The sequence below is a fragment of the Bacteroidia bacterium genome (genome assembly GCA_020852255.1).
Taxonomy (GTDB): domain Bacteria; phylum Bacteroidota; class Bacteroidia; order JADZBD01; family JADZBD01; genus JADZBD01.
Genome location: JADZBD010000023.1, coordinates 1 through 94,987 on the forward strand (window position 1 = coordinate 1; position 94,987 = coordinate 94,987).

A 94,987-nucleotide genomic window follows, 5' to 3' on the forward strand; every position below is an offset into this window, starting at 1 on the left:
ATTGTTTCTGATCACCGGATCAGACTCACATGACCCACATAGCTGTGTTTCTTTCCGAGAAAGTCGTACACCACAATCTTCCAGACATACACATCTTCCTGCGCAATATCCTTTCCTCCGTTGGCTTTCCCATCCCAGGCCTTGCCCCACTGCTGTGTATACCAGATGTTATTTCCCCAACGATCGAAGATCCACATCTCGAACTTGCTTTCGTCAATGCCTTCTCCCTTGGGGAGGAAGAAATCGTTGCTGCCGTTTCCATCCGGAGTAAACGCGTTGGGAACATACAAGGTGAAGTCGGGCATCACATACACACACTGCGTAATGGAGTCCACACACTGGTATTGTGATGCTACCACCAGCTTCACACAATACATGCCCGTGTCGCTGTACAAATGACAGGGATTGGCTGCCGTGGAGTTGTTGTTCTGATCCTGAGGATCACCAAAATCCCAGAAGTACGTCATCGCGTTGGTGCTGGTATTGGTAAAGCAGATCTCCGGATCGAGCACCGATACGCTGTCGGGGCTGGGCGTGAAGCCTGCAATGGGGTTGGGATGAACCGTTACTGTGGTAACCGTGGCCGTGGAACTGCAACCATTGGCATCGGTCACCGTGAGCACCACGTTATAGCTTCCCGGAAGCGCCCAGCATACCTGCGGAGTGGGTGAAGTAGTAGCGGAAGCAGGTGAGCCGCCGCTGAAGGTCCAGTTCCAGGAGGCGGCATTGGGAGTAAGATCGGTAAAGGTGGTGCACAAGGGAGCACATCCCGCACTGGGTGCAATGGTGGGAATCACCGGCGAAGGGTTCACCACAAGCGTTACCGTGGCTGTAGCCGAGGGAGTGTTACAATTGTCGGTGAGCGTAACGGTATAGGTGGTGGTGGCCGTGGGTGTTACGTTGACAGAGTTTCCGTTGAGGTTACCCGGCTGCCAGGTGTAGGTGTAGCCCGTGCCACTGCCGCCAAGACCCGTTGCGGTGAGTGTGGCGGAACTGCCCACGCAGATGGCTCCGGGGTTTACCGAAGCAGATACGGAAAGAGGATCGTTCACCGTAACGGTTACCGTTTGCTGCGTGGTGGTGCAGCCGTTGGCATCTGTTACGTTTACCGTGTACACCGTGGTAACCGTCGGACATACGTTGGGTCCGGCGGGAGCCCAGGTGGTGGTGTAGGTGGGAGTGCCACCCGTGATGTTAGCTGTGAGCGTTACGCACTGTCCGATACAAATGGGCGCAGGGTTGGTCACCGTAACTAAGAGCTGCGGTGGTTGCGTGATGGTTACCGTGGCCGTGTCAAGACATCCGGACGCATCGGTGACCGTACAGGTATAGGTTCCCGCACAGAGTCCCGTGGCCGTGGCAGTATTCTGAACAGGAACCGTGTTCCATGCATAAGTGTAAGGACCTACTCCGCCCGTAGCCGTTACCATGGCATCTCCGTTGCAGGCGTTAAAGCAGGTCACGTTGGTGGAAGATGTAAGTGTGAGTACCACTCCCGGTGCCAGCGGTACCGTGTTGCAGGCCGTGAGCGTACATCCGTTGGCATCGGTAATGGTTACGCAGTACTGTCCCGGAGTGAGTCCCGTGGCACAAGCCGTGGTTTGTGCAGGAACGGAGTTCCAGTTATAGCTGTAAGGAGAAATACCGCCCGTTACATTAACGCAGACCTCTCCGTCGGGCTGGTTACAATGGGAGGTATCCACCGTGGTGGTGGCAGCCAGCGCTGCGGGCTGCGATACAATGGCCGTGTCGGTTACCGTACATCCGTTGGCATCGGTGATGAGAACCGTGTAAGTACCGGCGCAAAGTCCGTTGACCGAGGCCGTGGTGGCATTACCCGGTGTCCACAGAATATTATAAGGCTGTGTGCCCCCGGCCGGAATACATACTACTTGTCCGTTGCAGGCTCCGTTACACAATGCCGAGAAGCCCGCCGTGGTAAGCGTAAGCTGAGGGGGCTCGGTAATGGTGGCCACACCCGTGGAGGTACATCCGTTGGCATCGCTCACCATAACGGTGTAGGTGCCCGGACAAAGTCCCGTGGCGTTAGGGCCATTGCCGCCCGAAGGAGTCCAGCTGTAGGTAAGCGGAGGCGTGCCGCCCGTTACGCTTGTAGAGATGGTTCCGTCGCAGGCGCCAAAACAGGTTACGTTGGTAGATCCTGTAATGGTAAGTATCGGACTTGCAAAGGAGCTTACTGTTATTGTTGTGGTTGCCGTACATCCGTTGGCATCGGTAACCGTTACGGTGTAGGTGGCTGGGCCAAGTCCTGTGGCTGTCTGCGTGGTTTGTCCCGAGGAGGTCCATAAATAAGTATACCCCGGCGTGCCGCCCGAGGCCGTTACCGTGGCCGATCCGTTGTTCTGGTTACAGGTGGCAGGAGTGCTCGTAGCGGAAGCCGTTACCGCCGTGGGTTGAGTAATGGTATAGGTCTGGGTGCGCGTACATCCGTTGGCATCGCTCACAGTAACGGTATAGTTACCCGCACATAGTCCCGTGGAGGTTTGCGTGGTTTGTCCGCCCGGTGTCCACAGATAAGTGTATCCCGGCGTGCCGCCCGAGGCGGTGGCCGTGGCGGTTCCCGTACATGCCCCGTTACAAACCGGGTTGGTTTGTGTGGGCGCGATCTGCAATGCTGTGGGTTGTGTTATGGTATAGCTGCCCGTGGAGGTACAACCTGCTGCATCGGTCACCACTACCGTGTAGGTTCCCGCACAAAGTCCCGTGGCTGTGGCCGTGGTCTGCGCACTGGGCGTCCATACATAAGTGTAGGGAGCCTGTCCGCCGGTTACAGTCAACGCAACCGATCCGTTACACTGTCCGTTGCAAAGCACATTGGTGATGGTGGGTGTCAGCGTGAGTCCGCCTCCGGCTGAGGTCACCGTGATGGTAGTAGTGGCACTTAAACATCCCGTGGCATCGGTAACAGTAACCGTATAGGTTCCTGCACAAAGTCCCGTAGCGTTTTGAGTAGTTTGATTGGTTGGTGTCCACAAATAAGTATAGGGCGCACTGCCTCCCGTAGCCGTCACCGATGCTGAACCATTACAATTGGAACAGGTGGCCGGAACCATACTCGGAGTAAGCGTTAAACTATTGGGCAAGGGACAGGTTGTACAGGTATTGGTTCGGTAATACAAGCCGGTTACGACCCATAGGTAGCAATCTCCCGGCGCGATCAAACAGTTAACAGTAGCGTTTGCGGTAGCAGCGGGTACAGTTACCGCGCCCTCGTTGTAGTTCCACCAGTTCCACGGACATGCAAAGTTTGGTCCGAGTGTAGAAGAAATCTGAGTACCTGCTAGCTGGAAATCTCCGGCCATGATGAACAGACGGGCGTAAATGGAGGTGGCGCATGCGTTGATACCCGTGATTCCGGAAGTAGTATTTCCTCCGATTCCAACAATGGCTCCATCGTGGATGATCATGTGTCCCTGATAATTTGCGGTAGGATCGGAAAAGATGATGAACAGCGTGGCGCCGTCTGTGTCTTTTTGTGCAGTGGGAGGGTTGGTCGGGAATCCGCTGACAATGTAATTTCCGTTTCCGGTGATAGCGGTTGTTACGTCTACCCGGATAGAAGTTGATCCACCGTATCCCCAGCATTTGTCAGCCCCTGTTCCGATGTTTACTGCAGGGAAGGTGAAGGACTGGCTGGCTGGGTTGGTGATGGTTACGTTGAATGCAACGGGGGTTCCTGTGAGTGAGGCGTAGAGATACGCACGTTCTATGGTTCGGCATACCGGGATTCCGGTGATCGCGTAAGTAGCAGGCTGAGTCACTCCGGCAAGAGATCCTCTTTTGCCAAGACGCAGTGTGGCTTGCGTGTAGTTCAGTCCGCATTTTGACAAATTGAAGGTCTGCCCATGAGATCCATTACCGTTTTGGGGGCTTGGAGTATTGGGAGGGGGTGCCTGAACGGGAACCCCACAGGTTCCAAGGGGAGGAAAATCATCAATTAGTGGCAAATTGGTAACTGATTGAGAAAATGCCAATGAGTTGATTCCCAGAGCTATAAAAATAGAAAGGAATCTGTTTTTGATGAGGCTTTTCATGGGCTTTGAACGATTTAGAACACGCTTTAGGAGTAGACAACTGACCGGGACTAAAAGTTGTATTGGGAGATGATAAATTTTCACTTACATTTGCACCCCCATAAAATCAGGGGAACAACATAAAACACTAAAAATCAATCAAAAATGGCAAACCATTACGAAACCGTCTTCATTTTAACTCCCGTTTTGTCTGATGAGCAGGCAAAGGAGGCGGTAGGTAAGTACAAAAAGCTGCTTACCTCATTGGGTGCCAAGGTGGTGCACGAAGAGCACTGGGGACTGCGCAAACTGGCGTATTCCATTCAGAAGAAGAATACCGGCTTCTACCACCTTGTACAGTGGGAAGGTCCGGGTACATTAGTAGACGAACTTGAGCTTCAGTTCCGGCGTGACGAGCGTGTGCTCCGTTACCTGTCGGTAAAGCTGGACCGTTTCTCTCTTGCTTATGCGGAGCGAAGAAGGAACCGGCGCAAGGAAGCGAAGGCATCCTCTTCCAATTAACCCTAAACGAAAAAGAAAATGGCTGATAACTCCGGCATTCGATATCTGAACCCTCCTGCAGTGGAGGTTAAGAAAAAAAAGTACTGTCGCTTTAAAAAGGCGGGTATCAAATATATAGATTACAAAGATCCTGATTTTCTGTTGAAGTTTGTGAACGAGCAGGGTAAGCTTTTGCCCCGTCGTTTAACCGGTACTTCGCTGAAATATCAGCGAAAGGTTTCACAGGCAGTGAAGCGCGCACGGCATCTGGCTTTGATGCCTTACGTTGCGGATCTTTTGAAATGAACCCCAATCCCTAAAAACGAAAACAGATGGAAGTAATTCTGAAACAAGACGTCCGTAAGCTGGGAAGCAAGGACGACGTAGTGAAGGTGAAGGCGGGGTACGGAAGAAATTTTCTTATTCCACGCGGTCTCGCGGTGATGGCAGATGACAACGCCAAAAAGATTCATGCAGAGGTGTTGAAGCAGCGTGCTCACAAAGAGGCAAGGATTAAAGATGAGGCGGAGAAGTCTGCCGAAAAGCTCAAGGGAATGGTTGTGAAAGTAGGAGCAAAGGTTGGAGAGTCCGGGAAAATTTTTGGGTCCGTGAATGCCATCCAGCTCGCTGAAGCGATCAAGAAACTTGGCTTTGATGTAGAACGTAAGAACATCAGCCTCGATGAGGAAGCAATCAAGTCAGTTGGAAGCTATCAGGCCAGCGTCAAGCTGCATAAAGAAGTCATCGCAAAGATCACTTTCGAGGTGGTGGAAGGATAGAACCCTGCCTCAGATACTGAATGATCCCGGTCAGATTGCTGGCCGGGATTTTTTATTCATATCGTAACGCTTCGATGGGATCCAGTTTGCTCGCTTTAACAGCGGGATAATATCCGGAGATCACTCCCACAACAAGGCAAAGCAGCGCACCTCCGATCATCCAGTTCCATGGCACCAAAAAATTTCCTCCCACCATTAGCGCCACTGAATTACCAAGAATAATTCCCAAAACTATACCCGCGATCCCACCTAACTGACAGATAACGATCGCCTCCATTAAGAACTGATTCTTGATGGTGTTGCGGGTGGCACCGATTGCTTTACGTGTTCCGATCTCCCGGGTGCGTTCTGTTACGGAAACAAGCATGATGTTCATGAGGCCGATGGCTGCGCCGGCAAGCGTGATGATGCCAATGATGATCGCCCCCCAGTTGAAGTACGTAAGTTGCTCAATAAGCAACTGCGAAAGGGAATCGCTTTTTGTGATCTCAAAATTATCTTCTTCTCCCACCGGCACCTTTCTTACTTTTCTCATTAGTCCGGTAGCCTCACCCACTGCATAATCCAGTTGCATGGCATCCCTGGCAATTACAGAAATTGTGTAGGACATATTGGGACGGCTGAAATACTGTTTGGCGTTTCCAAGAGGTATGATGCAAATCCGGTCTCCGCCGAATCCGGAGGCATTCCCTTTCTCTTTCAAAATACCGATAACGCGGTACTTTCCGGCCCCGACATGGATTACCTGTTCCAGGGGTTTTTCCTTTTTTTTGAAGAGACTTTTAATTACATCCTGACCAACAATTACTACGTGTGTGTTGTTCAATATATCCTGGGTGGAAAAATTCCTTCCCGATTCAAGCTCATACCCTGCTGTAGCCAGGTAATTTTCATCGCCGCCAATCACCTGGGTGTTGGGATTGCTTTTTACTTCCCCGAATTTTATTGTTGCGTTTCCGGAAGCAAATGTGGAAAGCGATGCGGATTGTCCCAGACTAAACTCCCGCACAAAAGTCATTCCTTCATCATATGAAATTGGTCTGTACCGTTTCGGGCGCTTTCCTTTTCGACCGATCCGAACACTCATCTCACGGTTCCGGACGGTAAAGGTATTGGCACCCATATTGGTGAAATTGCTGTTAATAGAACCTTTGATGGCATCAATAGCGGTTAAAATTCCCACCAGTGCCATGATGCCAAATGCAATGATAAAAATCGTTAGCATGGTGCGCAACAGATTGCTTCGGATAGACCGGATCGCAATGCTGATGTTTTCCCTGAAAACGGCGTTCATATAGCCAAAATAATGGATTTCGAGCTTTCCTTTACTTAATTCGGACGAGCGGTTCAAAGCACATGGGAGGGGGGTACTGTTCCGTTAAACTGAACCCGTTCGGGACGAACATTTTCCATGTATCTTTGGATGAAAATACGTTAATATGAAGAATGCTTCGCTGATCCTGAATGTGTTTCTGACCATTGCAGTTATTGTCCTGTATGTTCTCCATTTCAATACAGGTACCGGTCCGGAGCCGGAAGGACAAACCAATAGTGTTTCTGTTGAAACTACGCCGGAAAAACTGGCTTCAGATGTAAAAGTAACCAAAGTACAAGGGGAGGCCGTAATAGTGTATGTGAATATTGACACGCTTCTGGAGAAGTATCAGTATTACCAGGACGTGAGCGATGAGATAGAGCGAAATCTTCAAAACATGGAAAACAGCTTCAAGGCACGGGTGATGCGCTATCAGACGGATATGCAGGATTACATCAGCAAAGCGGAGAAGGGCTTAGTTCCGAAGGAAACAGCTATTGGCATAGAGGAGAAGCTGATGAAGGAGAAGACCAGTATTGAGAATGAGGAGAGAAACATTGGATTAAAGCAGGAAAAAGAAGCACGAAAGCTTGAGCCGGTGCAGAAGAAGCTGTACGACTTCTTCAAGGAGTTCGTGGCGAAGAACAACTATTCCTGTGTGCTGACCTATACTTCTAAAGGTGAAGGCGCTCTCGGAATACGTGACGAGCTTGATGTGACGCGACAGGTTCTGGAGATTCTGAACGAGGACTATACGAAGAATAAAAAGCAGCCGACACTACCTAAATAAGCAGGTATCTTTAAGCGGCAAGGGCGTGAATTTTACGGCTGTAAGGGAGCAATCAGTCCGTAGGTCCTGTAAACCATCACGATTCCCAGTATCACCATTACAATGCCCAGTATTTTGTTCACAACGTTAAAGAACTTGGGTGTAAGCAAGGGTTTGATTTTCCCTGCAGCCAGGGCCTTTCCGATGTCCGTTGCCAGCACGGTACTTAAGGCAACAGCGAAAAAGATCATCACATGCATAGGTGTGAAATTCTCTTTCCCGGAAATTCCTGCAACCCAGCCAAACCAGAGCAGGAATACGAAAGGGTTCAGGATGTTCAGCAGAAATCCTTTTATGATGGTAAGAGGAAAGTTCACAGAAGGGATATCAATGTTACCCTCTTCGTCTGCCTGGGTTTTCTTCTTTTGAAAAAAGGTAACGAAACCGTATACAGCAAGAACAGTGCCGCCGACAATCCCAACAATCAGTTTATTGTTTGGAGTGTCGAGGATCTTTGCTGCTCCGTACAGCGCCAGTGCTACGCACACCAGATCTGAAATGAATATCCCAATCGCCAGCGCAAGGCCGGAACGAAAGCCTTTGTTCATGCTGGTTTTCAGCAGTGCAAAGAAGGACGGGCCGAAAGAAAATCCCAGCATCAGACCCAGGCCCGCCCCCTGAAGAATGGCTTCTACCACCGGATTCATTTCATAGTTTCTTTAGAGTCTTTCAGAAAATCCTTCCATTCACTGACTCTGTTCTTTTTCAGCACTCTGGGAAATTTGTGTTGTCCGCCGATCTTTCCGATTTTTTCCATGAAACCGTAGAATACTTCGGGCGGATAAATCTTTATGAAAACATCTTTCAATGCGGCAATGCGCTCCACACGGTAGTCATCATTGAGTGTTTTAAGATTTTCATCCAGACGTGCTTTGAGCACCTTCGGATCCACGGCATCGTTTGTTCCGATGTACCACTGGTGTGCAAACATTCCGGAATGTTCGATGCCCTCAACAGTGAATTCTTTAATGTCAATATTCATTTCCTGACAGATCATGGAAATGGCCTTATTCATATTGTCCTGAGATAAATGTTCTCCGCAGAGACTGAGGAAATGTTTGGTGCGGCCGGTGATTACAATCTCATTTCTGTCTGTATCGAGAAACCGGATCGTATCGCCGATAAGATACCTCCATGCTCCTGAACAGGTAGACATGAGCAGGGCGTATTCGGTATTGGGTTCAATTTCGTTCAGAGTGAGTGCTACCGGATTGGCCACCATGGTTCCGTCAGCATCGAAGTTATCTGAATTGAAGGGGATGAACTCATAAAAAATCCCGTTGTCGGTTACGAGCCGCATACCTTCCGAATCGGGCCGGTCCTGGTACGCGATAAAGCCTTCTGAAGCCAGATAGGTCTCCATGTAGATCATTGGTTTTCCCATCAGGCGGTCAAAGCCATTACGGTAGGGTTCGAAGGAGACACCGCCGGTTACGTACACCCTCAGGTTCGGCCACAGGTCGTGAATCGTTGAGAGATGGTATTCACTAATAATGCGCTCTAGAAGGATCTGGATCCATGCGGGCACTCCGCACACACATGCGATATCCCACTCCCTGGCATTTCGTACAATCTCTTCCAGTTTATTATTCCAGTCTCGTTCCCTGCTAATCTGTCGTCCGGGTTTGTAAAAGTGCTGAAACCAAAATGGAAGATTCCCCGCGGTGATACCGCTCAGATCGCCCTCATAATAACTGCCATTGTAATTCAGGTGAGTGCTTCCTCCGATTAATAATACTCCCTTTTCGAAGTGGTCGGAGGGCAGATCGTAATGCGCCTGAGATAGAAGCTGCCGGACACTGGTTCGCTGGATAGCTTTCAGCATATCCTTTGTAACCGGGATATGTTTACTTGACGATTCAGAGGTGCCTGAACTAAGCGCAAAATACCGGATCTGGCCGGGCCAGCACACAAAGGACTCGCCGTTGAGTGCCCTGTACCACCATGATTTAAAAATGGAATTGTAGTCGAATGCAGGAACACTCTTCCGGAATTCGCCGGTATAATCTTTTTCATTAAGAATGCGGGTAAATCCATATTGCTCGCCGAACGCGGTGTATTCCGCACGCGTCAGAAGCTTTTTCAGCACTTTTTTCTGCTGTTGCCAGGCATCTTTTGGTCCGGGTGACTGAATCCTGTTGCCGATGTTGATCGTACGCTTAAGGATCTTACCCAGGATAGCCATAGTGCTGATATTCAGTACAAGGTAAGAAAATCAGGCCGTGTGACATATACCTCCCTTTGGAGCCGGATAATTTCCGTCCCGGTGTATAAAATGGAGACCCAAAACCACCTCAAAATCAGGCTTTTTTTGCCGGTAGGTGCTGGATATCAAATAATTCAATAAATTTGCGAACTAATTTAAAATTCAATTTTTAAAATGAAAACAGGTAAAATTAAATTCTTCAATGTTTCCAAGGGTTATGGTTTCATTGTTGAGGACGGAACCGGGCAGGAGTATTTTGTGCATGCCACAGGTCTCGTTGATCAGATCAAACAGAATGACTCTGTTACTTTCGAGGTAACCGAAGGGAAAAAGGGTCTGAATGCTGTGAACGTTAAGAAGATTTCTTAATACCCCACACATTGATCACCCCCCTGAAGCCGTCGGTTTCAGGGGGTTATTTTTTTTCAGAGTTTACGTTCGCTGGCCACTTCACCTTTACTATACAGGACTTCGGTGACCGCTTTTCCATTCTCGTCATAAACCAGCCATTTTCCTTCGCGCTGGTAATCGCCCGCTCCTTTGTTGTAAACTACTTTTCCGGCTTCCTTAATGTTTCCGTTGTCGTGATATTCTTTCTTTTCGTAGACCAGTTTCTTTGGTTCGAGTAGTTCGAGCGTGGAAGTGGGTTTTCCATTCTCATTGTAGAAGTTATTACGGATGAATATCCCGTCCTTATTGTATTCTTCAATGAACTCCATCTGACCGTTCGGGTAATAGTCTGCTTCCTTTATCACATTAGCACCGGAGTATTCAATGTCGGCCTTCATCTTCCCATCGCTGTAATAGATCTTCATGCTGGATTTGTTGTAATCAGATTTGAAGATACGCTCTACCTGCCCGTTGGAATAAAAATTCTGGTAAGTTTTCAGGGCGCCTTCGGCATAGTAGCCTTTATGAAGAACAGCGCCACCTTCATAATAATCCTCGTACCATCCGGTAGCGGAATAACCCTTTTTATCATAGCGAACCGAATCTCCTCCAAGAGAGAAATTCATTTTTTCATACATGACCAGTCCGTAGGCACTATCATATTTCACCTTAGCCACAGGATACGTGTCGCCCTTCCTGACCTGAGACATGGCTGTCAGGGTAAGAAGAAGTGAAGAGAACAGGATCAGACCGGGGCTTGTCATGAGCAGAATATTCTTCAGTGAATTCCTTTTGCAGCCAGATAACGTTCGGCATCCAGCGCCGCCATACAACCGGAACCTGCAGCGGTTACGGCCTGTCTGTACACTTTGTCCTGTGCATCTCCGGCGGCAAAAACTCCTTCAACATTTGTACGCGAGGTGCCGGGAATGGTTTTAATGTAGCCGGATTCATCGAGATTTAACCAGTCTTTAAAAACATCAGTGTTTGGTTTGTGACCGATAGCAACAAAGAAGCCGGTAATGGGAATGGATATCTCCTCTTTCGTCTGAAGATTTTTTACCACCATCCCTTCTACTGCATTCACCCCTGTGATCTCTTTGGTTTCAGAATTCCAAAGCACCTCCAGATTGGGTGTATTCAGCACACGGGTCTGCATAGCTTTTGAAGCTCTCAACTGGTCACGACGCACGATCATGTATACTTTTTTACACAGTTTGGCCAGATAAGTTGCTTCTTCTGCTGCCGTATCTCCTCCTCCCACAATGGCCACTTCCTGCCCTTTGTAAAAAAAACCGTCGCATACGGCACAGGCCGAAACGCCCGAGCCATTCATGCGGTGTTTTTGTTCAGAGGGTAATCCGAGCCATTTGGCACTCGCACCGGTGGCAATGATGATACTATCGGCATGTATTTCGGTCTTCTCGTCAATAGTCACCTTATGAACAGGGCCTTTAAAATCCACCTTTGTTGCTAATCCGGATCTGATTCTTGTACCGAATCGTTCCGCCTGATTTTTCAGGTCCTCCATCAATTGAGAACCATTGACTCCTGTTGGATAACCCGGAAAATTGTCCACTTCTGTAGTGGTCGTTAGCTGTCCTCCGGGTTCACCTCCCATATACATTACCGGCTGCATATCGGCCCGGGCGGCGTAAATCGCTGCGGTGTAACCTGCCGGACCGCTGCCTATGATCAGACATTTCAGGTGTTCAATTTTTTCACTCATATAAATGATACTTTCTTGGGGATGCAAATATAGGGCAAATAACAGGCTCTTAAAACCCAGGAGGAGAACAAAATACCTTGAGGGAAAGGGATTTGAGACTTATCTGACGGCACGCAGCATTTCCTTCTTTCCCGGAGGGCCTTTGAGTCTGCTGACACTGAATCCGGCTTCGGCCATGCTTCTGCGGGCATTTCCACTGGCACAGTAGGTAGCGAGAAGGCCGCCGGTTCGCATGATCGAGTAAGTTTTCCTGAACACTTCCGGGGTCCACATATCCGGCTGCCGGCTTGGAGCAAACGCATCAAAATATACAAGGCTATATTCCGGTTCATGGTTAAAGTCCAGGAGTTTAAGGCAGTGTTTTGTAAGAAAAAATCCGGGAGCAATTTCACATGTTTTCTCAAATTCCTGATTGTGAATTGTTTCAAAGTGCCCGTTCCGGTTACACGTAAATTGCAGGTTTTCCCATTCGTGCCTTTCCAGCGGATAGGGTTCCAGTGCTGTGTATCGGATGATGCGGTCGTTCCTGTGCTGCATGGTCAAAAGCACATTTAATGCAGTACCCATTCCCACCTCCAGGATATGCAATGTGCCGCGATCTGTACACTGCCGAAGACCATTTTCAATAAACACATACTCCGACTCAGTGACCGCTCCATGACGGGAGTGATAGGTCTCGTTCAATTCAGGTACGAAAAGACTTGGTGATCCATCAGCTGTGACAATTCTTGTTCTATCCACGGCTGAAAATTACAAAACAATAAAGTGTAAATTTGCACCCTCAATGAATTACCTCTGTCAGATTGTGTTTTTATTGTGCTTGCTGTGCGGCGTGGCAGACGCTCAAAAATTCACAGTTTCCGGATATGTGAAGGAGGCCGCCACCGGAGAAGTACTGCTGGGCGCTCCGGTAGTAATCCGTGAACTGGGAAAGGGTGTCAATACCAATTCGTACGGGTTTTATTCCATCACGCTGGATAAAGGAGAATATACTCTGGATGTTTCATATATCGGGTTCAAAAAGTTTTCAAAAAAGATTGTACTGGATAAAGATCTGCGTTTGAATATCGAGTTGGAGGCAGATGCCATTGTTTCTCAGGAAGTGGAAATCGTAGGGGAGAAGGAAGATAATAACGTGAAGGGAACAGAGATGGGAACATTTACCGTACAGGTAGATCAGATAAAGAACCTGCCGGCGTTCATGGGGGAAGTGGATATTCTAAAAGTGATCCAGCTGTTGCCGGGGGTACAGGGTGCGGGAGACGGAAACTCCGGATTTTACGTGCGGGGAGGCGGTCCTGACCAGAATCTGATCCTCCTGGATGAGGCCGTTGTGTACAACGCTTCCCATCTGATGGGATTCTTTTCGGTTTTCAACGGCGATGCCGTAAAGGATGTAACGCTGGTAAAAGGTAATATGCCTGCTAATTACGGAGGCCGTCTCTCATCCGTTCTGGATATATCCATGAAGGAAGGGAACCTGAAGAAATTTGTTTTTGAAGGCGGAATCGGGAACATCGCCTCCCGCTTTACCATACAGGGCCCGATCAAAAAGGATACATCCTCCTTCATCATCTCCGGCCGCAGAACATACATTGATGTTCTCCTGCAGCCCTTTCTTGATAAGGACAAACCGCTGGCAGGCACGCGATACTATTTCTATGACCTGAACACCAAGATTAATTACCGGCTTTCAGACAAAGACCGGATTTTCCTGAGCGGGTATTTCGGAAGAGATAAATTTATTTTCAAGGATAAAGAATCTGACTTCGAAACGGATATTCCATGGGGAAACGCCACCGGCTCATTAAGGTGGAACCATTTGTTCAGCGATAAATTATTTATGAATACTTCAGCCATCTTCAGCAATTATACGTTCGAGTTTGGTGCCACGCAAAGTCAGTTCGAGTTCAGGTTGTTCTCCGGGATACGGGATCTGAATGGGAAATTGGATTTCAGCTGGTTTCCGAATGTGAAGCATAAGGTAAAATTTGGTGCCAATTATATTTATCACACGTTTACCCCTTCCAATGCCACCGCACGTTCCGGAGACGTTGAATTCAATCTCGGAGACATCGTTCGGTTGTATTCACACGAGGCGGCGGTTTACATTAACGATGAATGGGAAGTGTCGGATTTGTTTTCAATCAATGCAGGGATCCGGTTTTCCGGATTTCAGCAAATCGGTCCCTTCAAGAGATATATTAAAGATCTGCAGGGCAAGATCATGGATTCTGTAGAATATAAAAAGGGCCAGAAAGTAGCGGATTACGGTGGGTTAGAGCCGAGGATTTCAATGCGATATATCATTGATGAGCATTCCAGCGTGAAAGCAGGATATACCCGGAATTATCAGTACATTCATTTGGCTTCCCTTTCGGGTGTATCACTCCCAACAGACGTGTGGATGCCTTGCACTGAAGTGATCAAGCCGCAGATAGGTACTCAGTACTCGGCAGGTTATTTCAAGAACTTTAAAAAGAATATGTATGAGACTTCCGTTGAAGTGTATTATAAGGACATGCGAAATATGATTGAATATAAGGAGGGAACACAACCGGAGGACGACGTGAAGGATAACCCGGATAACAGCTTTACCTTCGGGGACGGCTGGTCGTACGGCGCAGAGTTTTTCATAAAAAAGAGATTTGGAAAGATCAACGGATGGATCGGTTATACGCTGGCATGGACGATGCGGCAGTTTGATGAAATCAATGAAGGAAATGAATTTCCGGCAAAGTACGATCGCAGGCATGATATATCGGTGGTACTCACCTACGATTACAGTCCGCGTTGGACCTTCAGTACGATCTGGGTTTTTGCTACAGGAAATACCGGTACACTTCCGTCTTCCTTTTATTTTATAGAAGGACATCTCGTCAACGAATACGGGCCTCGCAACTCCTATCGCTTTGTCCCCTACCACCGCCTGGATGTTTCGGCCACCTTCACGCCTGACAAAGTTAAAAGGCAGCAGCGGCGAAAAGTGCGTGCTGAAAGGCGGACAGTAAAGAAGGGAAAAACGTTCGATGCGGAAAAATGGACAGCTAAACATCAGCCCTGGGAGACGAGCTGGACATTTGCGCTTTACAATGCATACAACAGAAAAAATCCGTATTTCATTTATTTTGAAACCTCCGGAAGTATTTACGATGGCAACCTGAGTATGTCTGCTAAACAGGTCTCGCTTTTCCCTATCCTTCCCAGTGTCACCTGGAATTTTAAATTCTGAAAACATGATCAAGTATTTATTATTCTTTCTCCCCTTCACCATACTCCTCACCTCTTGCGTGAAGGATATAGAAGTGGATGTGCCGGAGTACAGCGAGAAACTCTGCGTGGACGGCAGAATTGAGCAGGGCCAAACGGCATGGGTAGTCCTCACGCGTAACGCCGCATTCTTCGGCGATTACGACCTTAATAATTTATTGAATTACATTGTCACCGATGCATTTGTTACGGTCAGCAACGGTGTTACCACCGACACGCTTACTCACTTTATGTATGGTCTTTATGCGGGAAGTACAATCACCGGGCAGGTAGGAACAACCTATACACTGAATATTTCCTGGAATAATAAGGTTTATACCTCTACTACTACGATACCCGGCCCGGTACCACTGGACTCGCTCTGGTTCAAGGTACAGGGCACCATGGATTCTTTGGGATATGTATGGGCGAATTTTCAGGAACCTCAAGGAACCGGAAACGCTTACCGGTGGTTTGCGAAGAGACTCAACAAGGATCAGGATTTTATCGCTCCATTCGGTTCCGCGTTTGAGGATAAATTTATTGACGGACAGGATTTTGATTTTGCGTACAACCGCGGGCAGCTACCCGATTCAGATGCACCGGACGATAATAATGAGGAGGCGTACTATTTTAAGAAGGATGATACCATTGTGGTGAAGTTTACGAGTATTGACGATCCCTCTTACCAGTTTTGGCGTTCATATGAAACGCAGGTGCTCAGCGGGGGAAATCCGTTTGCTGCCCCCGGAAATGTAAAGTCAAATATTCTTCCGAAGGGAGAAGCCCTGGGAGTGTTCTGCGGGTATGGTGTTTTTCTCGATACATTGATCACGAATGTCCCATAGGGAAGAAAGTAGGATATTATCTATCTGAAAGTCAATGTATTAAAATAGAATTGGTAAGACAGGATTATTTTGCTTTTTTTGTAATGCGAGATCAATCAGAGATTTATGAGAAAATTGTTTACCCTGCTGGTATGGATGGTCCTTACGGGCATTGCGGCACAGAGCCAGACCACAGGCGGACCCTTGTATAGCATTAAGCTGAAAGAGGCGGGTGGTGTTTTTTTCTTTGAAGGGAAGCTGAAATATAAGGAACACACCATTGAGGCTTATTTTGTTTTTGATACGGGCACGGAAACGGTGGTGCTTTCCAGGGAACTTTCCGATAAGGTAGGATATTCAGAGGACAGTTATTTTTCTGTTGAGATTTCTGATAAAAAAACAACAGGTATCAACGCTGTCATTGAAAAGGAGCCTTCCGTTCATGCAGGAATGTCCGGACAGTTTGGTGGAAAGATATACGGGGGGAAGATCGGATTATACCCTGTATTCAGGAACAACTACCTGATTGTTGACTTTAAGAAGTCTTCGATAGATGTTTACACCACTAAGGGAGGAGCAAGCAATATCGGGTCTGACGCGGCGATAGACGCAAAGGTGGCAGGTAGTATGTTTTACAGTAGCATCACTGTAAATGGGAAGGACGGGCTTTATTTTTCCTTTTCTTCCGGCGTGAGCGGATCGCACATTGTTTCGAAGTATGGTGCGAAAAAGGGAAAGATTAAGAATAATTCCAGACGGAGCGTTCAGGTTGGAGAATATACTCAGAATGATCAGCTGTTCACGGTAATCAAAGGAAAGGACTTCTCCACGGAGGATACAAAGTCCATGAAATTCAAGGTATGCGGTACCATCGGTATTGATTATATGAGGAACTACCAGTGGCACTTCGATTGCATGAACCGGAAGATGGGCGTCAAAAAAGTCTGACAGATCACATCCTCAATCTTTTCTGCAAATACGTCATCAGTACCTGATTAAATCCATCGTGGATGTCGGCTTCTACGAGGTCGATCCGGTATTGAGCGGCATGTAACTTCAATTGTTTACGAAAAGCCTGCATGCTCCGGATATAATTTTCTTTTACCTCTGCGGGATTGGCGCGTACTTCTTCCCCCGTTTCCGTATCAATGAAGCGGTAGGGTCTCTTTTCATATTCAAAATCCAGCTCTCGCTTTTTATCGGTTACGTGGAACAGCACTACTTCGTGTTTATTGTGTCTGAGATGCTGCAGTGCAGAAAACAACTCTTCCGTATGTTCACTGCTTTCGAACATGTCTGAAAAGATCATTACGAGGCTTCGTCGGTGTACAGCATCAGCGATCTGGTGCAGCGCTTTGATGGCAAAAGTTTTTCGCCGGTCGCTTACTGCAGCGAGTACCTTTTCCAATTCGTGATAGATCATCCGGATGTGCAGCTGCCCGGATCGGGAAGGCGTATGTAGTTCAACCTCTTCAGAAAAAACGGAAAGGCCAACAGCGTCGCGCTGGCGCCTTAGCAGTTCGGTTAGAGCGGCGGCACAGTGAACAGAGAAACTGATTTTATTAAAGGTGCCGGGGGCAAGATCCACTGTGGGAGGAAAGTACATGGAAGAGGAATCATCCAGTATAATCTGGCAACGCAGATTCGTTTCCTCCTCATAGCGTTTTACAAAAAGTTTGTCTGTACGCCCAAACAGCTTCCAGTCAATATGCCGGGTACTTTCACCTGTATTATACAAGCGGTGTTCTGCGAATTCCACGGAGAATCCGTGAAACGGACTCTTATGTAATCCGGTGATGAAACCCTCCACCACCTGCCGGGCCAGCAATTCCAGGCCGGAGAAAGGGCGTACCAACTGTTGATCGATCGCCACCTGTTCTGAACGTAAAAAGGGTTACTTTAATTGTGCTTCCAGCTTCCCGGCCAGCACACTTTTCGGAACAGCGCCAACCTGCTTATCCACCACTTGTCCTCCTTTGAAGAATAAAAGTGTCGGAATATTGCGAATTCCGAATTGCGCAGAAATAGCAGGGTTGTTATCCACATTTACCTTTCCTACCACCACTTTCCCGTCATATTCTTTGGAAAGTTCCTCTACTACCGGACCAACCATGCGGCAGGGTCCGCACCATTCTGCCCAGAAATCTACCAATACAGGCTTATCTGACTTGATAACCAGTTGATCAAAGTTTGAATCTGTTAATTCGAGTGCCATATTCAGTTGTTTATTGTTCAGTAGTCAATTTGCTTGCCACCCCAAAGTTAATGACAATTTGACATTTAGCGATTGAAACTATAGCCCGCGTTTTTATCCTTTTCAATTATGTCAATAAGCTCATTATCAGGATAAACACGGAATTTTCTTGAAGGGAAATCCACGAATAAGTTATCATCGGGGTCGGTGATCGAAATCCGGAGCTGGCAATTTCGCTGCTTGTGCTTTTTGATATTTTGCTGAATTCCTTCCAGCAGGCTATTGATGGAATCTTCCGACAGCGTACCCGCCGGGAATGTAATGGTTAAATGCTTGGCAAATTTTTCCCTTACATCATTCAGGAGCTGGCAATGGATCACTTTGGCCTCGAACTGATCCGGCTGATTAAATCGGTTCTGAACTCTCACTCTCATGTGTAAAAAATATCCCTCATTCAGATACCCTTTGTTGCGTACATAGTCATCACCGAACAACGCAAATTCCATAGCCTCTGTGAAATCTTCCAGTATGAATGAACCAAAGGGCTTTCCGGCCTTCGTAACACGATGGGAGGCACTGCTTACCAGACCTGCAATCACCAGTTCGCGACCTTTCAGTTTTGGAAGGTCTTTCAGATCCTGAATACGGTTCGGAGTGAAATGTTTCAGTTCCATCCGGTAATTATCGAGGGGGTGACCAGACAGGTAGAATCCGATTACATCCTTTTCAAGTTTTAATTGCTGAAGGGATCCCCATGGTTCACATTTGGGAAATTCCGGCTTTGGAATACTTACTTCAACGGAATTGCCGAAAAGGGAATTCTGGGATTGCCTTGAACCTTCCTGTGTAAGGGTGCCGAATCGCAGAAGTTTTTCGAGAAAGATACTGCCGTCGGGCGCCGGATGGAAAAAGCTGCTTCGCTGGTGATTGCCCATATTATCGAATGCACCTGAAACAGCGAGGGATTCAAATGTTTTCTTGTTCGCAGATCGGAGATTGATCCGGCAAACCAAATCAAACATATCCTTGAAGGGTCCATTCGCCTTTCGTTCGTTGACGATAGCCTCCACGGCTGCCTCACCCACACCTTTAATGGCTCCCAGTCCGAATCGGATCTCCCCTTTTTTATTCACTGAAAAACGCAACTCGCTTTCATTGATATCCGGTCCCTGCACCTGGAGCCCCATTCTCCTGCATTCTTCCATGAAGAACGTGATCTTATCAATATTGCCTACGTGGTGAGTAAGCACCGAAGCCATATATTCGGCAGGGTAGTGTGCTTTCAACCATGCGGTTTGAAACGCTACATAGGCATAACAGGTAGAATGTGATTTGTTGAACGCATATTGCGCGAAGGCTTCCCAGTCTGTCCAAATCTTGCTGAGTTTATCCTCCGGATGTCCTTTTTCTGTGGCCCCTCTGATGAATTTCTCCTTCATTTTGTCCAGCACATCCTTTTGCTTTTTCCCCATCGCCTTTCTCAACGTGTCGGCATCTCCTTTTGTGAACCCGGCCAGCTTTTGTGAAAGCAGCATTACCTGTTCCTGATAAACGGTGATGCCGTACGTATCCTTCAGATATTCCTCCATTTCCGGAAGTTCGAAATTGACTTTTTCCCTGCCATGTTTCCGGTTGATGTAATTGGGAATGTAAGCAAGCGGACCCGGCCGGAAAAGTGCGTTCATTGCGATGAGATCATCGAACTTGTCCGGTTTTAGGTCGCGGAGATATTTCTGCATTCCGGGCGATTCAAACTGGAATGTTCCGTTGGTATCGGCACGCTGATACAATTCGAGCGTTTTTTTGTCATCCAGCGGAATGGTGTCCAGATCTATTTCCTTTCCGTGATTCTCGCGAATAAGAGCCAACGCATCTTTCAGGATACTAAGCGTCTTCAGCCCCAGAAAATCCATTTTGATTACACCGGCCTCTTCAATGATTCCGCCTTCAAACTGGGTGATGAGCAATTCAGTATCCTTCGAAGCGCAAACAGGAATAATATCACTCAGATCCGTTGGTGCGATGATTATTCCGGCTGCATGAATTCCTGTTCCGCGAACGGATCCTTCCAGCACTTCCGCCTCATGGAGTACCTGCGATTCCAGATTAGATCCTTCATAAATGCTGCGGAGGCGTTTAACATTTTCGATCTCATCCGACTGAAGATTTTCTTTTGTTTCCAGCGAATTTTCACCTTTTACCGGTGCGTGCAATACCCGATGCAGTTTAATACCCGGACGTTCCGGCACCAATTTCGCCAATGCGTTGGAATCGTTCAGTGGAAGGTCCAGTACGCGCGCCACATCTTTGATGCTCATTTTGGCTGCCATGGTGCCGTAGGTCACAATATGCGCTACCTGGTTCCGTCCGTATTTGTTTACTACATAATCAATCACCTTTTGCCGGCCGGTGTCATCAAAATCAGTATCAATATCCGGCATGCTCTTCCGGTCAGGATTCAGAAATCGCTCAAAGAGCAGATTGTATTTGATGGGATCGATGTTCGTGATACCAATGCAGTAAGCTACGGCACTTCCGGCGGCGCTTCCGCGGCCCGGGCCTACAAATACGCCCAGGTCTCGCCCCGCTGCTATAAAATCAGCAACAATGAGAAAATAGCCGGCGAAGCCCATCGTCTTGACTGTGAACAATTCAAAATTCAACCGTTCTTCAATGTCTGGCGTGATGTCGCGGTATCGTTTCTTCGCCCCTTCGAAGGTGAGATGCCGTAGATAGGCATCCATGTCTCCGTATCCGTCCGGTACCTGAAAGTGCGGCAGTAGAATATCTCTTTTCAGTTTCAACGTCTCGATCTTTCCAATCACCTCGTTGGTGTTCTCTATGGCGGCCGGAACATCTTGAAACAGTGCCGTCATCTGGGAGGTTGACTTAAAAAAGAACTGATCGTTAAAAAATGCAAATCGCTTTCCCCTTGATGAATTGTCGTCATCTGTGAATTCTTTCGAACTGGGCGTGCTTTGCTTTTCGCCCGTATTGATACAGAGAAGAATATCATGAGCGTTGGAATCCTCCTGATCAACGTAATGGGAGTCGTTGGTGGCAATCACCTTCACCTTGTACTTTTCGGCCCAGCGCAGGAGAATTTCATTCACACGGTCCTGTTCCTTCATTCCATGTCGCTGTAACTCGATATAATAGTCCTCCCCGAACAGATCAAGCCACCACTTGAATTCCTGTTCTGCTTCGGATTCCCCCTTCCGGAGGATCGTGCGCGGTACCATGGCTCCCAAACAGCAGGTAGTAGCAATCAGTCCTTTGTGGTACTGCAGCACCAGTTCCTTATCAATGCGCGGGTATTTGCTGTAAAGGCCCTCTGTGTAACCAAGCGAGCAGAGTTTCACGAGATTTTTATATCCCTCAGCGTTTTTAGCGAGAAAAAGCTGGTGGTACCTCTTGTCGCGTTCATCCTTGGTGAATTGTTTTTTATGACGGTCCTCTACCACGTAGAATTCGCAACCTACTATGGGCTTGATTCCCGCTTTGCCGGCCTGTGCCACAAATTCGAAAACACCGAACATGTTGCCGTGATCTGTGATGGCCACGGCAGGCATGTTGTCTTCCTTCGCCTTACGGATTAACTCGGAAATACCGGCTGCTCCGTCAAGCAGTGAATACTGCGTGTGAACGTGAAGGTGAGAGAAATTCATAGGGGGTTGAAGCTCCCCTAAATTACAGGAAACAACCGGTTTTTATTCCCTGATTTATTAAGGAATATGAACAAGGGAAGGGTTAATTTCTCCGGACTAGTACGGGTTGAAGATCACCGTGCTGGTGTCTTTAGCGGGTCGCAGGGAAAGAACGGGAATGGCTGAATCATCCACTATCTTCTGAGCTGTGGTACCTACCAGGAATTCCTTGAAATTGAGCTCCGCCTTCGTCATGATCATAATTAGATCTGCCTCAATTTTGTCGGCATACGCCACAACGGTCTCTGCAATATCCTCCGAAGCCAGTGATTTATTCGTGCAGGGTATGCCTTTGGATTTAATGTAGGCTTTCACCTGATGGGAGTAAGCCAGAATTTTATTTTCATACTCTGCATCCTTCAATGAGAAAACAGAGAGAATACGTATGGCTGCGTTGAAATATTTAGCGAATTCGATTGCTTTGTCCACTTTTTGGCGGGTTTCCTTTGTGAGGTCAAGGGGAAGTAGAATGTTCTCACAGCCGTCGCGGTGATCTGTTCCGCGGATTGAAATCACCGGATGCTTCGATTCACGAATGAATTTGGATGCACTCTGGCCAATCATGTCTTTGGTAGACATATGAGAGGTTAGTCCCAGCACAATCAGAACCGGTTCAAGTTCATCGGCGATTTTAATGGTCTCATTAAAAACATTTCCTGAAGCATAGCGCACCTTTACAGATAAACCAGACTCCTTTTCCACTTCCTTTGCCAGATTCTGCATGTACTCAACCTCCCGTGTCTCGTCCTTCTCAAATACATGCAGCATCACGATTTCTGAATGGGTATAGCGGGCCAGGTTGTAAGATTGTTTCAGGGCAACAATGGTTTGTTCGGTCGAATCGATCGGAACAAGGATGTAGTTCTTCTTTGGCATAGCTGGGACTGTTATTAGATAGGGGTGCAAAGATAGAATTCTGGTCTAAAACCATAAAATAAATAGGTTAAATTACTGAAAAAGAGCATATTATTGTATTCAGAAGCCTCAAATTTATTTGCCGGTGACCTGTTTTTTTTCGATCTTCGCAGTCCTTTTAAAAAAAACAAGTAAAAAAAAGCTACAATGCCTGTAAAAATCAGATTGCAGAGACACGGGAAAAAGGCCTTCGCCTATTTCCATATTGTCGTAGCGGACGGTCGTGCACCGCGTGATGGGAAGTTCATCGAAAAAATAGGCACGTATAATCCAAACACCAATCCGGCTACGATTGAGCTGGAGACGAACAAAGCACTCTCCTGGCTGGAATCCGGAGCGCAGCCAACCGACACCTGTAAGGCTATTCTGTCCTACAAGGGTGTGATGTTCAAGCATCACCTCAACAAGGGAGTTAAGAAAGGTGCACTTACGCAGGAACAGGCGGATGCACGCCATGCTAAGTGGCTTCAGGAGAAGGAATCACGAATCCTCGGTAAAGTGACAAAAATCGCAGAAGCCCGGAAAGAAGTGAATAAGAAGCGTTATGAGTCGGAGATCGCCGCAAACTCTTCCCGAGCCGCCAAGCTCGCTGCGAAGAAGGCTGCAGCTACTGAGACTGCTGAAACTGCTGCTCCTGCTGCAGAGACCAATACTGCCCCTGCTGCGGAGGAGAGCACACCGCAGTAATCGTTTTCTGCTAATATTTAAGGACGGGAGGTCAACACCTTCCGTCTTTTTTTTGAGATGAACAAGGAAGAAGCTTTTGAGTTGGGTACTGTTCTGAAACCGGATGGTTTCGACGGGAGCATATTGATCACATTAGACACAGACTCCACAGAGAAGTACCGGAAGCTCTCAAGCGTATGGCTCGGTGCAGCAGCACCTGAACAGGAGTTTCGTGTGCTTCGGATTGATGTGCACAAAGATTTTTCTGCCACTGTTTGGCTGGAAGGCATTACCAGCGAGGAGGCAGCTGACAAACTGAGAAAGCAGAGCGTGTGGCTGCCGCTGGACTTTCTTCCCACTCCGGAAGGAAATATGTTCTACCTCCATGAAGTGAGTGGATACGAAGTGGTGGAGGAAGGGAAAATAACAGGCGTTGTGAAAGGCGTCATGGAGTTACCGCATCAGAAACTACTTGAAATTGATATAGATGGGAAGGAGGTACTGCTACCGTTACTGCCCGAATTCTATCTCGGGATAGACAGGGAGAAGCGACAGATTATTGTTAGGATACCTGACGGACTGCGCGATCTCTAAGCGCTGGTTTGAAGATTCGCCGCGAATTGCTTAACTTTAGTTGGCCGACCCGGAGGGTGTCTATGTCAGTAGCCAGCTTTGCCTTTAAACAGTTTGTTGTAAAACAGGATCGAAGCGCCATGAAGGTGGGTACCGATGCTGTTCTTCTGGGATCCTGGGCAGATGTCTGCGGGGCTTTGCATGTTCTGGATATCGGAACCGGTACCGGAGTAATTGCACTGATGCTTGCACAGCGCTCTGAGGCAAGTATTGATGCCATTGATATTGATGAGATCAGTTGCAGGGAGGCAGAGGAAAATGTACGATCCTCCAGGTGGGATAGCCGGATCAGTGTGCGACACACTTCTTTTCAGGATTTTGCAAAAAAGGAGCAGCGGCGTTTTGACCTGATTGTGAGTAATCCTCCTTATTTTTCCCGTTCATCTAAAGCAAGTTTTCTGGGACGTACGCTTGCGCGGCATACGGATCTTTTGCCGTTCGAAGAGCTTGTTGCAGGGGTGAGTCTCCTGCTGCGCGACTGCGGCCGCTTTTGCCTGATCCTTCCTCAAAAGGAGGCAGCACTTTTCAGGGATATCGCTGTGCTTCACAAATTGTATCTTACCAGGGTAACCCGAGTGAGAACTACTCCGGAAAAGGCAACTGAGAAACGTTGGCTCATGCAGTTCCAGAAAAAACCTACCTGTTTTAAGGAGGATCTTCTTGTGATTGAGCAGGGCGGGAGGCATTCGTATTCGGAGGAATACAGGAACCTGACCCGCGATTTCTATCTTGCCTTCTGAATCTTTTCCTTTTCTATAAAGCGGATACCTAAGGTTGCCAGCTCTTTCAGAATCGGCCTGTAAATCTCTTCTGTTACCGGTATCAAAACACCTCTCTGACGGATCTGCCCCTTTAAAATCATTCCGGCTGAGATGGCGAGCGGAATTCCAACCGTTTGAGCCATGGCAGTCTGAACAGGGTTTTTCCCTTTTAAAACCAAGGAGGAAGTGAGTTGATACTTCTTTCCTCTATAGGAATAGTGAAATTCGTGGTACATCACCACCATATCTTTGTCGTGCGCACCTAATTTCCACTTGCGTTCCAGCAAAGCCTGAAGATATTGGGCCGGTGTGCCTCTTTTCAGCTTTGTGGCCGTTTTCCCGAAAATGCCTAACCAATCCAGTTTTTTGAGTACGGAAGGTGTAGTGTGTAGAAATTTTGCTGTACGATACCGGAGGGTACCTTTTCCCGCGGGAACAAAGGAGGAAAGCAGATCGTCCCAGTATTTGTATTTCCCTTCCGGCAGCTGCCAGCTGTCATCTGTTAGTCCGAGCTGAACAAGGGCGTCCCATGCTTTGCAGAATCCGTCTGCACGAAGAGTGCCCCGGAGAATATCCTGTACGTCTTCAATTCCGTACTGTGGGAGATAGGATAAGGAGTCCCTGTTAGCATAAGCATCAAATTTCCCAAAGTCGGGAACCTGAACGGATTTAGCTGATGAGAATAGCCGGGAATAAGGCAGAAATCGAATCCGGCCATTTTCCCGGAACCGGGCGGTGCCTTGCCCGGCAAGGATCACATTCCTCGGGTTCCATGAAAATTTATATCCCCAGGGATTTGTATCCGATTCCGGCGCCACCAGTCCTCCGCAATACGATCGGAATGCAAGCAGCCTGCAGCCCTTTTTTTTAAGCCGGTGAATGACCTCCATGGCACTCATATGATCAATTCCGGGGTCGAGTCCGATCTCATTCATGAATACCAGGCCTCTCGCTTTTACCGCCTCATCCAGTTTTTTCATCTCCGGCGAAACGTAACTGGCGGTGGCCAGGTGAACTCCTTTCTGCAAGCACTCCATTGCAACGATCTGGTGCAGTGAAGCCGGCAGCATGGAGATGACAATGTCTTTTCCTTCGATGAGCCGGGCACGTTCTTCCGCATTCATTGCATCCAGTACAACGGCCCGTGCGCGCGGATGTTTCCCCGTTTTCATGAGCGCATTCTCCATTGAAATATCCGCAACTGTAATGATCCAGTCCTCTCTTTCCGCGTGTTCAAGAAGATAATTGATCAGTGAAGACGACGAACGGCCGGCACCAAGGATAAGAATGTTCTTCATAGGTGCTCAAAGTTAATCAAAAGAAAAAGCCCGGTTCCGAAGGAAGCCGGGCTTTTTCTTTTACCAGGTGGTACGTTTATTTGCTGATCACGACCTTCTGCACAACCTTTTCTCCTCCTGCTGTTAGTTCAATAAAGTAAGTACCGTTAGGTATATTCCGTGTGTCTACCTTGAACAGATGCTTTCCGGACGCAAGATTTTCATCTGCCACCACCATTACTTCCTGTCCGATCACATTGAACATTTTGAGCGTGGCCTGGCTGTTCTCAGGTATGTTAACGTTCAGATAAAGTTCCTGTCCTGCAGGATTCGGGAACGCTCCCACACTCAGCTGATTTTGCAACGCCAGAAGGTGAGAACCGGTGAGGATACCATCGTAGGTTACCTGCGCGTTGGAGGCACTGTTGGAAAGATCCGTAAGATTGTCTCCTGCCAGCAGTGCAAATGCAACCACCACCGAATCACCGGGAGCGATGCTGAAGGGGCCGGAGGAAACGCAATCCATTACGTCATTTCCGTTTCCTGTGGTTCCCGCCTGTGCTCTTTGTGTAGAAAGCACGGTGTATTTTTCGCCCGTGTCAAATGCAGGTGTTCCGGCGGTAGGGTCTATGCCTCCTCCTCCTCCTGCGATGTTATCTACTGCGTAGTGCACGAAAGGAGCTGTTGTAGTAAGAAGTTTTGTTCCTGCATACAATCCGTTTGTTTGCGTGCTGTATACGTAGCCCAGCCTCAGTGAGGTGTTCTGGTTGGCCTTGTTCAGGGAATAATTCATAACATCCCAGTCGGTAATAATACCGCAGTAAAGATTGCTGACGGCTGTGCTATTTGTGTTCTTGAGCACATACTCTACAATCACATATTTTGTATTGCCCGGCGTTGTCCATGCCCATCCCTTATGGTGTGTTTGGATGCCAATGGGTGAGGGGGCTACTGCGTCGTTGAAACGGCCGTCCACATCAAAAGCGGATACCTGTGAAGGCACTACCTGGTATACGCGCAGGAGCGTGGCATTGTCCACGTCCATGCTGGCACCACCGCGGAACATGTCAGAAACTTTCGTGTTGGAACTTCCGAGCATCATGGACGACTCATACATCAGGTTGGAATCAAGATACTGGAACCCGAGTCCCTGCTGCTGTCCGTCGGCATTATATCCTATTCTTCCGCGGGAAGTAATAGTGGTTTTAATGTCGTTGACAGTAATATTGATGTAATCCACATTCAGGGTGAGGTTGAAATATATTACTGTGCTCCAGGGTGCATCGCTGATGGTGAGTGTGAAAGGTACAATAGCGTTGGTAGGACAACTGGGCAGAATTTTAATTTCAAACGGATCTCCTGAATTCGGATTTGTTCCCAGCGTAGCAAGTGCTCCGATAGGGTAAGATGCGTCGAGGATCTGGACATCACTGGAAGTAGTTGCCAATGTGGCGGTGGTAGCCGAACTAACCGAAGAAAGCATATTGGTGAAAGTTCCGGTTAAACGTACCGTGTCATTCGTGATGAAAATATCATCGTTATTATCTGTGAGAACCTGACTGAGGTAGAGAACGGATTTAAGATTGGACATGGTCATCGCATTTCCGAGATCAATCCGTCCGGTTCCCAACTTATTAATATAGGAACCGTTGGCAGGAATGGAATAGATATTGTCCGTAGTGGCTTTCAGGTGTTCTCCTACCTGGAGCGCGTTGTACGACATAAACTGGGACTGAATGATCCCGCAGGCTCCCGCAGCAACCGGAGAGGCCATAGATGTTCCGCTCATGCCACCATAGGTGTTACCAGGCAGAGTGGAGGTAATGTTATTGCCGGGGGCAGATACGTCTACGCTGTAATTGTAGTTGGAGAAACTGGCTTTAACATCGCTGGAATTATTTGTGGCTGCCACACTGATAACATAGTTCAGGGAAGATGGGTAGAACATCTGATCCAGATTGTTATTTCCGGCAGCAGCAACAACCAGAGCATCCTTATTGATGGTAACATAATCTATCACCAGCTGTTCCATAGGTCCTCCTCCGGTTCCGCCCCAGGAACAGTTAATGATGGCACAACCATGATCCGCGGCATAGGTAATTCCCTGATAGGCGGCCACAAGTGCGCCACTGGCATCAGCAATTTTAACAGGCAGAAATTTGCAGTTGAATCCTGTAGAGGAAACACCTACACTGTTGTTAGTTTGTGCCGCAGCGCATCCGGATACGTGAACACCGTGGTTATTGGCCTGCCAGGTAGGATCGTTGTCGTTCATACCCACATCCCATCCGCGGTAGTTGTCCACGTATCCGTCTCCGTCATCGTCGGATCCGTTGATCGGATCGGCTGTGTTATACTTAATTTGGTTGGTAAGATCCTGGTGATTAAGATCCGTTCCGGTGTCAGTGATACCAATCACAACATTGGTATTGCCCTGCTGAGTATTCCAACCGGTCACCGCATCCATTCTGGTGGTTCCGAAAATGGCAGATTGGTACTGAGGATCATTCGGGGTGAAGGTGGTCTTTGGGATATAATAGGGCTGAACAAATTCGAACATGCCCAGACTGTAAAGCATATTCACCATTTCTTCCACCGATTGGCCGGAGGTGTATTTCAGCGTATAAACTGTGGTGAGGTCCACCAGTTTTAATCCCATGTTATTGTACTCCCGGTCCGGAGACTTTACCATTGGAAACATCTTTTGCAAATCAGACGCTCCTATGTTCTGGAAGGTGAAATCCAGTGAGGAAAAGTTAATGATCGCGTTGGGCTGGCAGTTTTGTTTGAACTCCGGCTTCACTTTAATGATAACCGTTTTTGCCATGTAATCTTCAGCGGTCACATAAGGTGACATTGCGAAGTAACGCTTTGTTGGTTTTGGCAGTGTGTTTCCGCCTGCAAAAGTCAGGGCGGAAAACATCAGGGCTGCAGGGAAAAGGAGAATAGATCTTTTCATGGTGGTTTGGTTTGGTCCTCAGTGGTTTTGAGAACTGCCAAGATAGAAAAACCGCACATACATTCAAATAGGGTGACGTGAGAATTATTATTACTCATTCACATTCCGGAATTTCCTTAAGAAACTCAAAACCAGCACTTTCCCAGCTTATCCGGCAACAGAAATGTTCTATACCATTGGTTATTACAAGTAGGGGGACTTTTAACGTCATATTATACCGGGCCGTTTGATCAAAAGCGGCCTGGGTGATCCTGATCTCCGGTGCCTTACATTCAACAATCATCTCGGGTGTTCCGCTCCGGTTATAATACACTATATCGCACCGGCGCTGCATCCCATTGAGTAGAATCTGTTTTTCAACAGCCAGTCTGGATCCTGGGTAACCTTTAATATCAGTCAGGTAACGAATGATGTTTTGTCTGACCCATTCTTCCGGGGTGAGAGCCACATTTTTTTTTCGGATGGGATCAAAAATAACGAGGGCACCCGCTGTTTTGGTGATCCGGTGTTCAAAAGCCGGTAGATTAAGTTCCGGAAGCATCAGGCAAGATAATTATTTTTGAAGCCTCATGAGTGATTTCAATTCCATTGCCGCAGACCTCAAAGCCAGGAAGTTCAAACCGGTGTATTTCCTGACCGGGGAAGAGACCTATTATATTGACCTGCTGGCGGAGCAGTTTGAGAAAAAGGTATTGGAGGAGTCGGAAAGGGAATTTAATCTGACAGTATTGTATGGCAACGAAGCAGATATTCCCCGCATTCTGTCGGAAGCCAAACGTTTCCCGATGATGGGAGACTACACTGTAGTGATAGTGAAGGAAGCCCAGCATATCCGGGCACTGAGCCGGTCTGAAAAACTGGAGGAAGACAACGGTGCCGGCGAGGAGGAGAAAAAGAAGGGGGGGGGAGCGGTCGCATTGCTGCAAACGTATGTTGAGCATCCGCAGCTGCAGACGATCCTGGTTTTCTGTTATAAATATAAGAAGCTGGACAAGCGTACCTCCCTCTACAAATCATTGCAAAAGCACGGAGTATTGTTCGAAGCCGGGAAGATGTACGACGATAAACTGCCAGGATGGATCACTGATTATTTTAAGAAGGCAGGATACGGAACGGATCCAAAAGCCGCCGTGCTGATGGCGGAGTATCTGGGGAATGATCTCGCGAAGATTGCAAACGAAGCCGGAAAGCTGATGATCAATATCCCGCCCGGTTCAACCATCTCGCCGGATCACATTCAGCATTTTATTGGCATCAGTAAAGAGTATAATTCCTTTGAGCTCAATGGGGCTCTTTCAAAAAAGGATGTGCTCAGGGCTAACCGGATCGTGAACCATTTTTCCGCAAACCCGAAGGACAATCCGCTGATAATGGTGATATCTACTTTGTTCGGGCATTTTAATAAGGTACTGACATATCATCATCTTCCGGACAAATCAAAAGCAGCGGCGGAGCTGAAAGTGAACCCTTTTTTTGTGCGGGAATATGAAGCCGCCGCGCGGAATTATTCCTTACGCAAAACCGAGGAGATCATGGGATACCTGCGGGAGTATGATCTGAGATCAAAAGGATATTTAACCGGCCAGGCAGGGGAGGGAGAACTACTGAAGGAACTCGTCTTTAAGATACTGCACTAAAGGTGAAAGCAGGAGCAGTGTCCTTTGATGGAAGAAGAAAATAGTACGGCAAGGCCTGAAAATGAGCCGGTTCCTGACGGGAGAATATGACAGGCGGTGGATAAAGTTTAACTTTATTAGTATCTTTGAGGTTCACAACATCCCTCTTACCAGTATAGTACCTGTATGAAGTATATTACGGCGGCGCTTCTGGGGATTTTGCTCCCCATTGCAGTCTTTTCACAGCAAACGGCGACCCTAAGAGGGTTTGTGTATGACAAAGCGAACGGAGAACCTATTCCCTCCGTTAATATCCAGCTCAGAGGAACAAAAATTCACGTGATGACCGATGTGAACGGATTTTATTCCGTTTCAGGTCTCCAGCCCGGCAGCTATACGCTCGTGGCCAGTTTCATAGGATATGATACAATCCGGATTACCGTCAGCCTTAAGCCCGGTGATATCGTTAGCAAGAAGATTTATCTGTCGGAATCCGCCACATTGCTCGGAGATGTTGATATTACGGCGCAGCAGGAGCAGAAGACCAAAGAGGTTAATATCTCGATCATTCCCGTTACCGTGGAAGATATTAACCGCGTTCCCTCCGTTGGCGGAGAACCGGATATTGCCCAGTACCTCCAGATTCTGCCCGGGGTTAATTTTACAGGCGATCAGGGGGGGCAACTCTATATAAGGGGTGGAACACCTGTGCAAAACAAGGTGATTCTTGATGGAATGACAGTGTACAATCCTTTTCATTCTATTGGCCTCTTTTCGGTATTCGATGCTGACATTATCCGTTCGGCCGATGTTTATACCGGTGGCTTCAATGCCAAATTCGGCGGGCGGATATCTTCTATTATGGATATCACCACCCGCGACGGGAACAAAAAACGCTTCGCCGGAAAGGTTAGCGCTTCACCGTTTATCGGAAAAGCGCTGCTTGAAGGTCCTTTGAAAAAGCAAACAGAGGAAGGCGGAAGTTCTTCGTACCTGATTTCCTGCAAGTCCTCCTACCTCGACAGGAGTTCCAAATTGTTTTACACTTATATCGACGAGAAAGGATTGCCGTATAATTTTCTGGACCTCTACGGTAAAACCTCGTTTCACTCCGCCACCGGTTCTAAACTCAATCTGTACGGCTTTAGCTTTAACGATCATGTCAAGTATCAGCATGTGACAGATCTTAAGTGGGGAGCGTTGGGAGGCGGTTCCAATTTTGTGCTTGTTCCCAGCAATTCACCACTGCTGATTGAGGGCGCGGTGGCCTATTCCGATTATGAAATCGTGATGACAGAGGGCGACAGTTTGCCCCGATCATCCAAAATCAAAGGATTCAATATGGGAACCGACTTCTCTTATTACCGAGGAAATAATGAGATTAAATATGGCGTTGAGGTGAATTATTTTACAACCGACTTCGACTTCTATAATGCGGTACACCGCCACATTGAGCAGAAAGAAAACACAACGGAATTATCCGGATTTGTTAAAGCAAAGCTGATCACTTCGAACAAGAAACTGATTTTTGAACCCAGCATCCGGCTGCATTACTATGCCGCCCTCCGTGATTTCTCGCCCGAACCGCGTCTTGGAATGAAATACAATATCACCGATAAGCTACGCGCGAAATTTGCCGGCGGGTTTTATTCTCAGAACCTTATTTCTGCAACAAGCGACAGGGATGTGGTAAATCTTTTTTATGGATTCTTGTCCGGCTCCGATAACCTGCAGGACAATTTTACAAATGAAAACGGAGAGGTGGAGCAAGTGAAGCATCACCTTCAGAAGGCATGGCATGCCATCGGTGGAATAGAGATCGATGTGCACAAGCGCGTGGATGTGAACATCGAGTTTTACTGGAAACAATTTACTCAGCTGACTAACATCAACCGGAATAAACTCTTTGATGACGATGAGCAGCATGCGGATATATCAGATCAGCTCAAGAAAGATTTCATTATTGAAACTGGGGTGGCCAAAGGGGCAGATATTCTGATAAAATATGATTACAAGCGTCTTTACATATGGGCAGTGTATTCCCTGGGATTTGTAGAGCGCTGGGACGGCATTGTTTCTTATACGCCGCATTTCGACCGACGGCACAACGTAAATCTGGTGGTCGCTTACCAGTGGGGAAAGGACCGCGATTGGGAATTCGACGCAAGGTGGAATTATGGGTCGGGCTTTCCTTTTACACAAACTGCCGGATTCTACGAGAACATTGTTTTCAACGGAGGAATTAATACTAATTACACCAATACCAACTACGATCCCAGCAATCCGCAATCGAACAGTCAGTTAGGAATCCTTTATGGAGACCTGAATGCCGCCCGTCTGCCTTATTATCACCGCCTGGACATCACGATCAAGAAGAAATTTGAGATCTCGGAGCATTCTACCATCGAGGCCTCCGCCGGAGCAACAAATGTTTACGACCGGGCCAATATTTTCTACTTTGACAGGGTTCGGTTCACACGGGTAAACCAATTGCCTATTTTACCCAGTGTATCCATGAATTGGTCGTTTTAGACCTCGGATTCGTCTTAACTTGTTAATAATCTGAATTTTCCGGCATTTTTTCGCAACCCCGGAAGGGGATGCTTCGTATAAGAGTGCAAACCAAAGCACGGCGTTCTTATGAGGCAGTTAAAAATCACGAAGCAAGTCACCAACCGGGAAACCGCGTCCCTCGACAAGTATTTGCAGGAGATCGGTAAAATGGAGTTGATAACTGCAGATGAGGAAGTGGAGTTAGCCCGTCGAATTAAACAGGGTGACCAACTTGCACTTGAAAAGCTCACGAAGGCTAATCTTCGGTTTGTGATCTCGGTTTCGAAGCAATATCAGAATCAGGGACTGAGTCTGCCAGATCTTATTAACGAGGGAAACCTTGGACTCATAAAAGCGGCTCAGCGTTTTGATGAAACCCGCGGGTTCAAGTTTATTTCATATGCCGTTTGGTGGATCCGCCAGAGCATTCTGCAGGCATTGGCCGAACAGTCAAGGATCGTACGCCTTCCCCTGAATAAAATCGGATCACTGAATAAGATCAATAAAACATTTGCCCGACTGGAGCAGGAGTATGAGCGGGAGCCGAGTGCCGAGGAAATCGCCAAGGCCCTGGAGTTGACCGAAACGGATGTAAAAGAGGGCATGAAGAATAACGGAAGACACGTGAGCATGGATGCGCCGATCACTTCCTCCGACGACAGTGCCAGTACGATGTACGAACTGATGGAGAATCAGGATACTCCCAGCCCGGAGAATACCTTGCTGAATGAGAGCTTGCGCAGGGAAATTGAGCGGGCACTGAATACACTTACACAGCGGGAAGCGGATGTTGTCCGACTTTATTTCGGTCTTAACGGAGAACATGCCCTTTCACTGGAAGAGATCGGTGAAAAATTCGACCTTACCCGTGAACGGGTCCGGCAAATCAAAGAAAAAGCAGTCCGCCGGTTAAAACATACCTCGAGGAGCAAATTGCTGAAAGCATACCTGGGCTGATGAATTTGGGTTAATTTGGTTTGGGAAAGCCCCGGCGGAAGCCGGGGTTTTTTGTTAATTTTACAATCAATATGAAAGCTCCCATTATTTCCCCTTCATTGCTTTCAGCGGACTTCGGAAACCTGCAACGGGATATCGACATGGTGAACGGAAGCAGTGCAGATTGGTTCCATGTAGACATTATGGACGGGGTGTTTGTGCCGAATATCTCCTTTGGTTTTCCTGTATTAAATGCCATCCGAAAGCATGCTACGAAGCCGCTGGATGTGCATCTGATGATCGCGGATGCGGATAAGTACCTCCAGGCATTCCGTGATGCCGGCGCCGCGAATCTCTCTGTTCATATTGAAGCATGTTCTCATCTTCACCGTACAATTCAGGAGATACGCTCTCTCGGAATGAAAGCCGGTGTGGCTATTAATCCCCACACGCCTGTGAGTAGCCTTGAATCGATCCTCAGCGAGCTGGATCTGGTGATTGTAATGAGTGTAAATCCGGGCTTCGGCGGACAAAAATTTATTGATTCAACGTTTAAGAAAGTCAGCGTACTGCGCGAAATGATCAAAGTCTCCGGATCAAAGGCACTCATAGAAGTAGATGGTGGAGTGAGCCTGGAAAATGCACCGCTGCTCCTGAAAGCGGGGGCCGATGCGCTGGTAGCCGGTAATACCGTTTTTGCCTCGGCCGACCCTGTGAAGACGATCGGGGCTCTAAAGTCGTCCTGACCTCATGCTTCGTTTCCTTACTTACCTGGTATTGTTTCTTCCCTTTGTTCTTACGGCACAACTTCCGGACACAGAGATATGGCTCATCGCACTGGAGGATTCAGCCGGCCGACCCGTACTCCGGCACCCTTTAAATATTACAAGCCGGGTAGGTTATGATAATCAGCCTTCCTTCAGTCCTGACAGTAAAAGTATCTTCTATTCATCCGTTCAGGATACACAGGCTGATATTTATAAGTATGATATACGGTCGAAGAAAACATCCCGTTTAACTTTTACGCCGGAAAGTGAATATTCCCCAACTGTGATGCCCGGTGCGCAGTACTATTCCGTTGTAAGAGTGGAGATGGACTCTACTCAGCGATTATGGAAGTTTCCTCTCAGTGGAAAGGGTGAACCGGTATTGGTAATGGAAAAGATCAAGGGTGTGGGATATCATGCATGGCTGAAACAGGACAGCGTAGCTGTTTTTCTTCTGACGGAGCCCTTCAGCCTGCAAACTTGCCACACCGGAAAGCAGGAGTTAAAGTTTATCTCTGCCAATCCGGGACGGGCCTTTGCGCGTTTGCCCATGTTCAATTTTATTTACCTGGAAAAACAAAATTCACAAAGTATTCCGGATACCATTCACCTGTATTCTTCTGCTTCCGGAAAAGTCTATGCCAATATCCCGGCGCTCAGCGGTGCGGAAGATTTTGCTGTTGTTACATTCTGGGATGAAAAGAAAAATCCTTTTAACGCGGTATTCATGTGCAGCGGGTCGGTTGTCTATATGCAGTGGATCGGAGAAAAAAGTAAGAAGTGGCTTCCTGTGGGAGACCTTTCCGGGATGGGGATTAGCCATATTACCCGGGTAGCCGTGAGCCCCGACCGAAAGTGGATCGCAGTTGTATCGAATCATAAGAAATGAATACTGGCCACAGACCGGATGTTTCGGGAGAAAAGCCGGGGTACGATGCGACCCGGGAAGGGGAGGAAGAGCGCCGGTTTTGGCCACTGGGAGTTACCATCCTTCGTGGTTTTTTCTTTTTATTAGCTATTTCCTTTACTTGTGCCTCCCTGATCTATGTGCATTCGGGAAATGAAATGAATGCCAATATCATCTTCGGAGCATGTATCACCGGTATGCTGGTGATCACAATAGCCGGATGGTTGAGAGGTACTGTTTTCGATGCCATCCTGATGATGCTGATAACCCTTGTAATGCTTTCACTGATCCGATTCGAGTATATGGATGATATCGGCCTGCTGCGGAATCCCGAATCTGTTCGTGATAGCGTGTCAGTGTCTTCCTTACCTCAGGATGATTCTGCACGTAGCGTACGGTTTCTTGATGCCAGAGTGGTGATCTCCGATACCTTAATTGTCAGTGAGTGGGTAGATGACTACCGTTCGTACCTCGTGATTGCACCGGTTTATGACACATGGCGCGATACCCTGCGTGGAGATAGTACCTATGGGTTCGCAGTGGGATATAGTTTTGAAGAAGATCACGTTTCTCTCATCTCCTCATGGGAGGATACCTGCCGCAGTGCCAGTATTTTGCGGGACGATTACAGCCGAGATCAATACCTTCCCCTGATTGAGAACTGGACCACGCGTTCCGGTCGCGGAGTGGTTAGTAATCCGGTGCTTCTGAATTTCACCTGTACCCCGCCTCTTAATAACGGCGAAGCGACCTGGGAGCTGCTGGCGGTTTTTTTCGGACTTATAATTCCCTGGATAGTGATTATAAGTATTGTCAGGGGCATTTCGGCACTGGTGCGAAAGAACTAATCACTTTTCCAGGTATTCTTCCCACAGGATCTGCAGGTAGCTCTTTCCCTCCTTTAGTAAAGTCATGCGCCGCCCGGCACTCGCACTACGGTCTCTCCAAAGATCCTTCATTGCAGGTGACCATACCACATGCTCTCCGGGACGGATCCATCCGAAGCCGTCAGTGTTCTCAAAGAAGGCAAACTCCGGTGTATAGGGATTAAAGAGATTCTTGCTCCAGTGAAATTCAGAATAATCAATACCATATTGTGCAAGTAAGGTGGCCGCCAGATCTGTCTGAGAGGATATGCGATGCAGAGTTCTGCCCCTCAGGCTATCGTTCAGAACTTCTCCCCAAAGCAGAAAAGGTATGCGCCGGTATTCTGCCATATATCTTTCCGTACCCTTTGGTGTGCGGTGACTGTGGTCGGAGATAAACACAAAAAGTGTATTGTTGAACCAGGGTTCTTTCCTGGCGCTCTCTATAAACTTCTTCAGTTCCTGATCGAAATAGTGTACAGAATGTACATAGCGGGATTCTTCATGTTCTCCCGTGTAGGGAGCGGCAACAGGCGGATGATCATATGGTGAGTGTGTGCTGCCTGTAAACAGGGTGTTGAACCAGGGTGATGGAGAGGATTGACATACCTTCAGCAATTCGCGGAACATCTCTCCGTCGTGAATGCCTAACTTTCCCCTTGGAAGTCCGGGAAAATCACGCGATTCAAGAACCCTGTCAAATTCGTTCCACATCATGTACGCGCGGATATTACCATAGGTAAGTTCACCTCCGAAAAGAAAGGTGCTGTGGAATCCTACTGCTTTCATTTTTTTATTCAACGAAGGCAGCATGCCGAATTTGTCAGGTTGTGAAGTAATCGAAACATGAGGTTGTGCGGGAAATCCGCTGAAAATGCTGCTCATGCCCTGATCGCTGAGATTACCGGAAGCATAGAGACTGTCGAAGAGAAGCCCCTCCCGGCATAATTGGTCAAAGTAAGGTGTAATCCCGTCAATGCCACCCAGGGCTCCCACAACTTCCGAGGATATTCCTTCCATGATGATCAGTACTATATTCGGGTGCTCTTTATTCAGGATAAATTGTGTGCTGTCCCTTTCGGTCTGATGTATTTTCTGTACCGTTTGTTCCGCATCCGGATAAAAGTGAAAGGAGTTGGACATCATGACTTTTCTGTTTTCCATGATGCCGGACATGAGCTGCCAGGTGGTGTTGGTGGCTGCAACATTCAGGAACTGGTTCTTAGAGAAATAAACATCACTGACCTGCACCGGAATGGGAGCCCAGCCGCCCCGTATACCGAGAAAGAGCAGGGGGGGTGTAAGAAAAATAAAGAGCGCCGGCAGTAAGTAAGACCGGGGGGCGGTTCCTGCCTCGTGGTCTTGACGGTAACGGTGAATTTTGTTTATGATCAGGTGAGTAGCCAGGCCTACAACAGACAGAACAAGAACGGAGGCCAGGAGAAAGGAGGTACGTACGGTTTCCAGCGCCTCTGCAGGATGTTCCAGAAACAGTATAGCCCTTACATTCACCTTTACTCCCCACTCCGCATAGAGTTCTAAATCAGCGAGGCTTAGAGCTGACGTGATTAGAGCTGCCAGAATGAAATAAACGCGGAGAATTGAGAGGAGAAAATCCTTGCAGATAAACAAATAAAATGAAAGTAAAATAAAGGGAAGGCACAGCAAATATCCGGTCATGGAAATATCATGCACCAGACCATAAAAAAACGCCCCGGCAATTTCAGTCCCGCGGGAATCCGATGCCATACCAAAATGACACAGAACGAAGAGCAGGCGCTGGATGGAAAAAACACCCATCCAGAAGAGGAGATAAACAAATAAAATACGAATGACCCGCCTTAACATACCCAAAGTTATTAAAACTGTCTGATTTACTGATAGTTCTGACTGACCTACCCTCCTTATTTTTATAGTAACTTTGTCGCTTCATGAAGGTTTCAGCCTCGGTTTATTCGAACAAAAAGAAGTCGCTGCGGGATCTAGTGCGGGAACTGGATGAATTCATTGTGGACTTCCTTCACATGGACTGTAACGATGAGCCCGCCGTATTCGATGATATACGAGAAATCCGGGAATTCAGCAAAACGCCGATTGACCTCCACATCATCACCTCTGATCCTGAAAAGTATTTTGATGGTATTCGCGAAACCCGACCGGAGCTCGTCACCTTCCAGTATGAAAATTTGAAAAAGGGGTGGAATATTCCTTCTGACCTTGGTTGCCGCCTTGGTCTGGCTATCGTCAGCGATACACCGGTCTCCGTTTTTGAACCGGTGGCAGCTCGTTTTGATTTCATCCTGTTCATGACCACCACACCAGGAAAAAGCGGTGGAACCTTTAATAAGGAGAATTTCGCCAAGATCCGGGAGTTCAGGAAAAGATTCCCGGACAAAAAAGTACATGTGGATGGTGGAGTAACCGCTGATATTTCTTTCGTGCTTCGCAATATGGGCGTGTATGCAGCGGTTTCGGGATCCTACCTTGTTAATTCGGAAGGCATGGGAAACGCGATGCATAACCTTCGCAGCAATTATTATGTTCCGTCAGGAACGCATGTGAAAGATTTTATGTTGGGAAATGGAGAAGTTCCGAGAATTACCGAATCAGCAGGATTGATGGAGATACTTAAAAGCATTGAAGAGTTCAATTTGGGATTTACCAATGTGGTGAATGCCGGCGGAGAACTGCTCGGGCTCATCAGCAACGCAGATGTCCGGAGAGGGATTTTAAAGAATCCGGGAAAGGTAGAGAGCCTGAAAGCGTCGGATATGATCAATCGAAATCCTGTGTGCGCACATTCCGAAATGCTGATAGGAGAAATGCTGGAAATGATCCGCAATACCGGCGCCAGTATCCTCTACCTGCCGGTGGTAGGGCGAGGCAAAAAGCTGGAGGGAGTTGTTTCATTCACCAATCTTATTAAAGGAGAATAATATGATCATTCGTCTTCAATCGAACATGAGCGATGCCCGTGTGGAGGAACTGGGAAAAGAGTACCGTGTGATCGCGGTAAAAGATACGGATGGCTGGTTGCTGGTGTCTCCCACGAAAATGAAGGAAGTGCCGGAAGGACTAAAAAAGCACACAAAGGAGTTTTTTGTATTCCAGGATGATATTCAGCTGGCCAGCAAGAAATTTATTAATGGAACACGGGAAGTCAGGATTGGCAAGGAACTCAAGATCGGCGGCACAACAAGGAATACATTAATGATCACAGGCCCTTGTTCGGTAGAATCGGAAGAACAACTGGATGCTTCAGCGCAGCTGTGTGTTAAATTGGGAGTAAAGGTGCTCCGGGCCGGAGCGTTCAAGCCCAGAACTTCTCCTTATACATTTCAGGGAATGGGAGTGGAAGGACTGAAGCTGCTGGATAAAATGAGAAAAAAATACGGGCTGTATATTATATCGGAGGTACGTGACAGTACACATGTTCAGGATATTATTGAGTTCGCAGATATTATTCAGATCGGGGCGAAATCCATGTATGATCATGGTATTCTCAAAGCGAGCGCAAGGGCAGGAAAACCGGTACTGCTCAAGCGGGGTTTTGGAACTACACTGCAGGAGTTTGTTCAGGCAGCGGAGTTCATTCTTTCGGGTGGAAATCCGGACGTGATTTTATGTGAGCGTGGCCTCCGGACATTTGAGACCAAAACCCGTTTCACACTGGATCTTTGTGGTGTGGCGTGGCTCAAGGAGCACGTCAATCTTCCTATCATTCTCGATCCGTCGCATGCAATCGGTTATGCGTATGGTGTACCCGATCTTACCCGTGCCTGCCTCGCCATGGGCGTTGATGGCCTTCTGATCGAAACGCATCCCACACCGGAAAAGGCACTCTCGGATGCTTCGCAACAGCTGAATTTTGATCAATTCACACAATTATACCGCTCCCTGCCTCCGCTGGCAGCTGCGATCGGAAGACAAATCATCTGATGGACTATTTGAAGAAAAATCTGCAATGGCTGATTGAAAAAGGAAGGCTCGACAGCGGGAAGCTGGCCGCAGACCTTTCTCTCCCAACTTCCTCGATCGTAAAAGCAGACGTCAGATATATTGAAAACTGGCTTCGCATTGCGGAACTGAGCGGATTTTCCCTCGATATTCTGGCACATATTGATCTCTCCGCACGCGACATGGCTTCAGGGAAGGGAATAAAATTGCTCACCCTGGATGTGGATGGTGTAATGACAGAGGGCGGGATGTTTTACAGTGAAGACGGGAATGAATATAAGCGGTTTAATACCCGCGACGGAATCGGAATCCGCCTGGCCCTGGCAGCTGGCGTTAAGGTCGGATTTATATCGCACGGAAAAAATAACGGATTGATTAGTTCCCGTGCAAAACACCTTGGAGTTGATCTTGTTTATACAGGCAAGGATAGCAAACTCGGTATAATCGGGGAATGGGCGAAACAAGCCGGACTGGGATTAGAGGCTTGTGCACATGTTGGAGATGATATCAACGACCTGGAGGTGATGGATAAGGTTGGCTTGAGTGCATGCCCCGCGGATGCCGTAGACATCATGAAGAAGCATGCGCGTGTTGTTTTGAGGAAAAAGGGCGGCGAAGGCTGTGTGAGAGAATTTATTGAATCGTATCTCGTATGAACGGAATCTCACGGAAGTGGTTCATCATGGCTTCTTTATCCGGTGCAGCGGCGGTCGGATTAGGTGCTTTCGGGGCACACGGACTCAAAGGGGTATTGACAGATTACGGTCTGGCGATCTGGGAGAAAGCCGTATTGTACCAGTTTGTTCACACCATCGGAATTGCAATCGTTGGGGTTGTTCTAACCATTGAAGGGTGGGAGAAAATAAGATGGGCCGGCTGGTTCTGGATGGTGGGTATAGTCCTTTTTTCCGGGTCACTGTATCTGCTCGCACTGAAGGATCATTTCCAGTGGATAAAGACAGGAGTGCTCGGACCGATTACGCCCTTAGGAGGACTTTGTTTCATTGCCGGATGGCTAATGTTTTTTGTAGCGGCAGTATCCGGGAAAAAATCAAAATGATATGACAACATACGAACGTTACAGGAGTTTTATGCGGAAGATAGCGGATCTGAATTACGCTTCCGCCGTGCTGAACTGGGATCAGGAGTGTTATATGCCGGAAGGAGGTGCCGCATTCAGGGCACAACAGCTTTCCACCCTTGCGGGTATGGCCCATGATCTGTGTGTGAGCGATGAACTGGGCGAGTGTTTAGCCAAACTTGAGAAAGAAAGCAACCTTACGGCCATAGAAAGAAAGAATGTGGAATGGACCATGAAGGATTTCCGCCGCCATAAAAGGTATACAACAGTATTTGTTGAGGAAATGAGTCATGCGGTCTCCGAGGCGTTCCAGTCCTGGCAAAAAGCCAAAGAGCAAAAGAAATTCTCCCTTTTCGCCCCGCGCCTTGAGAAACTGCTGGATCTGAAAAGGAAAGAGTGTGAACTTCTGGGATATAAGGATCATCCCTATGATGCCATGTTGGATCTGTATGAGCCGGGCGCAACAACTGCCGGCCTGAATAAGTTATTCGGCGACGTTCGGAAAGAGCTCGTAGGTTTTGTAAGGGAGATTAATAGCTGTCCTCCGCCGGAAGACGCATTCATGTTCCGAACCTTCGCAAAAGACAAGCAGTGGGATTTCGGCCTTACCTTGCTCAAGCAGATGGGATTTGATTTTAATTCGGGCCGTCAGGACATCTCTTCCCATCCCTTCACCACAAATTTTAGCCCGCAGGATGTTCGGGTTACAACAAGAATCAATGAAAAGGATCTTCATGAAATGATCTGGTCCTGTGTTCATGAGGGAGGGCATGCACTCTATGAGCAAGGCTTGCCGGAAGAACAATATGGCCTGCCCTGCGGAGAATATATCTCACTGGGCATCCATGAATCACAATCCAGGCTCTGGGAAAATAATGTGGGAAGATCGCTTGCATACTGGAGGCATCACTTTCCCAGACTGAAGGAACTTTTCCCCCTGGAGTTGGGGAAGGTGAATGTGGTGGATTTCTATAAGGCCATGAATCTTGTAAAGCCCTCTTTAATCCGTACCTCGGCGGATGAACTCACATACCATTTTCATGTGATGGTGCGTTTCGAAATTGAGAAGGAACTTATAGAGGGAAAACTGAAGGTCTCCGACCTGCCGGACAAGTGGAACGCCCGGTATATGGAATACCTTGGGGTTAAAGCAGAGAACGACAGTCTGGGTGTTCTTCAGGATATTCACTGGAGTCATGGCAGTTTTGGCTATTTTCCTACTTATTCTCTGGGCAGCTTTTATGCCGCTCAGTTTTTCCGCCAGGCATGTAAAGAGATTATTGGTTTGGAGAAAAAAATCGAGGACGGAAATCTGAACGACCTTCTGAATTGGTTGAGAGAAAAGATTCACCGTCACGGGAAGTTCTTTACTGCTTCAGAGCTCTGTCTCAGGATCACAGGAGAGGAACTGAACTTTAAATACTTTATGGAGTATGCCCGGAAAAAGTATGGAGAGATTTATGAATTGCGATCCGTTTCTGCTTGATATTCAATATATTAAACTTTTTGGCTCAGAATTTGAAAAACACTATAAAACGATATTTATGAAATGGCTAATCTTCTTCTTCGTGCCCCTCTGCCTGCTGCTGGTGTCCTGCAAGGGCGAACAAAAAGTTACCCAAAAGGAAATTGTGCAGACCCCTCCTCCTCCTCCTCCCCCTCCCTCGGGTGGATCTGAAGATGCTACAAACGAACCGGTAAACTATCGTTTGGTGCTGAGCTTCTATTCCATAGGAAGCGGGATTGATAACGCCCATCATGAGAAATGGGTAGAGTTGCTTAATAAGCACAGTCCGGTACTGCTGTATGATAAGGCCGGATGGGGCAGGGAAGGTGAGGTGGATTATTGTTTGATGCTGAAGGAACTGAAGCCGGACGAGCAGGTGAAGTTTATAGCCAGTGTTAAGGAATTGCTCGTCAAATGTGAATGGGTTCACATCGAAGAATACAAGCCCTGCAAGAATAAAAAGTAGGCAGAATCACGCTGGTTTTACCCCCTGTAAGCTATTAGTTTGCAGGGGTTTACAATTTATTAACAGGGACTTAAGTCCGTCTTCAATTTGGTTAACTTCGCAGCACTTTCAAGGCACATTCACTTAAACCTATGGGCACATGATCGAATCAGGATTGAAGGCAGAAAAGGCAAACCTGGCAGAGCTGGGACTTGGCGAAGTGGCTACTGCATGGTGGAATCTTACTCCGGCGGAACTGGTTGAAAAAACACTTCTTTCAGGGCAGGGAACACTGGCCGACAGCGGAGGACTGGTAGTGGACACAGGCGAGTTCACCGGGAGATCGCCCAAGGACAAGTTTGTGGTGATGGACGATGTGACCCGTGACACAATATGGTGGGGGGATGTGAATTTCAAATTTGACCGCGAGAAGTTTGATACCGTTTACGGAAGGGTGTGTGAGTATTTTGCAGGGAAGGAAGTGTTTGTACGCGATTCCTATGCTTGTGCAGATCCCAAATACCGGCTTAATATCCGGGTAGTCACAGAATTGCCATGGAGTAATCTGTTTGCGAACAATCTGTTTCTGCGTCCGACCGAAAAGGAAATAAAGAACTTCAAACCCGACTGGCACATCATCTGTGCCCCCGGATTTAAAGCTGATCCCAGAGTGGATGGCACACGCCAACACAACTTTGCCATCCTGAATCTTTCCAAGCGGATCATTCTGATTGGCGGAACTGCCTACACGGGAGAAATCAAAAAGGGAATATTTACACTGCTGAATTATATTCTTCCTCATGAGAAGGGCGTGCTCTCCATGCATTGTTCTGCCAACATTGGAAAGAAAGGCGATACCGCTATTTTCTTCGGACTTTCGGGTACCGGCAAGACCACTCTTTCTGCAGATCCGGAGCGGGGACTGATTGGTGATGATGAACACGGTTGGGCAGATGGCTCCATTTTCAATTTCGAGGGAGGATGTTATGCAAAGTGCGTAGATCTTTCCAGAGAGAAGGAACCCCAGATATGGGATGCGATCAAATTCGGCGCGTTGGTGGAGAATACCGGATATATCCCGGGAACACGTTCCGTTGATTTTACGAATATAAGCAAGACTGAAAACACAAGGGTAGCCTATCCTATCCACCATATCGGTAACGCTGTAGAACCCAGTGTGGGTGGAGATCCGAAGAATATTTTCTTTCTCACCTGCGACGCATTTGGTGTTCTGCCGCCAATATCTAAACTCGACCCCGGACAAGCCATGTATCACTTCATCAGTGGTTATACCGCTAAGGTGGCTGGAACCGAAATGGGAATTACGGAACCAACTTTGACTTTTTCTGCCTGCTTTGGAAAAGCATTTCTTCCTCTTCATCCGGCACGGTATGCAGAACTTCTTGGAAAAAAACTAAAAGATCATAAAGTGAATGTGTGGCTGGTGAATACCGGATGGACCGGTGGCTCATATGGAGTGGGAAGCCGCATTAAACTCAGTATTACCCGCGCGCTCATTACCGCAGCACTGGAGGGTAGTCTGGAGAAAGCACAATTCAAAACACTCCCTGTATTCAATCTTTCGTATCCCACGTCTTGTGCCGGCGTTGCCGCTGAGATCCTGAATCCCAGAGACACCTGGAAGGATAAAGAGGCTTATGATACAAAAGCCAACTCTCTGGCAGCGGCATTTGTTAAGAATTTTGCCCAGTACGCAGAGGGAACCGGTAAAGAAATACTGGATGCTGCTCCTGTTGTGGCCGAAAAAGTAGGATGAGTCTTTTCTTCGTCCCCGGGATTTCCGGAGATCGCATTCAGCTGGATCGTGATGAATCGCGACACCTGGTGCGTGTACTTCGCTTCAAATCCGGCGATGCCGTAAAGGTGACGGACGGGAAGGGAACATTGTATCATTGTATTCTTCTGAGTGATTCTGCTTCGGGTTGTGAACTGCTCATCGACTCCACAGAGTCACATGAGGAACCCGGGCCTTTTCTCGCCCTGGCGGTAGCACTAACAAAGAACCGGGAACGGACGGAATGGCTGATCGAAAAAGCCGTGGAAATAGGAATTCAGGTTTTTATTCCTATGATGTGCAGGCATTCGGAGCGTGAGTTGCTTAACCGAGACCGTACAGAGCGTATCATGGCATCTGCCATGAAGCAAAGTCTTCGGTATCACCTTCCCACATTGGCCCCGCTCACCCCATTCGAAGAGGTAGTAAAACTTTTTCCGCAGCGACGCAGGATCATCGCACATGCCGGGGCAAAACAGTCAATGAACCGGATTCTTCCCGCCGGCGAAGATGCATTGATCCTCATCGGACCTGAAGGTGATTTTTCAACGGATGAATTGGCAACAGCCAATGCCGAAGGCTTCATCTCTGCTCATCTGGGGAAAGCCCGGCTTCGCACTGAAACCGCGGCGCTGACTGCCGTGGCCGCCTTTGCCATGATACAGTAATTTCTCTTTTGTAACTTTGAACATGCGCACACTGATCATCTTGCTTGCCATGCTGCTCACCGGGTTGGCGTTTAGGGCACCCACTTACCAGATAGCCCGTGTAAAATATAGTGGGGGAGGTGACTGGTATGTGGGTCCGACGGCTCTTCCTAATCTGATGGAATTTTGCAACAAGAACCTGGGAACTAATTTCGGTCCTGAGGAAGCCATTGTTGAAGTGGGCGGCAAGGATCTGTTCAACTATCCCTTCCTCTTCATGACAGGACATGGAAACGTAATATTCAACAACCAGGAGGCTGATAATCTGAGGAAGTACCTCCTCGGCGGCGGTTTTCTATATATCAATGACAGTTATGGAATGGAAAAGTTTATCCGTCCCCAGATGAAAAAAGTGTTCCCTGAACTGGATTTTGTGGAACTTCCGTTTTCCCATCCTATCTACCACCAGAAGTTTGACTTTCCGGGCGGACTTCCGAAAATCCATGAGCACGATGGTAAGCCGGCGCAGGGATTCGGATTGGTGTATGAAGGCCGGGTTGTTTGCTTTTTTGCTTATGAATCTGATATTGGTGACGGATGGGAAGATCCTGAAGTGCACAAAGATCCCGAAGAAAAAAGAACCAAGGCACTCCAGATGGGAGCGAATTTGGTTCAGTATGCCATGATGGGGAGCGGGAAATCTTCAGACTAACCTGAGTAATCAGTGTTTGGGTGGAACTGTAGACGGCTGTTCCAGGCTGATTCTCACTTCCTTTCCGGTCAGACTGTCAATGATCACACGTTCCGGCTTTTCCGTAAAGACAATGCTTTTCTTCTTTTTTTCGTCCACCGTCTTTTTTTCAGAATTCTGTGTATTGACAGCTCCGGGATCAGAGGAGTGAGTGGATTTCCTGTTCTCCTGAGCCCAAATGAGGGCCGGAAATAAAAAGACAGATATATAAAATACGTTTTTCATAGATCTATTCCATAATGATCAGAGAACGGTTTGCGTTCGTTTGTGTAGCGGCATTGATGTGGATCGTATTAGCTACCAGCGACTGGTAATTCCAGTCAATAGAGATGGTAACCGGAACACTGGGCGTTACACTTAAGGGTACAAAAAAGGAACCCGCCCATGCATTACATGAACCATCCCAGTCATCATATTCGCCCACAATTGGCGCGCAGCCTTTGCCATTCTGAGGTGTTCCATTCACAAGCAGGCGAAAAATACAGAATTGCCCGGGGCTGACGGTTCCGGAATAAGTTCCTGAAGCTGAGAATGAAACAAATACAACCGGCTTGGTGGGAGTGAAGGTGATTGTCATTTGGGAAAGTGCAGCTGCCCCGGAATTCGCTGCCCTGTTCACGTCTGTTGTTCCGGCTGCATAGTAGAAGTTAGCAACCCCCGTAGGTCCTGTCGGCCCTGTAGCTCCATTAGCACCGGTAGGTCCCGTTGGCCCGATGGGTCCCTGTGGTCCTTGAGCTCCCTGTGGACCCTGAGGTCCTGTTGGTCCTTGTGCACCGGTAGGTCCCGTTGGGCCGATAGGTCCCTGAGGTCCTGTTGGTCCTTGTGCACCGGTAGGTCCCGTTGGGCCGATAGGTCCCTGAGGTCCTGTTGGTCCTTGTGCACCGGTAGGCCCAGTTGGTCCGATGGGTCCCTGAGGTCCTGTTGCTCCGGTAGGTCCTTGGGCTCCGGTTGCTCCCTGAGGTCCCGTGGCTCCTGTTGCACCATTGGCACCCGTTGGGCCTGTAGGTCCCTGTGCTCCTGTGGCTCCATTCGGACCGGTAGGACCGGTTGGTCCTGTGGCTCCGTTTCCTCCGGCCCGGCACAAATTCACCCATTGTCCGGGAACGGTCTGATAGAACATGTAACAATTGGTATCCGTATCAAATACGATCAGAGAATTGGCAGGGGTTGTAATCGCCAGACGCTGCACCGCTGTCATCCGCGGTATAAGAAGTCCTTTGTTGCTGGAAAGAATTTCAAGAATGGCCGTCGCATCCGGTGTGTTTGTGCCTATTCCTACGTTGTCTTGTGAAAATGATCCCAGACTAATCGTCAGGAATGCTAAAGAGAGAAGTAGTTTGAACATGCTAGAACGTGTTAAAGACCCGCAAATATAATTAAAAGACCTGAATAATTTCGTCTCAGGAGTCATCCGTCCGTCAGCGAATCACACTAACATGACCAACGTACTGATGCAGAAGTTTGAAATTATCCTTAAGTACTACCTTCCAAACGTAAACGTCCTCTTGCACTATTGAACTACCGGTATTGTCTACCCGCCCGTTCCATCCCAGCGTAGGATTCGTGGTGTTAAAAATCAGATTTCCCCAACGGTCGTAAATATATAGTTCATAGGATGTGTTATCCCAGTGAACGCCTTCCGGCAACCAAACATCATTGTAGCCATCATTGTTGGGCGTAAAAGCATTGGGTGCGTAAAAAGTAAAGTCGGGTTTGATCTCCACCACTTGCGTAATGCTGTCCAGGCAACCCTCCGGACTGGTAACAACCAGCGTTACCTGGTAGAAACCGCTGTCTGTGTAGGTATAGGATGGATTCTGACTTGTGGAAGTGCCATTAACCTGATCAAAAGGATTCAGTGTCCAGAACCATGTGTTTGCATTGATCGAAAGGTCCGTAAAGAACACCTGAGAATTGAGTACTGTAGCGTTGGTTGGACTCCAGCTGAAATTCGCCACAGGATTTGAGAACACAGTGACCATGCCGTTCGTTGTTGCACTGGCAGTACAGCCGTTTGCGTCAGTTACTGTTAAAGTGACATCATAGGTGCCCGCAGAGTTAAAGCAGATCGGTCCGGGATTCTGTCCAGTGGCGGTGGAAGGTGTACCACCCTGGAAAGACCAGTTGAAGCTGGTACCTGTACTGGTGCTGCTAAAGCTTGTACAGAACGCGGGGCTTTCGCATCCGGAAGGATCAGGGGTACTCATATTTACAGTCGGTGGTGTATTTACCGTAATAGTTACCGTGCCGGTTGCGGATGGTGTTGTGCAATTGTCTGTAACAGTCACGGTGTAGGTAGTGGTGATGGTAGGACATGCCTGAACAGAATTCCCGTTCATATTTCCGGGCATCCAGGTGTAAGTGTATGGTCCACCGTTTCCGCCCATTCCAAGTGCGTTAAGGGTGGTACAGGCACCCGGACAGACACTTGCCGCTACCGAACTGGCGTTTACTGAGAGTGGCGGTCGGACCGTTACTGTAACCGTAGTTGTTACGGTACAATTATTCGCGTCGGTAACAAGAACGGTGTAGGTTGTGGTTGCGGTAGGACAAACATTTACAGATGTTCCCTGCTGGTTCACCGGCTGCCAGTCAATGACAGGAACTCCGGTACCTCCTGCAACAGTTGCGGTAAGCGTGGTACAGGCTCCTGCGCAAATGGTGACAGAGGGAATGTTTGCAATCGTCAGCTGCGGAGGCTGAGTAATTGTAACAATAGCGGTATCTGTACAACCGTTCGCATCGGTAACCAAAACGGTATAAGTACCTGCGCAAAGTCCGGAAGCACTGGCCAGAGTTCCGCCAGAAGGAGACCACATGTAATTGAAAGGACCTGTTCCGCCCACAACGGCACATGTAGCCGCTCCGTCACAATAACCAAAGCAGGTGACCACGTTGAAGTTAGAAATCGAAACCTGAACGCCGGCGTTGTTCGCAACGTTTACACAGGCAGAATCAGTGCAGCCATTTGCATCCGTAACGATCACGCAATAGGTTCCGGAATTAATGTTATTTACAGTGGAGGTGGTATAACCGCCGGGGGTCCATGCATAAGAGTATGGTCCTACTCCGCCACTGGCGATAACATTCATGCTTCCGTCGGGCTGACCGCAGTTCGAAGGAGTGGAACTGATGACCAGGTTGATCGCAGAGGGAGAGGAGACGATTGCGGTGTCGGTGGCGGTGCATCCCCAGGCATCGGTTACGGTAACAGTATATGTACCCTGGCAGAGGCCGGTTATGTTTGCACCGGTGGCCGCATTGGACCAGGTGTAACTAAAAGGACCATTACCGCCTGCAACGATGGTTGTGGCCTGGCCGGTGCAGTTACCATTACACAAAGTTGGGAAGCCGGCAGTGGTGAGCGTTAATTGGTTTCCGACAAAAACAGTTACCTGGTCAGTGCCCGTACATCCGTTGGCATCTGTCACAGTAACCGTATAAGTAGTGGTTACAGTTGGATTTGCAGTTGGGTTGGCAATATTAGGGTTGCTCAATCCGGTGGTGGGAGTCCATAGATACTGCACACCGCCTGAAGCATTGAGAATGGTGCTGCCGTTATAACAAATGGTATCATCAGGTCCCGCATTCGCATTCTGCAGGGAAGTAATATTTATTGTTACTGTTGCCGTACCTGAACATACTCCGTCGGATACTGTCACTGTATAGGTAGTGGTGACGGTGGGCGTAGCAATGGGATTGGCAATGTTGGGGTTATTTAAGAAAGTTGCAGGCGACCAGCTGTATGAAATCGCTCCTACGGCTGAGGCGTTCAGCTGCACCTGCTGCCCGGAGCAGATGGTGGTAGATGCCGGGTTCACGTTCACCGCCAGAGTGTTCACATTAACGGTAACCTGGTCGGTCACGGTTACTGTGGAATTATTACAGTTAGTATGGGTAACCACTGCAGTATAGGTAGTAGTTACCGTCGGGCAAACGTTAATGGTTAGTCCTGTACCGATCAGGGTGGGGCCATTATACCAGGATACGGTATAAGTGGCAGCTCCGGCAGGGGTGTATCGCCTTCCTTCGTTGTTGGCAGTCCACTGGGTCGGGCTGTTTCTTCCGGGAACAACAGTTGCCAGCGTTCCGGCAGCGTTATGTAATCCCTGTATGGCTTTTCCACCATTCCATCCGGCACAAAGTGGTTTTACGTTTAAAAAATTATCAATGATGTTGGTTGTTTCATAGAGTACAATCTGCTGCGTAGCCGGTGTTCCGCAGGAATACATTGGAACCTGGTACCAGGATACCACCAAACGGCGGCAAGGTGTGGCCCCATAAACCTGGTAGCGAACCTGTCCTCCAACACCCGGATTTATATCCTGCCAGGGCCCCATGATACAATTTCTCGGCGATGAACCTGAAGCATCAGGAATTGGATTCGTGATCACCCAGGTGGAGGTGGTGGCACTGAATCCTACCCACCCATTGGAGCCAATAACAAAAGTGTTGTAAACCGTACCGTAATAACAGAAAGGAAAGGGCAAGGGTATTAAACCGGTCTGGGAATCATCCGTAAGGGCCACTGCGGTACCCACGTTGAAGGGGTCCGGGGCGTAGGGTATGATTGCCTGCGTATAGCTGGTGGTTTGATTACTGGGAACCGGAGTTGCGGTTAACGTAGTGCAGTTTGGAGCACAAATCGTTACATCCGGTCCTGCATTCACGGTAACACATGTTTGTGCTACACCCAAAGAGGAATAAAGTAGCACAACAGAAAGAACAATCAGGGGCCTTAACATTTCTTCTTTTTCTTAACTTAGCAAACGTGTTTCTCCTATAAGACCCTAATAATCAATACAAAGTTGCATATTTATTCTGAAATAAGGTGCTTCGGCAAAGACATTTATTTCTTCGACTGAATCATGTTTTTTAACGATTAAAGACCAAAAATGATTACAGCGATCAGGGATTGGTTTGAGGTGCATGCCTTCGGGGTATGTACCTGGTTGGGAGGAAAACTGGGGATCCGGACCACCCGGATCAGGATGTATTTTATATATCTCACGTTTTTTACAGTGGGTTCGCCCATCCTTATCTACTTCATGCTTGCCTTTTTATTGGAACACCGGGAGTATTTTCGTCCCCTGCGTACCCGGCGCAAAACAGTTTGGGATATTTAAACCCTGTCCTTGACCAAGAGCCTCAAACATTTTCACAAGTTTTATATTGCTGTCGGGCTGCTATTGCTGATTGTGGTTATCGGCATTTCAGGATACATGATCATTGAGGATTTCTCCTTCCTGGATGCTCTTTATATGACAATCATTACAGTGGCTACAGTTGGTTTCCGGGAGGTCCATCCGTTGGGCGATGGGGGAATGATTTTCACGGTGATTCTCATCATCATAAGTTTTGGTACATTCGCCTATGCCATTACTTCGCTGACAACGTATGTAATGGATGGAGAGTTCAACAGGTATTTTCAGGAAAGGAAAATGAGTAAAGCCATAGATGCTCTGGAGGGTCATGTGATTATTTGTGGTTACGGCCGTAACGGCCGCCAGGCAGCACATGTATTAAAAAAGCACGACAAGCGATTTGTTGTGATTGAGAGCAAGAAGGAGTTAACGGAATCACTGACCCACCGGTATACTGATCTGGTAATTTGCGAGGATGCCACCAAAGATGAAACGCTGGAGAAAGCCGGAATCCGCAAAGCAAGCGCACTCATTACCACCTTGCCCATGGATGCGGATAATCTGTTCATTGTTTTATCTGCACGGGCGCTGAATCAGGGGTTGTGTATTATCAGCAGGGCGTCGGATGACAATTCTGATAAAAAACTGAAGACGGCTGGCGCGAACAATGTGATCATGCCGGACAGAATAGGCGGCGCACACATGGCCTCCCTTGTGCTTAAACCGGACGTTATTGAGTTTATTGATGTGATCACAGGTCAGGGGGGCGATACCATCAACCTCGAGGAAATTACATTTGATAACCTGCCGGAGCATTTACGCAATCACAGCATTAAGGATCTGGAAGTACGCAACCGCTCAGGTGCGAATATCATTGGCTTCAAGACGGGCTCAGGCGACTATGTCATTAATCCCTCAGCCGAAACAAAGATTATCCCCGGTGCTAAATTGTTTGTCCTCGGAACTTCGGAGCAGATCAGGAAGCTGAGAGAAATTCTTTCCTGAGTATGCTGCATGGCAAGAGGGTGCTGATTACCGGATCAAACGGGCTGCTGGGTCAAAAGCTGGTCTATCGTTTGCTTGACGAAGGGCATAAGAACATTCATGCATGTGCACGTGGTGAAAACAGGTTACTGAGAACCGGGGGGTACGAGTTTCATTCCCTGGATATCGGAAATGCTAAAGAAGTGATGAATGCCTTTAGCAGTGTTTTGCCGGATGTAGTCATCAATACGGCCGCAATGACGAATGTGGATGCCTGCGAAACAGAGAAGGAGGCCTGCGACTACGCTAATGTTACTGGTGTGGAGAACCAGCTGATGGCCCTTTCGGCTCTGCGCGGATCGCATCCGGGGTATGAGCCGCACTATATTCATCTTTCCACTGATTTTGTTTTCGATGGTGCAGCCGGACCTTACAGCGAGGAGGATTCACCGAACCCCTTGTCCTATTACGCTCTTTCTAAATGGAAGGCGGAACAGCTGATCAGTACCAGCGGCGTCAGATGGGCCATTGCCCGAACCATTATCATTTACGGTGTAACGGATAATATGAGCCGCAGTAATGTGGTGCTATGGGCGAAACAATCGCTCTCCGCAGGACAAACCATCCGTGTAGTTGATGATCAGTTTCGGTCACCAACATTGGCGGAGGATCTGGCGGAGGGATGTTTGCTTATCGCAGAAAAGGGCGCCACTGGCATCTATCACCTATCAGGTCCGGATACCATGAGTATTCTGGAACTGGTACAAAAGGTAGCCGATTTCTGGAAGCTGGACCGCCGCCTTATTCAGCCTGTTCAGACTGCATTACTAAATCAGCCTGCGATACGTCCGCCACGAACCGGTTTTATTCTTGATAAAGCGCGGAAAGAACTCGGGTACTCGCCCCGGACATTCGAGGAGGGTCTGCAGGTGGTGGATCAACAGCTTTCCATTTAACAGCTGGCTCAGACAAAACCCGGATCTTCAAAATCGCGGTACAAGATTTTTTTGCTTTCCGCCCCCAGCCAACGTTCCAGAATTCCGGCGTAAATACATCTGAAGTCCATCCGGAATTTAAGATCTCCTCCATCGTCAAGATTTTTCAGGTCCGGACCTTCGTTGAGTATTCCTTTTTTTCGAAGTGCCCCTCCCAGCAATAAAACGTTTCCGGCTGTGCCGTGGTCCGTTCCTCCGCTGGCATTTGCTGCCACCCTTCTTCCGAATTCAGAGAAGATCATGATAAGGGTATCTTTCCAGCGGTTCTGACTGCGCAAATCTTTGATGAATGCCTGCAGTGCCTCGTCCAGTTGTCCGAGAAGCCGTGCATGTGTACCTGCCTGTGAAACATGTGTATCATAACCGGTCTGGGCTACATAATAAACAGCCGTTTCAAGTCCTGAACCAATGAACATAGAAGTACTTTTCAACTGTTTCCCCAGCGGCGTGGCAGGATATTCGGCTTTGACTTGATGCAATTTTGTTTTCTCCTGAATATACTGCGCTGAAGCGGCTGTTTCGGTCAATGTACGGTAGAGGTAAAATAGATTTTGCTGTTGTTCATTCTCATGATCCTGAGACAGAGAGGCAAAGAGATCTTCTGTGGTCATCAGATAAAATTGTTTCGGGTCTGTGAGCGCAATCGCTTTTCTGGTTTCGCCTTTCACGGCCAGCGAAAGACTGGAATCCGTTTCTATGATATCATGTGCTGTTTTTCCGTTCTGGTCCAGGTATCTCCCGAGCCAGCCGGTACTTAGGAACTCCGAGGCATCCGATGCGGAGTGCCATATATCTGTAGACCGGAAGTGGGAGCGGTCGGGATTAGGATATCCTACGTTATTCACGATGGTCAAATCTCCGCTGCGGAAACATTCCTGCAAAAACTTCAGTGAGGGGTGAAGAGCAAGTTCATCCGTGAGAGGTAACACCTCTTTTTCCGGAAGCGCCAGCTTCTTCCTCAGTTTATAATACAGGTCATTCTTGTACGGTATTACGGTGTTCAGCCCGTCATTCCCTCCTGAAAGCTGGATCACCACCAGTTTTTTTCCGGCAGACATTTCCGGAAGCAGGCGGCTTCCTGCCTTGAGAAAATCCGGAGTCATTACAAGTCCGGTGGCCAGGGCGGAAGCCCGTATGAAGTCGCGTCTTTTCATTTAGCCAAGTTGAAATTCAGGAAAAGATAACAGCACAATGGCCTGCCCTTTGTAATCCCGTTCCCGTATACTGTACATAATCTCTTTGGCCGTGGTGCTTTGGATCTCTCCAATGATGTGATCGGCATGGGCGATTAGATTCGTCCCCGGAAAATCGAGCTGAAAGGCCTCCCAGTTGGCTTTCGCTCCAAATTTCCGGCGGATCCGCGCTTTCACTTTTTCCGGCAGTGTGTTTTCTGCGTCATCTTTCTCGTCATTCCATTCGATTTCACCGCTGTTCAGCAACAGAGAGGCCAGTCGCATACGGGTCATCAGCCGGGAACTGTCGATCCAATGTTTTCCTCCCGGCCAGCCCGCTACATTTGGCGGATAGAAAAGCACCTGTCCGAGCATGTGCTGAATCAGTAGCATTGTTTTATCATCCTCATAGGTGATTTTGAATTTCCGGTGAAGATTAACAAGAATCTCAACGGGAGAGCGTATCAGCGCACAATAATGAACAGAATTAAAAAACCATTCGGCACGAAACAGGAAGCGAAACAGGGTGTCTATATTGTAATCGGAGTTGAAGAAAACCTCCGCCATTTCGGAAATTCTGCTGTTGTCCGGCGTTTCATTTACAAAATGACGATATATTTTCCCACAGATAAACTGGGCGGTTTCTTTCCGGGAAAGAAGGATGTTGATAATGTCATCGCCGGACCAGTTTCCCTTTTTTTCCATGAATTCCTTTTCACCCTCATCGTGCCATTCCTGACTCACCGTAAACGTTCCTTCTCCGGATAGGGTGTGTCCTGTAAAGGCGCGGGCGGCTTCGCGTACGTCTTTTTCCGAATAATTTCCACGGCCAATTGTAAAAAGCTCCATCAGTTCCCGGGCAAAATTTTCATTGGGATGATCCTTCCGGTTCTGCCGGTTATTCAGAAAGTCCAGCATGGCAGGCTCCCGGGACAGGGCGATAACCATTTCGCGAAAGCTTCCCAGTGCATGCTTGCGCAGCGTATTGATATACGAGAGAACGAAGGCGGGATGATTATGGCGGCAGGCAAAATGCCCGTGCCAGAAAAGGGCCACTTTCTCTCGAAACATCGCTTCGTCCTTTTCCATCCGACGGATCCACGATATATTCAGCTTACTGATCTTGTCTCTGCTGGTTTCCCGGTATTGCTTGCGGACAGATTTTGACATTTTCTTCAGTTCCGACAGGGTTGGATCAGGGGAAGAAAGAACCAGCGGCTCGTAGTTTGCGTGAAGGGTGAATAAATCATTAACCAACCCATCCATGTTTAATCCATCCCCGTATTTTTTGCAAAAAGGTACTGTAACCCCGAATCCTGCACGGTTCATGAGGTGAAGTAATTTTCCCAGCGAGCTGCCTTTTTTGTTCATTCCCTGTTAGATGTGTGCTGTACCTGCAAGTTTAATGCCGATAATTAGGATGTCATCCACTTGTTCCAGGTCACCCATCCATTCTTTCAGGTGGGAACGAAGTGATTCCTCCTGGCGATCCATCGGTTGCATGCGCAGTGACAATAGGAGTTCCTTGAGCCGGTTGTATTTGAATTTTTTTCCGCCCTGCTTCGCGGATCCACCGAATTGGTCGGCATAGCCGTCTGTAAAAATATAAAGGAGATCGCCATCCCGAACGTCCAGACGTTTTGTCCTGAAGGGAATATTCTCCCCTTTATACGATCCAATGGGATGTTTATCTCCTTTTACTTCTTCCAGTGAAGCAGTTCCGGCACGCACGATCCAGCAGGGATTGTTCGCTCCTGCAAAATGTACTTCCTGCATCACATCATCAAAGCAAAGGATGGCCATATCCATCCCGTCACGATTCTCGCCGGCAGCTCCTGTCTGTTTGAGAGACTTCACTACCATTTTCCGCAGTTCATTCAGAATATCCCCCGGGTCGGTTATTTTTTTCTCCAGCACAATTTCGTTCAGAAACGCATTTCCGATCATGCTCATAAAGGCACCCGGTACTCCATGTCCTGTACAGTCTACTGCTGCAATGAGCCGTTTTTGGCCGAGTTGTGCAAACCAGTAAAAATCACCGCTGACAATATCGCGAGGGTGAAGGAAGATGAAGGTGTGGGGAAACAATCGGTACTTTTCTTCTCTGGCAGGCAATATGGCTTCCTGAATTCGTGCAGCATAGTTGATGCTGTCAGTGATATCTTTGTTTTTTTCTTCAATGATCTCCTTTTGCCGGACAACTTCGGCGGTGCGTTCTGTTACTTTTTCCTCCAGCGCCCTCTTATCTCTTTCCAGTTTCTGTGTGCGGTACCGGAATAAAGCTCCTGCGCCTGCACCCAGCAGGGCTGCAATGCAAAGGTAAAACCAGGCGGTCTGGTAATAGGGCGCTGAGATGGTAAAGGAATAGACCAGGGGATCCGGTGTCCATATGCCTTCATTGTTGCTGGCGATAATGTGCAATGTATAATGCCCGGGCTTCAATCCGGAGTAGGTGATGGTACCGCTTTCTGATTCCGGAGACCATTTTTCTTCCGCCCCTTCCAGCATATGCTTGAATCGCACTTTCTCCGGCGCACTCATACAAATACCGGTAAAGGAAAATGTGAGATGATTCTGATAATAAGCGAAAACAGGCTCAATCGGAAGGTCGTTTTCCGGTCCCACCCTGAATCCGAGTGAATCCCAGTTTTGATTTTCAAAAAACAATTGAAGGGAAGTCAGAAGAGGGGTAACAGCCAGGGGATTATTGTTTAACGAAACCGGATCCAGGCATACCAGGTTTTTTTTGTTCGAGAACCAAATTCGTCCGTCCGGGTCTGCATATCCGGAGGCTGGAAGACAGTCGATGTCATTCAGGCCTTCCGCCTTACCGAAATTTTTTATTTCCGGCATTTCTGCTTTCCCGACATCGCTGATACGGACGCGGGACAGTCCTTTAGTGGTTCCCACCCAGGCGTAATCTCCTGACACCACTATGAAAACAATCACATCATGCACGAGTCCATGCCGGTGATCCACTGTAATAAATTGTTTCCCGTCATAAACAGATAAACCGGAACCGTAAGTCCCTATCCACAAACGGCCGAGTGCATCTTCTGCAACACAGTTGACATAATCATTCGGCAGACTATCGCTTTTCCTGATATTCCGGATTTTTCCATCGGACATAATACCACATAAACCATGATCCCATGTGCCAAACCACTTATTATTCTTGCTGTCTATATAGATTCCGTTGAGGTAATCGCAGCAGAATCCGTTTTCCGGCAGGAAACCTTCATAGATACCTTCCCGGAATTTGCCTGCGCCATGCCCCCAGGATGAAGCCCAGTAGAACCCATCCCGGTCCTGCAGAAAATATTTGACATTGGCCGTGTTCATTCCGTTCTTCTTATTCCACTCTACAGTTTTTCCGGGATGTTCTTCGATTAGTGTGGTGCCGGCATAAATCGTCAACTGTCCGTCGGGTCTTGTAAATACCCGGTAATTCTTTTCGGGAAATCGCTCGTCACGTACAAACTTTTTCGCAACGGAATCAAACTGCAGGAGACCTCCCGAAGTTCCGGCCCAGAAGGAACCGTCAGATTTCCGTGTTACGGCATTCACCAGAAGATCTTCCAATCCCGATTCTTTTCCGAAATTTACGATGGCGTCGCCGCGGTACCGGGTAATGCCGAAGCCCCAGAGACTCATCCAAAGATTGTTCTCGCGATCCACAATCAGGTGGTATACATTATTTGTCTGCAGCCCGTGCATTGTTTTCTTATTCATCAATTGCCCGTTCTTCCTGATAAGCACCAGACCCTGCTGATTGGTGCCTACCCAAAGTCCTTCGCGTGGATCCCAGAAGAGGCAATTGATGAATTGCTGGTCAAGTACCGGATTCATTGGTACTTTTTTTGCCCGCAGCTTTCCTGATTCCATCCATAATTCCGAAACGCCGTGAGCCGTAGCGGAAAATATTTTCCCTTCCGCTGTAATTACTGTATACATGATGGTATCCGATGTGAGACCGTCGCTGCGCTGAACGCGGTAAGTTGTTTCGCCATCAATCATGTATACACCTCCGGCCCAGCTGGAAGCCCATATCCTGCCCTGGTCATCAGCGTGGATATGCATGAAGGGAATCGCATCGATGTGCTTATCCGGACCGAAGTACCGGGTGCGTTTCCCATCGTACATATAGATGCCGCTGTCGGTAGCAAGCCAAAGCTGATCTTTCTTGTCGATGTCGAGGGAATATACTCTCTTCGAGGAGGGTAAGAGGCTGTCGTACCAGTTTGTAATTCGTTTTCCGTCGTACATAAAAACACCTCCGCCCAGGGAACCGAACCAGATCCTGCCGCGACTGTCTTCTGCGGTACCTCGTGTGATGTTACCGCTTACTCCGTCAGCTTCTCCGAAATTTCGGAAGGTCCTCCCGTCAAACCGCGAAATGCCGCCACCAAACGTGGTGACCCAGATGTATCCTTTAGAATCCTGAAATAAGGAGTTGACCTGTGAGTGTGAAAGCCCTTCATCTATCGAGTAGTTCTTTAAAAAGGAAACCTGTGAAAACGAGACCTGAATTCCCGCCATAACGGCAAGAAAAAAAACAGTGCGCTTTTTCCGATGGAATATGTGAAGGAGATTACGCACTATATTTTTATCAAAATTACGCACACATCGTCCATTTGCTCCAGACTGCCTCGCCACGCTTCAAATTCCCGGCCGAGATCGGCGGCTATTTTTCCTGTTGTGTTTTTACTGAGGGAGAGCATCAGATTTTTAAACTCTTTTGTCATCAGTTTTTTACCTCCTGTCTTTGGACCCTTTCCGCCGAATTGATCAGCATAGCCATCTGAGCTTAGTATGAAGAGGTCACCCTTGCGCGCATCAGTCCGGTGAAGTGAATAAACCGTATCCTGATTCCCGGAAGCACTGATGGGTATCTTATCGCCTTTCCATTCTTCCAAATTTTCTTCTCTTATTTTCCATAAAGGTCGTTGTGCGCCGGCAAATTCCAAGGTACCAGCCAGTGGATCATAAGCGATGACCGCAATATCCATACCGTCCTGCACCCGTGTTGCAGACTGTTCTCCCGCACCGGAATGTTTAAGAGCAAGGGGAAACTGTTGCTGGATATTATTCAAAATCAGATGCGGTGCTGTCACTCCCCTTTCCAGAATAGCCTGATGCAGGAGATTGCTTCCTATCATACTGAGCAGTGCGCCGGGAACTCCGTGCCCGGTGCAATCCGCGCATGCGGCGATGTGTTTATTGTCGCGGCTGCCGAACCAGTAGAAATCACCGCTCACGATATCTTTCGGCCGGAACAGGACTGAGCAATCCGGGAATGTGGCGCTTATCAGATCCGGACCAGGCAGAATCGAATCCTGGATTCTTTTGGCATATAATATGGAGTCGGTGATATCTTTATTTTTTTCCTCGATTATTTTCTTCTGTTCTACAATTTCCGCTGTGCGTTCTTTTACCTGGAATTCCAGCATTTCCTTTTGCCCTTCCAGTATCCGCTGCCGTTCCTTTTCCTGCTCAATAGTAATAGCGCTCAGTTTTTCCACTTCGTGCAGTTTTTTTTCAAGACTTCTGCTGGTGACGGAGAAATTATAAGCCAGGTAGAGGCTCATTGAGATAGGTACACAAAGCATGAGGATCAGCAATATGACGGAAAAGATGGGGTGGCTGACTGAAATATGCAGTCCATTGTTCCCACCATAAAATAGAAGTGAGAGTAATCCGAAAATAAAGAGGGCAAACAACACAATGCTTGCGCCAAGAATTCGTGATCCCGGTTTGTTGTTTTTGATTGCACGGAAGGTGCCCAGGATCATGGAGATGACCGTGAAAACGGTAAGCCAGACTCCACTCATAGAATAAATGCCCATGCCGAACCATCCAAACAGCACATACCCCAGGCTGAGAACTGCACTCAGAACAGCCAGCCAGGCGATTTTTGGGAATCCGTTTCCATGAACGCGGTAAACAAACATCAGAAGAGAGAAGAAGAGAATAGGATTAGCCAATGCCATCAGGGCCATATCAGTCCATCGGGTGATCTCAGGCTGGGTTTGCCATGTGCTCATGCCTGCTAAACCGAAAATAGCGGCATAGCATAAGGCAAAAATGGAGAAGAACAGGTTTTCACCGGCCCTGCGGTAGAATAAATAGAGCAGAAAATGAATTAATGACAAGGTGGCGAGAAAAGCCGCAATAATATTTGTGACCAGCATGGTACTCCTCCTGCTGGTGTCTTCCAGCTGGGCCTGTGTTGCCGTGCTTACAGATAATTTGAATCCGGGAGGATAGTCTTTTATGAGCTCACTGAAGTCTGTGAAGGACGTAAAGGAATAGCGCACCGCAAGGACATGCATTTTGCGCGGATCCGGTGTAAAATGGATCGGCAGGAGTGACGGATTCATCAGCACCTCCTTGCCGGCCTCGGCGGACACTACTCCGTACTTTGCAAGCAATATGCCATCAAGATAAATTTCCGATGCGCCAAAATGATCGAGCCGGAGGGCGAAGGGTTGAGTGGTACGGAGCAGGGAAGGACCAAACCGCAAACGAAACCAGGCCGGCCGGCCGGAATAATCTTCCGGCAGACTGTCGGTTCTGATAGTGGTCCAGTTACTGTCGTTTAATTCAGGGTCGGCTCCCTCAGGAGTATCTTCTGCGCTGAATTTCCACCCGCTGTTTAAAATAATTTTGTCCGGTGCATCTTTGTTTCGCCCTTCCTCGAAATGCTGCTGCCCCAGGTCGTTGATCCACCAGAAATAAAAGAACAGAACCACAAAGGATCCTACGGACCATAAAACCCATTTCAGAATAGCTGACTTCACCCACCTAAGTTAAAAGGTTCAGAGCATTTGGCGAAATTAAAGAACGGTGGGGAATAGCGCATGCTGAAGAATATACGCCCCAACACCTGCGAAATAGCCCAGTGCTGCGAGCCAGCCGATGTTTTTCAGATACCAGAAGAAGTCTATTTTCTCCATTCCCATTGCCGCCACGCCCGCGGCAGAGCCTATGATCAGTATGCTGCCGCCGGTGCCGGCACAATACGCGAGAAATTCCCATAGGTAGTGGTCCATGGGATACATCCCGATATCGTACATGCCCATGGAGGCAGCTACCAGCGGAACGTTGTCAATGATGGCGGAAAGAAGGCCAATGGAGGTGACAATGATATTAAGATTTCCGATCGTGTCATTCATCCAGGTCGCCAGTTCGCTTAACAACCCGGTGGATTGAAGCGCAGACACGGCTAAAAGAATACCAAGGAAGAAGAGAATACTGGGCATATCTATCTTCCGGAGCGCATGAAGCACCGAATACGCACCTTTGTCTTCATCATCCTTCTGGTAGTGAATGATCTCTGTTACAATCCAAAGCAGCCCGAGGCCGAACAAAATGCCCATATAAGGGGGCAGATGGGTAACGGTTTTAAATACCGGCACAAATAGTAACATAGCGATGCCGAAATAGAAAACAAAATTTCGCTCAAACGGCGTGGTGGGGCTTCCGCTTGGATCCTCCCGTCTGTTGTCGAGGGCCGCAAATTCACCTTTCATCCGCAGAGAAGTTACAATCAGGGGGGCGAGCAGGCATAGCATGGAGGGAAAAATGAGCTTTGAGATAATTGCCCCGGTACTCAATTGTCCGCCGATCCACAGCATGGTGGTGGTAACGTCTCCGATGGGACTCCAGGCACCGCCGGCGTTGGCTGCAATCACAATCATTCCGGCGAAGAACAGACGCTGCTTTTGTTCAGGTACAAGTTTTCTGATCAGGGAAATCATAACAATTGTGGTGGTGAGATTGTCCAGTACAGCGGAGAGGAAAAAGCTAAGCAGAGATACAATCCACAGCAGCCGCGATTTTTTTCTTGTTTTGATCCGGGAGGTGATTACCTCGAAGCCGTCGTGCGCGTCAATAAGTTCCACGATGGTCATGGCACCCATCAGAAAAAACAGAATACCGGCGAGTTCACCCAGGTGATGATGAAGATTACTTTCTACCATTCCCTTCCCGGCCGGTTCCGCCTGAAATAGAATATATATCGTCCAGCACAGAACACCGGTCAGAAGAGCGCTTGCGGCCTTGTTTATTTTCAGGGAATGCTCGAAGGCAATACAGGCATATCCTGCAATAAAAAGAATAATGATCAGCGTTTCCATTACCTAAATATACAACCTTTAGTCAGTGATATTATTTTTTTTGCTTCATCTCCTCCATGTAGGTGTGGAGAATATCCCGTGAGCGGATATAGCCGAGCAGGGTGCCATTTTCCACCACGGCTACTTTATCATAATCATTTTCAAGCATGATCCGCATCGCTTTCCCCAGCGAATCCGGCTTTTCTACAAAGGCGGCACGGGTGTTTACCAGACTGGCAATGGGTAATTGATGGTCTTCACCCTGTTCTACCGATACTTTCCTGAGTGACAACATTCCGCAGAATTCTCCTTTTCTTCCCTTCACAACAAAGTCGCCTGCATGAATGGAGGCTGAAAGTTTCAGCACGTCGTCCATGGATTGGTCAATGTGCAGGGTAGCCAGGTTGCGAGGCTGGGGGAATTTTTCTCCCACTTTCAGCCTGTCCATAATGTCGCTTTTCATATCCCATAGGTGGGCCGGACTCTGAAACCGGTTTTCAACCTGATTCTTGTAAATTGAGAATCGTTTGGATAGTATAAACGTGAAGATGGAAACGATGATCAGGGGCGGGAGCAGTGAATAGGAGCCGGTCATCTCGCAGATCATGACAATACCCGCGATCGGTGCTTTTGCCACCCCCGCATAGAAGGCGCCCATTCCTACCACAACATAAGACCCTACATTAATATAAACACCGGGTAAAATCCATGAGGCCAGATATCCTACCGCGGCTCCCAGCATGCCTCCGATAAAAAGGGAGGGACCGAATATTCCCGCGGAACCACCTGTGCCGATGGTCAGGTTGGTGGCAATGATTTTCAGGAAGGCAATGATCAGAAAAGCAACAGGAACTGCCAGGAGTGAAAGTCCGAGAAAAATCGGCTTCTTTCCATCGGCCACTGCGGAGAGAAAATCACTTCCGGTGCCCGCTACTTCAAAAAACACTAATGAAATAATTCCAACGATCAGCCCGCCAAAAGCCGGCTTGAGGGCAGAAGACAAGTTTAGCCTTCCCATGATTCTCCGGGTGATATTGAACCCTTCTATGAACATCCATCCGAAGGGAAGGCAAAGAAATCCCAGTAAAATGTAAAATATAAGCTCCTTGTAGCTAACCAGTCCTGAATCATGAATTAACAGAAAATGAGAAGGGCCTGTAACTCCAGCATAAATGAGATAAGCAACCACGGAGGAGATAAAACAGGGGATAAGTGCATCACTTTCAATATCCTCCTTGTAAACCATTTCTGCAGCAGTAAGCGCACCACCCAGGGGTGCTTTAAAAGTAGCACCCAGTCCGGCGGCTGTTCCTGACAATAGCAAGGTTCTTCGTGCCCTGCTACCTGCCTTTGCAACGGAAGCAACGATTGAACCTATTCCTGCTCCTATCATGGCGATGGGACCTTCTTTTCCACCGCTGCCGCCTGTAGAAAGGGTAAAAACAGTGGCGATTGATTTAATGAGGGGAACCTTTGAGTCCATTTTCCCCTCCTTGTTATGAAAGGAATCGATGAGTTCGTCGGTACCTGTTCCGGCGCTGCTGGGTGAAAACTTCCGTATGAGGAGTCCGCAAAGTAATCCGCCGGCTGCCGGAAGCAAAACAACGGCCAAAGCCACTCCCGGATGATGCATCAACCGGAATCCGCTGGTTGCAAAATCATTGTCGTAGGAGTAATGGATCATCTGGCTCACGGCTTCTGTTGACAGATCCAGCAGCCAGGAAAAGAGAAGCGCAAAAACACCCGCAACGCCTCCGGTAACCAACGAAAGAATGTAAATATTATATGCTCCTGCCCGTTTAGAAGACATCCATCGGAATTTGTGCGAAGATAGCGCCCTTTGCCCGGAACCTGTATAGGAGGCATTAAAAGTAAATTGCTATTTTTACCCCGTTTGCATTCTATAATCATAAAACAAGAGCTATGAGCAATACCGAAGCCTGGGGTTCCAGGGTAGGCTTGATCCTCGCTATGGCCGGTAACGCCGTGGGACTAGGGAATTTTTTGCGTTTTCCCGTGCAGGCCGTCCAGAATGGAGGGGGTGCGTTTATTATTCCCTATTTGGTCTGTTTTGTCCTGATGGGGCTCCCTTTGTTATTTGTTGAATGGGGAATGGGACGGTATGGCGGTGGACTCGGACAGCACAGTACACCGTTTATTTTTCATTCCATGGATCCGAAGAGATCTATCTGGAAGTATATCGGCGTCTTCGGAATTTTTACCAACCTGGCGGTGGCGGCCTACTATTGCTATCTGGAGTCCTGGACCCTTTCATGGGCTTATCATTCGGTGGTGGGAGATTTTAGTACGATGGGACAGGATGGAATTGGGAAGTTTTTTCAGGACTATATCGGATTGACAACCTGGGAGCCGGTCATTTTCTGGGTGATCTGCCTTGTGATAAATACATATATTCTTAGCCGGGGATTGAGCGGTGGAGTAGAAATAGCCGCTAAGGTGGGAATGCCACTCTTGCTCCTTTTCGGAGCCTTTCTCGCTTTCAAGGGCTTTACAGTAACAGCAGGGGAAGCCGGAGCAGTGAATGACGGTACGGTTGGGCTCAATTTTCTCTGGGAACCGAAATTCGATAGTATTCTGAATTTCGATGTGTGGCTGGCTGCGGCGGGTCAGATATTCTTTACCCTTTCTTTGGGGATGGGAAGTATTCACTGTTACGCATCCTACGTGAAAAAGAAAGATGATATTGCTCTTAACGCCATGTCAGCCGGCTGGATGAATGAATTTGTGGAAGTGGTGCTGGGAAGCGCAGTAATTATTCCTATCGCCGTCGGTTATCTCGGAATTGACAAAGTGGTGGAGATGACAGCAGGCGGAAGCGGCTTCAGCCTTGGTTTTATTACACTACCTTACTTGTTTTCTGAATGGGGTTCGGTAGTGTCAGTACTGGCCGGGGTAATGTGGTTTGGTTTGTTGTTTTTCGCGGGAATTACCTCCTCGCTGGCCATGGGTACCCCTGTCATGGGATTCCTTCAGGATAATTTCGGATGGAAACGGGAGGCCGCCGCCTGGACCTTCGGTCTGGCAGTGGCTCTGCTCGGTTTACCCTGTGTATTAGATCAGGGGGCTTTCAATGAGTTTGATTATTGGGCGGGAACGGTATCACTGGTGATATTTGCCCTGTTCGAGATTATACTATTCTCCTGGGTGTTCGGCATGAACAGAGCCTGGAAGGAAATTAATCTGGGAGCAGATATTAAAGTGCCAACAGCGTTTAAATTCATTATAAAGTTTGTAACGCCACTTTTTCTGCTGGTGGTTTTCATCGGAAGCCTTCCGGGTATCTGGGATAACATCACAAAGGAAGGAATATCCAATTATGTTCTCTTCGCCCGCTTCCTTCTTCTTTCACTGTTTGCAGGGATCTGCATTCTTGTTTACATGGCATATAAGCGCAATTCGCACCTTCAAAAACTCGGATCATGAGCACAGCAGCATTGGCAATGATGGTCATCACAATGGTACTTGTAACCCTGGCAACGGGATTGTTTTTCTGGAAGGTTCTTAAAACTCCTCCTAAAGCGGAACCGGATAGTTTTCAGGATAATGATAACGTGAAGCGCTGATCTTTAAAACCATAAGGTAGGGGCAGGGATTTTATCGTTCCTGCCTTCTTATTTTCACTCCATGAAACGATCATGGAGTTTTTATTTTTCTTTCAACCGGCGCGAACGCCGCGGAGTGATCACTCTGACATTCCTTAATCTGTGTGCACTTTGCGCATTGGCTTTCAAAGAGCGTCTGCCTATACAGAGTCCACTTCCGGCAATGGGACTTCGGAAATGGGAAGTGGTATTCCCTTCTGTAAGCGGACCTTCTTCGGTTACGGTAGAGCCTCCGGTTAAAAGGATCAGAATGAAAGGAAAAATCGTGGAGCTGAATACAGCGGATTCCGCAGTCTTGGTAAGTCTGAAAGGAATAGGCCCTTCCTTTGCCCGTCGCATCTTGCGGTACCGGGAGAGACTGGGAGGCTTTCATACCCTGGAGCAGCTCATGGAGGTCTATGGTATGGATAAGGAAAGGTTTACGCTTTTAAGCGAACAGGTGAGCGTTGATAGTTCACGTATTCGCCGCCTGAATATTAATACCCTTCCGGCGGATTCCCTGCGTGTCCATCCTTATATCCGCTGGAACCTGGCCAATCTGATTGTGAAGTACAGAGAGAAGCACGGATTTTACCGTGAAATCGGGGATCTGAAGCACCTGGATTTGGTGACTGATTCCATTTACTGTAAACTTGCACCTTATTGTAAGGTGCAATGAGCGGAAAAACACTGAGAGACAAGCTGAATGGGGTCATACGTGATGTTCCCGATTTTCCAAAACCCGGGATTCTTTTCAAAGACATCACGCCCGTTTTGCAGGATCCGGCGCTGTGCAGGGAAGTGGTAGACACCTTTGCAGAACAAGTAGGTGAAGATCGGGTTGACGCCGTACTTGGTATCGAAAGCCGGGGTTTTATTTTCGGTATGATGCTGGCCAACAAGCTAAATGTACCTTTTGTGATCGTTCGAAAAGCAGGAAAACTCCCTTTCAGAACACATCGCTATGAGTATTCTCTTGAGTATGGATCGGCAGTGATGGAAATGCATATAGACGCCATTCAGCCAGGCTGGAATGTGCTGGTTCATGATGACCTTCTGGCTACCGGAGGAACAGCGGCTGCTGCATCGGAACTGATTCATTTGCAGGGAGGAAAAACAGCAGGATTCTTTTTTCTGGTCGAACTCGGCTTTCTCCCCGGAAGGAAAAAACTGGAGAAATACTCAGGAAAAATCCTCAGTCTCGTAAGTTTTTAGAGGCTTTTCAGCGTATTTTTACGAAAATCTTTACGAGGACATGAACGATACCATGACGATGTCAGGAATAGACTTCGAGTTGAACGAAAATCAGCTGATGATCCGTGACATGATCCGGAAATTCAGCGAGGAACATATCCGGCCAAAAATGATGGAATGGGATGAAACTCAGGAGTTTCCCATCCCTGTTTTCAAAAAATTGGGCGAACTCGGACTCATGGGTGTACTGGTGCCTGAAACATACGGCGGAAGCGGGTTTTCCTATACAGAATACGTTACTGCGATTATAGAAATAGCAAAAGTGTGTGGATCAGTGGGGCTGTCTGTTGCAGCGCATAATTCACTTTGTACCGGACACATTTTGCAGTTTGGGAACGAAGAGCAGAAGAAGAAATATCTTCCCAGACTTGCCACGGCAGAGTGGATCGGAGCATGGGGACTCACGGAAGTGGGAACAGGATCAGATGCCGGTGGAATGATGACCGTGGCGAAAAAGGACGGAGATTTTTATGTGCTCAGCGGAAGCAAGAATTTTATTACACACGGGAAAAGCGGAAATGTAGCCGTAGTGATCGCCCGGACCGGAGAGAAAGGAGATGCCCATGGTATGACGTCTTTTATTATCGAAAAAGGCACTCCGGGATTTTCGGCCGGAAGAAAGGAAAACAAACTGGGCATGCGGTGCAGCGAAACAACGGAACTCATCTTTGATAACTGCCGGGTTCATAAGAGCCAGGTCATGGGGAAAGAAGGGGATGGATTTATACAGGCAATGAAAGTCCTTGACGGAGGACGGATATCAATCGCAGCCTTAGCCTGTGGCATTGCACGTGGCGCGTTTGAGGCAGCTGTAAAATATTCCAAAGAAAGAGAACAGTTCGGAAAGCCGATCTCGCAATTTCAAGCCATTGCATTTAAACTTGCCGACATGGGCACACGGCTCGAAGCCGCTGAGCTCCTTACCTTCCGGGCAGCGGATATGAAAAACAAAGGACAGAAGATGACCAAGGAAGGTGCCGTTGCTAAATATTACGCCTCCGAAGCGGCGGTGTGGATAAGCAACGAAGCTGTGCAGATTTTTGGCGGCTATGGTTATACAAAGGATTTTCCTGTAGAGAAATATTACCGCGACAGCAAGTTGTGCACGATCGGAGAAGGTACTTCAGAGATTCAAAAGGTAGTGATCGCCCGTGAAATACTTAAATAAAATTTAACTCCGGTTCATATGAAACATTTGTTCTTTTTATGCTGCATTCTGTGGGGAGCTCTACCTGCTCAGATTGAAATCATACAGTCAACAGGCGGACAAGTTCCCGGCGGAAATGCATCGCTCGTTCCCCTCGATGGGAACGGAACTCTGGCGCAGACCTATACGCTCACCAAGTGCGGTTTGAATTACGTTTCTTCCAGTCAGAAACTGGGGCAACGTTTCAGTCCCCCGGGTGTTCAGCAACCGGCCAACTTTCCCGTGAGCGGCTTGCCTAACTGTGCAATAATTGAAAAGGCATTTCTTTATTGTGACGCCAGCGGCGTGGGCTCGTCCATCACGGCCAGTATTACAAATCCCAATTCTGTTAACCAGAATTTTCCAATGACCCTCATCGGAAGCTGCGGGGACAAATGCTGGGGCTATTCCGGAACTTATTCGTACCGGGCCGATGTTACCTCCATCATCAGCGGAAACGGAACGTACGTGCTTTCCGGACTGCCCGTGAGTCAGCCGGACGATGTGGATGGTGCCACACTTTTCATTATTTACAGTGATCCTACACAAACCTATCAGGGCGATATCGTTATTTATGACGGGTGTAATGTGGGTATTGGATCCAACAATCCATCAACCATCTCACCCCTTACTATTTGCGCGAATCCTACCGTTGCCAATGGGTTTATGATTGTGGCCGATTACCAGGGCGTGGGAGCGCAAGTGGTGGTGAATGGATCGGCTCCGTTCAATATTGTGGACGACTGGTGGAACTATGTGGATCAGGCTACCACACTAACCACTTCAACCACTTCGTCCACTTTTGCCGCAAATGGAAATGGTTCAGACTGTTTCAATTTTATGATGATGGGACTTTACTGGCAAACCACAACCTGTGCCACTTGCACACCGGCTTCCAATCTCCTGAATGTAACTGCGAATGTGGTGAATGCCTCCTGCGGACAGTCTAACGGGAGTGCCACGGTTACGGTAACCGGGGGAACTCCACCGTATACGTACAATTGGTCGCCCAATAGTAATACAACGAATACTGCCACCGGACTTGCCGGAGGCACCTATTATGTTACCATCACGGATTCTACCGGTTGCGCCATGACGGTAGACACCATCTTTATTGCAGGATCATCACCCAATGCCTCCTTTACCGCATTAAACACCAGCGGTTGTGCACCGCATTGTGTCATTTTTTCGGATCTTACCTCCCCCGGTTGTACAACGGTGAACTGGAATTTTGGTGATAATACCACCGCCACCGGGTCGAATCCGACGCATTGTTATACTACCCCGGGTGTTTTCACAGTAACTATGATCTGTCTTGATGCTTCCGGCTGTGCGGATACAGTTGTCCAAACTGCTCTTGTAAATATATATTCGGTTCCCATTGCTTCATTCACCGCCACTCCTGCGCTGAATGTGGTTTCGCCTCCGGCAACACCGGTGCAGGTTTGTTTTACCAATACCAGCTCGAATGCGACGTTTTATTTGTGGGATTTCAATGATACAGGTGATGACACAAGCAATGCAGTATCTCCCTGTTATACCTTCCCGGATACGGGCACGTATTGCGTATCCCTGGTTGCAGCGAATGCCAACGGTTGTATTGATACTACCATCGCTTGCGTGATTATCCTTCCCGGAATAGAGCTCATCATTCCAAACGTCTTTACACCCAATGGAGATAATTCGAATGATATCTTCTATATACCTTCCATGGGGCTTAAAACGCTGCGGGTTAAAATTTACAACCGGTGGGGCAATTTTATTAATGAATGGGATAGCGTTACCGGAGGATGGGACGGAAAGACGCAAAGCGGTAAAGAGGCTTCCGACGGCGTCTATTATTACACCTTGTATGCTGAGGGTATTGATGCTTCCGTTGTGAATCAGGCCGGATGGGTGCAGCTGATCAGGGAAAAATAAATTAGCGGAAAAACTATCTTGGTCTTCCGGCTGAGTGAAAGTACTTCATGTAATAATTCTCGGTCAGGGAAGAAATCATCACCCCTTTGGACGTACTGGCGTGAATAAAAAAGTTATTCTGCAGGTATACGCCCGTATGTGAAATTTTAGCTGACCCGATGCTAAAGAACACAAGATCACCTTCGCGGAGTTCTGAACGCTGAATCCGGATGCAGTTATCGGCTATGGACCATGACGGGCCGTTCACCTCTCTGCCGTAAACTTCCTTTTGTAACCGTGAAACAAATCCCGAGCAGTCTATACCGCCCTCGTCCTTCCCGCCGTATTTATAAGGTACCCCGATCCAGTGATCAGTAAATTTATAAAGGGTGAAATCATGTATAGCAACCGGTTCCACTTGTAATAGCACAGAATACTTGTCACGCAGTTTTTGCTGCTGGGCCAATACAGAACTGCTGCTATACCTCTCCCTTCCGCAGGATGCGATCATCAGGGCGAACATTAATAAAAGGAGGCACCGGTTCATAAGGTAAAGGTAGACCTGACTCCGCCGCAAAACAGATAAGTGGGAAGGGGCATTTAAACAGGAGCCTGTTCAGTGTTCGACGAAAAGCCCCATTTAGCCGACAGAGACTGAAACATAACCACCTGATTATCAGTATAAGACTTGTTGAAAACATGTTAATTTCTAAAATTTGGCTAACTTTGGCATCCGGGAAATAAATACCCGTCTTAAGATTAGACTCTTCGGAGATTTCATACCCGTAAGTCATTCGTTGATAAAACGTTCCCTATGAGAAAACTCATTACCCCCCTCTTACTTTTTATGGGATTAGGAATGCAGGCGCAAGACGACCTTCAGATGATGGGAGTCACAGCCCCCATTACACCGGCTTGTTCCTATACTTCTACTGAGAGTATTACGGTAACATTCCGGAACAATGGTCCCAACCCCTTGACCAATGTAACCATTGATTTCTTTTACCGGGTAGATGCTAATCCGGTGAATTCCGACTTAGCGGTGTTTTACGCATCTATTCCAGTTGCGGCCGTTGTCTCTCATACGTATACAGTTCCTGCTGATTTTTCCGCCTCCGGAAATTACCTGCTGGATGCATGGCTTGTTTTTGCGGGTGACCCGGTTACGGCGAATGATTCACTCATTGATTTTCTGATTGAGAACACGGCCACTGACGGTGGAAATATTACACCGGGTACTGCGGTGGTTTGTAATGGTGCAAACAGCGGATCGCTGACACTCAGCGGAGAAACAGGTACAATTATAGACTGGCAGTATTCCACAGACGGTGGATTCACATGGAATCCTACAGGAAATAATACGAACACGTACAATTATCTGAATCTGGTGGTGAATACATTATTCCGGGTGGAAGTTCAGAATCCTCCTTGTCCTGTTACTTATTCTGACACTGCTTCGATAACGGTCAATGGCCCTTCGGTGGGCGGAACTGTAACCGCAGATGCCACAGTGTGTTCTTCCGGAAATTCCGGCACACTCAATCTGATCGGATCAACCGGTTCTGTGGTGAAATGGGAATATTCGGACGATGGTGGATTTAGCTGGAATGTTATCGCAAATACAACTACTTCTCATAACTACACCAACCTGACAGTTACCACCTTGTTCCGGGCCATTGTGCAGGCCACTCCCTGCCCCGATGATACTTCCACCTTTGCTACAATTACTGTGGATGCGGCCCCTGTGGGCGGAAGTGTCACCAGTAATGCTACAGTATGTGCGGGTTCCAATTCCGGTACCTTAACTCTGGGAGGACATTCCGGAACTATTCTGAACTGGGAATTCTCCACCGACGGAGGCTTTACCTGGACTCCCATCGCAAACACCACTACCACGCAGAATTACACGAACCTGCTGATCACTACCATGTATCGTGCAGTATTGGGCAACGGCGTTTGTGCTAATGTCAATTCTACTCCTGCTACCATAACCGTAACGCCTCCTCCCGCCGGAGGAATTGTTAGCGCAACACAAACAGTATGTTCCGGGTCAAACAGCGGAACGCTTACCTTATCCGGTCACGGAGGCGCTGTGGTACGCTGGGAACGTTCCGTTGACGGCGGATTCACCTGGATCACTATTGCCAACGTTACCACTTCCCAGAATTTTCTAAATCTGGTTACCACCACGATGTATCGCGCAGTGGTAAACAATGGGATATGTCCCAATGTCAACGCTACTCCCGCTACGGTTTTTGTGAGTCCGGCTGCAGTTGGTGGAACGGTGTCAACCAACGCCACAGTTTGTGCCCCTACCAATTCCGGTCTTCTTTCGCTTGCGGGGCACACAGGTACGGTGTCGCGGTGGGAATATTCCACGGATGGGGGATTCACCTGGGTGAACATTTCCAATACCACCACCTCTCATACATATTCTAACCTGACCGTAACTACCCGTTTCCGCGCACGCATCAGCAATGGTTCGTGTACGGCGGTGTCAACGGCGGCTATCATTACGGTTACTCCGGCATCCGTCGGGGGAACAACTTCATCGTCTGCCACGGTATGCTCCGGTACGAACAGTGGTACAATAACCCTTTCGGGACATAACGGAAGTGTAACGGAATGGCTGAGCTCTACCGTGAGCATCAACGGACCCTGGACACCTATCGCCAATACCACCACATCCCAGTCATACCTTAACCTTTCGGCCACAACTTATTATGCTGCAAGAGTGATGAGTGGTACATGTACAGCAGATACTTCGTCGGTCGTTACCATTACTATTGATCCTGTTTCCGTAGCGGGAACACTCAGTGCGGATAACACAGTGTGTGCCTCTTCCAATGCAGGAACCATTACCCTCGCAGGACAAACAGGCTCCATTCTCTACTGGGAAATGTCTACCGACGGCGGATTTACCTGGACCACCCTTTCCAACAATACTACATCCCAGGCTTATAATAATCTCACTCTTACAACTCAATATCGCGTTATAGTACGATCCGGAGTTTGTTCAGCGGATACTTCCAATGTGGTGACAATAACAGTAGATCCGGTAGTAGTCGGAGGTGCAGTAACATCGAATGCTGTCGTTTGTTCTGGATCCAACAGCGGAACTCTCACTCTGAGCGGACACATTGGTTCAGTTGTTTCCTGGTTATCCTCAACCACCAGTCCTGCGGGTCCCTGGTCAGTAATTGTGAATTCCACGACCTCGCAGGGCTATCTTAACCTGACAACCACTACTTGGTATTGTGCGATTGTACAAAGTGGTGTTTGCGGATCAGATACCAGCAGTGTGGCTCAGATTACCGTAGATGCAGTTTCATTGGGAGGAGTGCTTGCCATGAGTGACACAGTGTGTGGTGATGTGAACGGTGATACGCTGTCGCTTACCGGTTTTGTTGGAATAATCCAGGAATGGCAGTATTCAACCAACGGAGGATTTTCCTGGGTAAGTGTATTTACTTCTGATGACTCCCTCCTCTATACTAACCTTACAACCACCACCATGTACCAGGTGATCGTTCAGAACGGGGTTTGCCCTTCGGATACCTCGAATGCCATTACCATCGCCATCACCCCACCCTCCAATGGTGGTCTCACAGGACCTGACAAAGCCTTTTGTGAGGGCGTGAACAACGACTCGGTGATGGTTTCAGGCTACACGGGCACTATTTTGGGATGGATAATGTCCACGAGTGGTCCTGCAGGACCCTGGACTCCTCTTGTAAATACATCGGCTACTCAAACCTACAGCGGCCTGACAACCACTACCTGGTATGCAGCAGTAGTTCAAAGCGGCGGATGCACCCCTGACACGTCTTCGGTGGCTACGATTACCATTCACCCGAATCCGGTTTCAGTATTCAGTCCGGATACGAACAGGGTTTGTCTGGGTACTCCCATCACATTTACATCCTCCTCCTCTGTTTCAACAGGATTTATTGCCTCGTTCACCTGGAATTTTGGGGATAACATCTCCGTTGGAAATAATAACCCGGTGACACATACTTATCTCTATGCAGATACGTTTTATGTTTCTCTGATGGTTACTTCGAACCAGGGATGTACAGATACACTGGTAGATACCATGTACGTTAATCCGATTCCTTCTTCGGTCATTGTCGCCGCAGGACCGGTAACTTTCTGTTCCGGTGATTCTGTGATCCTGACCGCTCCTTCCGGCAGCAACTATACCTATCTGTGGACACCGGGTGGAGCCACCAGCCAAACAATAGTAGCAGATTCAGGTGCTGTTTATTATGTAACCGTTACCGATACACTTACCGGATGTTTCTCGTCAGACAGCATGGTTGTGACGGTGAACGCTCTTCCCGTAGTCAATGCCGGAAATGATACAACCATCAGTCTGGGTACGGTAATTAACCTGAATGGTTCTGGCGGCGGATCGTATGCATGGATTCCCACAACGGTTTCCAATCCTTTTATTGCGGATCCTGAGATTCAGCCAACCTCCACCACAACGTATATACTTACGGTGACCGACCAGAACGGTTGCCTGGGCTCCGACAGCGTTACAATAACTGTTGAAAATGATTACATCGTTCATGTGATGAATCTTCTTACTCCGAATGCCGACGGTTATAATGATTCCTGGGTGATTGACGGCATACTTTTTTATCCCGACAACACCGTTAAAATTTATAACCGGAACGGACAGTTGGTTTATTCCAAAGAGAACTACGATAACCAATGGACCGGCACGTGGAAGGATGTAGAATTGCCTGATGGTACCTATTACTATGTCCTTACCTTTTCCGGATCGGAAAAGATCTACAAAGGTTCTGTAACCGTTCTGAGAAATAACTGATCCTGTAATAACCCCTGAAAGAAACCAGCTATGAAAAAGCTTTTCCTCATAAGTTTCGCTCTTACCCTCGCCGTTACCGTCAGGGCACAGCAACTGCCATTGTACAGTCAGTATATGTACAATCCTTTCTTGCATAACCCTTCATTAACGGGATTCAAAGAGAGCCCTCAGGTTTTTCTTGTGCACCGGCAGCAATGGAGAGATATGCCCGGTTCTCCTGTGACTAACGCCCTTTCTGTAGATGGAAAATTTCCCGGAAATGAAAAAATCGGTATGGGTTTGTATGTGTACCAGGACGTAACAGATCTGATCGAGAGACTCGGACTGGGAGGCGCTTACTCATACAGTTTTCAGCTCAGCGGCGACCATTTCCTGTTGGCCGGTCTTTCATTCGGAGTTACCGATAATCAGATCGATTTCTCAAGGGCTTTAGTGATGGACAAAGATGACCCCTTCCTGTATTCAGACAAGCGACGCAAGATTTCAATGGACGCGGCCTTTGGTCTGACCTATTGGTGGAACGATCTTCAGGTTGGGTTTTCCGTTCCCCAACTACTGGGTAACGATGTCCGATATATCAGTAACGAGTCGAATGCATATTATCACCTGTCACGGCATTATACTGCCGGGGCAAAGTACAGCTTTAATATTTCCGAGTCCAATCAAATAAAGGGGGAACCTTCTGTAATGGTACGGATGATGAAAGGGGCCCCTGTGCAGGTGGATGTGAATGCGATGGTTTCCTGGAAAGATTTCCTTTTTGGCGGTTTCTCCTACCGGAGCAACTACGCAGTGGGTGCCCATTTCGGTATTAAACTGAATCATTCGCTGAGTGCAGGTTATTATTATGATTACGTTATCTCCGACATCGGGTCTTACTCAGGCGGAGGACATGAATTTATGCTCGGTTACGCCTTTGGGGGGAAGAAAGAGGAGAAGAAACCTGAGGAGAATAGTGTGCAGCAAATGACGGATAGTCTCCTGATGGTTCTGAAGAAGGAAAACCAGGAGCAGAAAACGGAAATTGACAGTCTGAAAAAGGCAGTAGATGATCTCAGGAATGTACCGGTTCCTGTAAATTATAATCCCGGTGGTAACAACACACCCGGAGGAAACAATACACCGGGAGGGAGTAATCCAAACAATCCGGGTTCCTCAAACACTACGCCCGTTGACACTGCGGGTCTTATTAAAAAGGCATCACTTACTGAGTTTAAAACGGAAATTGGCGCTACTATTGATCCGGGTTTCTATGTGATTGTAGGTGCCTTTAAAGGAGAAGGCAATGCCATGGAAGTTAAAGAGAAGTGGATTAAAATGGGTTACCAGACCAGCAAGGTCCTTTTCAACGCAAAACGCAAGTTGTTCTATGTAACTGTTCTGCAAACCCCGGTTAAAGACGCGGCTATCACTGAATTGAAGGAAGTGCGATCCGGTGCGGAGGATACCTGGATTTTTGAGATGAAGTAGCATCCGACCCCCGGTTTTCGGGGGTTTTTTATTGGTAATCAGGGCCTTGCGTTTACTACTGAAAAAGTGTAGTTTTGCAATCCAAGAAAAAAAGCAATGGATATTACAAAAGTGATCTCAATTAGCGGGTTTCCCGGCCTTTATAAAGTTGTGGCTCAGGCCAGCAACGGGCTGATCGTGGAGTCGCTGGTTGACAAAAAGCGGATGCCGGCCTATTCATCCTACAAGATTTCCGGCATGGAAGATATTTCCATGTTCACCACCGGTGATGATAAACCTCTGAAGGAAGTATTCAAAGCTATTTTTGAAAAGGAGCAGGGCGGACCTGCCTTAGATCATAAATCCACCGACGAAGAGATCCGGCAATACTTTGCCGTGATAGTTCCTGAATATGATAAAGAGCGTGTCAGGATTTCAGATATGAAGAAAGCGATTCAGTGGTATAATATATTACAAAAGACAGAATTGCTGACTGCGGAGGAACCAAAGGAAGACGAAAAGCTGAGCCTGGACAAGGATAAAGGCGCTGCCTCGCATAAGGGATCGCTGAAGGACGCTGGCTCCAAAACAGTTAAAACAAATGCTCCCCACGTGAAAACGCAGGGTGTCCGAAAGATTGGAGGAGGGTCCTGAGTATATGGAAAGTACGATAGAGTTGCCGGTTCGCCCGCAGCGTCGTTTTATTCCTGAAACTTTTCAGATCACGGACTGGGTATCTGCAAAGCCCTACTACGATGAACTGCTTTCTCGTGAGATTTCGGATCTGGACACTCTGCGGAAATGGCTGCGTGACTGGAGTGAAATCAATTCTGCCGTTGAGGAAGACGCGTCCTGGCGTTATATACGGATGACGTGCAATACCAGGGATCAGGCACTGGTGGATCATTACAATCTTTTCATCAGTGAGATTCAGCCGGCGATGGAACCGGTTCAGGATAAATTGAACAGAAAATTCATCGCATGTCCTTTCTCCGGTGAATTGAACCCTCTTCATTTTGAGGTATACGTGCGAACGGTTAGGAATCAGGTGGCCCTGTTCCGGGAAGCTAATGTGGAACTCAGTGCCGAGATTTCCAGGGAGAGCCAGAAATACGGCCAGATAGCTGCCGAGATGACCATTACGGAGGACGGCAAAGAGTTCACCCTGCAACAGGCCGCTAATTTCTTGCGAGATCCTGACCGGGCGAAAAGGGAAAAGATTTACATGGCCATTCAGGCGCGTAGAGGCCGGGATAAGAATGTGCTGGATGATCTGCTGAACAGACTCATCGGATTAAGGCATCGCATAGCGCTGAATGCCGGATATAAAAACTTCAGGGATTTTCGCCATCAGCAACTCGGCCGTTTTGATTATACGGTGGCCGACTGCTTTAGTTTTCATGAGGCCGTGGCCTCGGAGGTGGTAAAAGCCACTGCCTTTTTCGAAAAGGAAAAGCAGCGGCAGATGAAAGTGGATGTGCTTCGGCCCTGGGATACCGAATTTGACCCTGATGGACAGCAGCCCCTGAAACCTTCTTCTGATTCAAAGCAACTGATTGAACGTTCGGTGCGTTGTTTCCGTAAAGTGGATCCCTGGTTCGCTACACGGTTAGAGGTAATGGAAGCCATGGGAAATTTTGACCTTGATTCAAGGATCGGGAAGGCTCCCGGCGGTTATAATTCCACTCTTTCTGAGATTGGGGTCCCCTTTATTTTTATGAACTCGGCCAACAGTCAGCGCGATCTGGTGACCATGGTTCACGAAGGCGGGCATGCCATGCATTCCTTTTTAAGCCGCAGCCTGGAACTGCTCGAGTTTAAAAATATACCATCCGAGATCGCTGAACTCGCTTCTATGTCTATGGAATTGATAACCATGGAGCACTGGGAAGAGTTTTATCCCGACAGGGCAGATCTTCGCCGTGCCAGAAAGGAGCAGATGGAGAAAGTACTCAAAGGGCTTGCCTGGATTGCCAGAGTGGATAAATTTCAGCACTGGCTGTATGAACATCCGGAACACACCGCTGAGCAACGTACGGAATACTGGTTGAAGCTCGGTACGGAGTTTGGAACGGGCGTGGTGAACTGGAGCGGAATGGAAGAAATTGCAGGACGCTCGTGGCAGATGCAATTGCATATTTTCGAAGTACCTTTTTATTATATCGAATATGGGATTGCCCAGCTCGGTGCCATCGCTATGTGGAGAAACTATAAAAAGGATCCGGAACTGGCTGTTAAGAATTATAAAGCAGCTCTTAGTCTGGGTTATACCCGCCCATTGCCTGAATTATTTAAAACGGCAGGGGTGCGCTTTGATTTTTCCCGTGAGTATGTCCGGGAACTGACCGGATTCGTTCTTGACGAATACAAGAAATTATCGGAATGAAGCGACCGCAAAGAGAAAGCTATCCGGATTATTTTGAAACCTATATCCGCCTTGTGCCGGGGGATTTGGTGATGAAGGTTCTCGAAGATCAGATCCTTGATCTGCAGTTTATCCTTTCGGATGTGGATGAGGAGAAGCAAGGATTCCGTTATGCGGAGGGAAAATGGAGCCTGAAAGAAGTGATTGGGCATGTTATTGATACGGAGCGAATCATGATCTACAGGGCACTGTGCTTCGCCAGAGGACACGATGCCCCGCAGCCGGGATTTGATCCGGATACATTTATGAAGAATGTCGATTTCAATAAAAGAAGCATCTATGATCTTGCCCACGAATTCAGCGTGGTAAGAGAGTCTGCAATCATTTTATTCAAAGGAATGACGGACCAAGAGTTGGATCGTACAGGAATTGCCAGCAACTGGAAAATGAGTGTGCGGTCGCTGGCTTATACAATTGCGGGACATACCATTCATCACATGAATATTATCCGTTCCAGGTATCTCATCTGAACCGGTGCCTTCCGTTGCGGAAAACGGACGACGCGGTCTGCATATAGGCTTTCAGAAATTTTATCCTTTTCAATTCCTCCTCCGGATGGATCTTAACCGGTTTTTTAAGCGAGCGGTCAGGCAAAACCGCAAAATGCTCTGCTTTTTCAGTAGTGAATGAAAACCGGGTGATAACGGTGTCCATTTTCAAAATGACATCATTCAGGTATCCTTTACATACTGCGAATCCTTTCCCCGGAGAAAAAACCGATTGCCCGATAAAATGATGAATAGCACCACCGCCCGGCAGACCGGCTACAGAAGCCGCAAGGTCTGTCTGACTGGCGGTTTTATCAGAAATACCGGGTTCAATGCCCGGACCCAGTACCAGCAGAGGTATATGGAAGATCCCTACATCACTGTCCGGATTCCGGTACATTTCCGCATGATCTCCAAGAATAAAGAAGAATGTGTTCTTCATCATCCCACGTCGCTGACATGAATCAAGAAAGTCGCCCAGCACCCGGTCGGTGTAATACATGCCTTGTTCCATTTTTGTCAGCTTTCTCAATTCCGGGTGTGCGAAATTGAAAGCCGGTGGTATATCGTAGGGGAGATGGTTGGAAACGGTCAAAAGCACACTGAGTTTCGGATGAAGCGTATCTTTTTGCCATTCTCCGAGCACATAACGGTACAGATCTTCGTCGCAGGCGCCCCATTCATTCTCAAACTGAATAATGGTCAGGTCTTTCTTTCCCCTGATATTGTCAAAGGAATGCTCGAGTATGAAATCAAGATCGTCATATGCGGGATTTCCGTTATGATAGAAGGAACTTTTATATCCTTTGCTTTTCATCACGTCGGCAAGGGTCTGGAATACTTTCGTGCCTTTTCGCCGGGCCAGGTTTCCACCAAGAACGGCAGGAAACCCGCTGAGTGTGCTTATTACGCCGTGCTGTGTGCGCGGACCATTAGAATAGAAATCGTTAAAAAAGAGTCCTTTGTTTTTCCACTGGTCGAACCGGGGAGTAAGCGCTTGCCCGTTCACACTTTTTCCGATAAGATTGTTGCCGAAGCTCTCCACAATGATGATCACTACGTCAGGCCTTTGCTGGCCGGTATCTCCGGATTGCATCCGAACAAAAGGGCTGTTTACTCCCGTAGCGAATGAAATACCGGCGCCAATCCATTTTCCTGTTTCTGAAAAAGCAACAGCGTCGGGTCCGTACGAATAAACCGGAATATCTTTTTCACCCAGACCCTGATCGAGTACAGAACGACTGAAAGAATAAAATCCATTGAGGGCTGATTGCCCCAGGAAGGAGGACGAAGTACCGGGCAGGTAGGTCCATGCCGGCTCTGGCAGATAAAGAAAAGACCCTGTTCCACAAAGGAGAAGGATGAGGGAGCTCCATCCTTGCCGGGTTTTATCTTTGCGTGTGATTTGTATACTCCAGTTCCGTGAAATGAGGTAGTACAGTACCGTGATAAGAATTCCGGCAAGTGAAACGGGAACTATAGGGAACGAATGCAGAATAGTGCTCAGAATGGGGCCCGGATCACGTGCGATGTTCATGGCCATCACATTCAGTCGGGTTCCGAACTGATCGTAGTAAAACAAATCGGAGAACAGGACAAGGCAGGAAAGAAAAAGAGCGAAGCGGAATAATAAATTAAATACGGATTTACGAAAGAGATCGCTTGTGAAAAAAAAGATGCGACTGACGATGTAACAGGAACCTCCGATCACACTCACCGCCATAATGTCGAGCCATAAGCCACCCATCATCACTCCCGGAATCAGGGACAGGGATTCTGCGGGCAGATGATCGGAGTGCCAGAGAAGAAAGATAATTCTTCCTGCTGTGAAAAGTAACAGGAGACAGATCTGAGAGCGCAGGAAGTATTTGAAAAAACTTTTACTGGTCATTGGCTCAGCAGAGGTTGACTTCCCGTTCCAGTTCTACATTGAATTTGTTTTTAATATCGCTGCGTATCTCTTCCGAAAGTGCGAGGATGTCCTTCCCCAAGGCGCTTCCGTAATTCACCAACACGAGTGCCTGCTGGGGATGAACTCCGGCATCCGCACGGCGGAAACCTTTCCACCCGGCTTGTTCGATCAGCCATCCGGCGGCCAGTTTCACCGTGCCGTCCGGTTGCGGGTAAGAAGGCATATTCTTGAAGTTTTCTTTCAGTCTTCCGGCATGCTTGGCACTTACAACAGGATTTTTAAAGAAACTGCCTGCATTGCCCGTTACGCGGGGGTCAGGAAGTTTGCTCCTGCGGATATTTCCGACCGCAGTACTCACGTCGCGAACGGTCGGGCTGTGAACGCCCATTTTGACCAGCTCTTCCCTGATGGCTCCGTAAGAAGTGTTCAGCACGGGTTGTTTGTTAAGCCGAAGTGTTATAGAGACAATAATGAAGCGATCCTTTCCTTCATGCTTGAAAAAACTCTCACGGTATCCAAACCGGCATTCATTGGCATTAAATTTCCGGAGGTGCAAATTGGATATCTCCAGGGCTTCCAGTTCCTCGAACGCATCTTTGATCTCTGAACCGTATGCGCCGATATTTTGCATGGGGCCGGCTCCCGCAGAACCGGGAATCAGCGACAGGTTTTCAATTCCGCCCCAACCATGGTCAACAGCCCAGGTGACTACTTCATGCCAGTTTTCCCCTGCCCCTGCACGAACCCATACATGGTTATCGTCTTCCCGGACTACTCTCATTCCCTTAATGCAATTTACGATAACCACTCCCTCAACATCTTTGGTAAGAAGTACGTTCGACCCTCCGCCAAGTATCAGACGGGGGAGCTGGCTGAATGGAGGGTTAGATAAAAGCTGGATGAATTCCTCCACCTGATCCACTTCTGCGATGAAGCGGGCCTTTACATCCATCCCGAATGTATTATAGGCCTTTAAACTGCAATTTTCCCGGATGATCATCGTTAATCCTGTAAAGATACGCCAGAGCGGGAGAGGGGTGGGAATCACTATCTTAGCGTAATTAACAAAAATCTGTGAAAAAGGCCATTGTAGCCGTCATCAATGATCTGGCCACTGATCAGCGGGTCGACAGGACCTGCCGGACCCTTGTAAAAGAGGGTTTTAAGGTTACACTGGTGGGCAGAAGGCTTCCAGGATCTCTACCGGTTGGTATGCGGCCTTATCAAACACGCAGGATGAGACTGCTATTCAGGAAAGGCCCTCTTTTTTACCTCTTTTTCAATGTGCGGCTGTTCCTGTTTCTTCTCTTACGGCGAGCGGATCTTATAGTTGCCAACGATCTGGATACCCTTGCAGCCTGTTCGGTGGCTGCTACCTTGAAAAGGAGAGTACTTTGGTATGATAGCCATGAGTTATTCTGCGAAGTGCCTGAGTTGATGGGTTCAGGTTGGAAAAAACGGGTCTGGGAACGCATTGAAAGGAGATATTTTCCACGGCTGAAATTTGTGTCTACTGTCAATGAAAGCATTGCTCTCTGGTACCATAATCGTTATGGAATAAAACCGGCTGTGATCCGTAATATACCGGATGTACGCACTCCGTCGGAGCGTAAGAGCAGGGCAGATCTTGGAATGCCGGAAGACCGGAAAATTCTTCTCCTTCAGGGGGCAGGAATCAATGTGGACCGCGGCGCAGAGGAAATAGTGGAGGCCATGAAGCACACCGAAGGCATTGTACTCTATATAATCGGTGGTGGTGATGTACTCCGTGTACTCAAACAGGAGGCGGCTTCTGTGAGCGGGAAGGTGGTCTTCCTTCCCAAAATGCCGTTCCGGGAACTGATGCAGTATACCATGAATGCGGATGCGGGACTAACACTGGACAAGGACCATAATCTGAACTACCGGTATAGTCTTCCCAATAAGCTATTTGATTACATCCGTTGCGGGATCCCTGTAATCGCTTCTTCCCTGCCGGAGATAAATCGCATATTTGAGCAGTATAATATTGGGATTCGCATCCCGTCGCACCACCCCGGTGAAATGGCGGCAGCGATCACAGCATTTCTTTCCGATAATGCGGCACTGATGCGGGCCCGGAAGGAAGTGGAGCGGGCAGCGAAGGATTTAGTTTGGGAAAAAGAGGAGGTGATAATAACACGTATGATTAAAAGTATGTTTCCGTGAAGTTGCATGTTGTTTCCTTTAATGTTCCTTATCCTGCAGATTACGGCGGGGTCATCGACGTTTTCTACCGGCTGAAAGCGCTCAAGGAGGCAGGCGCAGAAGTTATTCTGCACTGTTTTACCTACGGAAGAGAACCAGCGGAAGAACTGAAGTCCTGGTGCAGCGAAGTACACTATTATCAGCGCCGTACGGGTCTGATCACCTGGTTGCGTTCACAGCCTTATATAATAGCCGGGCGCGATGCGCGGTTAGTGCTTCCCCGCTTGCTGAAGGATGAGGCGCCTGTATTACTGGAAGGATTTCATTGCACCGGTGCACTTCTCCTTCCGGAATTGAAGGACAGGAAGATGTTTGTAAGGATGCATAATGTGGAAAAGGATTATTACCGCTCACTGGGACTAGCTGAGAGAAATCCGGTAAAGAAATTATACCTGCTTACAGAGTCACGCAAGCTCAGAAAGGCAGAGCATATTCTGGATAAAGCCACCGGCATTTTTGCGATTTCTCCCGGAGATGTTCAGCAAATGCGTGAGGTGTTTGGCAAGACATATTATCTTCCGCCCTTTCATCCTTACGAAGAGGTGCAGATTCCAAAGGGAAAAGGGTCCTACGCCCTCTATCATGGCAATCTTTCAGTTGGGGAAAACGACGCTGCTGCGTTGTTCCTGGTGAATGAAGTTTTTAAGGATAAGGATGTTCCGCTGGTTATCGCAGGTCGTTCGCCTTCCCCACGGCTGGTCAGCGCGGTGGCGATGAGCCCGAACATCCGGCTGGTTCCATTATCAACACAGGAGGAACTGCAGACACTGATGCGGGATGCACAGGTAAATATTCTCCCGACATTTCAGACAACCGGCGTGAAATTAAAACTGCTTGCGGCATTATATGAAGGAAGGCATTGTGTTGTGAACCGGGAAATGGTTGCAGGAAGCAGTCTCGCAGAACTTTGCCTGGTCGGATCGGATCCGGCAGAACTATATCGCCTTGTGAAGGAAAGTATGAGCCGGGAGCCGGATGAACACGACCTTCGAAAGCGCAGAGAGATCCTGATGGGAGAATTTTCAAACAAACAGAATGCGGAGAATCTCCTTAGGCTGCTGTCGTCTCGGTGATCCGGCCTTTCTCGAAACGAATTTTCCGGGAGGGAAATTTCTGCAGAATATTCACATCGTGGGTAGCCACTATAACGGTACGTCCGGAAGCGCTGATGTCCTTCAGTAGCTGAATGATTTCTTCACTGGTTTCCGGATCAAGATTCCCGGTAGGTTCATCCGCCAGAATTACCTCCGGATCATTGAGCAGCGCCCGGGCGATGGCAACCCGCTGTTGTTCCCCTCCGCTCAGTTCATAGGGCATTTTAAACCCCTTCGTGCCCAGACCGGTTTTTTCAAGAACAGTCTGTATCCGCTCCCTGATCTTCTCCCTGTCGGCCCATCCAGTGGCCTTCAGCACAAAGCGCAGATTTTCATTGACCGACCGGTCCGTCATAAGCTGGTAATCCTGAAATACCATTCCGAGTTTGCGGCGCAGATAGGGTATACGGGATCGCTTCAGGTTGTGCAGGTTGAATTCTGCGATAGTGGCTTCTCCGCTTTTAACAGGAAGTTCGGCGTAGAGTGCCTTTAGCAATGTGCTTTTACCGCTCCCTGTTCGTCCAACAAAAAACACGAATTCTCCCTTATGAATTTCCAGGTCTATCCCTGCCAGAACCATGTTCTTCTCCTGGTATACGGAGATGTTCTTAAGTAAAATGCTGGCCGGCTGATCCATGAATCACAAAAGTACTTCTTGCAGCGGGAAGAGGGCGGTATCCTTTTCCCGAAACCACCGTATAATATCAACATTTTTCCGTTGAAAACTTGAAGATACCGCTACTCCCTGCCTCTTTGAAGGCTTCTACTTTTATTAGGTTAAATGGACATGAGATTCGTGCGGATTTTCCTTGTGCTTGTATTCGGGCTCCTGCTTTACAGGTCGCCGGCGCAGAAGACGGCGCACTACGCCCTTTCCGATCCGGATTTCAGGGACGCGAGAGAGTTGTTTGAACAAGGGAAATTCGGGCCGGCACAGCATATGTTCAACGCGTCGGCAGCCCGGTATTCCGATCCCAATAATTTGGTGAGGACTGAAGCGGAGTTTTTTGCCGCTGTTTGCGCTGTGGAACTTTTCAATAAGGACGCAGAATGGCTGCTCGAGGAGTTTATTTCCCGCCATCCGGAATCACCCCGCCGGACAGAAGCCTGCTTTCACCTTGGCAGATATAATTTCAGAAAGAAAAAGTATACGGATGTTATTCACTGGCTGGCGCAGGTCAACCCGGATGATCTGAGCCCGGAGGAAACGGAAGAGTACCTGTTCAAGAAAGGTTACAGTCATCTGGAATGCGGAGAGCCTGAAAAAGCGGTACTCCTTCTCGCCGACCTTGCGGGCAAGGAGTCGCGGTACGGTCCTCCGGCCAATTATTATTACTCCCATATTCTGTATACTCAAAAAAACTATCAAAGTGCACTGATGGGTTTCCGGAAGCTTACTTCAGATCCGAACTTCGGACCCATCGTGCCATATTATATTTCCCACATTTTATTTCTGCAGGGAAAATACGATGAAGTGGTCGTGTATGCGCCACCGCTGCTGAAAGACACACTCAATGCATCCAGAACACCCGAGATCAATAAAATACTCGGTGAATCCTTTTTCAGAACCGGCGATTACCAGGAAGCAGCACCTTACCTGGAAAAATACATGAACCTGACCGGTGTGCTGAGTCGCTCGGAATGGTATCAACTCGGATTCTGCTACTACAAATCTTTACGGTTCACTGAAGCCATTACGGCCTTCCTGAAATCGGTGGACCAGCAGGACTCAGTTACGCAGAATGCATGTTATCACCTGGGAGATTGCTACGTAAAGATAAACGACAAGAAAAAGGCGGCCGACGCCTTCCTGATCGCTTATACTTCCGGCAATGATATAAAGATCAGGGAAGATGCGTTGTTTAATTACGCAAAACTATCATTTGAGACCGATTATAATCCTTTTAATGAGTCAATCCGGGCTTTTGAAGAGTACCTGGCGGAATACCCGAATTCGGGCAGACGGGATGAAGTGTTCGGATATCTTGTGAATGTATACTATAATCTCCGGAACTATGAGTCAGCGATAAAGTCTATGGAGAATATAAAATCGCTTCCTCCGGATCTTAAAAATGTTTATCAGAAAATTGCGTATCTGAGAGGTGTCCAGCTGTATAACGATCAGAATTATTCTGCCGCGGCAGACCATTTTTCGAAGTCGCTTCAATATCCTGCCGACCGGAATTACGCGGCACTTGCACGATACTGGAAGGCCAATGCAACGTATCAGATGGGAGAACTATCCCGGAACACTTCAATGCTTGATGACGCGATTAAGCAGTTCAGGGAATTTCTGTTTGAAAACGGCGCAGGCAACACGCCTTATTTCAACGTGGTCAATTACGATCTGGGGTATTGCTTTCTGAGAAAATCGGATTTTGATAACGCACTTCTATCATTCCGAAAGTACCTTACCGGAAAACCTTCCGGGGAGAATGCCCGCCTCAACGATGCCTATCTGCGCACGGCGGATTGTTATTTTAAAAAGGGAGAACATGTGCAGGCCGCTGATTATTACGGACGCTCCCTGGAGATGAATATTGCAGAAATGGATTATGCGTTGTATCAGCGCGGACTATCACTCGGATTTTCAGGGAAGGGAGACATGAAAGTACAGGAGTTGAATAAACTGCTGGAACAGTATCCCGGTTCCGTTTACGAAGCCGCAGGCATGTATGAACTGGCGAAAGCATATACCCTCAAAGACGAGTACGAGAAGGCGTATAAGTTGTTTGTAGATATCACGCAGAAGCATCCGGTATCTTCCTACGTGCCACCCTCTATGCTGCAGGCTGGGAATATTCTTTTCAAACAGCGACAGTATGACAAGGCGCTGGTGCAACTGGAGACTGTTATCAGCAAATTTCCCAAAACCGAAGTAGCTATAGAAGCCATAGCCACCATGAATGAGATTTGTAAACAAAAGAGTGATATGGATTGTCTGGAGAAGCTGGGGAAAATTCCATGGGCGAATATTTCTGTTTCCAGGCTGGATTCCAATGCATGGGAACTCTGTCGTTTAGCTTATGAGGAAAAACGCATGGAAGATGCGAAGCGGGAAATGTCAAAGTATCTTCAGAAATACCCTGATGGAACGTTCGTAATGGATGCGTATTTCTACCGTTCGGAGATCGAATATAGTGCGGGCAATTTTACAGCAGCGCTGGGAGGTTATCAGTTCCTGTCGGATCACCTTCCCAATAAATATGGCAATACAGCCCTTCACAAAGCAGCCTGGATACAATATAAAGGAGAGAATTTCCAGGAGGCGCTGAAATTTTACAGCCTCCTTGAACAGCGAACAGAACAGCCGGGGCAGATGCTGGATTCAAGAATCGGACAAATGCGCTGCCTATTTAAACTCAAGTATTATGGTCAGGCGATGGAGTATGCAAAGAAAGTACTGGGATCGGAGAAAGTACCTAAGGAGGTGATACCTGAGTGTCATATGATCCTTGCGAAATCTGCACTGGATACGCAGGCACTTGATCAGGCATGGATATCTTTCCAGGAGGTGATCAAAACTTCCCAGGGTGAGCGTGTGGCAGAGGCGCGCTACTATCTGGGATATGTGAAATGGCTAAAAGGTGAATTCAAAGAGTCGCAGAAGTTGTTGTTTGAGCTCATCCAGAGCAAGCCAGCGTACGGCTACTGGAATGGGAAAGCATTCCTGCTTATTTCGGATGATTATGTAGGACTGAATGATTTGCACAACGCCAAAATTACCCTCAAGGCTCTTATTGAGAAATCTACGAATCCGGAGTTGGTGGCGGAGGCCAACACCAAACTGTCCAAGGTGCTCGAAATGGAAAAGGAACTGGAAGAAAAGAATAAGAAAAAGGAAGGGGAGGGGATGCGTGTGCTCTTCGGCGAGCAACCCTCCATGCCCACACCTTCGGATACCATCAGGAAAGAACAATGATGCGGCAACTGACTATAGCATTTGTGTTGGCCTTTCTTTTCGGACAGGCTCAGGTAAGAAATACTGATACCACGGTGTTTGAGTACCAGACACAGGGAAAACTTCCTGTTGCCAACTCTCTAAAACTGAAGGATCAGCCCGCTTATGTGGACACCGTCAGAATGGTCCCTGAAATGAAGTATTCCATTGTATCCCGCCCGGCATCCCCTCCAGTACATCTTGTGCCAATGAAACAGGCAAAGATGGAAGGAGAGCCGCTTAAAAAGCTCTATCATGGTTTTGTTAAGGCAGGGATCGGGACCTATACCACACCCCTGCTGGAGGTAAGACTGGATCAGCTCAGATCTAAAACCGCTTCTTATGGTGTACACCTCAAGCATCTCTCTTCTGCCTCCCGTCTAAAGGGCGCCGGCTATGCAGGATACAGCGATGATTTAATAGGCGGACATCTGAAGTACTTCCTGCGCAGGCATACGCTTTCTTCCAGGCTTGGATATGCCCGGAACGGATTCCATTATTATGGATATGATTCGGGAACACACACGCTCTCAGACAACGAATATATCCGGCAAGTCCTCCATCGACTGAACATGGGAGTGGAACTTAAGAGCCATTTCAGCGATTCTTCACGGTTGAATCACAGTGTCAGTATGAATATACTCGGACTGAGGGATATCAATGAGGTGAAGGAAACGAATCTGCTGATGAGGGCAGATTTGGGTAAAGTGTATAAAGGTCATTTTTTCGGCGGACGCCTGGTATTTGATCATTTGCTGAACAAACAGGATTTTATTGACACCGCTTCCAGCACGATCTTTAAATTCGAACCATTCGTGCAGTATTCAGGGCATAAGTTTAAGGCCCGCCTGGGGGTATCTGTTACGGCATCAATCGCCGGCAGAAGTAAATTCAGGATGTACCCGAATATGGAGGTACATTATGACGTGGCCGATCACATCTTTATTCCCTACGCAGGACTGGGGGGAGGTATGACACGCCGCAGCTTCAGCGATCTTGCGGACGGGAATCCGTTTACAGATCCGGATGTTTCATTCTCGCTGCGGAATGAGGATGTGCGCATTGAATTGTACGGAGGGATGCGTGGAGCGCTTTCCCGCAGTGTTTCATATAACCTCCGTACCTCTTACAAGCGAATCTGGGACTACGCATTTTATGTGACCGATACGGTTCTGGGAACGCCTGACATTTTTGAAATAATGCAGAACCGGTTCAAGATGGTTTATGACACGGTTACCAGAATAAGTGCGGGCGGAGAACTTCACTTCCGCAGAGATGCGAAATTCTCCCTCCTGCTTAGGGGCAGTTACAACCTTTATACTCCCGAAACGGAACGTTATGCCTGGCATAGTCCGGCCATAGAGCTGGACGCCTTTTTCCGCTATGACCTTCGCGGAAAGATCATTGCCGATCTGAATGTTTTTTACCGCTCGAAGCAACTGGCCCCGGTGCAAAAGAGCACTGCTGAACCAGACGGGGTTGCGGAATTGAAGGGATACGCAGATGTCAATTTGTTGCTGGAATACCGCTACAATAAGCGGCTGGGCTTTTTCCTGAACACCTGTAATCTAACCTCCGCGCGCTATTACCGCTGGCTGAATTACCCTCATCAGCGGATCCAGGTTATGGGAGGACTTTCTTTCTCATTTTAAGGGTTCCCGAATGTGCTTTTTGCACCTTCAAAGGGCATTGAAACAGGCACCGGACGAGGTGCCGTTTTTTGTTAACATTTGTTGATAAAAACCCTTGATTTTTAGGGAGTTTAGGGGCCATTAAGGGGGGTGTTTTCGTATATTTAAACCTGTAAAAATTAACCCCAAATAATGGCAGATTTCACCTATGGAAGACACATTGAAAGAGAAGAGTAAAGGGTCGGATTATTCGGCAGACAGCATTCAGGTTCTTGAGGGTCTCGAAGCCGTTCGGAAGCGTCCCGCCATGTATATCGGCGATATCGGATTCAAAGGACTGCATCACCTCGTTTACGAAGTTGTAGATAATTCCATTGACGAGGCCCTGGCCGGACACTGCCGCGATATTCATGTGAATATCCACGAAGACAATTCCATTTCGGTGAGTGACGACGGGAGGGGTATTCCAACGGATATGCATCCCAAGGAAAAACGCTCCGCCCTGGAGGTGGTCATGACTGTATTGCATGCCGGAGGAAAGTTTGACAAAGATTCATATAAAGTATCCGGAGGACTTCATGGTGTTGGGGTATCTTGTGTAAACGCACTTTCTTCACACCTGAAAGTGACGGTACATCGCCAGGGAAAAGTATTTGAACAGGAATACAGTATAGGAAAACCTCTTTACGCCGTAAAGGAGGTAGGTACCACGGATCGTACAGGAACTACAGTCCATTTCACTCCAGACACCAGCATCTTCACAGTCCAGGAGTATAATTACGATACCATCGCCACGCGTATGCGGGAACTGGCCTATCTGAATAAAGGTATCCGGATCGCCCTGTGTGATAAGCGGAGAAAAGACGATGCAGGAAATGATGTGAGTGAGATGTTCTATTCTGAAGGAGGGCTGCGTGAGTTCGTGGAGTTTCTGGACATGAACCGCGAACGCATCATCCCCGCCGTGATTTATATGGAAGGTGAGAAATCCGGTATTCCTATCGAAGTTGCAATGGTGTATAATAATTCATTCAATGAAAACCTGCATACCTATGTGAACAATATCAATACGCATGAGGGTGGGACACACCTGGCCGGTTTCCGCCGGGGCTTGACGCGTACCCTGAAGAATTACGCAGAGAAGTCCGGACTGCTGCAGAAGCTGAAATTCGAGATCAGCGGAGATGACTTCCGGGAAGGATTAACTGCCGTAATTTCTGTAAAGGTGGCGGAACCGCAGTTTGAAGGTCAAACAAAAACCAAACTGGGAAATAACGAGGTGATGGGGGCTGTGGATCAGGCGGTAAGTGAAATGCTTCAGAATTATCTTGAAGAGAACCCCAAATACGCCCGTACCCTCGTAGATAAAGTAGTGCTCGCCGCAACCGCCCGCCATGCCGCCCGCAAAGCCCGGGAAATGGTCCAGCGAAAAGGCGCTCTCTCCGGAACGAGCCTTCCCGGAAAGCTGGCCGATTGTTCGGAATCAGACGCATCTAAATGTGAGTTGTTCCTGGTGGAGGGTGATTCCGCCGGCGGAACCGCCAAACAGGGTCGCGACCGGAATTTTCAGGCTATTCTTCCGCTCCGGGGAAAGATATTGAACGTGGAAAAGGCCATGGAATATAAAATCTACGAGAACGAGGAGATTAAAAATATTTTTACCGCTCTGGGGGTGGTCCGGGGAACAGTAGAGGATGAGCGGGCCCTGAATATCGAAAAGCTTCGCTATCATAAAGTAGTTATTATGACCGATGCCGATGTGGATGGCAGCCACATTACAACTCTTATTCTTACATTCTTTTTCCGTCACATGAAAGAACTGATCGAGAGTGGGTATGTCTATATCGCTACTCCGCCGCTTTATCTTGTTAAGAAAGGAAAGGAGGAGCGCTATTGCTGGACCGATGAGCAACGAATGGCCTGTGTAAAGGAACTTGCCGGCGGTGAGGGAAAAGAGGGATCGGTAACGGTGCAGCGATACAAAGGACTTGGGGAAATGAATGCCGAACAATTATGGGCAACAACGATGAACCCTGTGAATCGCACGTTGAGAAAAGTTACCATCGAGTCAGCGGCGGAGGCCGACAGGATATTCTCAATGCTTATGGGAGACGATGTGCCTCCCCGGAGGGAATTCATCGAGAAGAACGCGAAATACGCCAATATTGATGCTTAAGCAATGACTACAACACAAAAAAAAGACTCCCGTGGGAGTCTTTTTTTTGCTGATCACTTTTGTTTGACCTGTTTTCCGAACTGACCGGGAATTTTTGGCACCTGCCCGGAGGCAGGTTTTCCGCCAAAGGGTGCAAAGCGCAGATCCTGATATTTGGAGACAAGTATGTTGTGCTTGTATTCGTCTGCACGGTGTCCCACCACATGGTAAGTGAAACTGATATTTGAATTACCTCCGTCCAGTTCCTTTACTTCGAAACCATCGCCGGTTTTGTTAAAAACATACACACCCTTGCAATCGCCCTCCAGCTGAATAAATACTTTCAGGGGATGCGCATCGTCTACATAAATGTTCTTTGCAAAGGTGGGATCAAGTTGTATAATGGCTTTACCATTGATGAGTTGTCCTGTTCCGTAATCTTCAAACATAGGAGAAGGTCCTTCAGGTGCATGCATGATCACCTGATTTCCATTTACATCTTCAACAATCGTTGACACAGATCCGCTTCCGATGATTTTGTAGTTTGTACCCCCCTGGTATGAGGCAACCCATGCTACATAGTCCTGAACTGCATTGAGTGAGTCGTTGAAATAACCTCCCGCCGTAGTTCCGAGCGTGTTGCCTCCCCATGCAATTCCAAATACGCCGTATGTGCGCCCGTTGAATGATCCACCCGATCCGGCAGGTTGGTAGAAAAGCGTAGGGAGTGCATTCCCGCCTCCGATGAATGCGGTTCCGTTTACATTGGAATTATAACCATAAACACCCATAGTGTTTCCTGCCACTGATTCAAAATAACCTCCGAAGCCGGTCGCGTTATTATATCCGACTACCCCAATGCCGGTGGCACTGTTAAAGCCTTCTACTCCTGTACCATTGATATTGTTAACTCCGTATACACCGCTGCCGCTGTTTGTGCTGTTTCCATACACTCCCACACCGGTTCCTGTGTTCTCTCCGTAAACCCCCATTCCGGTTCCGCTGGCATATCCGTTTATAGCATCCGCACCAATGGCACTGGTTGCACCTAATGTACCTGATGCCCATACAGAAAATACATCACTGGCGGAGGGTGTTGTTTTGTTATGAATAACATGCCCCGTATTCACCACACGGAGGCGTTCAATGTTATTCGTTCGCGTTGCAAAAGAAACATTATCATTCGTCCCAATCCAGTGAAGAGCTACGTTTGTTCCGGTATTTCCCGTTGTTAACCAGGCTCCCAGTGATGTGGTAAGGTTTTGCGGAAATGACGTTTGAATATTCATGGTTCCGTTCGCATTGAACAGAAACTGTGTAATGGTCCAGTTCGGACCCGTAGGACCTGTGGCACCGTTTGAGCCAGTGGCTCCTGTGGGTCCAATTGGCCCCTGCGGTCCGGTTGCGCCATTTGCACCGGTAGGTCCTGTTGGTCCGATGGGTCCTTGCGGTCCGGTAGCGCCATTAGCTCCTGTTGGACCGGTAGGACCAATGGGACCTTGTGGTCCGGTAGCACCCGTTGCGCCATTCGCACCCGTTGGTCCGGTAGGCCCGATAGGACCCTGCGGTCCGGTAGCACCCGTTGCACCGTTCGCGCCCGTTGGACCGGTAGGACCAATTGGACCTTGCGGACCGGTAGCGCCTGTTGCACCATTCGCACCTGTAGGACCCGTTGGCC

The 94,987-nt window shown here is 48.0% G+C and carries 74 protein-coding genes; 45 read left to right on the top strand and 29 right to left on the bottom strand.

The window, feature by feature from the left end; genetic code table 11:
- Positions 1–11: 11 nt before the first annotated feature.
- Positions 12–4,055 (bottom strand): gliding motility-associated C-terminal domain-containing protein, encoded by a 4,044-nt coding sequence (locus IT233_12795; protein ID MCC7303510.1) that lies wholly within the window; start codon positions 4,053–4,055, stop codon positions 12–14.
- A gap of 144 nt (positions 4,056–4,199) precedes the next feature.
- Between IT233_12795 and IT233_12800 the strand changes: the two genes are divergently transcribed.
- The 3 genes from IT233_12800 to IT233_12810 are packed head-to-tail and all read left to right on the top strand — an operon-like array spanning position 4,200 to position 5,314.
- On the top strand, positions 4,200–4,556 hold the full coding sequence (locus IT233_12800; GenBank protein ID MCC7303511.1) for a 30S ribosomal protein S6: 357 nt from the start codon (positions 4,200–4,202) through the stop codon (positions 4,554–4,556).
- A gap of 18 nt (positions 4,557–4,574) precedes the next feature.
- Positions 4,575–4,841, top strand: a complete 267-nt coding sequence (locus IT233_12805; GenBank protein ID MCC7303512.1) for a 30S ribosomal protein S18 — start codon at positions 4,575–4,577, stop codon at positions 4,839–4,841.
- A gap of 26 nt (positions 4,842–4,867) precedes the next feature.
- Positions 4,868–5,314: a 50S ribosomal protein L9 gene (locus IT233_12810; GenBank protein MCC7303513.1), complete on the top strand. Its 447-nt coding sequence runs from the start codon at positions 4,868–4,870 to the stop codon at positions 5,312–5,314.
- A gap of 52 nt (positions 5,315–5,366) precedes the next feature.
- Here the strand turns inward: IT233_12810 and IT233_12815 are convergent, their stop codons facing one another.
- Positions 5,367–6,608 (bottom strand): ABC transporter permease, encoded by a 1,242-nt coding sequence (locus tag IT233_12815; GenBank protein MCC7303514.1) that lies wholly within the window; start codon positions 6,606–6,608, stop codon positions 5,367–5,369.
- 145 nt (positions 6,609–6,753) lie between these two features.
- On the opposite strand from IT233_12815, the gene IT233_12820 reads away from it, so the two are divergent.
- A complete protein-coding gene (locus tag IT233_12820) occupies positions 6,754–7,419 on the top strand; it encodes an OmpH family outer membrane protein (GenBank protein ID MCC7303515.1) in 666 nt (221 codons plus the stop codon).
- A 32-nt stretch (positions 7,420–7,451) separates the two neighbouring features.
- Here IT233_12820 and IT233_12825 read toward each other — a convergent pair whose 3' ends face one another.
- Together IT233_12825 and IT233_12830 are read right to left on the bottom strand one after the other, a co-directional pair.
- Positions 7,452–8,105, bottom strand: coding sequence for a LysE family transporter (locus tag IT233_12825; GenBank protein ID MCC7303516.1), 654 nt, complete (start codon positions 8,103–8,105; stop codon positions 7,452–7,454).
- Positions 8,102–9,643: a GH3 auxin-responsive promoter family protein gene (locus tag IT233_12830; protein MCC7303517.1), complete on the bottom strand. Its 1,542-nt coding sequence runs from the start codon at positions 9,641–9,643 to the stop codon at positions 8,102–8,104. The genes IT233_12825 and IT233_12830 overlap by 4 nt, the downstream gene beginning before the upstream one ends.
- Before the next feature lie 195 nt (positions 9,644–9,838).
- On the opposite strand from IT233_12830, the gene IT233_12835 reads away from it, so the two are divergent.
- Positions 9,839–10,033: a cold shock domain-containing protein gene (locus IT233_12835; protein ID MCC7303518.1), complete on the top strand. Its 195-nt coding sequence runs from the start codon at positions 9,839–9,841 to the stop codon at positions 10,031–10,033.
- 56 nt (positions 10,034–10,089) lie between these two features.
- On the opposite strand, the gene IT233_12840 is transcribed toward IT233_12835, so the two are convergent.
- From IT233_12840 to mnmD, 3 genes are all read right to left on the bottom strand, one after another.
- Positions 10,090–10,818: a hypothetical protein gene (locus tag IT233_12840; GenBank protein MCC7303519.1), complete on the bottom strand. Its 729-nt coding sequence runs from the start codon at positions 10,816–10,818 to the stop codon at positions 10,090–10,092.
- A gap of 14 nt (positions 10,819–10,832) precedes the next feature.
- A complete protein-coding gene (gene trxB, locus IT233_12845) occupies positions 10,833–11,783 on the bottom strand; it encodes a thioredoxin-disulfide reductase (protein ID MCC7303520.1) in 951 nt (316 codons plus the stop codon).
- Positions 11,784–11,882: 99 nt separating this feature from the next.
- Positions 11,883–12,524 (bottom strand): tRNA (5-methylaminomethyl-2-thiouridine)(34)-methyltransferase MnmD, encoded by a 642-nt coding sequence (mnmD, locus tag IT233_12850; protein MCC7303521.1) that lies wholly within the window; start codon positions 12,522–12,524, stop codon positions 11,883–11,885.
- Positions 12,525–12,567: 43 nt separating this feature from the next.
- On the opposite strand from mnmD, the gene IT233_12855 reads away from it, so the two are divergent.
- From IT233_12855 to IT233_12865, 3 genes are all read left to right on the top strand, one after another.
- Positions 12,568–15,015, top strand: coding sequence for a TonB-dependent receptor (locus IT233_12855; GenBank protein MCC7303522.1), 2,448 nt, complete (start codon positions 12,568–12,570; stop codon positions 15,013–15,015).
- 4 nt (positions 15,016–15,019) lie between these two features.
- The gene (locus IT233_12860; GenBank protein MCC7303523.1) at positions 15,020–15,880 is read left to right on the top strand and encodes a DUF4249 domain-containing protein; all 861 of its coding nucleotides are present in this window, start codon (positions 15,020–15,022) and stop codon (positions 15,878–15,880) included.
- Positions 15,881–15,985: 105 nt separating this feature from the next.
- Positions 15,986–16,807 carry a hypothetical protein gene (locus IT233_12865; GenBank protein ID MCC7303524.1) on the top strand — a complete coding sequence of 274 codons (822 nt, stop codon included), beginning with the start codon at positions 15,986–15,988 and terminating at the stop codon, positions 16,805–16,807.
- 4 nt (positions 16,808–16,811) lie between these two features.
- Here the strand turns inward: IT233_12865 and IT233_12870 are convergent, their stop codons facing one another.
- The 4 genes from IT233_12870 to IT233_12885 all read right to left on the bottom strand — a co-directional run bounded on the left by IT233_12870 (position 16,812) and on the right by IT233_12885 (position 22,636).
- Positions 16,812–17,732 carry a DUF58 domain-containing protein gene (locus tag IT233_12870; protein ID MCC7303525.1) on the bottom strand — a complete coding sequence of 307 codons (921 nt, stop codon included), beginning with the start codon at positions 17,730–17,732 and terminating at the stop codon, positions 16,812–16,814.
- Positions 17,733–17,753: 21 nt separating this feature from the next.
- Positions 17,754–18,074, bottom strand: a complete 321-nt coding sequence (gene trxA, locus IT233_12875) for a thioredoxin (GenBank protein MCC7303526.1) — start codon at positions 18,072–18,074, stop codon at positions 17,754–17,756.
- Positions 18,075–18,139: 65 nt separating this feature from the next.
- The gene (dnaE, locus tag IT233_12880; protein MCC7303527.1) at positions 18,140–21,721 is read right to left on the bottom strand and encodes a DNA polymerase III subunit alpha; all 3,582 of its coding nucleotides are present in this window, start codon (positions 21,719–21,721) and stop codon (positions 18,140–18,142) included.
- A gap of 96 nt (positions 21,722–21,817) precedes the next feature.
- On the bottom strand, positions 21,818–22,636 hold the full coding sequence (locus IT233_12885) for a universal stress protein (GenBank protein ID MCC7303528.1): 819 nt from the start codon (positions 22,634–22,636) through the stop codon (positions 21,818–21,820).
- A gap of 186 nt (positions 22,637–22,822) precedes the next feature.
- Here IT233_12885 and IT233_12890 point away from each other — a divergent pair, with 186 nt between their 5' ends.
- The 3 genes from IT233_12890 (at position 22,823) to IT233_12900 (ending at position 24,714) form a co-directional block, all read left to right on the top strand.
- The gene (locus IT233_12890; protein MCC7303529.1) at positions 22,823–23,362 is read left to right on the top strand and encodes a 30S ribosomal protein S16; all 540 of its coding nucleotides are present in this window, start codon (positions 22,823–22,825) and stop codon (positions 23,360–23,362) included.
- Positions 23,363–23,419: 57 nt separating this feature from the next.
- Positions 23,420–23,935: a 16S rRNA processing protein RimM gene (gene rimM, locus IT233_12895; protein MCC7303530.1), complete on the top strand. Its 516-nt coding sequence runs from the start codon at positions 23,420–23,422 to the stop codon at positions 23,933–23,935.
- A gap of 62 nt (positions 23,936–23,997) precedes the next feature.
- A complete protein-coding gene (locus IT233_12900) occupies positions 23,998–24,714 on the top strand; it encodes a methyltransferase (protein ID MCC7303531.1) in 717 nt (238 codons plus the stop codon).
- On the opposite strand, the gene IT233_12905 is transcribed toward IT233_12900, so the two are convergent.
- The 3 genes from IT233_12905 to IT233_12915 all read right to left on the bottom strand — a co-directional run bounded on the left by IT233_12905 (position 24,699) and on the right by IT233_12915 (position 29,512).
- Positions 24,699–26,033, bottom strand: a complete 1,335-nt coding sequence (locus IT233_12905) for a saccharopine dehydrogenase NADP-binding domain-containing protein (GenBank protein ID MCC7303532.1) — start codon at positions 26,031–26,033, stop codon at positions 24,699–24,701. The genes IT233_12900 and IT233_12905 overlap by 16 nt on opposite strands.
- A gap of 76 nt (positions 26,034–26,109) precedes the next feature.
- Entirely contained in the window at positions 26,110–28,971 is a 2,862-nt protein-coding gene (locus IT233_12910; protein MCC7303533.1) for a S8 family peptidase, read from the bottom strand.
- A 94-nt stretch (positions 28,972–29,065) separates the two neighbouring features.
- Positions 29,066–29,512, bottom strand: coding sequence for a type I restriction enzyme HsdR N-terminal domain-containing protein (locus IT233_12915; GenBank protein ID MCC7303534.1), 447 nt, complete (start codon positions 29,510–29,512; stop codon positions 29,066–29,068).
- Positions 29,513–29,540: 28 nt separating this feature from the next.
- Between IT233_12915 and holA the strand changes: the two genes are divergently transcribed.
- From holA to IT233_12945, 6 genes are all read left to right on the top strand, one after another.
- Positions 29,541–30,608: a DNA polymerase III subunit delta gene (gene holA / locus IT233_12920; protein ID MCC7303535.1), complete on the top strand. Its 1,068-nt coding sequence runs from the start codon at positions 29,541–29,543 to the stop codon at positions 30,606–30,608.
- A gap of 165 nt (positions 30,609–30,773) precedes the next feature.
- Positions 30,774–33,119 carry a TonB-dependent receptor gene (locus IT233_12925; protein MCC7303536.1) on the top strand — a complete coding sequence of 782 codons (2,346 nt, stop codon included), beginning with the start codon at positions 30,774–30,776 and terminating at the stop codon, positions 33,117–33,119.
- 108 nt (positions 33,120–33,227) lie between these two features.
- Positions 33,228–34,097 (top strand): sigma-70 family RNA polymerase sigma factor, encoded by an 870-nt coding sequence (locus IT233_12930; protein MCC7303537.1) that lies wholly within the window; start codon positions 33,228–33,230, stop codon positions 34,095–34,097.
- Between the two features lie 71 nt (positions 34,098–34,168).
- Complete coding sequence (locus IT233_12935) at positions 34,169–34,822, top strand: ribulose-phosphate 3-epimerase (GenBank protein MCC7303538.1); 654 nt, start codon at positions 34,169–34,171, stop codon at positions 34,820–34,822.
- A gap of 4 nt (positions 34,823–34,826) precedes the next feature.
- Positions 34,827–35,732: a PD40 domain-containing protein gene (locus IT233_12940; GenBank protein ID MCC7303539.1), complete on the top strand. Its 906-nt coding sequence runs from the start codon at positions 34,827–34,829 to the stop codon at positions 35,730–35,732.
- Complete coding sequence (locus IT233_12945) at positions 35,729–36,598, top strand: hypothetical protein (GenBank protein ID MCC7303540.1); 870 nt, start codon at positions 35,729–35,731, stop codon at positions 36,596–36,598. The genes IT233_12940 and IT233_12945 overlap by 4 nt, the downstream gene beginning before the upstream one ends.
- On the opposite strand, the gene IT233_12950 is transcribed toward IT233_12945, so the two are convergent.
- Positions 36,599–38,464, bottom strand: coding sequence for an LTA synthase family protein (locus tag IT233_12950; GenBank protein ID MCC7303541.1), 1,866 nt, complete (start codon positions 38,462–38,464; stop codon positions 36,599–36,601).
- An 83-nt stretch (positions 38,465–38,547) separates the two neighbouring features.
- Between IT233_12950 and IT233_12955 the strand changes: the two genes are divergently transcribed.
- The 9 genes from IT233_12955 to IT233_12995 all read left to right on the top strand — a co-directional run bounded on the left by IT233_12955 (position 38,548) and on the right by IT233_12995 (position 46,760).
- A complete protein-coding gene (locus tag IT233_12955; GenBank protein MCC7303542.1) occupies positions 38,548–39,552 on the top strand; it encodes a CBS domain-containing protein in 1,005 nt (334 codons plus the stop codon).
- 1 nt (position 39,553) lies between these two features.
- Entirely contained in the window at positions 39,554–40,555 is a 1,002-nt protein-coding gene (aroF, locus tag IT233_12960; GenBank protein MCC7303543.1) for a 3-deoxy-7-phosphoheptulonate synthase, read from the top strand.
- Positions 40,555–41,229 (top strand): HAD-IIIA family hydrolase, encoded by a 675-nt coding sequence (locus IT233_12965; protein MCC7303544.1) that lies wholly within the window; start codon positions 40,555–40,557, stop codon positions 41,227–41,229. The genes aroF and IT233_12965 overlap by 1 nt, the downstream gene beginning before the upstream one ends.
- A complete protein-coding gene (locus tag IT233_12970; GenBank protein ID MCC7303545.1) occupies positions 41,226–41,633 on the top strand; it encodes a DUF423 domain-containing protein in 408 nt (135 codons plus the stop codon). The genes IT233_12965 and IT233_12970 overlap by 4 nt, the downstream gene beginning before the upstream one ends.
- Position 41,634: 1 nt before the next feature.
- Entirely contained in the window at positions 41,635–43,140 is a 1,506-nt protein-coding gene (locus IT233_12975; GenBank protein MCC7303546.1) for a carboxypeptidase M32, read from the top strand.
- A gap of 58 nt (positions 43,141–43,198) precedes the next feature.
- The gene (locus tag IT233_12980; GenBank protein MCC7303547.1) at positions 43,199–43,627 is read left to right on the top strand and encodes a hypothetical protein; all 429 of its coding nucleotides are present in this window, start codon (positions 43,199–43,201) and stop codon (positions 43,625–43,627) included.
- Positions 43,628–43,766: 139 nt separating this feature from the next.
- Positions 43,767–45,383, top strand: a complete 1,617-nt coding sequence (pckA, locus tag IT233_12985; protein MCC7303548.1) for a phosphoenolpyruvate carboxykinase (ATP) — start codon at positions 43,767–43,769, stop codon at positions 45,381–45,383.
- The gene (locus IT233_12990; GenBank protein ID MCC7303549.1) at positions 45,380–46,069 is read left to right on the top strand and encodes a 16S rRNA (uracil(1498)-N(3))-methyltransferase; all 690 of its coding nucleotides are present in this window, start codon (positions 45,380–45,382) and stop codon (positions 46,067–46,069) included. Before pckA ends, IT233_12990 begins: the two co-directional genes overlap by 4 nt.
- Before the next feature lie 22 nt (positions 46,070–46,091).
- The gene (locus IT233_12995; protein ID MCC7303550.1) at positions 46,092–46,760 is read left to right on the top strand and encodes a DUF4159 domain-containing protein; all 669 of its coding nucleotides are present in this window, start codon (positions 46,092–46,094) and stop codon (positions 46,758–46,760) included.
- Positions 46,761–46,769: 9 nt separating this feature from the next.
- On the opposite strand, the gene IT233_13000 is transcribed toward IT233_12995, so the two are convergent.
- The 3 genes from IT233_13000 to IT233_13010 all read right to left on the bottom strand — a co-directional run bounded on the left by IT233_13000 (position 46,770) and on the right by IT233_13010 (position 51,544).
- Positions 46,770–47,024 (bottom strand): hypothetical protein, encoded by a 255-nt coding sequence (locus IT233_13000; GenBank protein ID MCC7303551.1) that lies wholly within the window; start codon positions 47,022–47,024, stop codon positions 46,770–46,772.
- 4 nt (positions 47,025–47,028) lie between these two features.
- Positions 47,029–48,144 (bottom strand): hypothetical protein, encoded by a 1,116-nt coding sequence (locus IT233_13005; protein ID MCC7303552.1) that lies wholly within the window; start codon positions 48,142–48,144, stop codon positions 47,029–47,031.
- 73 nt (positions 48,145–48,217) lie between these two features.
- The gene (locus IT233_13010; GenBank protein ID MCC7303553.1) at positions 48,218–51,544 is read right to left on the bottom strand and encodes a gliding motility-associated C-terminal domain-containing protein; all 3,327 of its coding nucleotides are present in this window, start codon (positions 51,542–51,544) and stop codon (positions 48,218–48,220) included.
- Between the two features lie 150 nt (positions 51,545–51,694).
- Here IT233_13010 and IT233_13015 point away from each other — a divergent pair, with 150 nt between their 5' ends.
- The 3 genes from IT233_13015 to IT233_13025 all read left to right on the top strand — a co-directional run bounded on the left by IT233_13015 (position 51,695) and on the right by IT233_13025 (position 53,883).
- Entirely contained in the window at positions 51,695–51,925 is a 231-nt protein-coding gene (locus tag IT233_13015; GenBank protein MCC7303554.1) for a PspC family transcriptional regulator, read from the top strand.
- A gap of 96 nt (positions 51,926–52,021) precedes the next feature.
- Entirely contained in the window at positions 52,022–52,948 is a 927-nt protein-coding gene (locus IT233_13020; protein ID MCC7303555.1) for a potassium channel protein, read from the top strand.
- A gap of 2 nt (positions 52,949–52,950) precedes the next feature.
- The gene (locus IT233_13025) at positions 52,951–53,883 is read left to right on the top strand and encodes an NAD(P)-dependent oxidoreductase (GenBank protein MCC7303556.1); all 933 of its coding nucleotides are present in this window, start codon (positions 52,951–52,953) and stop codon (positions 53,881–53,883) included.
- Positions 53,884–53,891: 8 nt separating this feature from the next.
- Here IT233_13025 and IT233_13030 read toward each other — a convergent pair whose 3' ends face one another.
- From IT233_13030 to IT233_13055, 6 genes are read right to left on the bottom strand one after another with little or no spacing between them, the layout of a single operon-like run.
- Complete coding sequence (locus IT233_13030; GenBank protein ID MCC7303557.1) at positions 53,892–55,076, bottom strand: DUF1501 domain-containing protein; 1,185 nt, start codon at positions 55,074–55,076, stop codon at positions 53,892–53,894.
- Positions 55,077–56,465: a DUF1800 domain-containing protein gene (locus tag IT233_13035; GenBank protein ID MCC7303558.1), complete on the bottom strand. Its 1,389-nt coding sequence runs from the start codon at positions 56,463–56,465 to the stop codon at positions 55,077–55,079.
- Between the two features lie 6 nt (positions 56,466–56,471).
- Positions 56,472–59,633, bottom strand: a complete 3,162-nt coding sequence (locus IT233_13040) for a SpoIIE family protein phosphatase (protein ID MCC7303559.1) — start codon at positions 59,631–59,633, stop codon at positions 56,472–56,474.
- A 59-nt stretch (positions 59,634–59,692) separates the two neighbouring features.
- The gene (locus IT233_13045) at positions 59,693–61,894 is read right to left on the bottom strand and encodes a SpoIIE family protein phosphatase (protein ID MCC7303560.1); all 2,202 of its coding nucleotides are present in this window, start codon (positions 61,892–61,894) and stop codon (positions 59,693–59,695) included.
- Between the two features lie 36 nt (positions 61,895–61,930).
- Positions 61,931–63,232, bottom strand: coding sequence for a sodium:proton antiporter NhaD (nhaD, locus tag IT233_13050; GenBank protein MCC7303561.1), 1,302 nt, complete (start codon positions 63,230–63,232; stop codon positions 61,931–61,933).
- A gap of 31 nt (positions 63,233–63,263) precedes the next feature.
- Positions 63,264–65,021, bottom strand: coding sequence for a chloride channel protein (locus IT233_13055; protein ID MCC7303562.1), 1,758 nt, complete (start codon positions 65,019–65,021; stop codon positions 63,264–63,266).
- A gap of 113 nt (positions 65,022–65,134) precedes the next feature.
- Here IT233_13055 and IT233_13060 point away from each other — a divergent pair, with 113 nt between their 5' ends.
- The 6 genes from IT233_13060 to IT233_13085 all read left to right on the top strand — a co-directional run bounded on the left by IT233_13060 (position 65,135) and on the right by IT233_13085 (position 71,173).
- The gene (locus tag IT233_13060) at positions 65,135–66,655 is read left to right on the top strand and encodes a sodium-dependent transporter (GenBank protein MCC7303563.1); all 1,521 of its coding nucleotides are present in this window, start codon (positions 65,135–65,137) and stop codon (positions 66,653–66,655) included.
- The gene (locus IT233_13065; GenBank protein ID MCC7303564.1) at positions 66,652–66,795 is read left to right on the top strand and encodes a hypothetical protein; all 144 of its coding nucleotides are present in this window, start codon (positions 66,652–66,654) and stop codon (positions 66,793–66,795) included. The genes IT233_13060 and IT233_13065 overlap by 4 nt, the downstream gene beginning before the upstream one ends.
- A gap of 61 nt (positions 66,796–66,856) precedes the next feature.
- On the top strand, positions 66,857–67,492 hold the full coding sequence (locus IT233_13070) for a helix-hairpin-helix domain-containing protein (protein MCC7303565.1): 636 nt from the start codon (positions 66,857–66,859) through the stop codon (positions 67,490–67,492).
- On the top strand, positions 67,489–68,028 hold the full coding sequence (locus tag IT233_13075) for an adenine phosphoribosyltransferase (GenBank protein ID MCC7303566.1): 540 nt from the start codon (positions 67,489–67,491) through the stop codon (positions 68,026–68,028). Before IT233_13070 ends, IT233_13075 begins: the two co-directional genes overlap by 4 nt.
- Before the next feature lie 67 nt (positions 68,029–68,095).
- Positions 68,096–69,235 (top strand): acyl-CoA dehydrogenase family protein, encoded by a 1,140-nt coding sequence (locus IT233_13080; protein ID MCC7303567.1) that lies wholly within the window; start codon positions 68,096–68,098, stop codon positions 69,233–69,235.
- A gap of 18 nt (positions 69,236–69,253) precedes the next feature.
- Positions 69,254–71,173: a gliding motility-associated C-terminal domain-containing protein gene (locus tag IT233_13085; protein MCC7303568.1), complete on the top strand. Its 1,920-nt coding sequence runs from the start codon at positions 69,254–69,256 to the stop codon at positions 71,171–71,173.
- A 13-nt stretch (positions 71,174–71,186) separates the two neighbouring features.
- Here IT233_13085 and IT233_13090 read toward each other — a convergent pair whose 3' ends face one another.
- Positions 71,187–71,663, bottom strand: coding sequence for a C40 family peptidase (locus tag IT233_13090; protein ID MCC7303569.1), 477 nt, complete (start codon positions 71,661–71,663; stop codon positions 71,187–71,189).
- A gap of 303 nt (positions 71,664–71,966) precedes the next feature.
- Between IT233_13090 and IT233_13095 the strand changes: the two genes are divergently transcribed.
- The 5 genes from IT233_13095 (at position 71,967) to IT233_13115 (ending at position 80,333) form a co-directional block, all read left to right on the top strand.
- Positions 71,967–75,989, top strand: coding sequence for a gliding motility-associated C-terminal domain-containing protein (locus tag IT233_13095; protein ID MCC7303570.1), 4,023 nt, complete (start codon positions 71,967–71,969; stop codon positions 75,987–75,989).
- A 30-nt stretch (positions 75,990–76,019) separates the two neighbouring features.
- Positions 76,020–77,459, top strand: a complete 1,440-nt coding sequence (locus IT233_13100) for a type IX secretion system membrane protein PorP/SprF (protein MCC7303571.1) — start codon at positions 76,020–76,022, stop codon at positions 77,457–77,459.
- Between the two features lie 96 nt (positions 77,460–77,555).
- Complete coding sequence (locus IT233_13105; protein MCC7303572.1) at positions 77,556–78,092, top strand: DUF5606 domain-containing protein; 537 nt, start codon at positions 77,556–77,558, stop codon at positions 78,090–78,092.
- A gap of 4 nt (positions 78,093–78,096) precedes the next feature.
- Positions 78,097–79,824 (top strand): M3 family oligoendopeptidase, encoded by a 1,728-nt coding sequence (locus IT233_13110; GenBank protein ID MCC7303573.1) that lies wholly within the window; start codon positions 78,097–78,099, stop codon positions 79,822–79,824.
- Complete coding sequence (locus IT233_13115; GenBank protein MCC7303574.1) at positions 79,821–80,333, top strand: DinB family protein; 513 nt, start codon at positions 79,821–79,823, stop codon at positions 80,331–80,333. Before IT233_13110 ends, IT233_13115 begins: the two co-directional genes overlap by 4 nt.
- Here the strand turns inward: IT233_13115 and IT233_13120 are convergent.
- The gene (locus IT233_13120) at positions 80,326–82,242 is read right to left on the bottom strand and encodes a sulfatase-like hydrolase/transferase (GenBank protein ID MCC7303575.1); all 1,917 of its coding nucleotides are present in this window, start codon (positions 82,240–82,242) and stop codon (positions 80,326–80,328) included. The genes IT233_13115 and IT233_13120 overlap by 8 nt on opposite strands.
- 4 nt (positions 82,243–82,246) lie before the next feature.
- The gene (gene murB, locus IT233_13125) at positions 82,247–83,263 is read right to left on the bottom strand and encodes a UDP-N-acetylmuramate dehydrogenase (protein ID MCC7303576.1); all 1,017 of its coding nucleotides are present in this window, start codon (positions 83,261–83,263) and stop codon (positions 82,247–82,249) included.
- A gap of 74 nt (positions 83,264–83,337) precedes the next feature.
- Between murB and IT233_13130 the strand changes: the two genes are divergently transcribed.
- Both IT233_13130 and IT233_13135 read left to right on the top strand, forming a co-directional pair.
- The gene (locus IT233_13130; GenBank protein ID MCC7303577.1) at positions 83,338–84,450 is read left to right on the top strand and encodes a glycosyltransferase; all 1,113 of its coding nucleotides are present in this window, start codon (positions 83,338–83,340) and stop codon (positions 84,448–84,450) included.
- Entirely contained in the window at positions 84,447–85,562 is a 1,116-nt protein-coding gene (locus tag IT233_13135) for a glycosyltransferase (protein MCC7303578.1), read from the top strand. Before IT233_13130 ends, IT233_13135 begins: the two co-directional genes overlap by 4 nt.
- Here IT233_13135 and IT233_13140 read toward each other — a convergent pair.
- Positions 85,540–86,220: an ATP-binding cassette domain-containing protein gene (locus IT233_13140; protein MCC7303579.1), complete on the bottom strand. Its 681-nt coding sequence runs from the start codon at positions 86,218–86,220 to the stop codon at positions 85,540–85,542. The genes IT233_13135 and IT233_13140 overlap by 23 nt on opposite strands.
- Positions 86,221–86,370: 150 nt before the next feature.
- On the opposite strand from IT233_13140, the gene IT233_13145 reads away from it, so the two are divergent.
- From IT233_13145 to gyrB, 3 genes are all read left to right on the top strand, one after another.
- Positions 86,371–89,505: a tetratricopeptide repeat protein gene (locus IT233_13145; protein ID MCC7303580.1), complete on the top strand. Its 3,135-nt coding sequence runs from the start codon at positions 86,371–86,373 to the stop codon at positions 89,503–89,505.
- The gene (locus tag IT233_13150; GenBank protein MCC7303581.1) at positions 89,502–91,175 is read left to right on the top strand and encodes a hypothetical protein; all 1,674 of its coding nucleotides are present in this window, start codon (positions 89,502–89,504) and stop codon (positions 91,173–91,175) included. The genes IT233_13145 and IT233_13150 overlap by 4 nt, the downstream gene beginning before the upstream one ends.
- A gap of 187 nt (positions 91,176–91,362) precedes the next feature.
- Positions 91,363–93,330 carry a DNA topoisomerase (ATP-hydrolyzing) subunit B gene (gene gyrB, locus IT233_13155; GenBank protein MCC7303582.1) on the top strand — a complete coding sequence of 656 codons (1,968 nt, stop codon included), beginning with the start codon at positions 91,363–91,365 and terminating at the stop codon, positions 93,328–93,330.
- Positions 93,331–93,383: 53 nt separating this feature from the next.
- On the opposite strand, the gene IT233_13160 is transcribed toward gyrB, so the two are convergent.
- On the bottom strand, positions 93,384–94,987 hold a 1,604-nt coding region (locus IT233_13160; protein ID MCC7303583.1), incomplete at its 5' end, for a collagen-like protein.

What these genes read in the sequence shown, in the direction of transcription:
- IT233_13035 (MCC7303558.1), bottom strand. Translation starts at nt 56,465, where the DNA reads ATGAACAAAAAAGGCAGCTCGCTGGGAAAATTACTTCACCTCATGAAC.
- IT233_13010 (MCC7303553.1), bottom strand. Translation starts at nt 51,544, where the DNA reads ATGTTAAGGCCCCTGATTGTTCTTTCTGTTGTGCTACTTTATTCCTCT.
- IT233_12970 (MCC7303545.1), top strand. Translation starts at nt 41,226, where the DNA reads ATGAACGGAATCTCACGGAAGTGGTTCATCATGGCTTCTTTATCCGGT.
- rimM (MCC7303530.1), top strand. Translation starts at nt 23,420, where the DNA reads ATGAACAAGGAAGAAGCTTTTGAGTTGGGTACTGTTCTGAAACCGGAT.
- IT233_12940 (MCC7303539.1), top strand. Translation starts at nt 34,827, where the DNA reads ATGCTTCGTTTCCTTACTTACCTGGTATTGTTTCTTCCCTTTGTTCTT.
- IT233_12810 (MCC7303513.1), top strand. Translation starts at nt 4,868, where the DNA reads ATGGAAGTAATTCTGAAACAAGACGTCCGTAAGCTGGGAAGCAAGGAC.
- IT233_12800 (MCC7303511.1), top strand. Translation starts at nt 4,200, where the DNA reads ATGGCAAACCATTACGAAACCGTCTTCATTTTAACTCCCGTTTTGTCT.
- IT233_12980 (MCC7303547.1), top strand. Translation starts at nt 43,199, where the DNA reads ATGAAATGGCTAATCTTCTTCTTCGTGCCCCTCTGCCTGCTGCTGGTG.
- IT233_13000 (MCC7303551.1), bottom strand. Translation starts at nt 47,024, where the DNA reads ATGAAAAACGTATTTTATATATCTGTCTTTTTATTTCCGGCCCTCATT.
- IT233_12865 (MCC7303524.1), top strand. Translation starts at nt 15,986, where the DNA reads ATGAGAAAATTGTTTACCCTGCTGGTATGGATGGTCCTTACGGGCATT.
- IT233_12955 (MCC7303542.1), top strand. Translation starts at nt 38,548, where the DNA reads ATGAAGGTTTCAGCCTCGGTTTATTCGAACAAAAAGAAGTCGCTGCGG.
- dnaE (MCC7303527.1), bottom strand. Translation starts at nt 21,721, where the DNA reads ATGAATTTCTCTCACCTTCACGTTCACACGCAGTATTCACTGCTTGAC.
- IT233_12915 (MCC7303534.1), bottom strand. Translation starts at nt 29,512, where the DNA reads ATGCTTCCGGAACTTAATCTACCGGCTTTTGAACACCGGATCACCAAA.
- IT233_12890 (MCC7303529.1), top strand. Translation starts at nt 22,823, where the DNA reads ATGCCTGTAAAAATCAGATTGCAGAGACACGGGAAAAAGGCCTTCGCC.
- IT233_13020 (MCC7303555.1), top strand. Translation starts at nt 52,022, where the DNA reads ATGATCATTGAGGATTTCTCCTTCCTGGATGCTCTTTATATGACAATC.
- IT233_12905 (MCC7303532.1), bottom strand. Translation starts at nt 26,033, where the DNA reads ATGAAGAACATTCTTATCCTTGGTGCCGGCCGTTCGTCGTCTTCACTG.
- IT233_13110 (MCC7303573.1), top strand. Translation starts at nt 78,097, where the DNA reads ATGGAAAGTACGATAGAGTTGCCGGTTCGCCCGCAGCGTCGTTTTATT.
- IT233_12935 (MCC7303538.1), top strand. Translation starts at nt 34,169, where the DNA reads ATGAAAGCTCCCATTATTTCCCCTTCATTGCTTTCAGCGGACTTCGGA.
- IT233_13005 (MCC7303552.1), bottom strand. Translation starts at nt 48,144, where the DNA reads ATGTTCAAACTACTTCTCTCTTTAGCATTCCTGACGATTAGTCTGGGA.
- IT233_13040 (MCC7303559.1), bottom strand. Translation starts at nt 59,633, where the DNA reads ATGGCGGGAATTCAGGTCTCGTTTTCACAGGTTTCCTTTTTAAAGAAC.
- IT233_13100 (MCC7303571.1), top strand. Translation starts at nt 76,020, where the DNA reads ATGAAAAAGCTTTTCCTCATAAGTTTCGCTCTTACCCTCGCCGTTACC.
- IT233_12860 (MCC7303523.1), top strand. Translation starts at nt 15,020, where the DNA reads ATGATCAAGTATTTATTATTCTTTCTCCCCTTCACCATACTCCTCACC.
- IT233_13085 (MCC7303568.1), top strand. Translation starts at nt 69,254, where the DNA reads ATGAAACATTTGTTCTTTTTATGCTGCATTCTGTGGGGAGCTCTACCT.
- IT233_12995 (MCC7303550.1), top strand. Translation starts at nt 46,092, where the DNA reads ATGCGCACACTGATCATCTTGCTTGCCATGCTGCTCACCGGGTTGGCG.
- IT233_12820 (MCC7303515.1), top strand. Translation starts at nt 6,754, where the DNA reads ATGAAGAATGCTTCGCTGATCCTGAATGTGTTTCTGACCATTGCAGTT.
- IT233_13015 (MCC7303554.1), top strand. Translation starts at nt 51,695, where the DNA reads ATGATTACAGCGATCAGGGATTGGTTTGAGGTGCATGCCTTCGGGGTA.
- IT233_13065 (MCC7303564.1), top strand. Translation starts at nt 66,652, where the DNA reads ATGAGCACAGCAGCATTGGCAATGATGGTCATCACAATGGTACTTGTA.
- IT233_12945 (MCC7303540.1), top strand. Translation starts at nt 35,729, where the DNA reads ATGAATACTGGCCACAGACCGGATGTTTCGGGAGAAAAGCCGGGGTAC.
- IT233_13115 (MCC7303574.1), top strand. Translation starts at nt 79,821, where the DNA reads ATGAAGCGACCGCAAAGAGAAAGCTATCCGGATTATTTTGAAACCTAT.
- IT233_12975 (MCC7303546.1), top strand. Translation starts at nt 41,635, where the DNA reads ATGACAACATACGAACGTTACAGGAGTTTTATGCGGAAGATAGCGGAT.
- IT233_12815 (MCC7303514.1), bottom strand. Translation starts at nt 6,608, where the DNA reads ATGAACGCCGTTTTCAGGGAAAACATCAGCATTGCGATCCGGTCTATC.
- IT233_12825 (MCC7303516.1), bottom strand. Translation starts at nt 8,105, where the DNA reads ATGAATCCGGTGGTAGAAGCCATTCTTCAGGGGGCGGGCCTGGGTCTG.
- IT233_12965 (MCC7303544.1), top strand. Translation starts at nt 40,555, where the DNA reads ATGGACTATTTGAAGAAAAATCTGCAATGGCTGATTGAAAAAGGAAGG.
- IT233_12925 (MCC7303536.1), top strand. Translation starts at nt 30,774, where the DNA reads ATGAAGTATATTACGGCGGCGCTTCTGGGGATTTTGCTCCCCATTGCA.
- nhaD (MCC7303561.1), bottom strand. Translation starts at nt 63,232, where the DNA reads ATGGAAACGCTGATCATTATTCTTTTTATTGCAGGATATGCCTGTATT.
- holA (MCC7303535.1), top strand. Translation starts at nt 29,541, where the DNA reads ATGAGTGATTTCAATTCCATTGCCGCAGACCTCAAAGCCAGGAAGTTC.
- IT233_13055 (MCC7303562.1), bottom strand. Translation starts at nt 65,021, where the DNA reads ATGTCTTCTAAACGGGCAGGAGCATATAATATTTACATTCTTTCGTTG.
- IT233_13105 (MCC7303572.1), top strand. Translation starts at nt 77,556, where the DNA reads ATGGATATTACAAAAGTGATCTCAATTAGCGGGTTTCCCGGCCTTTAT.
- trxB (MCC7303520.1), bottom strand. Translation starts at nt 11,783, where the DNA reads ATGAGTGAAAAAATTGAACACCTGAAATGTCTGATCATAGGCAGCGGT.
- gyrB (MCC7303582.1), top strand. Translation starts at nt 91,363, where the DNA reads ATGGAAGACACATTGAAAGAGAAGAGTAAAGGGTCGGATTATTCGGCA.
- IT233_13150 (MCC7303581.1), top strand. Translation starts at nt 89,502, where the DNA reads ATGATGCGGCAACTGACTATAGCATTTGTGTTGGCCTTTCTTTTCGGA.
- IT233_13075 (MCC7303566.1), top strand. Translation starts at nt 67,489, where the DNA reads ATGAGCGGAAAAACACTGAGAGACAAGCTGAATGGGGTCATACGTGAT.
- IT233_13030 (MCC7303557.1), bottom strand. Translation starts at nt 55,076, where the DNA reads ATGAAAAGACGCGACTTCATACGGGCTTCCGCCCTGGCCACCGGACTT.
- IT233_12830 (MCC7303517.1), bottom strand. Translation starts at nt 9,643, where the DNA reads ATGGCTATCCTGGGTAAGATCCTTAAGCGTACGATCAACATCGGCAAC.
- IT233_12950 (MCC7303541.1), bottom strand. Translation starts at nt 38,464, where the DNA reads ATGTTAAGGCGGGTCATTCGTATTTTATTTGTTTATCTCCTCTTCTGG.
- IT233_13060 (MCC7303563.1), top strand. Translation starts at nt 65,135, where the DNA reads ATGAGCAATACCGAAGCCTGGGGTTCCAGGGTAGGCTTGATCCTCGCT.
- IT233_12885 (MCC7303528.1), bottom strand. Translation starts at nt 22,636, where the DNA reads ATGCCAAAGAAGAACTACATCCTTGTTCCGATCGATTCGACCGAACAA.
- IT233_13090 (MCC7303569.1), bottom strand. Translation starts at nt 71,663, where the DNA reads ATGATCGCATCCTGCGGAAGGGAGAGGTATAGCAGCAGTTCTGTATTG.
- murB (MCC7303576.1), bottom strand. Translation starts at nt 83,263, where the DNA reads ATGATCATCCGGGAAAATTGCAGTTTAAAGGCCTATAATACATTCGGG.
- IT233_12840 (MCC7303519.1), bottom strand. Translation starts at nt 10,818, where the DNA reads ATGACAAGCCCCGGTCTGATCCTGTTCTCTTCACTTCTTCTTACCCTG.
- IT233_13145 (MCC7303580.1), top strand. Translation starts at nt 86,371, where the DNA reads ATGAGATTCGTGCGGATTTTCCTTGTGCTTGTATTCGGGCTCCTGCTT.
- trxA (MCC7303526.1), bottom strand. Translation starts at nt 18,074, where the DNA reads ATGGCACTCGAATTAACAGATTCAAACTTTGATCAACTGGTTATCAAG.
- IT233_12795 (MCC7303510.1), bottom strand. Translation starts at nt 4,055, where the DNA reads ATGAAAAGCCTCATCAAAAACAGATTCCTTTCTATTTTTATAGCTCTG.
- pckA (MCC7303548.1), top strand. Translation starts at nt 43,767, where the DNA reads ATGATCGAATCAGGATTGAAGGCAGAAAAGGCAAACCTGGCAGAGCTG.
- IT233_12990 (MCC7303549.1), top strand. Translation starts at nt 45,380, where the DNA reads ATGAGTCTTTTCTTCGTCCCCGGGATTTCCGGAGATCGCATTCAGCTG.
- aroF (MCC7303543.1), top strand. Translation starts at nt 39,554, where the DNA reads ATGATCATTCGTCTTCAATCGAACATGAGCGATGCCCGTGTGGAGGAA.
- IT233_13120 (MCC7303575.1), bottom strand. Translation starts at nt 82,242, where the DNA reads ATGACCAGTAAAAGTTTTTTCAAATACTTCCTGCGCTCTCAGATCTGT.
- IT233_12910 (MCC7303533.1), bottom strand. Translation starts at nt 28,971, where the DNA reads ATGAAAAGATCTATTCTCCTTTTCCCTGCAGCCCTGATGTTTTCCGCC.
- IT233_12835 (MCC7303518.1), top strand. Translation starts at nt 9,839, where the DNA reads ATGAAAACAGGTAAAATTAAATTCTTCAATGTTTCCAAGGGTTATGGT.
- IT233_13140 (MCC7303579.1), bottom strand. Translation starts at nt 86,220, where the DNA reads ATGGATCAGCCGGCCAGCATTTTACTTAAGAACATCTCCGTATACCAG.
- IT233_12855 (MCC7303522.1), top strand. Translation starts at nt 12,568, where the DNA reads ATGAATTACCTCTGTCAGATTGTGTTTTTATTGTGCTTGCTGTGCGGC.
- IT233_12930 (MCC7303537.1), top strand. Translation starts at nt 33,228, where the DNA reads ATGAGGCAGTTAAAAATCACGAAGCAAGTCACCAACCGGGAAACCGCG.
- IT233_12900 (MCC7303531.1), top strand. Translation starts at nt 23,998, where the DNA reads ATGTCAGTAGCCAGCTTTGCCTTTAAACAGTTTGTTGTAAAACAGGAT.
- IT233_13070 (MCC7303565.1), top strand. Translation starts at nt 66,857, where the DNA reads ATGAAACGATCATGGAGTTTTTATTTTTCTTTCAACCGGCGCGAACGC.
- IT233_12805 (MCC7303512.1), top strand. Translation starts at nt 4,575, where the DNA reads ATGGCTGATAACTCCGGCATTCGATATCTGAACCCTCCTGCAGTGGAG.
- IT233_13095 (MCC7303570.1), top strand. Translation starts at nt 71,967, where the DNA reads ATGAGAAAACTCATTACCCCCCTCTTACTTTTTATGGGATTAGGAATG.
- IT233_13025 (MCC7303556.1), top strand. Translation starts at nt 52,951, where the DNA reads ATGCTGCATGGCAAGAGGGTGCTGATTACCGGATCAAACGGGCTGCTG.